Here is a 115,343-nt window from a genome sequence, read left to right on the forward strand (position 1 = left end):
GAAAAATTTTGACGATAAGTTTTTTAATATCAATGCTTTCCAAAAGAAATAATTGAAAATCGGTTTCTTTTTCGATTTTATTTGTTAAAAAAAGTGGCTTATCGTTCACAAAAACTTTATACATTTGCAATATGATTTTTAATAACAACACCGCACAGAAAACAGCCGAATTGCTTTTACAAATAAACGCAATTAAATTAAATACTGAAAATTATTTTAACTGGGCTTCAGGCTGGAAGTCTCCAATATATTGTGACAACCGATTGGTACTGTCTTTTCCTCCTATCAGAAATTATATTCGTGATGAATTTGCGAAACAAATTGAAAAACAATTTGGAAAACCAGATGTCATTGCAGGTGTTGCTACTGGTGCCATTGGAATTGGTATACTTGTTGCAGAAGAGCTGGGATTACCTTTTGTATATGTGAGACCAGAAGCTAAAAAACATGGAAGACAAAATCAAGTTGAAGGTTTTTTACAAAAAGGGCAAAGCGTTGTTGTTGTAGAAGATTTAATCAGTACAGGTGGAAGTAGTTTAATGGCTGTGGAAGCTCTTCGCAATGAAGGTGCAAACGTAAAAGGAATGGCTGCTATATTCACCTATGGATTTGATATTTCTAAAGACAACTTCAAAAAAGCCAACATTGATGTTTATACTTTAAGTGACTATAGTACACTTTTAAGCAAAGCTATTGAAAAGCAATACGTTAACGAAAAAGAAATGGAATCTTTAGTGGAATGGGCAAAAAGTCCATCAACTTGGAATCAAGAAAAATAAAAATATGAACTTAGAAAGTCCAAAAGTTACCGTAGAAAAATCAGCTCAATACTTATTTGAGCAATTATCTGATGTAAAGAATTTTGAAAAATTAATGCCCGAAAATATTGCTAAATTTGAAGTAATTGATGAAAATTGTTTCGAATTTGGTTTAAAAGGTATGCCTGAAATTAAATTAGTAAAAAAAGAATTCACTCCAAACTCGAAAATTGTTTTAGGAGCAGCTTCTAGTAAATTACCTTTTACCTTAACTGGAAATTTAACTGAAATTGAAGAAAATAAAACAGAAGTTCAATTACAATTCGAAGGAGAATTTAACCCAATGATGGCCATGATGATTAAAGGACCAATTGGAAAATTCATTGAAACGTTAGCTTCAAATATGGGGAAATTATAAAATATCCAGCTTTAAAAATCTAAAAGCCTTTTCAAATCGAAGAGGTTTTTTTATGTTTAACACACAAAGAATAAAGTTGTACCTTTGCACAAAATTAGTACTATGAATTCTTTTTCCGACTTTGATTTACCAAAATCCCTACAAAAAGCATTGGATGAGCTTGGTTTTGAAACACCTACTCCTATTCAAGCCAAAGCCTACAAAGTTATACTTTCAGGTAGAGATGTTATGGGAATAGCTCAAACTGGAACAGGAAAAACATTTGCTTATCTTTTACCAATTCTAAAACAATGGAAATTTGTAGCGGACTTACATACTCCAAGAGTAGTAATTTTAGTTCCAACACGTGAATTAGTAGTTCAAGTTGTGGAAGAAATAGAAAAATTAACCACTTACATGAATATCCGAACTTTAGGAATTTATGGTGGTGTAAACATAAATACACAAAAAACTTCAGTTTATACAGGAACAGATATTTTAGTAGCCACTCCTGGTCGAATTATGGATTTAGCTTTGGATAATGTGGTTCGTTTTGATACGCTTCAAAAATTAGTCATTGATGAGTTTGATGAAATTCTAAATTTAGGTTTCAGAACACAGTTGACAGCTATTTTATCGATGATGCGAACCAAAAAGCAAAACATCCTATTTTCTGCAACCATGACAGAGGAAGTAGATGAATTGTTAGAAGAATATTTTGATTTTCCTCAAGAAGTTTCGTTGGCTCCAAGTGGAACTCCATTGGAACAGATTAGTCAATACATTTATAGTGTTCCAAATTTCCTTACGAAGTTGAACATTTTAAAACACATTTTAGAAAGCGATGAAACTACTACTCGAATTTTAATTTTCATTAATAGCAAACGTATTTCTGAATTAGTAGATGACTTTTTAGAAGAATATTTTCCAGGTCAATTTGGAGTAATTAATTCCAATAAAACCCAAAATTATCGTTTGAATACGATGGAAAGTTTTCAAAGTGGTGAATTACGAGGTTTGATTACCACTGATATTATGGCTCGTGGTTTGGATATCACTGATATTACTCATGTTTTCAATTTACAATTTCCTGATGAACCAGAACGCTATATTCACCGTATTGGACGAACTGGTCGTGCTGACAAGGAAGGTGTTGCGATAAGTTTTATTGCTCCAAAAGAAGAAGAAATGCTTTTAGAAGTAGAAACTTTAATGAATCAAGAAATTGAAGTTTTAGAAATTCCAGAAGGTGTTGTTGTTGAAGAACGTAAATTGGAGTTCGAAAAAGACAAGGTCAAAATGAAAGTGAAAAAGAAGAAAGCTGATGAAGAAAGAGGAGCTTCTTTTCACGAAAAAAGTGATAAAAACAAGAAAGTTAATTTGGGTGGACCAGGAAAACGTTATAAAAAAGTTTCAGGTTCAACCAATCGAAATATGGAACGCAAACGTGCTGCTAAAAGAAAGAAGAAATAGTTTTTAGTGTTCAGTAATTAGTTGGCAGAAAGCAGATTTTAGATTTTCTGACATTAGATTTTCAGATAAAAAAATATGAATTGCCATTCAGCTTTAGCCAAAAATTATTTTTTTGTAATTGATATTGCTCTTGAATTTTGTAATTGATTTTTTATTAAGTACTTTTGAAAAATTAAATTTTTGATGCAATTTAAACACCCAGAAATTCTATACTTTCTTTTTTTATTGGTAATCCCAATTATCGTTCACTTATTCCAATTAAGACGATTTAAAAAAGAGTATTTCACGAATGTCAAATTGCTGAAAGAGCTCCAAATTCAAACCCAAAAAAGTTCTACTATTAAAAAATGGTTGCTTCTTGCGACTCGTTTATTATTGCTTGCTGTTTTAATTATTGCTTTTGCTCAACCTTTCTTTAAAGGAAAAGAGGATAACAAAAAGAATAACGAATTGGTTATTTTACTAGACAATTCTTTTTCGATGCAAGCCAAAGGAAATAAAGGAGAATTATTAAAAAGAGCTGTTCAAGAATTGATTGAAGAAACTCCTGAAACCAAAACGTTGTCTTTATTGACAAGCAATGATGTTTTTTGGGACACTGACATCAAATCCATTCAAAAAGAATTGTTGAATTTAAAATACAGCGGAACACCTTTTGAAATAGACAATCTTATTACGAAAGTGCAAGCTAAAAAACCAAACACTTCAATTGATTATGTCATTATTACTGATGCAATTAATGTAGAATCAAAGAAAATAACATCACTTTCTGAAGTAAACTCCCTTTATTTTATGGATGCCATTGCTCAAAATAAGAATAATGTGAGTATTGAAAATGTAACACTTTCTCAAAACTTAGATCAATTTTATGAAATAAAAGTCACGCTAAAATCATTTGGTGAACAAGAAAACGGAATACCACTTTCTATAGTAAATGGCAATAAAAGTGTTGGAAAAACAATTGTAAATTTCAAAGAAAACGAACAAACAGTTGTCTTTACTTTACCTAAAACGGATCTTCATGGCTATGCCCAAATTCAAGATAAAGGATTGAATTATGACAACACATTTTATTTTAGCATCGAAAAACCAAAGAAAATTAAGGTTACAGCAATAGGAAATGCTGACAAAAATGCGTTTCTATCTAAAATTTATACTTCCGATGAATTTGATGTAACCAATTATTCCATTTCAGAAATTAATTATAGTGAACTTGAAAATCAACATACAATCATTTTGAATGAATTAGATGAAATACCAAGTTCATTGGCTACGAATTTAAGTGATTTTTATGCCAAAGGTGGGAATGTAATTATTATTCCTTCTTCAACTATTTCAGTAGATAAATTGAATAGTTTGACCAATAAAATTGGAAATACAAATTTTACAACTTTACAAAATCAAGAAAAGAAAATCACAAAAATTAGTTTTTCGCATCCATTGTATCAGAATGTGTTTGAGAAAAAAGTCACGAATTTTCAATATCCAGAAGTCAAACAAAGTTTTGCTTTAGCTTCAAAAGGATTACCTGTTTTACAATTTGAAGATGGAAGTCCGTTTTTGCAATCCACAAGCAATCAAGTGGGAAGTATTTATACCTTTTCTGCTCCAATTAACAAACAAAATTCCAACTTTCAGAATTCACCTTTAATTGTTCCAACGTTTTATAATATGGCTCAAACCAAAGGCAATTCAGGTAAATTATCTCACTTAATTGGAGAAAACGAAGTGGTTTTAATTGATGCCATTACCAGTAAAGATGAAGTAGTTTCCATTCAAAATGAAGAAGAAAGTTTTATTCCCATGCAACAAGTTTTGAATACTAAAATCAAATTATCATTAGGAGATTTACCAGCTAATTCAGGAAATTTTGCCATTGAAAAGAAAGAACAAAATCTAAAAAACATAAGTTTCAATTATACACGAAGTGAAAGCGATTTAGGTCAGAAAAACGAAACCACTTTTAAAGATTTTATCAAAGTAAATGATATTTCAACCGTTTTCAACGAAATTGAATCCTCAAGAAGTTCAAAAGATCTTTGGAAATTGTTTGTTATCTTAGCTTTAGTCTTTTTGATATCAGAAATGTTGATTCAGAAATTCGTGAAGTAAATTGAAAGATTTGAAAATTATAAAATTGAAAGATTTAAAAACTTAGTTACTTAGCAACTTAGTTACTCTTAAACTCTGAAAAAAATGAAAAATGTTATATTAAAACAAGTAACCATAATTGATGCTGAAAGTAAATTTCACAATCAGAAAATGGACATAACCATTGAAAATGGAAAAATAACTTCCATTGACAAAACAGCCAAAAATGCTAAAAACTTAGAAGAAGTTTCTTTGGGTAATCTTCATGTTTCGCAAGGTTGGTTTGATTCTTCAGTGAGTTTAGGAGAACCCGGTTTTGAAGATAGAGAGACTATTGCTAATGGATTAAATGTGGCTGCAAAAAGCGGTTTTACAGATGTGGCTTTACAACCTAACTCCTATCCTATTTTGGATAATCAATCAGCTATTTCTTTTGTGAAGAATAAATCGAATGGTTTTGCTACGAATTTACATCCCATTGGAGCTTTGACTAAAAATAGTGAAGGTGAAGATTTAGCCGAATTATTTGACATGAAAAACGCTGGAGCAATAGCTTTTGGTGATTATAACAAGTCCATGGATAAAGCCAATATTCAGAAAATTGCACTTCAATATGTGCAAGATTTTGATGGTTTAGTGATTTCTTTTTGCCAAGAAAAAACCTTGAAAGGAAATGGTGTTATGAACGAAGGAATTGTAAGTACTAAACTAGGTTTAAAAGGAATTCCAGCTATGGCAGAAGAAATTGATTTGATTCGAAATCTTTCTATTTTAGAATATACTGGTGGAAAAATGCATGTTCCAACTATTTCTACAGCAAAATCGGTTGCTTTAATCAAAGAAGCTAAAAAGAAAGGTTTAAATGTAACTTGTAGCGTTTCGGTACATCATTTGACTTTGAACGAAACGGTTTTAGAAGGTTTTGATTCGAGATATAAAGTTGCTCCACCATTACAAACGGAAACCAATAGAAAAGCTTTACTAAAAGGAATTACCGATGGAACGATTGACATGATAACTTCAGATCATAATCCAATTGACATTGAACATAAAAAATTAGAATTCGATTTAGCAAAAAACGGAACAATTGGTTTAGAAGCAGCTTTTGGCATGTTACAAAATGTACTTCCAACTGAAGTTATTATTGAAAAATTGACTAACGGAAAAACAGTTTTTGGATTAGAAAAAAACAAGATTGAAGTTGGGCAAAAAGCTTGTTTAAGTTTATTCAATCCAAACGAAAAATCAACTTTTACCAAAGAAAACATCCTTTCAAAATCTAAAAATTCAGCGTTTTTAGGACAAACTTTAAAAGGAAAAGTGTACGGAATTTACAACAATGGAAAATTAGAAGTATAATGGAAGATTTTAACGACATCAACAAAGGAAAGAATATTGCAATCGTTAGTTATTTAACAATTATTGGAAGTGTAATTGCAATTTTAATGAACAATGAAGATAAATCGGAGTTTGCTAGTTTTCATATTAGACAAGCATTAGGACTTAATTTTTTATTTATAATGTTGTCTTATATTGTTGGAGGATTTGATAGTTGGATGATAAGCATTTCTTTTTGGATTTTTATGCTTGCTCTTTGGATTTATGGTTTTATGGGAGCCTTAAACGGAGAAAAAAAAGAAACACCAATTGTTGGAAAATTTTTCCAAAATATTTTTAAAAGCCTATAATTTATGTCATTACATCATTTAGTTAGAGAACCGAAAGTTAAATTAGATAAAAATCCAGCTATCATTTTACTACATGGTTATGGAAGTAACGAAGAAGATTTATTTTCTTTTGCTACTGAATTACCTGAAGAGTATTACGTAATTTCTGCTCGTGCACCTTATGATATGATGTATGGAGCTTATGCTTGGTATGCCATTAATTTTGATGCTGATGAAAATAAGTTTTCCGATTTAGATCAAGCTAGAAGTTCAAGAGATTTGATTGTTGATTTTATAGATGAGTGTGTTTCAAAATATGCTATTGATGCCGAACAAGTTACTTTAATTGGGTTTAGTCAAGGTGCTATTTTGAGTAGTGCTGTGGCTTTATCTTATCCTGAAAAAGTAAATCGTGTTGTAGCTTTGAGTGGTTATTTGAATACTGAAATTGCTACTGAAGACTATTTAAAAAATAATATTACTAAAGTGAAATTCTATGTTTCTCACGGAACAGTTGATCAAGTAATTCCGGTTGATTGGGCAAGAAAAACCAAACCAGTATTAGAAAATTTAGGCATTGATGTAGTTTATAAAGAATATCCTATTGGACATGGAGTTTCACCACAAAACTTTTATGATTTTAAAGATTGGTTATTGAAAAATTAATTATTGTTCTTGAACATCAGAACCTACAACAGGTTTTATTGCTGTTTCAGCTGCTCTAAAAATAATTGAATCATTAATTGCTAAAGTGTAACCTGATTTTACCGAAAGTTTGTAGTTATCTTCAATGAAATCATCATCAATGGTATTTCTAGAAAAAAAGATTGATTTTGGTAATTCTTGTAAAAAAACTTCTGCATGTAATTTTTCTTCACTTAAAAGCACATAAGCACTTTTTGAAGGTTCAAGATTAGATAAATCATTTATAGGATTTAATCTAAAACCTTCATCAACAACACGTATACAATCGTCTTTTATAACAGACCATTTATAACCTGCTTCTTTAACACAACCGTTTTTGTCCTTTTCAATAGGTATTCCTAATTCTGGTACAGAATCTATTTTAACTGTTGCATTATTCTCTTTTTTCTTCAATACATAATCGCAAGAAGTCAATGCTAAAAACAACAGAAATAAGGAAAGTAACTTCTTCATGATTAAAAATTGAATGCTAAATTTAGTAAAAAAAATAATAGGTCAATTGATTTTTTATAAAGTAGCCTCAAATAAAACTGTATCGATAGTTTCAAATTCTGTAGGTTTGTCATCCATAATAAAATATTTTAAAAGAACTTCACCCCAAATTTTACCGTTAGAATATTCAGCAATTACCCAACGGTGATTTACCAATTTAATTCTAGTAACTAAAAAAGGTTTATCGTCAATCATGTCATAAGGAATTAAAGGATTTCCACCTTTAGTTGCATTCAATGCATTGATATCATTATTAACTCTTTCAATTACTTTAGTATAATCAATGTTTTTGTTATAAAAATATTCTTGTGCATTATCATTGTTTTTTAAGTCAAATGAATTTTCTAAAACTAATGATTTAATTGAATCACGAGAGGTTTTTAAATATCTTTTAGAATCAACAATTTGTTTTTCTTTTGCATCTAAAATCTTATTAGAATTAACATATTGAAAGATATTAATCAATAAAGAAAAAATGAATAAGTATAAAATTGTGTTTTTCATAAGAGTTGAATTTATTGTATTTTAATTTCTAAATTATCGTAAGCTAAATAAACGTTTTCTGGAAGTTTTTGTTGTACTTCTTCATGAAATCCTAACAAGTGACTAATGTGAGTCAAATAGGCTGTTTTTGGTTGCACCAAATGTATAAAATCTAAAGCTTCTTTTAAACTAAAATGTGTGTTGTGCTCTTCTTCGCGTAAAGCATTAATAACTAAAACTTTGACACCTTTTATTTTTTCAATTTCAGATTCTTCAATCGTTTTAACATCTGTCAAATAGGCAAAATCATCAATTCTATATCCAAAAACTTGCAAGCTTCCATGCATGGCATTTATAGGAATAATAGTTTTCTCTTTGATTTGAAAGTTTTGATTAACAACCACTTCATTTTTTAAAACTGAAGGTGCTCCTGGATATTTATTTTCATCCAAAAAAATATAATCAAAACGTTTTTCTAAATTTTTAAGAACACGTTGATGTGCAAAAACAGGAATATTTCCTTGTCGAAAGAAAAAAGGACGAATATCATCCAAACCTGAAGTATGGTCTGCATGCTCATGCGTAAATAAAATAGCATCAAGTTGAGTGCATTTTGAAGTCAACATCTGTTGCCTAAAATCTGGACCACAATCAATTACAACTGAAAAATCTTTATCTTGTATCCAAACAGAAACACGTAACCTTTTATCCTTTAAATCTGTACTCAAACAAACAGAATGATTGCTACCAATTACTGGTATTCCTTGAGATGTACCTGTTCCTAGAAAATAGACCTTCAATTTGTTATTTTTATGTAAAAATAATCAAAAAAAAATGATTAAATAATTACCTTTGTAAAACAAATCACTATAAAAAAACAATTGTGACTGAAATTAAATTAAGAGGAGATAAAGAAATTGAGCAAATTCCTTCATTAAAAGATAAGGCATTGCGTATAAATCTGAATGAAAACATTTATGGAACCTTTGCTGAGATTGGTGCAGGACAAGAAACTGTTCGTCACTTTTTTAGAGCTGGTGGTTCTTCAGGAACAATTGCAAAAGCAATGTCTGCTTATGATAAAGATTTTAGTGATGCAATCTATGGTGAAGAAATAGATGGTCGATATGTTACAGAAAGTCGTCTTCGTAAAATGCTTAAACACGAAACGGAACTTATAGAGCAACGTTTAAAGCGTGAAACACATCCAAACAAATTGTTTTTTAGTTATGCCAATACTGTAGCAACTATTGATTTTGCCAAAAAATTTAAAGGTCACGGTTGGGTTGGAATTAATTATCAAGTAGAACCAAACGAAGAGTATAACGAAATTATTTTGCACATTCGTTTCAAAGAAACAGATGCTCGTTTACAACAAGAGACTCTTGGAGCTTTAGGTGTAAATTTAATTTACGGAGCTTTTTATAAGTATGATGACCCTAAAAAGTTATTACGTTATTTATATGACCATCTAGATAAAGACCAATTAGAAATTGATTCTGTTAACTTTTCTGGACCTCGTTTTGAAAATGTAGATAACCGTTTGATGAGTTTACAATTGGTTAAAAATGGGATGACTGATGCCGTAATGTTTAACCCAGAAGGAAAGAACATTTTGCCAGCAGCTGTTTTATACAAAAAGAACATTCTTGCCTTAAGAGGAAGTTTTAGACCAGTTACTAAAGTAAATATGAATATGTATAAACGTTCTTATGAAATGTTTATACAAGAAAATAAAGTTGACAAAGACAATACCTATGTGATTTTTGAAATTACCTTGTCTAACTTACGATCTGAAGGAGAAATTGACGAACGTGACTTTATGGATAGAGCTGAATTGCTTTGTTCATTAGGACAAACTGTAATGATTTCTAATTTCCAAGAATACTATAAAGTGGTTGAATACTTCTCAAGTTTCACTAAAGCTCGTATGGGATTAGCAATGGGTGTAAATAATCTTGTAGATATTTTTGATGAAAAATATTACCGTCATTTGAGTGGTGGAATATTAGAAGCTTTTGGAAAATTATTCTATAGAGATTTGAAAGTCTATTTATACCCAATGGAAGGTGAAGATGGAGAAATTATCAACTCACAAAACTTAAAAGTTCATCCACGTATGAAAGAGTTATACAAATTCTTTGCTTACAATGGAAAAGTAGTTGATATAGAAACTTATGATAAGAAAAATCTAAAAATATTCTCGAGAGAAGTTTTAAAACAAATTTGTGCCAATGAACCTGGATGGGAAGAAAACGTTCCAGAAGGTGTTCCTGAATTGATTAAAAAAGATAACCTTTTTGGATTTTTAAATCATTGTGAAACAAGAGACTAACAAAACATATTTATAAAAAAAGAATAAAGTTCTCAACCACTAAGTTGAGAACTTTTTTTATATATTTGAATAAAATATTTAGCAATAGCGACGGTCCATCTAATATGGAATTAAAAGTGTAAGTTATTTCGAATATAAAATAATTAGTGGAAATTTTAACCAAACTAAGAATGACAAACATTCCAATTTCAAAATCTGACCCTTTTACCAAAAAATTCAATCTTGAATGGGAATCTTTGGCTGGAAATGAATTTTATGAAAAAGTTCTGAATGGGACTATCAATATGGTTTCAACTAAACCAGACATTAATAGACTTTTTCTAACAGTAAACCATTTAGAAGGAAAAGATTATCTGATTTTAAGACATCCGAGCAAAGATTATATGCTTGATATTGGGGACAAATTTTATGTCCTATTTGAAAATAACGAGGTTCTGGAATTTGAAATAGAAAAAAAATCTTTTCATTTATACAACAGTTTAAACGACACCTACAAACAAGTTTACGAAAACAGAATTTTATTATACAAAGAGGACTTGGAAAGTTTATCTCATAACCTAATAAAAGACTGGAGAATATTGTGTTCTGGAAATAGAAAAATTGAGGGAATGAGGAGCTTCGGAAATCGACACAATTACGAGAATAAAGAAAACTTGCAAATAGCTTTAAAAAAGCTATTCGTTGATTTCAATAAAATAGTGAACGGAATTGAAAATTATAAACCAGTATCAAAACTTGATTTTATAAACGAAGTGAGTTTAACAGAGGTTTGTCACTTATATTTAATGAATGACTTATCGAATGGATATTATAAAATCGGAATTTCAAATAATCCAGAATATCGAGAAAAAACTTTACAAAGCGAAAAACCTACAATTGAACTAATAACCTCGAAGGGATTTTCTAACCGAAAAATTGCTTCGGCTTTTGAGAGTTCATTGCATAAATCGTATGAAAATAAAAGATTGAGAGGAGAATGGTTTGAGCTAACAGAGAGAGAAATAGCTGAAATTAAAGAAATAATGAAATAAAAACTGCGCAGAACAACGTGTAATGCTCATTGCTGCTGAATTACTAATCGGAATTCATCGTAATTAGCTTTCTTAGTTCTGTATCGCAAAATCATTACCAATTTTCTGCAACGAGTCATACTCAAAACAAAACGTTAATAAACTACCCTAAAATCTGAGCAGCATGTTCCTTAGTTTTAACTTTCTCAATAACTTCTTCAATGATTCCGTTTTCATTAATGATGAAAGTGGTTCTGTGAATGCCATCATATTCTTTTCCCATGAACTTTTTTGGACCCCAAACTCCAAAGGCATTTATAACACTCTTATCTTCATCGGCTAATAATGGAAAAGGTAAATCATATTTTTCTATGAATTTAGTTTGCGCTTTTGCACTATCAGCACTAACTCCTAGTAATGCATAATTTTGAGCTTCAAATTTTTTAAAATTATCTCTTAAATCACAAGCTTCTGCTGTACAACCTGGAGTACTTGCTTTTGGATAAAAGAAAACTACTAATTTTTTTCCTTTGTAATCTGCTAAAGTATGTGGGTTTCCGTTTTGGTCTAATCCTGAAAAATTGGGTGCTTTATCTCCTGCTTTTAAAGTTGTCATAATTTATAGTTTATATTGAACTTGTTCCTGAATTTGTTTAATTTTACAACTATAAAAGTACAAAAATGACCAAGAAAGAGCGAGCAACATTTGTTATAAATACGTTAAATGAATTATATCCCGAAATTCCAATTCCATTAGATCATAAAGATCCTTATACATTATTAGTTGCTGTTTTGTTGTCAGCACAGTGTACCGATGTAAGGGTGAACCAAATAACTCCTATTCTTTTTGCTAAGGCTGATAACCCTTATGACATGATAAAAATGAGTGTTGATGAAATCAAAGAAATTATTCGACCTTGTGGTTTATCTCCAATGAAATCAAAGGGAATTCACGGTTTATCTCACATTTTGATTGACAAATATAATGGTGAAGTTCCTCAAAGTTTTGAAGCTTTAGAGTCATTACCAGCAGTTGGTCATAAAACAGCAAGTGTTGTTATGAGTCAAGCTTTTGGTGTTCCTGCATTTCCAGTAGATACTCATATTCATCGATTAATGTACCGTTGGAATTTAACTAATGGAAAAAATGTTGTACAAACAGAGAAAGATGCAAAAGCTATTTTTCCAAGAGAATTGTGGAATGATTTACATTTACAAATTATTTGGTATGGAAGAGAATATTCTCAAGCTAGAGGCTGGGATTTAGAAAAAGATATTATCACCAAAACAATCGGTAGAAAATCCGTTTTGAATGAATATTACAAGAAATCAAAATAAGTTCTAAACTAGTTTAAAACAAAAAAATCCTGATATTTTCTATCAGGATTTTTTCTTAATTAGCTATAATTTCAATTTTTTTATTACCTACTTTAACAACATTTAATGCTGCAGAATAACTTAAAATCAGTTGAATAGTTTCTTTTTTTGGTAACATTTTTGAAGAAGCTAATTTTTCTTTAGAGTAAATTTTTGCCATATATATGATTGTTTATACTATAACGAAATTGAGAATTAAATATTGTATAAATGTTAAAATTATTTATTTCGTAAAAAAAAAGAACCATTTTGAGAATATCAAAATGGTTCAATTAGCATAATATATAACTAAACAAATATTAATTCGTTAAAACAATTTGATTTTTATCAATTAACTTTCTTAAATTCATTAATGCATAACGCATTCTACCAAGTGCAGTATTGATACTAACACCTGTTTGTTCTGAAATTTCTTTAAAGCTTAAATCTTCATACATTCTCATTACCAAAACTTCTTTTTGATCATTTGGTAATTCTTCAATTAAACGTTTCAAAGCTTCTTCTACTTGTTCTGTAATCATTTGACCTTCGATTGTTGAAGAAGTATCTTTTAGAAATTCAAAAATAGAGTACTCCTCTGTTTCTCTTGTCATTGGCATTTTTTTGTTTTTACGATAATGGTCAACGATAAGATTATGTGCAATACGAATTACCCAAGGAAGAAATTTACCTTCTTCGTTGTAAGTTTTTGTTTTTAAAGTTCTGATAACTTTAATAAATGTATCTTGAAAAATATCATCGCAAAGATCGCGATCATTTAATTTTGAATAAATAAATCCGTAAATTCTTGATTGATGCCTTTCTACTAATTGAGAAAGTGCTAGTTCATCTCCAGCTATATACTGCTGCACTAAAATTGCGTCAGGAAGTTGATTATTAGCCATAATAATACCTTTTAATTGGGGTTAAATAATTTTTAAAAAGTATTTTTATTTGCTATAGGCTAATTGATTATTAGTGGTTTATGAGCCAAATATAACATAATTAATTCTTAAAATCCAAATTTATTTTAAACTTTTATTGAAAAAAATGCTAAAAATGGATATTTTACTGCTTAAAAATAGTTTTTATACCGATAATTCCGATAAACATTAAACTATTATTAAAAAAAATATTTTGTGATTAATTTAAAATCATTTTTTTGATTATTCTTTTATTTTCAGAATAAATGGATAATAAATAAACACCTTTAGATAAGTTATTCACATCAACTTGATTTGATTCTAATTTTGTTTTCATAACAATATTGCCTGTTAAATTATATATTTCAATTCCATCAATATTGCGATTTGAATTAAAGTATATAAAATCATTCACAGGATTTAAAAAATAAAACTCTTCTGCCTTAGCAAAATTTTCAGCTTCCAATGTACAATTGTCTCCAACCACATATGAAAAATAATTTGTAACTGATAATCCACCTGCATACGCAAATTTAGCTGCATAATTGATTGTTGAACCAATAGTTTGACCTGTAATCGTTTTGGTAAAAATATTGCCCGAAACATTAGTCATTTGAGTTTCAGAAAACGGATTTTGTTTCCATAAGTAGGCTAAAACACCCACTTTGTCGGTATCTAACATTTCGAAAGTAATTTTAACATCTGTTCCTAAAGTTTCAAAAGTATAGTTATATCCAATTGAAAACGAACCTTGCTGTGCTGCGGAATCAGTTCCTGAACAAGCTGTTGACCCTAATGTCGTTGCGTTTAGAATAATTGGATTTGAAACATAATTATTTCCAGCCAAATCACTTGCAGTTATTGAAAAACTATAATTTGTATTTGATGATAAGTTTGGAATTACAACAGATTTTTGAATTCCTGAAGGATTAGCAAAAGAAATGGCTCCTCCACTGTAAGTAACATTATAAGCAACATTTCCTGAATTATCATTTGCATTTAGAAGTAATTCTATTGTAGAGCTTGTAACTGTTCCAATTGAAGCCGTAAAATTTGTAGGAGCTTCAGTATCAACTAGCGTATTTTGATACACTCTAACGTAATCAATTTCCATAGAACTTTCCGTATAATTTGATGGAATATTTCCTGCAATTCCGCCCATTGCAATGTTTAACAAAAGATATTGTTCAGAAGTGAATGGCCAATTACTTGCTGTCTTAAGAGCTGGATTATAAGTATAGAAAACAACTCCGTCTAAAAGAAATGATATTTGATAAGGTGACCAATTCATAGAATAAATATGAAAATCAGTTCCTAAATTATTTGCAATTGTTCCACCAATATTCATTGTGTTACCAAAAGATGAAGGTGTGTGCAAAGCACTTTGGATATAATTTATAGGTTGTGATGGAGTTATACCATGCTCCATAATATCGATTTCTCCACAAGCTGGCCAATCCACAGTTCCATAAGTTGCATCAAAGTAAGCTCCATCTTCATTTACATTTTTTGCCAACATCCAAATCGCTGGCCAAGTTCCCTGATTTATTGGTAATTTTGCTCTGACATCTACTCTACCATATAAGAAAGCAAATTTAGAATTTAATCGGGCTGAAGTATATTGTTTTGTAACTCCTTGATCAGTATAAGGTTCTTTTTTGGCAACAATATTTAGAAAACCACCATCAACAAATGAATTGGTCAATTGATTGGTGTAATGTTGTACTTCTCCATTAAACCAACTTCCACCAGAAGGCAATTGGGTTTGGTGAAACCAATTAGTGGCATTTATAGCACCATTGGTATCAAATTCATCTGACCAAACTAAATCAGTATAAATTACGTCAACTTGTGAAAAGCTAAACGTACTATAAATTAATAATAAAAGTACTAATTGTAATTTATTCTTCATTTTATTTTTTTTAAAACTTTAATTTTTCATTTTTATCCCAAATTCCCCAATAAGCTCCAACTTCACCTTCTGCTCCTACTTTCCATGACTCATCAAAAGAAGAAAAATAAAAAATATCAATATTTTCATCTTTGGACCATAATTGCGAATTGATAAAGTATTTAATTGCGTTTTCAGTTGATGGATGAGAATCTCTGAAACTTTCTCCTTGACTAGGCCAACCTGTTTCAGTAATAATTACTTTTTTTCCGTTGGCAACACCTTTAGCTTGATGATACATGCTTTTCATGTGTGCCAAAGAATAATCTATAGTGCTTCCTTCCCAATAAGGATAACAATTGGTTAGAATGACATCACAAGCTTCTGTAATTCTTGGTTTAATCGTGAACTCATAATAAGCATCAACGTATCCAACAGGAATATTAGAAGGAATTTCTTTTTTAACTTTGGCCATAAAATCTAGTAATTCATCTTCAGATAAATCTTTTCGATACATTACTTCGTTTCCAACAGCAGCAATATCTACATAACCTTCATTCGCTAATTTTATTAATCCTTCAATTTCTTTTTTGTTTACTTCTGGATCATCTCCTAACCAAGCACCTACAAGTGTTTTGATGCCATATTCTCTTGCAATAATTGGAATAAACTCATTTCCTTCATTACAAGAAAAAGAACGAACCCATTTGGTATAAGGAGCAATAATTTTCATTCTACGTCGAACTTGTTCTTCTGAGATAATATCTCCAGGTTTTTGTCCGTCTTCATATAAACTAAAACAAATTCCGTGCATTCCATTTTCAAGAACTTCATTAAAAAGCTTTTGAATTTCTTGTTCTGATTTTCCTGTAAAATCTAAACCAACTCCATAATCTGGATTAGCATAGTCAACATTATCAAAATAATCTATATAATCTTTTCTAAATGACATTTTGTTCAGATTTTAATTTATTCTTTTTAGTTAATCTTCTTTCTTGTAATTCTTTTTTTATTCTGCTTACTCTATCTTCGTTTAAGTTATAATTCCACATAATCCAAACTGCTAAACCTGCTGTTATGGAAGGAATTATAATATCAGCAATTCTTAAATCATTCATTGTTTCTAAAGTTTGTACAGACTTTCCTGCATCAAAACCCACAATAGATAAAACTAAACCACCCAAAGCTAATGCAATGGATTGCCCAATTTTTACCATCCACCAATAAACTGCACCAAAAGTTCCTTCTCGTCTTGGTAGTCCATTTCTTAATTCATCTAAATCACAAACATCAGCTGTCATACTCATCATTAGGGTAAATAATCCTCCTAATCCAAATGCCATAAATGGTATTGGTAATAATAACATGATTGGCATTTCAATTGAAAATTTAACAACATCAACTTGAAGTACTACATCATTAAAAAGAACTGCAGTATTCTCATCTACTACAACAAAACCCCACCATTTTAATATATAACCAATTATAGATATAAAAGTTGATATGATAAAAGCATTTCTTTTTCCAAATTTATTTGCAAGCCAAGATACTATTGGAATTATCAATACAGCAGTTAAGAAAGCTCCTAAAATTGAGAAAATTGCAGGAACAGTTCCAGCCATTTCATAACTACCTTTGTACATATAAAAAACAATGATAAAATAACTGAATGAAGCTACCATTTGAAATCCATTAAAAACTAAAAAAGTAGCACCACATAATCGCATAAATGGATTATTCTTAGTCATATTTTTAATATTTTGCCATAAAATAGCCAAATTACTTGCAAGACTTTTAAATGTTATTTTTGCCTTACTATCATCATCAGAAACATCAATTTCTCTGCAGAATATTGCAGGTAATAAACCAAAAATTAAACATGTAAATCCAACAAAAATTGATAATGTTCGAACACCGTCTGCTTGCGATTCAAATAAGTCCTTATTGGCTATAAGTACCCAAAAAAGAGGAACAATCATCCAAGAAATTTGACCAACCATATTTGCGATTCCCATTAATCTAGTTCGTTCTTTAGTATCTGAGGTCATTTCGTAACCCATTCCAATTAGTGGTGTAGAAAAAATAGTATTGGCAAAAATGAATAAAATAGAAAACAACAAGAAATACCAAAAATTATAAGTTGATCCATTCACTTCATACATTTGCCATTGCACAACAAATAAAATAGCTGATAAAATAGCCCCAACAAAAATATAAGGTCTTCTTCTTCCCCACTTTGAGGATGTATTATCTGTAATAAAACCCATTATTGGATCCGATAAAGCATCAAAAAATCTTGGAATAGCAGCCAATAAACCTGCAATTGCTGGTTCAATTCCAAAAGCTGTAATCAAGAAAAATGAAAAAACACCCAATGCACCTGGTAATAAGTTATTAACTAAATGTCCAGATCCAAAAGCAGCTTTTTGAAGTAACGGCACTTTTTCTTGTATGTAGGGTTTGTTTTGTGTCATATTTTGGATGGTTTAAATCATTATTTAATCACAACCGTTTGCAATGCTTTTGCAGGAATTGCAATGATTCTTTTCTTGTTGTTTAATTTTAATTCAATTGAATATTTAGTCTCTGTTGGATTAAAAATTGCTACTGCAATACTTCCATCAGGATTTTGAACTGCTGTTGAAACTACATTTTTAGAATCTATGATACATCCAATTTTAACTGCACCTGGACGCATAAACTTGCTAAAATGAGCCATCGTGTAATATAATGGTGTGAAATAAACCTCATCTTTTTCTGGGTCAACAATAACTGGAGCAACACACCAGTTTTTAAACCAATTTGGTCCACCTTGTCTATCTAAAACCATATTCCAATCTATCCAACCATCAACATGATTGTTTAAACATCCTATGATATCATTAGCATATCGATTCACAGGAGCATATTTTGGGTGTAAATATTTTTCTTTTTCACTTGCCCAATCCCAACCCCAATCGGTAGCTTCTTTTTGCCAATACCAAGCATCTTCTTGCCAATGTGGAATTTCTGAATCGATGCAACCTTCAGTTTCAATTAAGTATTTGTTTGGAGCTTTTTTGTGAGCGTATTGCAAATCTTCTGGAAAAACCTCATAGGTGCTTTCATACCAATGAATAGCCATTCCTGCAAAATATTTAGACGTTTTTTCATCTCTATACATTTCGTCAGCCCATTCTTTTATTCCAGCTCTGTTTTGATCATAACCTAAAATCTTGGTTTTTCCCCAACCGTCTTTTTCTAATTTTGGTCCTAAATGATTCTGAACAAAATCGGTCATTTCTTTTGGAGAAAAATGAGTGCTTTCCCAATTATTTCCGTTTCCGTGAGGTTCGTTTATAACAGTGACACCCCAAATATCAATTCCTTCATTTTTATATGCCTCTAAATATTTTGAAAAGTATAAAGCAAAAACATCATTGTATTCTGGTAATAATTTTCCACCCACATAATTTTTATTGTCTTTCATCCAAGGTGGACACGACCAAGGAGAAGAAATGATTTTAAATCCGTCTTTTGAAATTGCTTTTGCTTCTTTTATCATTGGAATTAAATCGTCTTTATCATCTTCAATGGTAAAGTTTTCCAAAGTCATGTCATTTTCGACTTTAGCATAAGTGTAATTGCTTAATGAAAAATCACATGATGCTATATGAGTTCTAGTTAATGAATAATTTGAACCATCTTCACTAAAGTAAGCATCTAATATTTTTTTACGGTTTTCTTTGCTCAATCGATTGAGTAATGAGGCCGAAGCTTCCGTAAAAGAACCTCCAAAACCAGTAATAGTTTGGAATTTTTCTTCAGGATTTAAATCAATGGTAATTAAACTATCAGATTTTCCAAATTCTGTAATTTTAGTCATAGCATTTCCAGAAGCTGATGTTTCATAAACTTCAATTTCCAATGCATCATTTTTTTTATCACAATTTATCATTGTCATTATTAAAAAGGTGAAAAATGTGTATTTTAAATATTTCATGATATTAATGATTTGGTGGTACTAAAACATTATTCATTAATTCTTCTTTATTTCCATTGTATGTTTTTGTGATTGAAGTTCCGTTTCTCTTCAAATTTTCGAATACTTTATTATCAACCAAATCCCATAAGGCATATTTTGCTTTTCCATCTACTGTAATAAGTCCGAAATGATTTTCAGAGCCCAAAGGGTTTCCGCTATCTTTCCATGGTTCGTCAAAAGCTTCAAAAAAGAAACATGAAATTCCTTCTTTGTTTGTCCATTCTCTCATTGCATTATAATAAAGTGCTTGTTTGTATTCATCTGATGCTTTGGAACCATCATTGCCATAAAAACCATCTGAACTTGAAGCCCAACCTGTTTCTCCAATATGAATAGGCTTACTTGGATTGATACTTTTTACATAGTTTTTAACCGTATTATATTGCATCTTGGCAAATTCTAAAGAACGATTCATAGCTACATTTACTTTTTCTATATCAGAAAGTTTACTTTCATCAGCAGGAATTTTCCAGAAATTTGGATTATAATGTGAATTATGATAAGGATATGTATGCATGGAAACATAATCAACTGCTTGAATAAGTGCTTCTAAATCTTTTGTTTTATAGTTGTCTTCTGCTCCACCCCAGGAGGCAAAATCATCAGAACATGTAACCCATAAATCTTTATCTAATTTGTTGTCTTTTTTTAATTTTTGTAAATGATTAACCCATTTTAAAATCACATTAGGTTGCACAAAATAACTTGTTGCCCATTTGACCATAGCTTCATTTCCAACAGCTATGATTTTTACAATTTCTGGATATTTGTTAGCTAATCGAACTGCCTCATCAATTTCCTTTGCATTTCTTTCACTTTCTTCCTCATGATTGGGTTCTAAATCTGTCCAAGCGTTTTTGCAATCAATCCAAGCACCTAACATTACATACATTTCGAAATCTGGATTTTCTTTTTTTAATTCAGAAATCGCAATTAAAACATTAGACGCATGAGCTAAATGAACATTATAAGTTCGAATCACTTTAATATTCATAACAGACAAAATCAATAAATCTTCTTTTAATTGTGCTATCGTGGGTTGAATATCTCTTGAAGTTTTTCGATAACCACCATAACATATGGCTTGATAATTTGGATTTCCTAGTATATCTTTTGCAGTCACTTGTTTACTTTTTGGGGTATTGTTTATTTTCGTTTCTTTTTTACATGAAAACATAATCAAGACTAATGCAATTATAGCAATAGACTTGAATGCTGTTTTACTATGTACTAAAGTCTTACGATTCATTGTTTTATTTTAATTCGTTTGCTAAAACGTGTACAATTATTTGATTGATTTCATTGGTTCTTTCAAAAACTTGTTTGCTTGTATTTACATCTAAAGTCAAGGATTCAAACTTTTTAGTTGCATTGTCGTTGTATATAATTTGAATACTTTTTTGATTAGAAACTTGATAAATTACTGGAATCTGACAATAAGTAAAACAAAGCGAATTAGGTTGCAACTCAATACTTTTTTGATTGAAATTCATATCTACATACTTAAATGTTTTAGCTTTTGAAAGAAATTCATCTTTACGCAATAAACATGGATTGAAGCATAGTTTTCCATTTTTAACAAAAACACCTAACTCTCCAAAACGACTTAAAATATCTTCTTTTACTTGACCTGTCATTCCAGGTTGTTGAGCACCTTTTCCGGCTGGAGTATGTGAATATGGATCGGTTGGAAAAGCTCCGTATAATGCTGGAGATTTATGCACACCAATTCCTTCATTAATTTCATAATAATGTTCTAATAATCTTCCAATGACTTCTGGTGATTCATTTTCTTCAACAGCTTTTAGACAACATTCTTGAACTGCTAATTGCAGTTTTGAAACCATGTGCCAATAGACTGAACCTAAACCTTCGTAACCATAGAAAGTTCCGGAACGACCCGTAAATGATTTGTGATTAAAAACTTCTTCAAAAGCTTGTAAAACCAGTTTTTTATCTTTTTGAAGTTTATCTGAATAAGAAGTTTTAGAAAGTGCTTCTAATGCTTTTTCTAAATCAGCTGCATTTTTAAAATTTCCATTGAAATGGTATTTTCCAAAACAATCTTTTTCAATAATCTGTGTGTTGTTATTGGCTACTAATTCTTTGAATAATTCAGATTTTGAAACAGCTTCTTCTGAAATTGTATTTTTTTCAATGAATTTTGGTAATTCTTTGTTTGGATAAAGAATGTAACTGTATTGGTCTTTTCTAAATAATTTACTGTTTTTTAAAGCATCTAAAACACTCAAAGCTTCTTTAGACGACAAATAGCCTGAACTTAAAACTGCTACTTGACCTTCAAGCATTTCACTTAAATAAGAAATGGAAACTTCTTTTTCGTTTTCAACAGTCATTAAGTTATAAGCGTGATACAGATTATCTGTTCTTTTGTTCGCTTCGATAGAATGGTCGATAAATTTTAAACTTACTTTGATAAATCGTTTTAAACCATCCATAGAATGTGTTCTTTTATTTCCCCAAAATCCATTTTGATATACTTGATTTCGATATTCAGAAGCAGCTTTTCCAAGAGCATCTAAAATCATTTTTCTATCAGAATCATTGAATTTTTTTTCCAATAACGATTCATGTTTAATTAAATTTTCTCTAACAGCATGATAAAATTCTACCATTTCATTAGATATTTTTATTTGTTCAACCTCTGAATTTTCAACTAAATTTTGGAAATAATTCAAGAATCTTCTTAAATAATAAAGCGTAACCATTGAAACTCCATTTCCAACCAAAGCATTATTAGCATCATTCCATTCTGGTCTTTGAGTGTTTAACCAAATTCCTCCTTCAGGAATAAAGTTGGACATTTTTGCCAAGACAGTAGCCAACATTTTTTCAATAAAATTGACTTTATAAATTTCATCGTTAGCATCTTTTAGCAAAGCTCCATCAGCACCAATTGTATTTCTTTCTTCACGAATTTTTAAGTCTAAATTGTGATTAAATTCAATCGTGTCTTTTGGGTTTTTAAGAATATCTTCATATGATTTAATTACGTAAGGCACATTGGCATACACAAAAATATCGTTGTTAAAATATTCTTCTAATTTTTTAGGTTGATGCTTTTGAATAATTTCTAAAAACTTCAACAAATAAATAATTTGATGATCACCCCAATAACCAATATATGACCAAGGATTATCTTCTTCAATGGTTTCCCAATCAAAACCGTCTTTAGTTACTCTATATGGATTATATCCATCAAAAGTGGTTGCGTTCAAGAATTTATGAATCATGTTTTCAATAAATTCAGGAAAAGAATGAGCTAGAGCTTCCCAATTTTGGAAAATATCTCTCCAGTTTCCTTCGTAATCTAAAATTTTAGAACCGTCAATTTCACTTTGCGTATTAATAGAAAATTTATTCCATGGACGACTTGGATCACCGTGTCTTCTACTAAATTTTAATGGTAAATATTCTAAACTTAATCGTTCAAAATCTGAATCATTTTGTTTAGAAGCGAATTCTTTTAAAGTTTCTAAAGAAAATAATTCTGGTAAATGATTTAAGTTATTTTCTAGCTTTTGAAAAACTAAACTATTTGCTTTTTGTACATATGAAATGAAATCTTGTTTTTCAATTTGATAATTAAAATCGAAAATTCCACCTCTCATTATGTTGAATAATGTATTGGCAAAATGTCTTGTATCTCTTAGATCATCGTTAGTCATTTGCAAAGCATCCGATGAAGCATTTAAGGCAATTAATTTTTGAGTACCTAAATCAATATCTTCATTAATTAAACTTGCTATATTATTTTCAGTTTGAATAGTCTTGATAATTTGAGCAACATCAGAATGATCTTGATTTACGTTTGCAATAAGCATCCAATCTTCTTTCGAATTTGCCTTTAAACTGATTTCAGTATTTATAAAATAAGCTCCTTTTTCACCTTTGATGTCATTTTCTGGAGTAACTTTTTGTTTTTTTCTAAATTTGGAAAGTTGTAAGGATGAAACTAAATAATTTGGGTTTTCTAAACCTAATGACCAAACTATATTTGATTTTAGAGCTTCGCTAGGTTCAGCTTTATCAACTATAATAGCACTTAGAGCATAAATTCCTAAACCGCTATTCTCAGCTAATTGACTTCTTTTATAAGCATCAACCAAATTGCTAGCTGCATTTTGTAAATCACTACTTACACCATAAGGCATAATATTTTGAATTCCGTCTAAAAGATTTATTTCATAATCATTATCAGAATTATTTATCAATTCAGACTTTCTAACAAAACCATATTTACTACTTGAATTCCATTGATATCTATAAGTAATTTCTAAATCATGATTTATTTCTTCAAATATTACTTTATTACCATAAAGGTTCTTGTATAAATTTCTGGAAATTGAATAGATATTATCTGAAAATCGTTCCGAAAAAGGTTCCCAAATATGAATGTTATTATTCCAATGAATTTGAAAAATAGATTTGCTTCCAGTGATATCAAATGATTCTGTTATTTTATCATCTGTGTAATATGGGAAAAGAGCAAACTCAGCATTTTTTCTTCCAGCTGTTAAACCACCATTGCTTGATATAAACATCCAATGATTTGAATCACTAACAATGCTCATAAAAAACGGGCGCATTGCATCGTTATTGGCTATTTTATAATATTTTTCATCATTTACTATAACAATATCCATAGATACATTTTTATTATCTATTTCATTTTCAATACTTATGGATTTATTATTACTCATATTTTCTTAAAGAATTCTATATTATTATCATTTAATTATGGACAAAAAATATCCTTTATCAGGTTTATTTATAAATCCTGATTTATACATTTTTAAATACTAATTAAATTTGCGTTTATTAAAGTTTTTTATTGATATACTCTCACATAATCCACTAACATTTCTTGAGGAAAAACAGTGTCTTGATTAGGAGAACCTGGTAAATTTCCACCTACAGCCATATTCATTATAATGTAAAATGGTTGATTGAAAACCCATTCACCTGTAACATCTTTTGGTGTAATTTGATTGTATAAAACATCATCCACATAGTAATTGATGTAATCTTTACCCCATTCTATACCAAAAATGTGAAAACCAGTATCAAATCTATCGTTTAATAAGGAGTAACTTTTTGATATAGCTTGCCCACCAGCATAACCTGGACCATGAACTGTTCCTAAAACTGTAGTAGGATTATTACCTAGATATTCCATAATATCAATTTCACCACATTGTGGCCATGAAACGGTATCAGAATTTGCACCAATCATCCAAAATGCAGGCCAAAGACCTTTTCCCCAAGGAAGTTTTATCCTAGCTTCAATTCGGCCATATTGTTTTTCAAATTTACCTTTGGTTAAAATTCTTGCTGAAGTAAAACCAGAACCCATATAAGATTCTTGAACAGCTGTAATTTTTAGCATTCCGTTTTCAACAACAATATTTTCGGGTCTATCAGTATAATATTGTAATTCATTATTTCCCCAACCATTATTACCTGTTCCAATTTCATAACTCCACAAGTTATCATTTAAAACACCATCAGTATCGAAATTATCTTCCATCACTAAATTATTCATAGTTGTAACTGTTTGCTTCTCATCGGAAGAACAACTAGCTAGTAATAAAATACTTGCACCTAAAAATATATTTTTGATTATTAAATTATTCATTTTTGATTTTTTAAAGATTAAAAGCTTATATACAATTAGTTATGAAAATAGAAATTATCTATATACACTTTAGCAGAACCCGTAGGCTGAGCTACTAATATGTACTGAGCCAAATGCTGTTTAGCAAGTAAACCTGTGAAACTGCTCAATGGCAAATCATAACTAATCCATTGTCCTTGTGTTGGAGCAGGAAAATTAAGCTGATACTCACTATCATCTCCACCACCAAATGCTCCGTTGGCACCAAAGTCAACAAGTTTCAAAGAAAAAGAAGTAAAATTGGCTGACCAAACGTCTATATGAACATGTGTCATAGCACTAGCATTTATTTGATTATTTACAGTTTCAATACCTACAAAATCTAAATTTGAGTATTCTTTTGTTGCATTACCAGCAATAGTAACATCAGCAAATGTTGCTGAAGACCAAGATGTTTTCCAAGTATCAACTGGTACATTTGTATATTGATCACTAAAGAGTGAAATTACATTTGCAGCCGGAAGTGTTGGTGTTGGTGCAGCAATTGTTGGTGTAGTAGGAACTTTATAAAAGTAAATATTATCTACTAAAATATCCGTAATTCCAGAAGCGGATACCAAAACTACTTGCGCCAAATGTGCTCTACTGGTTAATCCGGTAAAACTAGAAAATGGTATATCTAAACTTACCCAATCTCCACTTGGTAAATTTGCATTTGTAATAGGCAACTCGAATTCTGAATCATCTCCACCTCCAAAAACCCCATTTGCACCAAAATCAGCTAATTTTATATTAATTGTATTTCCTAAACCATTTGCATTTTGAACCTGAAGATCAATATGAAAGTGAGTCATCTGTGTAGCATTCAAAGTTGGTTGTGCAAATTGAATCCCAACATAATTTAATTGTGAATACTTAATAATATCATCTCCATTAATATGAATATCATCTTGACCTAAAGTTGTAGAACCACCCCAGTATCCATTGTAATATTCTACAGGAACATTAGTATAAGCGTTACTAAAAATAGACAACACATTTGCTGGATCTCTTGTTGGCACTGGAGCAGATGTAAAATTACCTAATGAAACATAAGTTAAAGAGCCCTCTGCTAATATACCTCCTAAGGTTGCGGTTATTGTAGTTGGAATTGGATTCATGTTTGAATCTAAAGGACTTGAACCCACAATATTTACTAAACCTAATTCATTTACTGAAGCAACTCCAGGATTTGAAGATATAAATGTATAATAACTTGGAGCAACTATAACTGTTTGATTAGAGCCATTCCCTAAATTAAATGTTTCAGTGAGACCATTAATAGTGCTAGTTGAACCAATAAAAGTTGTTTCATTCACATCAACTCCATCAAGAATTTTAGGCATTGGATGTGCAATTGTTCCTAATTTTTCAAATCTAAGTTCATCAATCCAAAATGTATATCCTAGTCCTCCTGTTCCTTGCGTTCCGGCAGCATATCTTAACATTCCTCGTTCTTGTACTAATTTAGAAGCATCTGGTATTGGAATTACATATTTAGTCCAATTAGTACCAATACTCACATTGGTAATTGTTGCTATGTATTTGTTTTCTATAAAATCTTCACCAAACCCTATTTCATCAATACTTACACCTTGAGATGATTTTGCCCAAAAAGTAAGTGCATCATAACCTGATAAATCTCTTCCAGCTCCATCAATTCTGAAAATGGCTCCAGCATAATTTCCTTCTGGATCATCTGCATTAGGAACATCAAACCTCATAGATGCTGAACCTTTATAACTTACTTCATTATCTACCGACCATGCTGTTGGTTTTGAACCTCCATATGGAAAGTAAAAATTGCTTCCCATTCCAACAGGTAAATCTGTAAAAACTTCACCAGTTTTGGAAAATGTTGCGTCAACTGCATCATCAGATAAATCTCTTTCACAATTAGCACCAGTCAATACAACTAATCCTAAAAGAAAAGTGTTTTTTAAATAATTTATTCTCTTATTTTTCATTTTTTCAATTTTTTAAAATTATTTTCCAATATTAATATGAACATAAGTTCTTATTTCCCATTCAGAACCATTTCCAAATCCAACTGGACTAATTGTTGGAGATGTCGCAAAATCCGAAGATGTAACATTAGGTGAATATCTTGGTGAATATTGGTCTAAAGAACGCCAAATTCCCATGATACCTATTTTTGTGTCTGGTAAAATAAACCAATCTGGTTTTCCAACTGAAGTTGAAATGTCTAAGGAAGATTGAACTGGGTAAGTTAAGTTAAAATCTCTATGGTAATCAAAAGGTCCCCAATCATTAATTTTTAATGAAGAAACTACTTTAACTTTTTTATAAACTACTCTAATATCACCACCAAATCTTTCAATCAATCTAGTATCGCTACCATTTGCTTGTGCGTTACCAAAATAAAAGTTAGCTATTAATCCTAGTTCTGGACTTATTTTTGAAACTACACGGGTATTATTTTCCCAAAGATCATGAGCAGGTGCAGAATTAGCAAAAGCAAAAGAACTACGATTACTTAAGAAACCAATAGCGGCATCTTGAGTTGTTGGCAAATGACGGAAAACAAAATCATTACTAAAAGCAAATTTTGCATCTTCCGCTCTATCATTGTCCCATTCATAAAACCAAGTTCCTGGTGTTGGATCATATGTAAACAGTAATTCTCCACCAACAGTTTCTCTATTTGCTCTTACAACAAACGGGTCATCTTGAATATTTCTTAACCTTCCTGGTGCTTCAACATCATTTGGCATGGCTTCAACAATTGGTTTTTGCCATAAGAAGTTTGGAGCAATTTGAAAATTTCCGATACCATAGGTAAAACCTGCTAAAAAGTTGGTTTGATTTCCACTTCCACTATCTTTCAGTCTCCATCCTGTGAATGTTTGTGTGTTATCTGCTCCACCATTGGCAACAAGTCCCATTATAGCACCTTGTGTATATACATTAAATGCTCCGCTTGAAAAAGTGATTTTTGCTTTTCCACCCCAATTATCTTTAGAATTGATTTTATCAACTTTTACAACACCGCTGTCTACTACTTGAAAATCTCTTCCGTTTAAAGGTTGACCACCCCAAATTCCTCCAAATTCAAATCCAAAGTCTGAAACCTTTGTTTTAAAATAAACAGTTGCTCTTCTTGTTTTTGGCAAAGGAATTGCAATCGAAGTCAATGCTGCCGAAGCTTTTGAAATATCCTCATGATAAACAGCTGCTGCATCAAAAATTCCTATTTTTCTATTGTATTTTAATAAATATGCTGGATTTGCTCCCCACCAAAGTTGTGGTCCAAAAGCTGCTTTTAATCCTTTTAAACTTCTTTTTCCATCAACCTCAAAGCCCAAAGTTTCACCGTTGTAAATATCTAAATTAGGTCCATAATTAGCTTCTGGATATAAACCAAAGAAATCTCCTTCATATCCCCAATGGTAATGACCAGTTCTATAAAAACCTCTAATTTCAAAATCTTTAGCATTCCATTTGTATGAAGCGTTATAGATTTGAACTCTATTTACATCATTAAGGGTTACATTTCCATTATCTGTATTAACTGTAATTGGTCTACCTCTATTCTCATAAAATATTTCATTTATAGGATTTTCAGCTACATGACCTAAAATATTAACATTCACATTAGCTTTCATATTTGGTGCTGGATTTCCTTCTACACCAACATAATAGGATTGCATATGATCAAAACCTAATTTATTAGGATAAGTTATATTATCTGGATCTGCAGTTTCTGGAGTTGTAATTAAACTTCCACCTGTACTAAAAGTTGTGAATTCAGCTCTTAAATTACTGATTTTTAATATATCTGAGTCATTTCCACCAAGAGCAGCTTTATCTCCTCTTGCTCTTAAAACAGCATCCATTAATTGGATGTTACTAAAATATCTATCGATACTTTCTAAAGATGTTCCTTTTTCGTAAGGATTTACATTGTGTACTTCTTTTAGAGCATAATAAGCAGCTCTTGGATACAAAGTATAAAGACCTCTTGTGTTTGTTGGGCCTTTAGCACATATTCCAAACCATTCTTCATTCATGTTGTTTTCACCAACTTTATAATCTGATTGGTAACCACCGTTTGACCATGATGCATTGTTATCATGAACATCTAAATTAGAAGTTTGTCCATATTTCCACCAACCATCACTAAATTGGAAAGTAAAACCTCCTAATGAATTATTAGCTTTTCCTAAACCTGCTGCATTTTCATATATTTCTTTCCAATTATTTACCATATAATAAGCTTGTGATTTTTGATCTTCAGCATTATCAATTGCATTAAAAGCATCAGCCCCAAATTCTGTAAATAAGATTGGTTTATTTAATTTGTTTTTTACTTCATCAAAAGCATTTCCGAATGAAACACCTCTATACATATTTGTACCTAATATGTCGATATCTTTACACTCCTCAGCAATAATATCTAAAAAAAGTAAATCACCATTACAAATTGCCATTGGGTGACTTTTATCTATTTTTTTCATTTCAACAACTGCTTCATTAAAAAGTGCATACATGTCCTTAGCTCTGATAGTAGATTTTCTATCTTCAAGTGGAATATCTTCTGTTTCTGCTCCATCCCAAAACAGTCCATAGTTATTTTCATTACCAAGAAGAAATAATAATAATCCTGGAGTATTTTTATACTCGTCAACCATTTCTTTAGCTTCTTTTAAAAGTAATTCTCTTGTTGCTGGATTAGAATAATTTGTATTAGGAGTCCAAACACCATTGATTGTTAAGCCATATCTACCAAAAGAATGATTTAACATGGTGTAAATACCATATTTTTGATAGATATAAGTAATCCATTTGGGTTGAATTCCTGTATATTGACGAATTGTATTTACACCCATGTTTTTCAAGAGGCTCATTTCATCATCTAATGCAGCTTTAATAACTTCGTCGGATTGATTCCATAAGCTGTAAGAATAATTAGTTCCAATAGGAACATAATCCCAGTTCATTCCATTGATTAGAAAATCATTGCCATTGACAACTAATTTCATCCCATTAGAATTGCTTTCAACAATAACCTTATCAGCTTGTGCATAAATGGTAGATGAAAAACATCCAATGATTAATAAAAAAATAATTTTTCTCATTTGATATACTTTTGTTTAGATTTTAATATAATTATTTGTTTGAGTTAAGGAAGATTACTTTGCGATGATGATACTTGCTATTTATAAACATTTATTAATCTGTTATATTTTTTTATTAGCTAAATATTGAATTTTAAAATTAATCTAATAATTGTAAAAAAATTAAAATTAGATACAACAAAAAACATACATTATAATTATTTATATGTTTTTTTGTCATTAATACATAAAAAACCCACTATTAACAATATTTTATGATACCCTTAATTTATAAATCAAAAAAGTAATAAAGGTTTTAAATATTGCAATGTTGTACTTTTGTATAGGTAAAAAAGTAAAAAATGTATAGTTTAAATTGATAAAATATACTCAACTAAACCTTGTTCATGAGGTAAATCCATTTTTTTACGCAAACGATATCGTTTAATTTCTACACTTCTAACCGAAATATTAATTAATGGAGCAATTTCTTTAGAAGATAAATTTAATCTTAGGTAAGCACAAAGTCTCAAATCATTTGGTGTTAAACTTGGATGAAGTTCTTTTACTTTCTTGATAAAATCCTTGTCGGCATTATCAAAAGCTTCTTTGAAAACATTCCAAGTATCTTCTTCTTTTACATTTCTAGTTATAGTAGAAATTATGGATTTTATGCTTCTATTAGAAGTATCTTCAGTAGAACTTTTTAAATCTTCTTTGATTATATTTAAAAGTTCTGTTTTCTTGATAAGGTTCATCGTTGAAACAGCTAATTCTTTATTTTTCTTATCAACAGCTAAACTTAATTGTTCATTCTTAATCTTCATTATTTCTTGTGAACTTTCTAATTCTTTTAACTCTAGTAAAAGATTGTTTTCTGCAATAATTTTTTCGTGTTTCTTTTCATGAAAATTATTATAGAATTTATTGATGTAGTATGCCAATAATAAAAAGAGAAGTATATAAAAAATCATGGCAAAATTATTTAAATACCATGCTTTCTTGATTGTAAAAGAATAGGTTGCTATATTTTTTGTAATTGAATTGGTTACTTTTGCACGCACACTAAAAACATAATCTCCAGAAGATAAGTTTTTAAAAACAGCATTCGTTTTAGAACTCCATTCACTCCATTCATTTTGAATACCTTCTAATTTATATTGATATTCAGCATTAATATATTTATCATATTCAGGAACTGTAAAATTAAAAACTAAATTGTTATTGTTGTAATTATAAATACCTTCATCTATAATTGAAGAACTAACAGCTTTTTTATTCAAAATATTACTAGAAACTCCAGTAATTGAAACTTTATAATTATTAAATTTTACTTCTTTATTTTTAAGAATATAATATCCATCTGTGGTTCCGATTAAGAATGTTTCATCACTAATTTGGTTAATATTTTCATAACCAGGCATCGAATTTGTTAATGAAGCAGGAATAGGTAAACTATTTTTCTTTAAATCTTGAGTCATTTTACTTGAAGAAAAATAATGAATGTAATTTTTTGTAAAAAACCATAAGTTATTTGATTTATCTACAACCATTTTACCCGTTACGTATTCATCTTTTTCAAAAACAGCACTTAGTAAAGTATCTTTTTCAAATTGTTTTATTTTTTTATTTAATTTAAAAACTCCTTGTCTTGAGGCATAATAAATTTGAGAATTATATTTAATTAAACTGGCATTTTTACCTTTAAGAGGTTTTTTATATTCATATAAATTTGAAGCAGAAGTTAATTCTTTATTGACCTGAAATCTATAAATTCCTTTATATTCATGACTTACATATATTTCATTATTCAAAATTTCAAAATATCTAGAAGAATAATCAAATCCTTTTATTTTATTTTTAAAAATCCATTTATCGTTTACAAATTCTAGAATTGAAATTCCTAAGTAATTCCCTTGAAGAATAATATTTTTATTATTAAGTAGAGGTTCAAACTTCCATGTTCCTGTTTCATTGTAAATCATTGAAGCAGTATTATCTTTGATAATAAAAGTACCAGAATCATGTCCGCAAAAGAGAGTCTCATTGTGCAAAAATAAGGACCATACTTGACCTTTTGTTCCTTGAATAAATGTAAAACCAGAATTTGAATCAATAGCTTTGTAAAAAAGCCCTTGATTTGTTCCTATATAAAGTTTGTCGTTATATACTGCTGATGTATAAACAGTTCCTATTAAACCCGTATTATCTGTATAACTTTTTATAGGTGATTGTAAATTAATACAATTAATTCCGTTATCTAAACCAATCCACAAGTTCTTGTCTGCATCTTCAAATAGTGATAATACAGTATTATTACTCAATCCATCATTTTGAGTAATTTTATATCTTAATTCACCAACACTATTTAAAATAAATATTCCATTAGATATTGTTCCTAAAGTAAAACTACCATCTTGTAGAACTTCAGAATTATAAATACTACTTTGCTTTAATTCATTATCAACCTTTGTAATATATTTTTTTAATTCACCATTTAAATAAGAGTAAATACCTTGTTTTTGAGTAATTAACAACAGCCCATCATTTGAGTCTATTAGGTTTATAATTTTGTTAGCTTTAACGATGGAATCATTTAAAAAAAGTTTGCTTTTACCTTTTTCGATTTCAAATAAACCATTTGTTGTTTGAAAAAAGATTCCTTTTGTAGTTTTAAATGCTTTACTAATGGCAGATTTTGGATCAATTATAGAAAAGCTTTTTGTTTTAGTGTTGTAAGCATAAATTTTTTGCAATGATTGAAATAATACCCAATTATCATAATTTAATATCCCCCAAAATTGTTCATCATCAACAAGTTTGCTTTTTATATTTTTACTTAAAGAAAAATACTTCAATTGCCCATTTTTTTGTCTCACCCAATAACCAAATTCCATATATGAACCTGTATAAATTTTATCATCTATACATTTTACAGAACGAATAATTGTTTCATTAGGTGAAGGATATAATGTCCAATTCGATCCATTGAATTCGAGCAATCCTTCATTATTAGCAAAGAACATAAAATGATTTTCATCTTGAGATATCATCCAGTTTTGTATTCCTGCTTGATAAGTACTTTGCGTATATTTTGTAATTGGAGGTAATTCTTGACCAAAAAAAGAGTATGAAAATAAGATAAATAAAATTGAGAATTTTTTATAAAAATTATTAATCTGCATGATTTCTTAAATATATAATAAATATATATAATAAATATTTATATTTGAATAAATTGATTAAAAAAAGATGTTTTTAACAAGTGTTTAATTATCATTTTTCTTTAAACCTTTTTATTTTTAAGTACTATTTATTATTAAAATAAAAAAGAACTGTCTTTTCAGACAGTTCTTTTTATTTATTCAAATTATGAAAATTAATTTTTAATTAATTTAATAACTTTTGTACCATTTTCAGTAGAAATATTTGCAAAGTAAATACCGCTTGATAAATCAGATGCATTGATAGTAGCTGAAGAATTGTTTGGTTTTAAAGATAATATTTGCTTACCTGTTACATCAAATAAAAGAATTGAATTAATGTTTTGAGTAGCATTTATATTCCATTGATCTTGAGCTGGATTTGGATAAGCAGTAAAAGTAGTTGCTTCAAAATTATTGTTTTTTAAAACCGTAGCTTGATTTACAGAAAAATAAATATTGTCAAAATACACAATATCTGAAACTAAATCTGAAGATGTTCCTAACTTAAACTGGAAAAATTGAGTTTTATTAAATCCAATTCCTTCAAAGAAAGATAAAGGAATATTTACACTTTGCCATGAACTTTGAATTAAAGTTCCATTACTTCCTGCAGTGGTTAATTCATAAAAATGCTCAGTAACTGCTCCACCATTATTTTTTATAAGTATAAATCTAATTTCGCTTGAATTTGAATCTGCAAAATAATCAAAATGAACCCAATTATAAGTGGAAATATCAGTAACTCCATTTGTTCCTTCACCATAGCCTGCAGTAGCAAAGTTCATTTTTATTGCTTCATTAACACCTGCTGTAGGGTCTAAATCTGGTTTACTTTGAAATACTCCAAAATCATAATCCTTAACCCAAGTATTTGTAAAATTACCTGTATCACTATAGATATTTAATACCTCTGCATTAGGTGTCGAAGGTGTAGGTGATGGATTAGGTAAAGATGCTACAAAAGAAACGGTATAAGTAGCATTAACATTTCCATTTTGAGAAGTCACAACTACTGTAGCGTTTCCTGGTATTGAAGTTGCTTGATTAATAACAGCATTTGCTGCTGAATCAGTTGTGGTTGCCAATGTAATTTGAGGAACAGTAGTTGTTCCTACTACTAACTCATAAGTGTAAGAAGTTGCACTTGGTGAAAAACCAGGAATAGTAATACCATCTACTTTCAAATCACTTAAAGTTGCATCTGAACCAGCTGGAAGAGGAGATTTCCAAAAATATAAATTATCTAAATAAATTGTTCCTCCTGTTCCTCCATCAAATTTGAATTGGATTACGCTGTTAGGGTTGCCTGTAAGACCTGCAACAGGAATATCAAGAGATTGCCAAGAACCTGGTACGCTAGAAATAGCGTGAGGAATTTCAGCACCACTACTAATTGCGAACACATTTGGTGCTTGAGCATTTGTCCATACATCAACATGCAAGAATTCAAAACCTGAAATGTTTTGAGGTGTACCAGCCCAATCAGTACCTTGATAATTGAAATTTGCATATTGAAGTGTATTATCACCTGCAACTTGAATTTCAGTCACGACTGTAGATTGCCCCCAACCTGGATTTGTATTCACACCAGTTATATTAGTGTAAGCAGAACCATAAATCGAAATTACATCAGCTGCATTTCTTGCAGGTGGTGTTGGAGCTGCTGTCGTGGGCATTTGAGAATAGCCTATAGAAATACAAAACAACGCAAATAGAAAAGTAATTTTTTTCATAATGTTTATTTTTTTGAATTAAAAATTTTATTATTCCAAATATATCTTATAAATAATTAGTATATCCATAATCCTAGATATAGAAACTATACAAAAATTAAAAATTAAAAAACAATAATAAAATCCAATAAACAAAAGAAAAACAATATGTTAGAAGCACAATAACTTTTATTTGCAACCCGTTTAAAATTAGAATTATAACGGTTTCGTATAGGTAATGTATAGGTGTTAATCCATTTAAACTTTAAAATTTCGTCGCTTAAAAGTTGTGAAAAAACTTAATTTGATTTAATTACAAATTCAAGTTTAAATAAAACAATTTTTATTTTATAATTTAGGAAACTTTATGATTTTCCTTCTTTAATTATTTATGTATAAAGCTTTTATTTATGTAAATTTGCATTTCTTTACAAAAAGCTATGATTAAAACCGATTTTTCCAAACTAGAATCTAAAAAAAACATCCTAATCAAAGGAGCACAATTACACAATCTTAAAAACATTGATGTAGCTATTCCTAGAAACAAATTAGTTGTAATTACTGGTTTGTCTGGTTCAGGAAAATCGAGTTTAGCTTTTGACACACTTTATGCTGAAGGACAACGAAGATATGTTGAAAGTTTATCTTCTTATGCACGTCAATTTTTAGGTCGTTTGGATAAACCAAAAGTAGATTACATCAAAGGAATTGCTCCAGCGATTGCCATAGAACAAAAAGTAAATACTACAAATGCTCGTTCTACTGTTGGAACTTCAACAGAAATATACGATTACCTAAAATTACTATTTGCTCGAATTGGTAAAACCTTCTCTCCAATTTCTGGAAATGAAGTTAAAAAAGATTCTTTAGCAGATGTTGTTAAATATGTTCAAGAATTAGAACAAGATAGCAAATGGCTTTTAATTGCTCCTATTCATTTAGAAGAAGGAAGAGCTATAGAAGACAAACTTAAAGTTCTTTTACAACAAGGTTTTGCAAGAATATTAGTTGATAACGAAATGATTCGTTTGGATGCTATTGAAGGCATGAATTTCGCTAAAAAAGAAGTTTTATTGATTATTGATAGAATTGTTGTCAAGCAAAACGATGAGGAATTCATGAATCGTTTGGCTGATGCCATTCAAACCGCTTTTTTTGAAGGAAAAGGTACTTGTTATTTACAAGAAGTTAATTCGAATAAAAGAGTCGGATTTAGCAATAATTTTGACCTTGACGGAATGACATTCTTGGAACCTAATATTCATTTATTCAGTTTCAACAATCCATATGGAGCTTGTCCAACTTGTGAAGGTTATGGAAATGTAATCGGAATTGATGATGATTTAGTAGTACCAAATACAGCTCTTTCAGTTTATGAAAACGCCATTTATCCTTGGAGAGGAGAAAGTATGAGTTGGTATCGTGATCAATTGGTCAATAATTCACATAAGTTTGATTTCCCTATTCACAAACCTTATTTCGAACTTTCGGAAGAACACAAAAACCTAATTTGGGAAGGAAATAAATATTTTACAGGTTTAAATGATTTCTTTACCGAATTAGAAGAAAAAAATTATAAAATTCAAAACCGTGTGATGCTTTCACGATATCGTGGAAAAACAAAGTGTTATACTTGTAAAGGAAAACGACTTCGTGTTGAAGCAACTTACGTGAAAATTGCAGGTGCAACCATTTCAGATTTAGTAGATTTACCAATTTTGAAATTAATCACTTTTTTCAAAGAATTGACCTTAAACGAATATGATGCGATTGTTGCCAAACGTTTATTAATCGAAATCAATAGTCGATTAGAATTTTTACATAAAGTAGGATTAAGTTATTTGACTTTAAACCGAAATTCAGCAAGTTTATCTGGTGGAGAATCGCAACGTATCAATTTAGCGACTTCATTAGGAAGTAGTTTAGTAGGTTCGATGTATATTTTAGATGAACCAAGTATTGGATTGCATCCAAAAGACACCGAACAGTTGATTGAAGTATTGAAAAATCTTCGTGATTTAGGAAATACAGTAATTGTTGTGGAACATGATGAAGATATCATGAAAGCAGCTGATATGATTATCGATATTGGTCCAGAAGCAGGTACTAATGGTGGTTATTTAGTGGCTCAAGGTACTTATGATGAAATTCTAAAAGCGGATTCCTTAACAGCCAAATATTTAAATGGTGAAGAACAAATTGAAGTTCCTAAAAAACGTAGAAAATTCAAAAATCATGTGGATGTAATTGGAGCTAGAGAAAATAATCTTCAAAACCAAAACTTTACCTTTCCTTTAGAATGTCTTACAGTTGTAACAGGAGTTTCTGGAAGTGGAAAAAGTACTTTGGTAAAAAAGATATTATTTCCAGCTATTAAAAAGAGTTTAGAAGGAATCAGTGAAAAAGCTGGACAGTTTACTGAATTGGCTGGAAGTTATTCTCATATCAAACATATTGAATATGTGGATCAAAATCCAATTGGAAGAAGTTCGCGTTCCAATCCTGTGACTTATATCAAAGCTTACGATGATATTCGTGATTTATATTCAAAACAACCGGTTTCAAAATTGCGAAATTACCAAGCCAAACATTTCTCGTTCAATGTTGATGGTGGAAGATGCGAAACTTGTAAAGGTGATGGTACTGTTACGATCGAAATGCAATTTATGGCTGATGTAAATTTACTTTGCGAAACTTGTGGTGGAAAACGCTTTAAAAAAGAAGTTTTAGAAGTAAAATTTGAAGAAAAAAACATCGATGACATTTTAACTATGACCATTGACGATGCTTTAGCTTTCTTTACAAAATATGACCAAAAGAAAATTGTACAAAAATTACAACCTCTACAAGATGTTGGATTAGGTTATGTACAATTAGGACAATCTTCTTCTACCCTTTCTGGTGGTGAAGCACAACGTATTAAATTAGCTTCATTTTTAGTAAAAGGAACAATAAAAGACAAAGCCTTATTCGTTTTTGATGAACCTACAACGGGTTTACACTTTCACGATATTAAAAAATTATTAGCCTCTTTTGAAGCTTTATTAGAAAAAGGACATTCTATTATAGTTATCGAACACAATTTGGACTTAATCAAATGTGCAGATTACATTATTGATATTGGTCCAGAAGGAGGAGAATTTGGTGGAAAACTAATGGCTTTTGGAACTCCAGAAGAAATTGTAAAGAATAAAAATTCTGTTACTGGGAAATATTTGAAGGAGAAACTATAAAATTTTGTTTAGAGTTTTGAGTAATTTTTGATATTTAATTAATTTATTCTACTAATGAAAAAGGAAAATTATTCATTAATTATTCTAATTTCCACTATCATAACAGTTGTTAATTATTTAACAAGTTTTATGTTCATGTCGAATTATGAAATTATAATTTTTATATGGACATTATTAAATATAGTAGTTTTTCCAATTTGGATATCGATATATTGTTACAGAATTGCAATATTAAAAAAACTAAAAAATATAATTTACAGTGGTTTAATAGCTGTAATTAGTTATTTATCAACTTATATTATCCCTTTTATTGAGTATGTAGATTTTCATACACTATCATTAAGTGGTGATAATTTAAGTATTCTAATTTTAAAATTTTTCTTTCTTTTTGGATTAATTGTATTATTAATTTCTTTAATTATATTTCATTTAAAATTAAGAAAACAAATTTAAACTTCTAATTTACAATCACTTAAAACTCATTAACAACTCATTGACAACTGCTTAACGTATTCTGGCATAGCTATTGGATTTAATTAACCAAACGACAATAGATTTAAAAATTGTTGTATTGTTTAACCTTAAATTTTAGAAGTCATGAGAAAAATTACACTTTTAGTAGCAAGTTTATTACTCATAAGTAATGTAACTATTGCATCAGAAAAAAATGTGTTTGGTGCAAATGAAGAAGGTTATCGCTTTATTACAGATTATAGAGATGCTGACCCAATTGTTTTCAAAGAGAGAGGAATAGAATTCTATATCTTTTTAGATGGTCAATTTGATTTTAATACACAACCAACAACTTCAGGCACAAGATATCGTACTGAAAACATGAACAGAACATTTGGTGCACCTGGTGTTAGAACTGTAACGGTTTCAAATACTTATTATGGACCAGCAATAGGAGTGCGTGTAGAACATGATAATCAAGGTCGTGTGAGACGAGTTGGAAATGTTTTCATCAACTATGATGCTTATGGAAGAGTAAAAAGAATTGGCTCTGTTTACATGAAATACAACAGTTTTGCTCTGAAACAAGTAGGTGGAATGAAAATTTTCTACAACAGAAGAGGTCAAATCGTTGACGTAGTTGGATTTGTAAACAGTTCAAGCTATGGAAATGGATACAGCTTTAACGGAAACGGTTATGGAAACGGAAACAATTATGGATATGATTCAAATACAGATGAAGATTTTTACTACTACAGAAAAGATGGTAGCAAAGTAAAAATGGATGATTCAGATATTGTGGAAATCAAAAGAGAAGAGAAAGAAAGAAAAAGTAAATAATAGTTTGGTTAGTTAGTTAGTTTTTAAAGTCCTGTTAACAAAAATGTTAGCAGGATTTTTATTTAGGGTTATTTAATGAAAGTTAACCGCTGATTTGCAGATTTTTAATTAATTTTGACACTGTGAATCTAACGGCAAATACTAAAATCCAATCTTTCTTAAAACATTTTCCATAACAACATTTATATCATCAGACAGTTTCAATTTATAACTTAAAAACAAGTAAATAAATGAAACAAAAATAGATTTTAAAACAATATTAATGATTGGGTGAAAAGAAAAATCCCAAAAATAAAACAACAAAAAGCAACCTATTAATACTCCAAAAGCAGTAATTGTTTTTGAAGTAAAAGGAAATAACTTCATGCGTTTTACCACAAAAAGTAATTTGGATAAACTATATAGTGTTATGGAAAGTAAAGTGGCAAAAGCTGTTCCTTTTAATCCATAAAGCGGAATAAAAATCATATTTAAAATTACAGTTAAAGTCACTAACAAAACTCCTAAAAACAAAACTGTTTTATAATATTTTGAATTGAAAATAATAGCATTATTATTTCCTAATATTAAATCGAAATATTTCGATAATCCTATAGTAAATACCACAAAAATTCCACCTGAATATTCTTTTGGCAACAATAAATACAACTGATTGATGTTTACCAAAATCCCTAAAAATATCAAACCACCTACAATTTGTAACGTAATTGAAGTCTTTTTATACAAATCATTCAGCTCATCATGTTTGTTTTCACTCATTAATTTAGCAGTAATTGGATACGTAATTTGATGCATAGCTCGACTTGGAACAGCAATTACTGTAGCAATAAAAATCGCCACAGAATAATAAGCAATGTTTTCAATCTTAACATAGTTATTCAACATGAATTTGTCGATTTCTAAAAACAAATTGGCAATTCCACCAGTCAGAATAATGAATAAACTATAAGTAATTATCGCTTTTGAATTCGTTGGAAGTCTAAATTTAAAAGAAGGAAATCTAACTTTATAAGCATAAATTTTCATCAATAACATTGAAAAAAAGTAAATTCCCATTAAAGAATATACAAACTCAACTGGAGTTATCCAATCAAAATAAACGGCAAAAAGACTAATACTAACTAAAATTCGAAGAAAAACTTCTTTAATAAAATTCCCTAAAACCGATTGCAAATGCACTTTTACCCAAGCATAAAATATTTCAAAATAACCCATACAAAGTCCGATTACAGGAATTTGCCAGATGTAATCATATACAATTGGATTTTCTTTTGATAATAAAGTCGCAATTTGATGATAGCCAAAATATCCAACCAACGAAAACGGAACAATCAACAACAATGGAAGTAACAAAACAAAGGTTAAAAAAGATGATTTTTCTTCTTCAGTCTTATATTCATTAAAATATTTCACCAATGTATTATGCACTCCAAAAGCCATCAAAGGCATCATAATATTGGCTGCTGACAAGACATAACCTACCAAACCATAATAAGTATCACCCAAAAACTGAACGTACATATACAACGTATTTATCGCTCCAATGGCAAAACCAATGTAAGTGATTACGGTGTTTTTTAAAGATTGATTCAGGACAATTCCCATGAAATAAGTTATGAGTTATGAGTTATGAGTTTGGTTAAATGCTCGGTTAGTTTTTTTCTGCTGTATTTCTGCAAGCCTACAGCATTAACTTGTAACGTATTTTGCTTGAATTGATTATAATACCTTTCAATTTGTGATTTTAAAGCTTCTTTATCTTCGTATGTAAAGAATGTTCCTGTATTGGTTTCTTTGATAATATTTTTGAAATCTGCATGTTCTGGTCCAATAGCTAAAATTGGTCTATCGGAAACCATATATTCAAATAATTTTCCAGGAATGATGCAATTTGTAGCTTCTGAATCAATTTCAATTAACAATAGAACTTGTGAACTTCTTTGCTCTTGTAAAGCTTCATTATGAGAAACATAGCCTAAATGATTTACATAATTTTCTAATCTAAACTCATTTATGGTTTCTAGAACTTCTTTGCTCACTGCTCCAATTAATTTCAATTGAAAATCGTTGGCAAATTCTTCATTTTCTTGGACTAATTCGGATATAGACTTCCATAAAATTCTTGGATTTCTTTCCGATAAAAACGAACCAATATGTGCTAAAGTGAATTTTGAATCCATTGGCTTTTTGGAAACATTCTCAACATCATAACCGTTGGTAATGACTTCAATTGGTTTTGAAGTAATTTGTTCAAATTCGGCTTTTGTAGTTGGTGAAGTCACTATTAATTGGTCACAACTATTCATGACTTCTTTTTCTAAATCTTTATGTTTTTTAGCTGAATTTTTTGATAATTTCAAAGCTTTATGATAGCCTATAGTTGTCCAAGGATCACGAAAATCGGCAATCCATTGGATGTTATTTTGTTTTTTCAGACCTAATCCAATCAAATGCACACTATGTGGTGGACCAGTTGTAATAATGGTTTCAATATTGTTTTCTTGAATATATTTTTTAAGGAATTTCACAGAAGGTTTTACCCAAAAGATTCTTGCATCAGGAATGAACATATTTCCTCTTATCCAAAGTAACGTTCTTTCAATAAAAGATTGTTTTTTCTTATTGGGAATAATTCCTGAACTGATTTTCTTAGTTTTGTTTTTCGACAAAAATGAAGCCAAACCATAAGGTTCAAAAATGCGCTGTTTTATAATGGTTGCTTTCTCTGAAACTTCTTTAATCAAATTCTCGTCCAACAAAGGATAAGTCGGATTTTCTGGAATATAAACTATGGGTTCGATACCAAAATCAGGTAAATATTTTACAAACTTTAACCAACGTTGCACTCCTGGTCCACCAGCTGGAGGCCAATAATAAGTGATGATTAGTATTTGTTTTTTTTGTTTCAGGTTGTTTTGGTTAAAAGTTTAAAAGGTTATGAGGTTAAAAGGGTTTGTAATTTAATCTTAAATCAAAAATCGTTAATCTTTATTCTTTGTCAAGCTGAATTTCATTCAGCTTCTAAATTATTTTTGAGATGCTGAAATAAATTCAGCATGACAAGATTGTGTTTACTCTTTCTTCTTTTCTCTTTCTTCTTTATTCTCAAAATAAATCCCAACAATCAATAACAACAACATACCAATTGTACTAATTAATACAATCGTACTTCCTGTTTTAACAACTTGTGGTTCAAATTTAAATTCTATAGTATGATTTCCAGCAGGAACTTCTAATCCTCTTAAAGCATAATTTACTCTATAAATTGGAGCTTCTTTTCCATCTATATTGGCATTCCAACCGTTTGCATAATACATTTCTGAAAACACTGCAAATCCTTTGTTTGAATTAGTTGATTTATATTTTAAATGATTTGGTTTGTACTCAATTAAATCTATTTTTGCCAAGGAATCTCTTTTGAAATCTCCAAAAACTTTTCCTTTTGTTTTTAAAGCATTTGGATTAATGACAGCTACATCTTTTGTTCTCAAACTATCCAAAGCTTTCATTTCTTCATCAGCTGAATTTACTACTTTTATTTTTTCAACAAACCAAGCATTCCCATTCACATCAGGGTTTAATAAAGCTACGTCTTCTCCTTGCTCGTTGGCTTTTATAATATATTTCGTATTCAACATATTATAAACTTGTAAATTGTTTTTTGCAATTTGGTAATCAAACAATTCTTGCATTCTCTTAGGTTTCACAGCACTGTAACCACCAAGTGACTTATGGAAGTAAGAACTTCTAGCACTGCTCATATTCCCTGCCACTTCAAAAACTCTAAAATGTGTCGTGTCTTGTAAGATGTTTTGATCAGCTTCAGTCATTTGATAAGGTATATCAATTTCTCTTTTTGATTTGAAGTTTTCATCGTTTACGTATTTTTTATCCACTAAAAACAAATCAAAAATCATTACTAATCCCACTAAAATAACTGCATTCTTTTGTGAGATTTTATTTTTAATTGAACCATACATTACAACAAAAACTACTGCCAAAAAGCCTAAAGAACGAAACACATCAGAAGAATACATTGCTGCTCTATCTTCTTTTAGAACACTCATAAAATCATAGCCATAAGCTTCTGCATAATAACTGTCAGCTGGTCCAGAGAAATTGAACATTCCTTTGAACATTAATAATGAAATTAAAATTCCACCAACAATTGCTCCTGATTTCCATAAACCATTCCATTTTTGGGCATCATCAGCTTTATAGAATGAATATAATCCTAAAATAGCTAAAACTGGCATACATAATTCCAATAAAACTTGGATTGACGAAACAGCTCTAAATTTATTGTATAATGGTACATAGTCAATAAAGAAGTCCGTTAAAAAAGCTAAATTTTTTCCCCAAGAAAGAAATAAAGAAATTAAAATTCCAGCTAATAATGCATATTTTACTTTTCGTTTTTCAACAAAAAAGGCTAAAACTGCCAAAAAGAAAACGATAATTCCTACATAAGCTGGTCCGGAAACTCCTGGTTGATTGCCCCAATAAGTTCGCAATTGTTTTGTAATCATAGTAGCTTCATTCTCACTTGCTCCTTGTGAAATTACATATTGAAACATTTCTGAATCTTTTCCTAAATCTTCATAACTCGCACCACCAAAAAGCCTTGGAGCAATTAAGTTTAAACTTTCTGCAATTCCGTAACTATAATCTGTAATGTATTCGTAACTCATCGCATTCGAACTTTCTTTTTTAGAACCATCTGGTTCATAAGTCAGTTCGCTATCACTTCTGGTTGAAAATTTTGCATATTCTGATGTTGCTAATAGACTAGTTGCGTTTGCTCCAACTGCAAAAATTCCAGCAAAGGCAAAAACTCCAACTACTTTGGCTAAACCTTTAAAATCTTTTTCTTTTATGAAATGAATAAAATAATATATAGAAACCACTAAAAGTAAAATCAACAAATAATAAGTCATTTGAAAGTGGTTCGCTTGAATTTCCAATGCTGCTGCAACCATAGTTAGCAATCCACCAACAATATATTTTCGTTTAAAAACCAATAAAACTCCAGCTAAAACCATTGGCATATAAGCTATAGCATGAGCTTTTGCATTGTGTCCGGCTCCGATAATAATTATCATATAAGTCGAAAATCCGAAAGCTAAAGCCCCAAAAAACGCTTTTAGTGGATCTATTTTTAAAACCAATAATAAAATATAAAACCCTAAAAAGTATAAGAATAAATAATCTGCTGGTCTAGGTAAAAAACGCAAAACATCATCAAAGTGACCAATAAAATCGTTTGGGTATTTAGCTCCTAATTGATAGGTTGGCATTCCACCAAAAGCACTATTAGTCCAATATGGTTCTTGGTTGGTTTCTTTTCTAAAATCGTTTTGCTCTTTTGCCATTCCAGTATATTCTGCAATGTCATGTTGGTAAATTTGTTCTCCTTTTAAAACAGGATAAAAATAAATAACGGCTACAATTACAAACCCAAGAACAGCCAATAAATGAGAAGAATATTTTTGCAAATTTTTCATGCTACTAATTAAAATTTTGATGATGCTAAAGTAAATAAAAAAAGGATATCGTTAAAATATCCTTTGTGTTATTGTTTAAATCGTATTAATCTACTTCTTCATAGTCAATATACTCACCTACTTTCGTCTTTTCTTGAGGATTAACCTTTGATTGTTTATTATTTTGAGAAGTAGTTTCTTTATAATTTTGCTGTTGCTTAAACTGGTTTTCCATTTTTTGTTGCACTTTATTCATGGCTTTTTGCATAAGTATCGGTGCAAAAATTCGAATTAAGAATTTAAACAAATAATAAAATAAAACTATGTAAGCTAGCGTTCTTAATAAACCTGTAAATGATGCTTCTATCATTGTAATCTAATTTTAAAATTCAAAAATACAATTATAAGTAGTAAAAACCCCTAAATTGTTTCTTAAATTTATGATAAAATAACTACTTTTGAAAAACTTATTTAAGCCAATTATGAAAAACATTCTTAAATTACTACTGCTAACAGCACTACTTTCCACTGAAATAATTTCTGCTCAATATACAGATGTAATTAACTCCAACCGACCTGGTAAATCAATGATGGCTTTCTCTGTTGGTAAATCAGTTATTCAATTAGAATCTGGAGTTTTTGCAATAAAAGAAGAACATGATTTAATTGGTTATGATGCCAATGGATTTGGAGTAGATTTTGCCTTAAGATGGGGTGTAATCAAAGAAGAAATGGAAGCTGTTGTTGAAGTTCAGTATCAAAACGACACTTACACTAGTCCAATTGAAGAATACAAAAGAAGTGCTTTGAGAACTACAGTTATTGGTGCAAAATATTTGGTTTATGATCCTAATAAATATTACGAACAGAAAGTAAATATTAGAAGTTGGAAAGCTAATCAAGGGTTTAAATGGAGGCAATTAATTCCTGCTGTTGGTGTTTTTGCAGGAGCAAATCTTAATTTTTCTGACAATCCTTATAATTTTAATACAAATATAATTGAGCCAAAAGTAAGTCCTAAAGTAGCTTTAATAACACAAAACACTTTAGGAACAAGATGGGTTTTAGTTATTAATATTATCTATGATAAAATTACATCTGACTTTAAATCCTTAAATGGAATAATTACATTGACACATGGAATCAATGAAAAATGGTCTGTTTTTGGTGAAGCCCAAGCATATGATGGTGACTATTACAGAGACGGTGTTTTTAGAGCTGGTGGTGCTTATCTAATCAATAGTACTATGCAAGTTGATGCTTCTTTTTCAAAAAACATTAAAGATACTCCATCTATAATGTATGGTGGAGTTGGATTTTCTTGGCGTTTTGATAAAAATTATCAAGAAGTTAGGATAAAATCCCCAGAAGATAGAAAAAAGGATAAAGCCAATAAAAGTGCTAAGAAAAAAGAACCAAAATTAAATAAGAATAAAGAAAAGAAATTAAAAAAGTCTAAAGACGAAGAATAATTTCATCAAACTACAATGATTGTAATAAAAGAAGCTAAGACAAAAAAAGAAATGAAAGATTACGTGATGTTTTCTTTCGAATTGTACAAAAATAACCCTTACTGGATTCCTCCAATTATTGCAGAAGAACTAGAAACTTTTGACAAAGACAAAAATCCCGCTTTTCAAAGTGCAGAAGCTCACTTTTATTTGGCTTATAAAGACAATAAAATTGTTGGAAAATTAGCTGCCATAATTAATTGGGATGAAGTAAAAATACTTGGTAAAAGCAAAGTTAGATTTGGCTGGTTTGATGTTATTGACGACATTGAAGTTACAAAAGCCTTACTTGAAAAAGTATATGAACTAGGAAATAAACACAATTTAGAAACTGCTGAAGGTCCTATTGGTTTTTCAAATTTAGATAAAGTTGGTGTTTTAGTAGAAGGTTTTGATCAAATGGGAAATATGGTTACTTGGTATAGTTTACCTTATTATAAAGATCATTTTGAAAAATTAGGTTTAACCAAAGAAAAAGAATATATAGAAAGTGATTTTTCTTTTCATGGCATAAATCCAGAACCATTTCAAAAAGCAAGTGTTTTAATCAAAAAACGATACGAATTAAGATGTTTGAATTTCACAAAGACAAAAGACATTATGCCTTATGTGGACAAAATGTTTGATTTGTTTAATGAAACTTATGCTAAACTGCAATCATTTGTAGCCATAAATGACATTCAAAAAGAATATTTTAAAAAGAAGTACATCAGTTTTATCAATCCTGAATTTATTAAATTCATTGTAGATAAAGAGGATAAAATGGTTGCTTTTGCTATCGTTATGCCTGGTTTTAGTGAAGCCTTAAAAAAAGCTAACGGAAAATTATTTCCTTTTGGATTTTACCACTTATTGAAAGCTAAAAAACATTCAAAAGAAGTTGTTTTCTATTTAATAGGAGTTTTACCTGAATACCAAAGTAAAGGTGTTACAGCTATTATTTTTGATGAATATTACAAAGTTTGTCAAGCTAAAGGAATTGAAACTTGCGTAAGAACTCCAGAATTAGAAGAAAACCATGCCATTCATAATTTATGGAAGCATTTTAACAGCAGAATTACTAAACGTAGAAGGACTTATTCAATCAAATTATAAAACAAAAAGGCAGAATTAAAAATTCTGCCTTTTTGTTTAGTTGAATAATATTGTTTATTTAATAAGTTGCAATAACTTGAACCCCTTCAAAACTTTGTCCTCCAAATGTACCTCTTACTCCATCATCATCAAGTCCTACATTATCAATTCCTCCAGCAACAAAACCAATAATTGTTATTGTATGTGTTCCTGCTACTAATTCTACATAAGCAGTTCCATTTACACTATAATAACCATTGTAAACAGTTCCTGTAGTTAAAGTATTAGTATAGCTACCTGCATAATATCCATAGGAACCCGTACCATTTACTTGAGCCAAGCCACCATATAATCTAGGTCTTCCATCATCAATTCTACTTCCGTTATTAGTTGTCAAAAGAACCGATGTTTGATAATTAATACTTACCATAGCTTTACGAGTTAATGTTATTGATCCAGTGTAGAGAACGCTTTGTGCAATACTACCAGAGGCATTAGAAGATATGACTGTTTGAGGTATTGCAGTAGCTCCTGATGCATTTATAAGTGATTTTGTAGAAGTACCTCCTAATACTAAATCTCCATTAGTATCAGCATAAACGACTGATAAATCTAAACCTGTGTTATTGTTTGCAGCATTATTTGTACTGTTTAAGTTCTCAATACGTACTGTATTACCTGCTCCAGTAACATGTAATTTTGCAGAACCAGCACCCATCGTAGAACCAATAACAAGGTTCCCATTACTATTAATTCTTAATTTTTCTGCACCATTGGTTGAAACACCAATCGCATCTGCACTTGGACTAAAAATACCTGTATTTTGATCACCTTGGTATGAAAAAGTTGGTAATAAAGCTGAACCTAAAGAGTAGGATTGTAATTGTCCATTATTAGCATTTGAAATATTCCAACGATTGGTTGCATTTGTTTTTATTCTTAAGTCTTGTGAATCTATTGTACCTATAAAATTTGTACTTGCAGTTGTACCTGCATTTCCTGTTGTGGACCAGTTTTGTCCAACAGCTAATCTAACCCATTTAGCACTATCCCAGTAATAATATCCTGGAGTTACATCGGCTACTGTAGCAGTGTTATAAACCATTTCTGAAACTTCAGGAGCTACTAAAGGTGTTGCAGATGTTGTAATAGTCAAAGCTACTCGAGGGATTAGAAGACCATCATTGGTTGACGTAATGTCTAAAGTTGCTTTTGGATTTGTTGTTCCAATTCCTACTTGTGCATTTCCAATTAATGTAAAAACAAAAATAAAAGAAAAACAAAAAAAGTTAATTTTTTTAATCATAACTACTATATTTAAATTAGTGGGACTCTTATTTAAATTAGTGTCTATGGTATAAAGATAAAATTTTAAAACCAAAAAAAAAAGTCTGTAAAAAAATTACAGACTTTTTTAACACATTAAAAAATATAGTTATAAAACTATTATTTTTTTAAATCTCTTATACATTTTCTACTGTTTTAGCTGCAATTTGCTTATAAGTTCCATTAACTAACTTTTCACGAATTGCTTCAAAAGCAGACAACGTTTCATTAATATCTTCTAAAGTATGTGAAGCAGTAGGAATCATTCGTAATAAAATTATTCCTTTTGGAATCACAGGATAAACAACAATAGACAAGAAAATACCATAATTTTCACGTAAATCGTTAACCATTATCATTGCTTCAGGAATAGAACCTTCTAAATAAACTGGTGTAATACAAGTATTAGTATCTCCAATATTGAAACCCTTTTCTTTTAATCCACTCTGTAATGCATTAACATTTTCCCAAAGTTTATCTTTTAAACCTGGATTTTCACGTAATAATTGCAAACGTTTCAAAGCTCCAACTGTTTGAATCATCGGTAATGATTTAGCAAACATTTGAGAACGCAAATTATATTTTAAATAATCAATAATATCTTTATCAGCTGCTAAAAAAGCACCAATACTTGCCATAGACTTAGCAAATGTTGAAAAATACACATCAATCCCATCTTGACAACCTTGCTCCTCACCTGCTCCAGCACCTGTTTTACCTAATGTTCCAAATCCATGAGCATCATCAACTAATAAACGAAAATTGTACTTTTCTTTCATAGCTACAATTTCTTTCAATTTACCTTGTTGACCACGCATTCCAAAAACTCCTTCTGTGATGAATAAAATTCCTCCACCAGTTTCAGTTGCCATTTTTGTAGCACGTTGCAAGTTTTTTTCCATACTTTCCAAGTCATTATGCTTGTAAGTAAAACGTTTTCCCATGTGCAAACGAACACCATCTATAATACAAGCATGTGCATCAACGTCATAAACAATAATGTCATTTTTTGTTACCAAAGCATCAATACATGACATAATTCCTTGGTATCCAAAATTCAATAAATAAGCTGATTCTTTTTGTACAAAAGCAGCTAATTCGTTTTCTAATTGCTCATGAACTGAAGTATGACCACTCATCATTCGAGCTCCCATTGGATAAGCAGCACCATATTCTAGAGCTGCATCAGCATCAGCCTTTCTAACTTCAGGATGATTTGCTAAACCTAAATAGTCATTAATTGACCAGTTAAGTACTTTTTTTCCTTTGAAAGTCATTCTTGGTCCAAGTTCTCCTTCTAATTTAGGAAAAACGAAATAACCTTCAGCTTGTGAAGCCCATTTACCTAATGGCCCTTTATTATCTTGTATTCTTGCAAATAAATCTTTTACCATAATATGTTAAATATAGTTTTAAAAACCCGGCAAAAATACAAATAAAAAAGAGATTATAATAATTTATTTTTGGGAGTTTGCAAAACATCAAAATAGATTTAAAAACACTAACTGTTTGTTTTGCAACGTGCTATCCACTATATCTTTTGTAATTTAGATTTTTTATCAAAAATTTAAATTACAAAAGGATACCGTTCCTATCACTAACTCGAAAAAAAAAGAATAAAAATTAGAATTATAATAAATAATGAACGTATATTTGCACCGAGCGACACAGCAATGTGGTTACACGTTCATCATGAAAGTCGATCGCTCCAGATCGGCTTTTGTACTTTTTAGAATGTTCATTTTCAAAAATCTAGCTCCATTTCTGAAACAATTTGAAACAAAACAAACCAATTGAAACTAAAAAATAATGCAACTCGTTTTCGCTTCCAACAACCAAAATAAAATTAAAGAAATTCAGCAAATGCTTCCTGAATCAATTACTATTTTAAGTTTAGAAGATATTGGTTGCACGGAAGAAATTGCAGAAACAGCTGACACGATTGAAGGAAATGCAATTCTAAAAGCGAATTATGTTACCGAAAAATATGCTTATGATTGTTTTGCAGATGATACTGGACTAGAAGTTGACGCTTTAAATGGTGAACCAGGTGTTTATTCAGCGAGATATGCTGGAGAACATAAAAATGCTGATGATAATATGGATAAATTGCTTACTAATTTGGAAAACAAAACCAACAGAAAAGCACAATTTAAAACGGTAATTGCTCTAAATATTAATAAAAATCAACATCTTTTTACAGGAATCGTAAAAGGAAATATAATCAAAGAAAAAATTGGCAATCAAGGATTTGGTTATGACCCAATTTTCACAGCTGAAAACGATACTCGAACTTTTGCAGAACTATCTATTGAAGAAAAAGCAGCAATTAGTCATAGAGGAATTGCAGTAAAACAACTTATAGATTTTCTTTCTAAAATTTAATCCTTTTTATATAAGGAAGGTAAATACCATTTATACTTTACAGCCAAGAGTCTAAAAGAAATCATAAACAAAGAGGTTAACAAATACAAAACATCTTGATTTAAATGTACTCGCTTTAAAAGAAAAAACATAACTCCTCCAGCAATACAAACAGTTGCATAAATTTCTTTTCTAAATATTACTGGTATTTCATTACAAAGTATATCTCTTATTACTCCTCCAAAACTTGCCGTAATAGTTCCTAAAGTAATACATATAATAGGATGAAGTCCAAATTCAATCCCTTTTTCTATTCCAATAATAGTAAAAACACCTAAACCAATTGAATCAAACAAAAACAACGAAACCCTTAATCTTTCTAAATGTCTTTTAAAAAATAGTGTCACAAAATAAGCCAACAGTATAATGTATAGGTAAGTTAAGTTTCCCATCCAACCAACTGGTGTTTTTCCAATCAGCACATCTCTTAAAGTTCCTCCACCTAAAGCAGTAACAAAAGCTATTATGAATACACCAAAAGCATCGAGTCTCTTATTCAAACCCGATAAAACTCCCGAAATAGCAAATACAAAAACACCAATACTATCTAAAATTTGAAACATTTTTGAATTTATTTAATTAAAATCCGTCAAAAATAGACAATATTTAGCTTCTTCAAAGAATCAAAATTCTTAATTATAAAGATAAAAAGAGCTGAAATTGAACATTTTAGATATAATTAGCATATACCACTTATAATCAGTACCTTTGCACCCAATTTAAAATACTTTATGAATAAATTTGAACAATTAGGTCTGAATGAATCGTTACTGCTGGCGATCAAGGATCTAGGATTTGAGAATCCGTCAGAAGTGCAAGAAAAAGCGATTCCAGTACTATTGGAACAAAACACTGACTTAGTAGCTTTAGCACAAACAGGAACAGGGAAAACAGCAGCATTTGGTTTTCCGCTAATTCAAAAAATAGATGTTGAAGACAGAAGCACTCAAGCATTAATCTTATCTCCAACACGTGAACTTTGTTTACAAATTACCAACGAAATTAAACTGTATTCAAAATACATCAAAGGTTTAAACACTGTGGCAATTTATGGTGGTGCTAGTATCACAGAACAAGCAAGAGAAATTAAACGTGGAGCACAAGTAATTGTAGCAACTCCAGGTAGAATGCAAGACATGATTAATCGTGGATTGGTAAACATCAAAAACATAAACATTTGTGTTTTGGATGAAGCTGATGAAATGTTGAACATGGGTTTCTATGAGGATATTGTTTCTATATTATCAGACACTCCAGAAGACAAAAACACTTGGTTATTTTCTGCAACAATGCCAGCTGAAGTAGCGCGTATTGCTAAAAAGTTTATGAAAGAACCAGCTGAAGTTACTGTTGGACACAAAAACTCAGGATCAAAAACAGTATCACACGAATTTTACTTAGTAAATGCTCGTGATAGATATGAAGCCTTAAAACGTTTAGCCGATTCAAATCCAGATATTTTTTCTGTAGTTTTTTGTCGTACAAAACGTGATACACAATCTGTTGCTGAAAAATTAATTGAAGATGGTTACAACGCTGCAGCTTTGCATGGAGATTTATCTCAAGCACAACGTGATGGTGTAATGAAATCTTTTAGAGGAAGACAAATTCAAATGCTTGTAGCTACTGACGTTGCTGCTCGTGGAATTGACGTTGATGATATTACCCACGTAGTAAATTATCAATTACCTGATGAAATTGAAACGTACAATCACCGTTCAGGAAGAACCGGTCGTGCTGGAAAAACAGGTACTTCAATCGTAATTATCACAAAAAGTGAATTGCGTAAAATTTCAGCTATTGAAAGAATTATCCAACAAAAATTTGAAGAAAAAACAATTCCTTCAGGTATAGAAATTTGTGAAATTCAATTATTACACTTAGCTAATAAAATTAAAGATACAGAAGTTGATCACGAAATTGACAACTATTTACCTGCTATTAATGATGTTTTATCTGATTTGGATAAAGATGAATTAATCAAAAAAATTGTTTCTGTAGAGTTTAATAGATTTTTAGAATACTACAAAAAGAAACGTGATTTATCAGGTTCTGGTGAAAGAAACGAAAGAAGTTCTGAACCAAGAGAGTTTAAAGCTGGAGATTCAGTAAGATATTTTATCAATATTGGAGCTAGAGATGATTTCGATTGGATGCAGTTAAAAGATTTCTTAAAAGAGACACTTGATTTAGGAAGAGATGATGTTTTCAAAGTAGATGTAAAAGAAGGATTCTCATTCTTCAATACAGATGCTGAACACATGGAAAAAGTAATGTCAGTAATCAATGGTTATGACATGAACGGAAGAAGAATCAACGTTGAAATTTCTAAAAATGATGGTGGTTCTAGAAACTCTGGAAGAAGAGATCACAACGGAAGAAGTGGTGGAAGAAGTTCTGGTGGTGGATTTAGAGGAAGTCGTGATGGTGGAAGCAGAAATTTCACTAAAAGAGATTCAAGTTCTGGAAGTGGAGAAAGAAGAAGAAGTTCTTCGTCTGATGCTCCAAAAAGAGAAAGAAGAAGTTCTGGAGGAGAATCAAAAGGATTCTTTGAAAAAGCGAAACGCTCAAGAAGAAGCGAATAAATAAGTTAATTTTCTTATAAAACTGCGAAATATCTCTAATTGATTCGTATTTTTGAATCAATATTTAAAAAATGAGATATTTTGTAGTTTTTTTATGCCTTTTTGTTACCTCTTTTGGTTTTTCACAAACTAAAAAAGATTCGGTGGCTGTTGTTGAAAAAGTAAAAGGTACTGTTGTAAACATTGAAACTTTACTTCCAATGAATAACGTGCATGTTATTAATACAACTCAAGTAAAAGGAACAATTACAAATGGTAGTGGTGAATTTGAAATTGAAGGTGTAGTCAATGATACCATTATTTTTACCTATCTTGGTTTTGAAACAGTTAAAACAGTTATCACTAATGACTGGATAAAAAACAATACTACAAAAATCAAGCTTACGGAAAAGATTTATGTCTTAGAAGAAATTAAACTTTCACAATACAATCTTACTGGTTATCTTGAAGTTGATACCAAAATCATTCCGGTAAATGATAATTATAGAAGTAACATTAGTGGTTTATTAGCTTATTATGAAGTTGGAGATCGTTCACCAAATGCTTTAGGAAGAGTTGTTCGTTCTGTTTTAAATCCTGCTGATTTCTTGTATAATACCTTTAGTAATAAATCTAAAGAGATGAAAAAGCTAAAGCAAATGAAAGCTAATGATGACATCAGAAAGCTTTTAGCGACAAAGTATGACAGAGAAACATTAGCATCTTTATTAGAAATTAGCAAAGATGATATTCCATTGATTTTAGAAAAATGTAACTACTCAAAAGATTTTATCAATTCAGCTAACGATTTGCAAATTCTAGATGCAATTAGTGGCTGTTATGAAGAATATAAAATGCTGAAACGATTATAGATTTTCGTAAAATCTAGCTTCTACATTTTTTATATCTTTTATTGTTTTTCTGGCCCAATCAATTCGTTTTTCAAAAATTTCTTCTTCAGATAATTGCCAATCGATAGTAGAATTTCTTAATCTGTTTGTAATATCTTGAATGATGATTGCTGCAGAAACAGAAATATTTAAACTTTCAGTAAAACCAACCATAGGAATTTTCAAATAACCATCCGCTTGTTGCATTACTTCATCAGATAATCCTTCTTTTTCGGTTCCAAAAAACAAAGCAGAAGGTTTAGAAATATCAAAATTTTCAATGGTGCACGAGTCGTTGTGTGGTGTTGTTGCTATAATTTGATAACCTTTTTCTCTTAAATTATCAATACAAGCTTGACTTGAAGGATGTTCAAAAATATCCACCCATTTTTGAGCTCCCATGGCAATTTGCTTGTCAATGGATTTGCCAAATTTCTGTTCCACAATATTTAATTCTTGGATACCAAAAACCTCACAACTTCGCATTACAGCACTAGTATTATGCATTTGAAATACATCTTCAACTGCAATTGTAAAGTGTTTGGTACGATTAGTTAAAACATCTAAAAAACGTTGTTTTCTGTTTTCTGAAAGAAACCCTTCCAAATAGGTAAGTAAGTCTGAATTTTCCATTTTGGCAAAGATAACTAATTAGACTCTATTACAAAAAAAACGTCAGCTTAAGATGAATTAACATTACTTAAACTGACGCAAACAAAATAAAAACTAATCAATAATAATCATCCTACCGATTATTAAAAATTATACCCTATTTTTATTTTTGCAAAAAAAGGAGTTCCAGGTGTAAAATGAATTTCCTCTACTGATTGTGCTTCATTTTGCAACCTAGATTCAGTTAAAAATTGTGTTTCGTTCCATTTTGTATTAAAAATATTTTCGATAACTAACCCAATATTCAATTTGTTGATTTTATAATTTACATTAAAATCTGAAACAAAATACCCTTTTGCAATAACTGAATTATCTTCATTAGCAGCTCTATCTCCTAAATATCTATATTTGATTCCTGCTGTAAATCCTTTGTAATCTTTTAAAGTAATTCCACCTGTTGATGAAAATTTTGGTGCCAATGGAATATATTCTCCATAATCTACTCCAGTTCTAGCAAAAGCGTAATTTCCATCAAAATCAGCAAAAACATAATCATTTAGTTGGTATCTAAACCCCAAATCTACTCCGTAACGTCTTGATTTTCCTGAAGCTTCAACTATTCCAGCATCACCAACATAAACAAATTCTTGTTCAGAAAATAAAGTCCACAAAGCTGAATTGATTATTAAATTGTTGATTGGTTTCCATACGTTTCCAACATCAACTCCAAAAACACTTGGTACAACTTCTTTATTTTCTTGCAAAGCCACACGAGAATCATTTGAATGAAATCCAAAACCAGATTTAATGTAATATTCTACATTATTATTCTGAGAATAACTCAAATTTAATTTTGGTGACGCTTTAACAGCAGTAGTTGATAATGTCTTAAACATTGGTTCCAATGCGTTTTGGTAATTAAATTTGAAATAATCAAATCGAATTGCTGGAGCAATTTTGAATTTATTAAATTTAAATTCAGAATTAAAATAACCATACATATTTGATTCATCAATATCACCTAATTGTATATTTTCAAGTACTTCTTGTCTATTTAAAGTTCGAGATAATTCTATTCCATCAATTTCATCAGCTCTAAATCCTACTCCACTTTGCAAGGAAACAACACTATTATCTAAAAATATTTTTTTATTGAATTCAGTATTAGCTCCATATAAATTACGACTTTCTTTTTGCTTAATTTGATCACCATTTATTGGATCAACTAAAAAAAATGTAAAGTTTGAAAAAAGTGTAAAATCATATTTTGAATAGAATACATTAGTTTTCACAAAAGTATTTTCATCAATTGATTTTTGATGCGAAAGAATGAAATTTGTTCGGCTTGTAAAACCACCTTCAGTATCATCAACTGCACCAAATCTTGAAATTGTTCCGTTTTCAACCAAACGATTTGGAATTTGTCCTGAAGCATCCCAACGACTTGAAAATCTTGAGGCTTGAAGCGTTAATTTTGATGAATTATCTAATTGAACATTATATTTTCCAAAAACATTAAATCGATTAAAATTTTGAGGTGAATCAAATGGTCCATCGGTCAAGATGTATTCAGTTGCTATGTAAGCATTTTGTTTTTTATTCGTTTCTAAAAGGTTAAAAAGCCCAACAATACGTGTTGTATTGAATTGTCCAGCTTCTAATGTTATAGAACTATTATCTAATTTATCTTTAGTTTGAAAACCTACATAACCTGCAGTTGCAAAATTTCCTTGATTCGCTTTATAAGGACCTTTTCCAAAATCAATTTTATTTACTGTTTCTGGAATAATAAAGTGTAAATCAGAATATCCTTGTCCGTGAGCATGAGAAACCATATTAATTGGCATTCCATCTACGCTTAAAGCAACATCTGTTCCGTGATCCACATCAAATCCTCTTAAAAATATTTGTTCTGCTTTTCCTCCACCAGCATGTTGACCAATGAATAAACCTGGTACTTTTCTAAGAATTTCTTGTGAAGAGTTCACAGGATTTGTCATTAAATCAATTTTTGCAATGTTGTTGGTTGTGTTAATTCCTGTACTCAAAACGACTTCATTTAATTGAACAATATCATCTTCAAGGGTAATTGACAACGGCTTATTTATATTTTCAACTGTAATAACAATTGTTTTATATCCTAATTTGCTAATTCGCAAAGCATCACCGTTGTTGGTTTTATCAATACTAAATTCACCTAAATCATTACTATGAGAATGAGAATCTGTTGTTAGATTTAAAATGTAAACTTCACTTAAAATACTTTCATCAGAATCTATAATTTTTCCTTTCGCTATTTGTGCTGACAGTATTGAGTAGCAACACAACAGCAATACTGTTATATATAATTTCATGATGCTAATTTATAAGTTTTTTATTTTGCTTTCTAATCCTGGTCCTAATTCGTAAACACTTGCTAATAATTCTTCCTTCATAGGAGCAATTTGTGCTGTTTTATTATTTGCTTTTAATATTTCAGCATTGTGATATAAAATGTGAGGCTCAAAAGATTTATTAATTGTATGTTTTTGAATAATTTCTAAAGCTTTTTCTTTTTCACCTAATTTGAAATAACTCCAAGCTAATAAATCATACGATTCAGGTGTTGGTCTATTTTCAATTTCTTTTTGAGCAATTTTTAAAGCGTTATCAACTTGGTTTGGATTTTCAACCATTAGTAAAACATTGTATTTGTTATACATATCTCCATAATCATGAGAAGTTAAAATTTCGTTATATTTTTTTATTGCTTTATTTTCTTCAACTTTGTCATTTTGATATTCGGCAATTTCAGCTTTCAATAAATATAAATCTGGCACTAAATGTTTTGATTCAATATGGTCTATAATTTCCAAAGCCTGTTCAGGATTTCTTTCATGAGAAAATGTAATCCATGCAATTCCTTTTAAGGCATAAGTGTTATTATTATCCTCTTTTAAAGTTTTCAAATAATACTTATATGAGTCATTAATTCTACCTGCATGACCATAAAAATCACCGATGTTAGAATAAACCCATATTTTTAATCCTTTATTATTTTCATCTTCAGCAATTTTCAAGGCTTTTTCCATACAAGAAATAGCTGTATCTAAATCACCTTTATGATCATTCCATTTTGCTAAACGAATTAAATAATCAAAGTCATCATTGTCTTGGATAGCTGTTAATTTATCTTTAGCCAAGTCATAGCTTCCTAATTCCATGTAAACATCGAAAAGCATTTTGTTTGTGCCTATTCTATTCTCACCTAATTCTTCAGCTTTTTCTAAATGTGATAAAGCTTCTTTAAAACGGTGCTGAGAAATATAGTTACGAGCAATAGCTCTGTGAATTCCTGCATTTTTTTCCACAAATTTTTCATTTGCTTCTAATAATAGTTTTTCAGCTTTATATAAATCATCAATCTTTCCTGTAATTTCAAATAATTGAGAATATTGTGAAGCCAATGTGATTAAATAAGAAGACTGGTTTGGTGCAACATCAAATTTCGTTTGCCAAAATTTAATTTCCTTATTTATTTCTTGTAATTTTTTATTATCATTTACTTCTAAATAAGCATTATAGTCTCTTTTATTGGTAACTTGATTTGTTTTTTTGGATGTACAATTAGAAAAAACCAATGGTACTATTAAAAATAGGAATAGTTTTATTATTTTGTTAGTTTTCATTTTATGTAGGATTTAAATTAGTTTTATTTTGTTTGAAAATAAAAGAGCGTAATAAAATTACGCTCTTTTAAGTAAAGCAATTTCTACCAAGGAGAAGCTAAATATGGAAAAGACGTTAAAAACTCTTTATCATTTGAACTTACATTGTCAGAAGTTAATCCTGGATTATCAGTAGCATTTGGTCCACCAAAAATTAAAATTAATTCAACATCAATAACATCATCTGCCAAAGCTCTACCAGTTAAGACATTTGTTCCATCATAAAATGTTGTTGGAGCTGTTGTAGAAACATTTAATACGTCAGTTGCTAAAACAGTTGTGAAAGTTGGAGCATCTAATCCTAATAAATTAGTTGTGTAACCAGCATTAAGAGCTAATAACTTAGACTGAAAGGCTGATTGAAAGCTAGAACCCATTGTTGAAGGTGTTGTAGTATTGAAACTATCTTTGTCACCAGAACTAACAAATACTGTGTTAATTGCTGGACGACCCATTTGATCTTGTTGAGTATAAGTGCCACTAAAATCAATTGGTGTTTGATTTGCAGTTGATTGATTTGCTACATTATCATCATCACTACATCCTATAAATAAAAATGCAATTAGAACTGAAGCCGTAGCTGCTATATTTTTTATTGTTTTCATAATATTATTGTTTTAAGTATTTTTAAAAATTATTTTTTCTTAGTTTCAACCCAAGTATTTAATGTTCCTGAACCTCCTAAAGTAGATTTTGGAACTTCAACAACTATTGACATTACATTAGAACCTGCAAAAGTGTCATTTCCAGGATTGTTAAATGAAGTTGCAGTTCCTCCAATTATAGCTGAATACTGACCAAAGTCAAAGAAAAATGGATCATCGCGTAAGCCTGCAAACATCTTAGCTCCATTATTTGAAGTTACAATAGCTTCGTTTCCATAAGGAGTTATAGAAATACTTCCCAATGGGCTATCCGTTTTAACCATACTTGATGTTCCTGGTGTTCCTGGTGCAACAGGACCAAAGAAAAACATTACACCATTTCTTGGAATGGCCTGTATGACTAAATCTTCAACATTGTCTCCATTGTTATCAATATTGAACTCTACCATTACATTTTCATCAAATGATGCAGAAGAACTTGCACCTGGACTAATTAAACCTTGTACATTAGCAACAAACACCATATTATCAGTGTTTTCACCTTGAAATACATAAAAATCCGTAATGTCAGATTTTCCACCAGCAACAGCAGGAGCGTCAATGTGATCCGCTGCGATTAAAGTAATAGCTAAAACTCCTGTTAGAGCTAAACCTAATAAAATTTTTGATTTTTTCATTTTGTTAGTTTTTATATGATTTATAACTACAGTTACGAGGTTAATTTGTTTTTGGTTTTAAAAACGTTAAAAAAATCTTACTTTTTGATTTTTTTATTACTTTTACCAATATGGAACAAGAAATCTTACTAAAAGAACTACTCAAAAAAGATGATAAGTCATTTACCTTACTATATGACAATTATTCAAAGAGTTTATATGGGGTTATTTTTAACCTTATTAGAAATACAGAAGAAGCAGAAGATGTGCTTCAAGAAGTATTTGTAAAAATTTGGAAAAACATTGATTCTTACAATGAATCTAAAGGACGTTTATACACTTGGATGCTTAATATTGCTAGGAATACATCCATTGATAAGTTACGTTCTAAAAATTTTAACAACAGTCAAAAAAACTTATCTTCCGATAATTTCGTACATATACTCGAAGACAGCTCAAAAACGACCAATATGATAGACGCAATTGGTATAAAAGAGTTTATCATGAAGCTGAAACCTAAATGCATTCAAATAATCGATTTGTTGTTCTTTAAAGGGTATACACAACAAGAAGCATCAGATGAATTGGAAATGCCATTAGGTACAGTGAAGACGAACAATAGAAATTGTATGAACGAATTAAGAAAAATGATCCATGACTAGTAAAGAGTACATAGACACAGGAATTCTAGAATTATACGTTTTTGGTAAGTTACCTGACGACGAAATTTTAGAAGTAAAAGAAATGATAGCTAAACATCCTGAAGTTAAGCAGGAAGTTTTAGCTATAGAAAATGCTGTAATTGATTTATCTCAAAGTGTAGCTCCAAGATTATCGGCAGTTAACTATGAAAAAATAAGAAATCAATTATTAGAAAAAAGAAGAGTAATTGAAATGAAACCTAAGACAAGTTGGTCATCTTATATTGGATGGGCAGTAGCTGCAGTATTAGTAGTTGGTTTTGGGTTACAATTCAATAAATTAAATGAATCGAATCAAGTAATTGATAAATTGGGTGCTGAAAAATCAGTGATGCAAGAATCAATTGTAGATTTAGAATTAGAGAAAAAAGAAGCAGAAACGGTTTTAGCTATTCTTAGAGACAATAACAATCAAGCAGTTGCTTTAGCTGGACAAGCTGTTGCTCCTGATTCTTATGCAAAAGTTTACTATAATAAAGTAACTAAAGAAGTATACGTAGATGTAGCTGGTTTACCAACTCCTCCAGAAGGAAAAGTATATCAAGTTTGGGCTTTAAAATTGAGTCCTTTAACACCTACAAGTATTGGAGTTTTAGACAATTTTACAGCTGATAATACAAAAGTTTTCAAAGTTGACAATGCTCAAGAAGCTGAAGCGTTTGGAATTACTTTAGAGCCAGCTGGTGGAAGTGTTTCTCCAACATTAGAACAATTATACACTTTAGGAAAAGTTTAAATTTTAAAATAATACTATTAAATCCCTCAAATAATTTATATTATTCTGAGGGATTTTTTTTTAACTTTATATCAAATTATTCGCATATGAAGAAAATAGTTGTACTCACTGGTGCTGGTGTAAGTGCCGAAAGTGGCATCAAAACTTTTAGAGATGCAGATGGATTGTGGGAAGGACATGATATTATGGAAGTAGCTTCACCAGTTGGTTATCAAAATAATCCTGAATTGGTATTGGATTTTTATAACAAAAGAAGAAAACAACTTTTTGAAGTACAACCCAACCTAGCACACACTATTTTAGCTGAAATGGAAACTGATTTTGATGTAACTATTATCACTCAAAACGTAGATGATTTACATGAACGAGCTGGAAGCACTAAAGTAATTCATTTGCATGGAGAATTATTAAAAGCTAGAAACGAACAAGATATAAATTCAATTATCGAATGGAGTAAAGATATTCTTTTAGGTGATTTAGATTCAAATAACATTCAATTAAGACCTCATATAGTATGGTTTGGTGAAGAAGTTCCAGAAATGGATAGAGCCATGGAAACCATAGAAGAAGCAGATTATTTATTAGTTATCGGAACGTCTTTACAAGTGTATCCTGCAGCTGGTTTGATTAACTATGTAAACGAAGATGTTTTAGTGTATTATATTGATCCAAAACCAGCAACCATTTATGATTTAGACAATCCTTTAAAAGTGATTCCTCTTTCTGCTACTGAAGGAATGAAGATTGTTCGAGAGGAATTTAGAAGATTGAAATAGTTGGTTGTTGGTTGTTGGTTGTTGGTTGTTGGTTGTTGGTTGTTGGTTGTTGGTTGTTGGTTGTTGGTAAATTTGAAATAATAAATTAGTATCAAAATAATTAGATTACTTATTTATAAAAAGTTTTAAACTTATAACTTATAACTTATAACTTATAACTAAATTTGCATTTCTTTAAAACACAACACACAAAAAAATGCAAAATCTTACTGAATTAAACGCTATTTCACCTATCGATGGTCGTTATAGAAACAAGACAAAATCATTAGCTCCATATTTTTCGGAAGAAGCTCTTATAAAATATAGAGTTTTAGTAGAAGTGGAATATTTTATTGCTTTGTGCGAATTGCCTTTGCCTCAATTGGAAAAAGTAGATGCTAAAGTTTATGTAGGATTACGTGATTTATACAAAAACTTCAGTACAGAAGACGCTCTTTGGATTAAAGAAACCGAAAAAACTACGAATCACGATGTAAAAGCCGTTGAATATTTCATCAAAAGTAAATTTGACGCTTTAGGATTAGAAGATTTTAAAGAATTTATTCATTTTGGGCTAACTTCTCAAGATATTAACAACACTGCTATTCCACTTTCTACAAAAGAAGCTTTTGAAGATTGTTATTTGCCAACTCTTGTTGCATTAGTACAAAAATTAAAAGAACTAAGTGTGGAATGGAAAGATGTACCTATGTTAGCTAGAACTCATGGACAACCAGCTTCTCCTACTCGATTAGGAAAAGAAATTTTGGTTTTCGTAGAACGAATTGAAGAGCAAATGCGTCAGTTATTCAATGTACCTTTTGCAGCTAAATTTGGTGGTGCTACAGGAAATTACAACGCACACAAAGTGGCTTATCCAAACCAAGATTGGAAACAGTTTGGAACTTCATTTGTTGAAGAATCATTGGGATTACATCATTCTTTTCCAACGACTCAAATTGAACATTACGATCATTTTGCTGCCTTTTTTGATGCATTAAAAAGAATCAATAATATCATTTTAGATTTAGACAGAGATATTTGGACGTATGTTTCCATGGATTATTTCAAACAAAAAATCAAAGCTGGTGAAATTGGTTCATCTGCAATGCCACATAAAGTAAATCCTATTGATTTTGAAAATAGTGAAGGTAACTTGGGAATTGCGAATGCTATTTTCGAACATCTTTCAGCAAAATTACCAGTTTCTCGTTTACAAAGAGACTTAACGGACAGTACGGTTTTAAGAAACATTGGTGTTCCTGTTGGACACACTTTAATTGCTTTTGAAGCGACTTTAAAAGGTTTAAACAAATTATTATTGAACGAAACTAAATTTGCTGAAGATTTAGAGAAAAACTGGGCTGTTGTGGCTGAAGCTATTCAAACAATTTTAAGACGTGAAGGATATCCTAATCCATACGAAGCTTTGAAAGATTTAACTAGAACTAACACTGTTATCAATAAAGAATCTATTCATGCTTTCATTGAAACGTTGAATGTTTCTGATGCTATTAAATCTGAATTAAAACAAATTAAACCTAGCAACTATTTAGGAATATAAATTCTTTCAAATTAAAATATTGAAAATCCTGTTATTCATTTAGCAGGATTTTTTTTGGTTAAAAAGTTAATTAAATTTAAAAATATTGTCTAAATTTAAACGAATATCTAACTTTAGAAAAAAACTTTATGCTAACACCATTAGTTGCAAACACTACTGTTCACATTCCAAATTTAATTAATGATTTAGGTTTAATCTTAATAACTGCTGCAATTGCTGTATTGATTTTCAGAAAACTAAAACAACCTTTAGTTTTAGGGTATTTAGTAGCTGGATTTTTAGCAAGTTCACACTTTTCTTTTTTTCCAACAGTTAAAGACACCAATAGTATAACCGTTTGGGCTGAAATTGGTGTAATATTCCTTTTATTTAGTTTAGGACTCGAATTTAGTTTTAAAAAATTACTAAAAGTTGGTGGAACAGCTTCCATAACAGCCTTAACACAAATTATCTCCATGATAATTATTGGCTATTATGCCGGAAAATTTATGGGTTGGAACGAAATGAATTCTATTTTCTTGGGTGTAATTTTATCCATATCTTCCACAACAATTATTCTAAAAGCTTTTGATGAATTAGGTGTAAAATCCCAAAAATTTACAGGAAACGTAATTGGAGCTTTAATTGTCCAAGATATTGTAGCTATTTTAATGATGGTTTTACTATCAACCATTGCAGTAAGTCAGCAATTTTCTGGTGCAGAACTGATTCAATCATTATTTAAATTAGGTTTCTTTTTAATCATTTGGTTTGTTTCTGGAATCTTCTTTATTCCAACTTTATTAAGAAAATTAAAGCCTTTATTTACTGATGAAATGCTATTAATTATTTCATTAGCTTTATGTTTATTCATGGTAATTTTTGCAGCTGGTGTTGGGTTTTCTCCAGCTTTAGGAGCTTTTATTATGGGTTCAATTATTGCAGAAACCAATGAAGCAGAACATATTGAACATTTAGTAAAACCTGTAAAAGATTTATTTGGTGCAGTTTTCTTTGTTTCTGTTGGAATGCTTATTAATCCAGAAACCTTAGTTGAATATGCTTTTCCAGTAATGATTTTGACTTTGGTTACCATTTTTGGTCAATCTATAACTTCAACAATTGGAACTATAATTTCTGGACAACCTTTAAAAGAATCCGTTCAAACTGGTATGAGTTTATCACAAATTGGTGAATTCTCATTTATTATTGCAACTCTTGGGGCATCCTTAAATGTTACTAGTGATTTCTTGTATCCTATTGTTGTAGCAGTTTCAGCTGTAACGGCTTTTACAACTCCTTTTATGATAAAATACGCAACTCCAGTTGCAGGTTTTATTGAGAAAAAGTTACCAAAAAGATGGGTAAAACGAATTGAAATTTATAGTGCCAATGCTCAAGCTATAAAAACCGTGAGCACTTGGAGAAAAGTCATAAAAGATTATATTTTTCAAGTCACTATTCATTCCATTATTTTAGTGGCCATTATTCAAATGTCAAAACGATTTTTGATGCCATTGATGGATGATTATAGTTATGGAAATGTTGTTACTGCAATCATAACATTTCTAATTATTACTCCTTTTTTATGGGCTTTATCATTGCGAAGAATTGCTCCTAATGAAGTACAAGAATTATTGAAAAACAAAAAACATTATGGTCCAATAGCTGTATTAGTTTTTATTAGAATGGTCATTGGTTTATTTTTTATTGGAATGATGTTAAACAATTTCTTCTCACCAGGAACAGCTGTTTTAGCTTTTGTGGTAGCTGTTATTTTAATCTTAATTTTTCCAAAAAAAATCAACAGATTATATGTGAAAATTGAAAATAGATTTGTCAAAAATTACAACCAAAGAGAACTTTCTGTCAAGAAAATAAATCGTAATAATTTATCTCCTTGGGATGGTCACATGGCAAATTTTGAAATTGTTCCAGAATCTGATTTGGTGGGAAAACCTTTGGAAGAAATCAAAATTAGAGAAGATATTGGAGTCAATATTGCTTACATAAAACGTGGAAATTTACACATTAATGTTCCAACCAAATATGAAAAACTATATCCTAGTGATGAAATTTTTGTCATTGGAACAGATGCTCAAGTCAAGGAATTTGGAAATTATTTGAAAAAACATGAAGTAAAAGTCATCGAAGAAGAAGATTCAGATATTATTCTACAACAATTTGAATTAGAACACCAAGATTTCATTGGTTTAACCATAAGGGAATCTGAATTAAGAGAAAAAACAAAAGGCTTAGTAGTTGGTGTCGAACACAATGGAAGAAGAATTTTAAATCCTGAATCTAATTTTATTTTGAGTAAAAACGATATTGTTTGGGTAGTTGGTGATCGAAAAAAGATTGCTTCGTTTTTTAGTTCATCAAATTAACATCTCATTAACAAATGGCATGGGTTTTGTTTTGAATTTAAAATCAACCAAAAAACTATTCCATGAAAAAAACTATTCTCTTTTTTGTTGCAATCATTTTCATTTCTTGCCAAGAAGAAAAAAAAGTTGAGACGGACAATACTCCTATTTCAAAAATCAAAGATTTAGCAAATTCATTTAAAACAGATAAACTTCAAACCTTTAAATTTATATTGAAAGAAGATACATTATTTACAGGTAAAAAAGGAACTAAAATTTTTATACCAAAAGACTTATTTGAGAATTACACCAATGGTAAAGTTACTTTTGAATTAAAAGAATTTTACACAAAAGAAGACATGATTTTAAACAATTTATCTACAATAACTAATAAAGATGAATTATTAGAATCATCAGGAATGTTTTATATCAATTTTAAAGAAGAAGGAAAACAATTAAACATTAAAAAAGGGAAAAATTACAATGTAGAAGTTGCAAACAAACCTTTATCAAATAGTAATATCTATTATAATGATAATGATTCCATTTTTAGATGGAAGTTGAGTGATGAAAAAATGTATGTGGATATTCCTGATATTGTTAGAAATTATAAATTTGGTTTAATGAATGGTAAAGGTGGTTATTATAAGGAAGTCAAAACTGAAGATTTAACTAAAGTAAAAAGACAAGATTCCATTGAATTATCAAAGCTCATGCAAGAAGTAAATAGTGTAGAAATTCCTATAATTATTCCTGAAAATGAAGAATTAGATATATTTGATGAAAATAGCAAATCTAAAAAAGTTGACAAATATGAGGATATAAAAAATGACAAAACTTTATCTAATTCACAAAAAAAGAAAAAAATTAAAAACAGAGAAGTATTTTTTAAAAACAGTTCATTTTTATATAATTTCAGTTCAACAAAACTTGGTTGGATTAATATTGATAGGTTATCAAAATTTGAATCTAAAAAAATCAGTATTTCATCTGCAAAATTTAAAGAAAATGAATTTTTAATTTGCTTTAATTATTTAGATTTAAAATCAATGACAAATAATATAATTCTAAATTTTGACGGTAATTTCGAAAAAAACCTAAAAATCTCAGGAAAAATTAAAGCTATAATTTACACTGGTAACAATGAAAAAATCTACTACGATACTTTCTACATTGATATAAATAGTAAACCTAATTTCGAACTCAACCTAAAAGAAACAACATTAGAAAAACTAAAACAAGAACTAGTTACACCATAAATAAAAATCCATTAGCAAACACTAATGGATTTTTAACTTTTCACCAACCACAAAACCTCCAATTCCCACTTTCAAAACCAACCAAAATAACGTAACTTGCAGCCTTATTTAAAAGAGAAATAATGCAAGACAACAACATACTAAATTTCATAAAAAATGTATTAAAAAATAGTCCAAAAGGTTGGTTGGATATCACAACACATCGATTGGATATTTACAATGAAGCCTTAGCTAAAACTGAATTTTTAGTGGGTTTTGAAAAATTATACAGCAATAATATTTATGATACAGAAGCTTTAAACGAATTACCAACAGCTTATGATTACATTCGTTTAGGACATCCATTATCTTGTGTTTTAGAATGGGGAATTGCTAAAATCAACAATCTAAAAACCGAAAACGTTATCAGTTTTCAATCTAAGAATGTTCCTGTTTTAGCGATTTTGAGAAAAAATTTGTTGGAAAACAAAAAAACACAAATCGTTTATACCAATGAATTACCTGATTTTTTTGATGCTGAAATTATAAGAACTGTCTATGGTTATAACTTTCAACTAAACAAAGTTTCAAATCCAAATGAAATTACAAAATTTGACGGAAGCACTGTTTTTATTTCAAATCAAGAAGGTTTTGCACCAATAGATTTCAATCCAAATATTGATTTTTATATTTCTAATTATGCGCATTTAGGAAGTATTTTATTAGTAAACGGAACACAAAATGAAAATTACATTTCAGAAATCCAACACGTTAGAAGAAGAGAAACGGTTGCCATGACTCCTTCCAATTGTTTAGAAGTTTTAGAAATTTTAGTACAAAATACTAGTTTCAAAATTAAAACAACTGGAGTTGAAGAAAACAAAAAATCAGTTTTAAATTCCATTAAACAAATTACGGATACGAATTCAAAACCTTTGGTGGCTTCTAGTGGTTTGTCGATTCAATATGCGATTATGATGGGTTTAATTCATGATGCTTTGGAAAATCACAAAGGAAAAGCCATTAAATTCATAGTTCCTCCGAATTGTTATGGTGGTACAAACGATCAAGCCAGACGTGTTGCTGCGTGTATCGATAATGTCGAAATTGTAGATTTACCTGTAGATGGTGAAAATGATATGGTTCAAAGCACCGAAAAAGTTTTAAACCAAATTGCTCATGAAGATGCCATTCCATACATCATTGCAGAAATTCCAACCAATCCAAGAGTTGAAGTTCCAGATTTAGATCAACTAAAAGAAGTTTTAAGCAAAAAAAGAAAAACTTCAACTGGAGAAATTGCTATTGCTCCTGTTTTTATTTTGGATCAAACGTTTTGTCCGAATGTGCACTTTTTAGGAGAAGGAAAATTGCTTTCAACGGTTAGAGGAATTTCTTATGCAAGTGGTTCAAAATTTCCAAGTGGTGGAAAATGCACGGCTGGTTATTGTGTTGGGAACGAAAAAGCCGAAACGTTGATGCAAAAAATTGAAGAACATTTAACCCTTTGCGATAACGAAGCAACTGCTTTACAATATGAAATATTAGCAGAACAATTGCCTTCCATGAATCAAAGAATCAAAGATGCATACAAAAACACACGCGAATTTGTAAACTATATTCACGAAGTGTTACCAACTGCAAAAATTAATTTTGTTTCGGAAGAATTGGCTAATCAAGGCTTTACACCTTCTGTTTTTTCATTAGATCTTCCTACAAAAGGAGCAACTGATGCAGAAAGAGAAGCTTACAAAAGAGATTTGAATCATAAATTAATTAATTTAATGATTACCGAAATCCCAAATGAAAGCAAATATTGTGTGAGTTATGGCCAATTAAAAGGTTGCTATTGGACCATTCCAGCCACTTCAACCCAAGGAACAACTAAAGAAGGAGACAAAGATTATATTGCTCGTGTAGCTCTTTCTGCCAATATGGATTTAGAATTACACAAAAAAGTGTTTTTAGATTTTGTGAATTTAATTTAAGCTTAAATATAAAATTGACTGCAGTTTCACAGATTTTTAGAGTGAATAAATTATTCAAAATAGTACAAAAAAGTGTTTTTAGACTTTGTGAATAAAATATAAATGATATCAAGCACAACACGCTAAAAAATTAAAAATCTGCGAATCTGCGGTTAAAAAAACAAACAAATTGAAAAACGCATCCAACAATAAAGCCCATTGGAAAGTTTGTCCCGAATGCAAAGGTCGAGGCAAAAAAAGCCAGAAGCTTAAAAAGAAAGTGCGTTTAAAGTATCAAAAAGAACTAGAGGCTTTTGAAAAATCGGATAAGCAAGAAGTTGCTCCAGTTAAACCAAAAGCACACTTGAGTTCTTGTTTAAATTGTTCCGGTTCTGGATTGATTCCAAGTGATAATCCTACTATTCCTGATGCAGAAAATTATCCACATGTGGCCATTATTGGTGCTGGAATTGGTGGTGTAGCTTTAGCAGTTGCATGTTTGCATCGAGGAATTCCTTTCACACTTTATGAACGCGATGCCAACTTTGAAGCACGTTCACAAGGATATGGTCTGACTTTACAACAAGCGAGTAAAGCCATTCAAGGATTCGGAATTTTTTCGTTAGATAAAGGTGTAGTTTCGACAAGACATTTGGTACATACTCCAGAAGGAAAAGTCGTTGGAGAATGGGGAATGCGAAAATGGATGTCATCCGATTCCAAAAAAACTCCAAAACGTACAAACATTCATATTGCTCGGCAAGCGTTGCGTTTGGCTTTGTTAGAACAATTGGGAGGAAATGATGCTGTGCAATGGAACCATCAATTAGTTGATTTTAAAGAAAATGACGATAAAACGGTTGATTTAACTTTTCAAGTTGATGGAAAAATAAAAAACACTAAAGCTGATTTAGTAGTTGGAGCCGATGGAATTAGAAGTGCTGTTCGAAATTTGTTGACTGGTGATGCAATTACTCCTCTGCGCTATTTGGATTGCATAGTGATATTGGGCATTTGTCCTTTGTCAGCGCTTGAAGGTGTTGAAAGTTCTTTGTTGGATTCAGCTACGGTTTTTCAAACGGGAAATGGTAATGAACGTATTTACATGATGCCTTATGATGCTAATTCAGTGATGTGGCAATTGAGTTTTCCGATGGCAGAAGAACAAGCCAAAACCTTAAGTGCCAAAGGTTGCGAAGCATTAAAAGAAGAAGCTTGTAAAAGAACCCAATGGCACTCACCTATTCCACAAATTATAAAAGCTACCAAAGCCACACAAATTTCTGGTTATCCTGTGTATGATCGAGAATTATTGCAACCTGAATTATTAGCCAAAGGAAATAAAATCACCTTAATTGGAGACGCAGCACACCCAATGAGTCCATTTAAAGGACAAGGAGCTAACCAAGCGTTGTTAGATGCACTTTCATTAGCACGAGAAATCTACAAAAGTTGTGGCCCATTTTCTAATTGGAAAGAAAAAGGCATTAGAAAAAGTGTCTTAACCAATTTTGAAACCGAAATGTTAAAACGAAGTGCCAAAAAAGTAAAAGACTCAGCCGAAGCAGCCCAATTTTTACATTCTGATATTGTATTACAGGAAAATGATCAACCTAGAGGTAGTTGTTTGAAAGGGAAATAGTTATTAATGCAATTAGAATTATGATTTTATTTAATTGATGGAATTTTTATTTATAAGTTTTTATTATTTTTGGTTTAAAGTAGTAGGATATTTATTTCTTTATGGTGAATAAATATAAACTAAAAATAAAAAAGCATTATTGAATTTTTATATTTTTTTGAATAAAAAAACTAGATATTATGTTAATAATTTTTTAAAACTAATGGTTAAAATATCTTTAAAAATGTTAATTTTGACAAAAAAATAAACCTACAGGTTGATTTTATGAAAATATTTAGTACATTTGACGAACAATATCAAGGTGTGTATCTAGCAAACTTTGTTAATTGTTCTTTTTATCAAACACCAAAAGAGTATGAAACAGAATTGGATAAAATACAGGATCAGCTTCAAGATCCATTATTTGTGCGAAATTTTATCAAATCTTCCAAATCAGGATGGAAGCAAGGTGCATTTAAAAATCATAACTTAACATTTTTAGCAACTGATGTACTTCAAGAAGCTGCTGATTTATTTGACAAATTAAATGAAATTAGTGAAAACTCACAGAATGGTGATTGTTTTGAGCTATTATTTGATGAATTTGTTGAACTATCAAAAACTGAACGTTATGACGATCCTGGGAGAAGAAAAATGTACACATATGAAAAAGGTTCCTTATTACGTTTATATGGGGTACGTGTTGGAAATAATGCAATTATCATAACTGGTGCTGGTATCAAATTAGTTGATAAAATGAATGATACAGAAGTTTTAAAATTAGAGTTAGATAAAATGATTTATCTAAAAAATTGGTTAAAACAAGAGAACATCACAAATTCTACAGAATTATAAAATGGAAAAAAACTTAAACAAAATGATTACGAAAACAGCTACACAGTGGAAAACGAGAGCTAAACAAGATCATAATAATAGAAGAAATATTACTAGAGCTCAAGCATTTGCATTAGAGCTTATGGACTATATGGATTTACATAACATCAAGCAAATAGATTTAGCAGATAAAATGGGAGTAAGTGCTCAACAGATAAATAAAATCTTAAGAGCAAAAGCTAATCTAACTTTTGAAACGATAGATAAAATAGCTGATGCGCTAGAAGTAAATATTACATCTCCTAAAATAATGACAATAAAAAGCTCTCATTCTCCAATAATACATTATTCTATGCAAATTGTACATAAACGTAAACATAAATTTATAGAAGAAAATATGACATCAAAGAAGATAATTAAACAAAATCCTTTTTTAAATACGAATATAGAAAATATGAATTCATATATTTATACGGCAAATCAAATATAACTAATATAATGAATTACAATAAACTAGGCTTTGCTTTCACAGGCCTTCGAACTGTATCATTCGCTACTATAGATAAAGCGTACAAAAAATCTGGTGAAACAAACCTAATTACAGGTTTAGGCTATGGTTTGGACATTGAAGATCAAACTGTCACTTGTAATACTCGTTTTTCTTTTGAAAAAAAGAAAGATCAACCTTTTTTAATTCTTGAAGTACAAGCGTTATTTCAAATTGAAAAAAACGATTTTATAAATAAAGTGAAACAAAATAATAACACATATTTAGTAACAAAAAATCTTGCTGTTCATTTTGCAGTATTGACAATTGGTTCAGCAAGAGGAATTTTACATGCCAAAACTGAAGGAACACCATTTAATGAATTTCTTCTACCAACAATTGATGTTAATAATATACTTGTAGAAGATGTAACTTTTGAATTCTAAATATTAAAAATTAGTTGTAAAGCAATATCGCTTTTAGTTTTGTTCTCAATTAATTATAAAATAATTACAAATTTTTAATTAAATCTTAATTCACAAATTTTAACTTTAATTCACTCATCAAGTGATTATAAAGGTAGATTAAAAAAAAATTATGAATTATTTAAAAAATTTAGATTCTAACAAAAAAAGTCCTCTAGATTGAGGACTTTTTTATTAAATCATTCATTGAACACTACCAACTAAACTAGTACTCACTAAACTGCAAACTACTCAAATTCTTATAAATTCCGTTTTCTATTTCTAGTAATTCTTTGTGGGTTCCTTGTTCTACTATTTTTCCATCGTTTAAAACCAAAATGGCATCAGCACTTCTAATCGTTGAAAGTCGGTGAGCAATGATAATGCTGGTTCTACCTTTCATTAAATTTTCTAAAGCTTCTTGCACCAATTTTTCGCTTTCACTGTCTAAAGAAGAAGTCGCTTCATCTAAAATTAAAATACTTGGGTTTTTCAGCAAAGCACGAGCAATGGCAATACGTTGTCTTTGACCACCAGAAAGTTTTATGCCTCGTTCTCCAACCAAAGTATCTAATTTTTCAGGGAAACCATTTATAAATTCATAAGCGTTGGCTTGCTTGGCTGCAAGTACTATTTCTTCTTCGGAAGCATCAGGTTTTCCATAAGTTATATTTTCACGAATACTTCCTCCAAAAAGAATAACATCTTGTGGTACTATACTCATATTGCCACGAAGATTTTCTAAATCATAGTCGTAAATGTTCTTGTCATCAATTAAAATTTCACCTTTATCAATGTCATAAAAACGCAATAAAAGAGACGAAATAGTCGATTTTCCTGCACCACTTGGACCAACAATAGCTATTTTTTGACCAAAACCTGCTTCAAAGTTTACGTCTTTCAACACCTCTATTTCTGGTCTTGATGGATAAGAAAAACCAACGTTTTTAAAACTTACTGTACCTTTTATTTTTTGAGTAGAATGATTTTGAGTCGCATTTATTTTTTCAGGAACTTCGTCTAACAATTCAAAAACTCGTTCGGTTGCTCCAACAGCTTTCTGAATTTGGGCATACAATTCGGCAATTCCACCAAAAGAAGCTCCAATAAAAGTAGAATACAATACGAAAGAAATTAATTCTCCAATTCCTTTTATTTCACCATTAATACACAAAGTAACACCATACCAAACCACAGCAACAATGGCTCCAAACAAACAAAATATGATGAAAGAAGCAAAATAACCGCGATAAATTCCACCTTTGATGGCTAATTTTACGACTTCACTGATTTTTCCTTTGTAACGAGCAATTTCGTACCATTCATTAGCAAAAGCTTTTACATTAGAAATTCCTTGCATCGTTTCTTCCACAATCACCTGACTTTCGGCTACTTGATCTTGTACACTTTTAGAAAATTTTCTAATAAATCTTCCAAAAATAACAGCTGCAACAGCCACAACAGGAACAATACAAAGCATCATCAACGTTAGTTTTAAACTTATGGTTGCTAGAAAAATAACACCTCCAATAATTAAAATAAATTGCCTTAAAAATTCAGCAATAGTTGTCGTTAAAGTATCTTGAATTTGAGTAATATCTAAACTGATTCTACTATTCAATTCTCCTACTCTTTTTTGGGAGAAGAATGTCATGGGTAATTTAATCAGATTACTATATAAAGCCAATCGGATATTAGCTAACGTATTTTCGGTAAAATTAATAAACAGTGATAATCTAAAAAAGGAGAAAAAAGATTGCAATAATAAAATGACCATCAATCCTAAAGCTATATTTTTAGCTTTGACTAAATCTTTATCATTCACACAATCGACCAACATTCCTAATAACTTTGGGAAAGCCAAGGCAGTTCCACCGGTTAAAAGTAGAAATAGTAAGCCTAGATAGAATTTCCATTTATGATTATTGGCATAGTTGAATATTTGAAGTGCTTTGCTTAAGGTACTAGCATTAAGTTTTGATTTGGGTAAATCATTCTCTTTAAATCGAGCCATTTAGTGTTTTAATTTTTTGATTTTTCTGTCATTTTCCTATACTTCAAATATAAAGCTAAAAATGAGATTCTAAAGTCTGTAAAAAAGAAAACTTCCCGAAAAACGAGAAGTTTTGATTTTATATATAATTTCTGAATTCTAAATTTATAATCTATCTAGAATAATTTGGTGCTTCTTTAGTAATAGTCACATTATGAGGATGGCTTTCCCCTATTCCACTAGCTGTTATTCTAACAAAACGACCAGAATCTTGTAAAGTTGGAATATCTTTTGAACCACAATAACCCATTCCGGCTCTTAAACCACCAACGAATTGTTGCATGCTTTCGTTTAATTCACCTTTGTAAGGAACACGACCTACAATTCCTTCTGGAACTAATTTCTTAACATCATCTTCCACATCTTGAAAATAACGGTCTTTTGAACCTTCTTGCATGGCTTCCACAGAACCCATTCCTCTATACGATTTGAATTTTCTTCCTTCAAAAATAATCGTTTCACCTGGAGATTCTTTGGTTCCAGCTAATAAGGAACCTAACATTACACAATCAGCACCAGCAGCAATTGCTTTTGGAATATCACCTGTGTAACGAATTCCACCATCAGCAATAACTGGAACACCACTACCTTTTATAGCTGCAGCGACTTCAATCACAGCAGAAAATTGAGGAAATCCAACTCCAGCTACAACACGAGTTGTACAAATTGAACCTGGTCCAATTCCAACTTTCACACCATCTGCACCATTTTCAACTAAATATTTAGCCGCTTCTGGTGTAGCAATGTTTCCAACCACCACATCTAAATCAGGAAATGAAGCTTTAACTAATTTTAAAACATCAACCACTCCTTTTGTGTGTCCGTGAGCTGTATCGATAATTACTGCATCAACACCAGCATTTACTAAAGCCGTTGCGCGTTCAACAGCATCAGCAGTTACTCCAAGAGCAGCAGCCACACGTAAACGTCCATATTGGTCTTTATTAGCGTTTGGTTTTTGAGTCAATTTTGTAATATCTCTAAAAGTGATTAATCCAGCCAATTTATTATTTTCGGCAACCACTAATAACTTTTCAATTTTATGATCTTGTAGAATTTCTTCGGCTTGTTGCAAAGTAGTACCCGCTTTTGCCGTAACTAAATTTTCAGAAGTCATTACTTCTGTAATTGGACGATCATTTTTACGTTCAAAACGCAAATCTCTGTTCGTAACAATTCCTTTTAAAGTCATGTCTTCATCTACCACAGGAATTCCACCAATTCCATGTTCTTTCATCGCTCTTTTGGCATCACCAACAGTTGCTGATAAAAGTAACGTTACAGGATCGATGATCATTCCAGATTCAGCACGTTTTACTTTACGAACTTCAGCGGCTTGTTTTTCGATTGACATGTTTTTGTGCAAAACACCAATTCCTCCTTCTTGAGCCATAGCAATTGCCATAGCACTTTCGGTAACGGTATCCATAGCTGCAGATACAATAGGAGTGTTAAGCGTAATATTTTTAGAAAATTTAGATTGAATACTAACTTCTCTTGGTAAAACTTGAGAATAATTTGGAACTAATAGTACATCATCATAAGTAAGACCTTCTCCGATGATTTTTGTGTTGTGTGCGTTCATTGCAATTTGTTGTAGTCGTGTTAAATTGCATGCAAATATAAGAAAAAGTAATTAGTGATTAGTAATTAGTGATTAGTTTTTAACGTAAAGTTTCAAAAAAAACGAGATTTAACTAGCCCAGATAGGAATGAAAAGCATTTTTTTGAAGAATTCTATTTTTTGTTGTTGTAAAAAAGCGACCAAAGGAAGCTCTTTTTATGACTTACAAAAAAAGAATTGTTGAAAAAATCTTGTAATGGATAGCTGGAAATAGCTTCTTATAAAAGAATTATTTTTTAAGCTAATTACTAATCACTCTTCACTAATCACTATTTTAATGATAATTTGTAAAAATCTTCAAAGCTTCATTGTAAGAGCTTTCAAAACTCATTGCGTGGCAATTGGTATCTACTTTTGCTGCGGTGAAATACGATAACAATTTTTCGGTTGGCATATTTCCAGTTAAGTCATCAGCAGCCATGGGACAACCTCCAAAACCTTGAATTGCTCCGTCAAATCTTAGGCAACCTGCTTTGTATGCTGCATCTACTTTTTCGTGCCATTTATCTGGAGTGGTGTGCAAATGTGCTCCAAATTCGATGTTAGGATATTTTGGAATTAAGTTTGAAAACAAATAATCAATCACTTCAGGATTTGAAGTTCCAACAGTGTCTGAAAGTGAAAGAATTTTCACACCCATTTTATCCATTTTTTCGGTCCAATTTCCTACGATTTCCACATTCCAAGGATCACCATAAGGATTTCCAAAACCCATGGATAAATAAGCTACGACTTCTTTGTTGCTTTTATCAGCAATTTGTAGAATTTCATTTAATGTCACTATCGATTCAGCAATAGTTTTATGTGTATTTCGCATTTGAAAATTCTCCGAAATCGAAAAAGGAAAACCTAAATATTGAATTTCTTTGTGTTCAGCAGCCATTTCTGCACCTCTTGTATTGGCAATTATAGCTAAAAGTTTGCTTTGTGTTTGCGACAAATCTAATTGAGCCAAAACTTCTGCCGTATCAGCCATTTGCGGAATTGCTTTTGGAGAAACAAAACTTCCAAAATCAATGGTATCAAACCCAACTCTTAATAAAGATTGAATGTATTGTACTTTTTTTTCTGTAGGAATAAATGCCTTGATGCCTTGCATAGCATCTCTAGGACATTCAATTATTTTTACTTTTGGATTCAATGATTTGCTTTTAAAATGCTAAGATAGGAAGAATTTAATGGATAAAAAAAAATAAAATATTCCTTAAATGTGGAATAATTTAAAATATTACACTTATTGGTAATATATTAAAATATTACATTTTTTGGTAATATATTTTGTATCTTAAAAAATATTTTATAGATTTGAACTATGGATTGTATAATTACAGGAGACGTAAAAGGTTCACGCAGAGCAAAATCGCAGAATTGGCTTGACGGTTTAAAGCAACTATTTCAACAATTTGGAAAAACTCCAAAAGATTGGGAAATTTACCGTGGTGATGAATTTCAATTGGAAGTAAAAAATTATGAAGAGGCTTTATTAGTGGCTTTTCAGATAAAAGCGTATTTAAGAAGTATCAAATTAGATGTTCGAATGAGTATTGGATTTGGTGATAAAACGTACAAAGCCAAGAAAATTTCAGAAAGTAATGGAACAGCTTTTGTAAATTCAGGTGTTGGATTTGAAAGTTTAAAGAAAAACAAAACTACTTTATCGATTCATAGTTCTAACAAAACTTTTGACAAGGAAATGAATTTAATTTTGCGATTGGGTTTGTCTTTTATGGACAATTGGCTGGCTCAATCTGCTGAATTTGTATTGATTACTATTCAAAACCCTACACTTTCACAAGAAGAAATTGGATTAAAATTAGGCATCAATCAAGCAGCCGTGAGCAGAAGAAGAAAAAGAGCTAATTTTGATTTATTACTGGAAATAAATTCGGCTTATGTTGAAAAATTAAAAATGCTTGAGGTATGATGCTTTTATTCACAAAACTTTTATTGGCTCATTTGATTGGTGATTTCATCTTACAACCTAACAAATGGGTTTTAGATAAAGAAAAAAAGAAAGAAAAAAGCATTTATTTGTATTTACACACAGCTTTGCATTTAGTCTTGATGTTGATTTTTGTAGCTGAAGTTGATTTTATCATTTATGGAATATTATTAGCAGTTTCTCATGGAATTATTGATTTCATTAAACTGAAATTTCAAAAGAAAAAAACAAAACGCATTTGGTTTTCAGTAGATCAAGTATTGCATTTAGTGATGATTTTTATAGTAGTTTTGGTTTATAAAAATGCTAGAATAGATTTCCAAAATATAGATCATCAAATTTGGATTTTTATAACTGGAATTGTTTTATTAACGAAACCAACTTCAATAATTATTAAAAACATTATATCCATTTGGACACCAGAAAGCAAAAATAAAGAAGACAATTCGTTGCAAAATGCTGGAAATTACATTGGGATTTTGGAACGCTTATTTGTATTTTGTTTCATTATTACCAATCATTTTGAAGCTATTGGTTTTTTATTGGCTGCAAAATCTATCTTTAGATTTGGTGATTTGAAAGAAGCCAAAGACAGAAAACTAACGGAATATGTTCTTATTGGAACTTTATTGAGTTTTGGAATTGCAATTTTAGTTGGATTGATGGTGGAATTTTCTACTTAAGTATAGTTTTTACATCTTAAAAAAAAACTATTAATCATAGAAAACAAAAACATATTCATGGAAAAATATATTTATCTAGAAAAAATAACCAAAACAAGACTGATAATAGGGTATATACTTTTGTTCTCAGGTTTATTATTAATTATTTTTATTAACATCAAAATATATCCTATTTACCTATTGTTTTGGATAGCATTCATAATTGGTGGAATTATAACATTGACAAATGAAGGAATTGAATTAGACTTAAAACATAACCTATATAGAAATATTAGTTCAATTTTTGGTATAAAACTTGGAAGTTGGAAAAAGTTTCCGGAAATAAATTACATCTCTATTTTTAGAACAAATACAACAAAGACATTAGGTGGGATCGGATTACAATCTACAGCAACTGCAAGAATCACAGAAAAAGTAATTTTAATAAACTTATTTACTGATAATCAAAAACCAACAACTCTATACACAACTAAAAATAAAGATTTAGCTGTTCAAATCTGTTCAAAATTAAAAGAAAAATATGGCTTTGAAATAGTCAATAAACTTTAGAAAATTATTTCATTTAAAGTATAAAATCCTATACTTCTAATATATTAGTTTTTCTTAAGTAACATTGTATTAATTTCCTTAATTAATTTTGGTCCTTCATAAATAAATCCGGTGTACAACTGAATTAAACTTGCACCAGCTTCTAATTTTTCTAAAGCATCTTTTGCGGAATGAATGCCTCCTACTCCAATAATTGGAAACGATTTATTACTTTTTTCTGAGAGAAAACGAATAACTTCTGTAGAACGATTCGTCAAAGGTTTTCCTGATAATCCACCCATTTCTGATTTATTTTCTGAAGATAATCCATCACGAGAAATGGTAGTATTAGTTGCAATTACACCAGCAATTTTAGTTTCGTTTACAATTTCGATAATATCTAATAATTGTTCGTTGGTTAAATCAGGAGCAATTTTTAAAAGAATTGGTTTTGGGTTTCCTTTTGAATTATTAAGGTTTTGCAATGTATTCAATAAAGCTTTCAAAGGCTCTTTTTCCTGAAGTTCTCTTAAATTAGGTGTGTTTGGTGAACTTACATTGACTACAAAATAATCAACATAATCAAACAAGGCTTCAAAACAGATTACGTAATCATTGACTGCTTCTTCGTTTGGAGTAACTTTATTTTTTCCAATGTTTCCACCAATAAGAACTCCTTTGTTTTTCTTTAAACGAATAATTGCTTCTTCAACACCACCATTATTGAAACCCATTCGATTGATGATTGCTGAATCTTCTTGTAATCTAAAAAGTCTCTTTTTAGGATTTCCGTCTTGTGGTTTTGGAGTTAAGGTTCCAATTTCAATAAAACCAAATCCGAAATTAGATAATTCTTGATATAATTTAGCATCTTTATCAAATCCAGCAGCCAATCCCACTGGGTTTTTGAATTTTAATCCGAATACTTCTCGTTCTAATTTGGGACTTTTTACTTCGTAATACGAATTGATTAAACTTCCCACCAAAGGAATTTTATGCAAAAAACGAATTAATGAAAAGGTAAAGTGATGTACTTTTTCAGGATCAAATTGAAATAAAATCGGACGAATTAATAAACGATACATAGTAGTTGAGTTGAAGTGCAAAAATAAGAATATAAAAAAAATGTCCCACTAAAAAGTGAGACATTTTTATAAAATTTGATATTATATTTTGAAACGTTTTCTATCGTTTTCATTTAAATAGATTTTACGCAAACGTAACGATTTTGGTGTTACTTCCACATACTCATCTTTTTGAATGTACTCTAAAGCTTCTTCTAAAGAGAATTTTATGGCAGGAATAATTTTAGCTTTATCATCTGCTCCAGAAGAACGAACGTTTGATAATTTTTTAGTTTTAGTCACGTTGATAACCATATCATCACTACGTGTGTTTTCACCAATTACTTGACCTTCATAAATTTCTTCATTTGGATCTACGAAGAATTTACCTCTATCTTGTAATTTATCAATAGAATAAGGAATCGCTTTTCCGTTTTCCATTGAAATTAATGAACCACTATTTCTTCCAGGAATTTCTCCTTTGTATGGCTCGTATCCTATGAAACGGTGAGCCATAATTGCTTCACCAGCTGTAGCCGTTAATAATTGGTTACGTAAACCAATAATTCCACGAGAAGGAATATTAAATTTTACAACCATTCTATCTCCTTTTCCTTCCATTGAAAGCATTTCTCCTTTACGAACAGAAACAAATTCAACAGCTCTTCCAGAAAGATGTTCTGGTAAATCGATTGTTAATTCTTCAATTGGCTCACATTTTTGACCGTCAATTTCTTTAATAATTACTTGAGGCTGACCGATTTGCAATTCATACCCTTCTCTTCTCATGGTTTCAATAAGAACAGATAAGTGAAGAACACCACGACCAAATACCATAAATTTATCAGCAGAATCAGTCTCACCCACTTTCATGGCTAAGTTTTTTTCTAATTCTTTAGTCAGTCTATCTCTAATATGTCTTGAAGTTACAAATTTACCTTCTTTTCCAAAGAATGGAGAATCGTTGATAGTAAACAACATACTCATTGTTGGTTCATCAATAGCAATAGTTTGTAAAGCTTCTGGATTTTCAAAATCAGCGATAGTATCACCAATTTCAAAACCTTCAACACCTACGATTGCACAGATATCACCTGCTATAACTTGTTCTACTTTTTTACGTCCAAGACCTTCAAAAGTATGCAATTCTTTAATTCTTGATTTTATTATTTTTCCATCTCTTTTTACTAAAGAAATTGGCATTCCTTCTTTTAAAACACCTCTTTCTAAACGTCCAATAGCAATACGACCTGTAAAACTTGAAAAGTCTAAAGATGTAATTAACATTTGCGGAGTTCCTTCAGAAACTTTAGGAGCTGGAACATTTTGGATAACCATATCTAATAATGGCTCAATATTTTCGGTTTGATTTTTCCAATCGTCAGACATCCAATTGTTTTTTGCAGAACCATATACTGTTGGAAAATCCAATTGCCACTCTTCTGCACCTAACTCAAACATTAAGTCGAAAACTTTTTCATGAACTTCTTCAGGAGTACAGTTTTCTTTATCTACTTTATTAATTACCACACATGGTTTTAATCCTAAGTCGATTGCTTTTTGCAATACAAAACGAGTTTGCGGCATTGGTCCTTCAAAAGCATCTACTAAAAGACATACACCATCAGCCATATTTAATACACGCTCTACTTCTCCACCAAAATCCGCGTGACCAGGAGTATCTATAATATTGATTTTTGTACCTTTATATGTAACAGAAACGTTTTTAGAAGTAATTGTAATTCCTCTTTCACGTTCTAAATCATTGTTATCTAATATTAAATCACCTGTATTTTCATTTTCACGAAATAATTGACAGTGATACATAATTTTATCAACCAAAGTAGTTTTACCGTGGTCAACGTGTGCAATAATTGCAATGTTTCTGATAGATTCCATCTTATTTTTTTAGTGGTGCAAAGGTAATACTTATTTTCTAATAAAATACTAACCAATGCATTACTTTATTTATATTTACTATTTCTTAACTTTTTTCCATAAAAAAAGCTCTCAAAAAAGAGAGCTTAATATAATTTAAAACTACGTTTCTACTTATAAAGAAGCTACGTGTTTAGTTAACTTAGACTTTAAGTTTGAAGCTTTGTTAGAGTGAATGATGTTCTTTTTCGCTAATTTATCAATCATTGAAAACACATCATTTAATTTAGCTTGAGCATCAGCTTTATCAGTTGCCATACGAATTGCTTTGATAGCATTACGTGTAGTTTTGTGCTGGTACTTGTTAATTACTCTTTTCTTTTCGCTTGTTCTAATTCTTTTTAAAGCTGACTTGTGATTTGCCATTTTTTCTTAATTTAATTGTAATAATTATTTATAAACTACTAGTTAAAAAAGAAAAACCTCCCACAATTGTTACCAATCACTTTGGTTTTAACTAATAAAATAAAAACTTAAGACACCCGCTTCTATTTTACAAAACTTATTTACAACTAATTTGTAGCCCGTAGGGGAATCGAACCCCTCTTACATGGATGAAAACCATGCGTCCTAACCGATAGACGAACGGGCCAGTAACCCAGTAATTTCAAATTTGTAGCCCGTAGGGGAATCGAACCCCTCTTACATGGATGAAAACCATGCGTCCTAACCGATAGACGAACGGGCCAACATTTCTGTATTGCGGATGCAAAAATACAACTATTTTTTATTTTCGCAACAGAAATTTATTTTTTTTTAATAGGCTTTTGCAAATAAAACTCTACGTTCTGATTTTGAGCCAGTTAAAACACACTTTCCTTCCTCATCTCTTCCATCTAAAGGGATACATCGGATAGTTGCCTTAGTTAATTCCTTAATTTTTTCTTCAGTTTCAGCTGTTCCGTCCCAGTGAGCAGAAACAAAACCTGTTTTATTTTCTAAAACATCTTTAAATTCTTCAAAATTCTGAACTTCAGTAATATGCGTATCTCTATAGTTTAAAGCTTTGTTAAATAAATCGCTTTGAATAGTCTCTAATAAATCAGAAATATAACTAACAATTCCGTCTTGAGCGACAACTTCTTTAGTTAAAGTATCTCTTCTTGCAATTTCAAAAGTTTTTTGCTCTAAATCTTTTGGTCCAACCGCAATTCGAACTGGAACACCTTTTAATTCCCATTCAGCGAACTTAAATCCTGGTTTGTGTGTGGTTCTATTATCGAACTTAACTGAAATATTTAATTTTTTAAACTGAGCTACTAAATCAATTACAACAGTTGAAATTCTTTCAAATTCTTCATCTGTTTTAAAAATAGGTACAATAACAACTTGAATAGGAGCTAAATTTGGAGGTAAAACTAAACCTAAATCATCAGAATGAGTCATTACCAAAGCACCCATTAAACGAGTTGAAACTCCCCAAGAAGTTCCCCAAACATATTCTTGTTTTCCTTCTGCATTGGCAAATTTTACATCAAAAGCTTTAGCAAAATTTTGACCTAAAAAGTGAGATGTTCCTGCTTGAAGTGCTTTTCCATCTTGCATTAAAGCTTCAATACAATACGTTTCTTCAGCTCCAGCAAAACGTTCTGTTTCGGTCTTCAAACCTTTTATAACTGGAATTGCCATAAAATTTTGAGCAAAATCAGCATAAACATTCATCATTTTTTCTGACTCTTCAATCGCTTCTTGCTTGGTTGCATGAGCTGTATGACCTTCTTGCCATAAAAATTCAGCAGTTCTTAAAAACAATCTTGTACGCATTTCCCAACGCACAACATTAGCCCATTGATTGATTAATAAAGGTAAATCTCTGTATGATTGTACCCAACCTTTATATGTTGACCAAATAATAGCTTCACTAGTAGGACGAACAATTAGTTCTTCTTCTAATTTTGCATTTTCATCAACTTTTAATTTTCCTGGATTGTCTTCATCGTTTTTTAAACGATAATGTGTTACGATAGCACACTCTTTTGCAAAACCTTCAGCATTTTTTTCTTCAGCTTCGAACATACTTTTGGGCACAAAAAGAGGAAAATAGGCATTCTGATGACCTGTTTCTTTAAACATTCTATCTAATTCGGCTTGCATTTTTTCCCAAATTGCAAAACCATATGGTTTGATAACCATACATCCTCTTACTCCAGAATTCTCAGCTAAATCGGCTTTTACAACTAACTCGTTGTACCATTTAGAATAATCCTCTGCTCTTTTTGTTAAGTTTTTACTCATTACTAATGGATTGGCATAAAAATTGTTACTATTTCTTATATAAATTTTAACTAAAATATTCGACAAAACTAACTATTTTTGTGAAGTCCAACAATAAAAAACTTGCTATTATGAAAACTAATTACCAAACTCTGATAAAAAAATATCGATTATTACTATTAAGTATAGTAATGATTGGTGCATCGTCATGTAGTTCATTTAAAAATTCATCTTATGATGATAATGACGGAATTTATAGTTCTTCAACCTCTTCTAGAGAAACTACATTGGATGAAAATCAAAACTACACTCAAGTAAAACAATCAAGTGTTTATGCTGAAAAGTTTAGAGATATGCAAGATGAATTTGAGGAAACAGAATATTTTACAGATGTAGATTCTTATACTTCAAATGAAAATGCAGCTGATACTGTTTATGTTATTGAAAGAAGTTATGCAGGTTGGGGAAACAATTCAAATGAAGTAAATGTAAATTATTATAATAACGGATGGAATAATTGGGGTTGGGGTTGGAACTCATGGTATGGACCAGGATGGAATAACGGATTTTATTATGGAAATACTTGGGGATTAGGCTTTAATTATGGATGGAATTATGGATGGAACAATTGGTATAATCCTTACTATGGTTATGGATGGAATAATTGGGGATGGAATAATTGGTATTCTCCTTATTATGTAGGTTATTATAACAATCATGTTTCTTATAATGGTGGCCGAAGAGGAATGAATGGATATTATCCCGCAAATTCTGGAAGAAGTTCAGGAAGATCAGCAACTGTTACTGGCAGAAATAGTCAAATAGGAAACTCAACAATTAGAAATTCAAGAACAAGATCAACTTCAACAAGATCAAATAATTCTGCAATTTCACCAAGAAATACTACTACAAATCCTAGAACAGTATCTCCTAGAAACTCATCAAATTCTCCAAGAAGTACTACTTCTCCAAGAACAATCAACACTCCTAGAACTACAACAACTCCTAGAAGTTCTTCTTCACCTAGAAGCACTCGATCAAGCGGAAGTTTTGGTGGTGGTAGATCATCAGGTGGTTTTTCTGGAGGAAGCTCTGGTGGTGGAAGATCTTCTGGTGGAGGTGGTCGTGGTGGACGAGGTTAATTAATTGATTGAAAAAGAAAAAATAAAATTTATTATGAAAAAAATATTTTTATCCTTGTTACTAGGAACAACTTTTATTGGGTTTTCTCAAGAAACGAGACCTAGTGATGCTTTGAGATACGCAATAGATGATTTAAATGGTACAGCTCGATTTAGAGGAATGAGTGGTTCAATGGGAGCTATTGGTGGTGATTTATCAGCTATAAATATTAATCCTGCTGGTTCAGTAGTTTTTAAATACAATACATTTAGTGCTACCGTTTCAGGTTTCAACCAAAAAAACAATTCAACATATTTTGGAACAAAATCTACCGAAAATGATTTCAAATTGGATTTAAATCAAATTGGAGCTGTTTTTGTTTTTGACAATACAGATACTAACAGTGGTTGGAAAAAATTAAGTCTAGGTGTAAACTATGAAAACACTAATAACTTCAACAATCAAGTATTCTCTAGAGGCACTAATCCTTATAACTCAATTGGAAATTATTTTGTTGATGCAGCTCAAGGCTATGAATTAGAATTTTTACAAACTCAGCCTGGAGAATCAGTGAGTAGTTTATATAGTTATCTTGGTGAAACAGGTGGTTTAGGATTTGGTGCACAACAAGCATTTTTAGGCTATCAAGGTTATATAGTAAGTCCATTTGATGATGAAGATCCAAACAATATAGATTATTTCACTAACATACCAACTGGTGGAAATTTTTATCAAGAAAATTATATTAAATCCAAAGGATACAATGGAAAATTAACTGGAAATTTTGCAGCTAATTATGCCGACATTTTATCTTTAGGTATGAATTTAAATATTCACTTTACAGATATTACTAAATCTACTTCTGTGTATGAAAGTAATGATAATCCAGAATATGCAACTGGTTCAACCGTAAAGAGAATTCAATTTGATAATGATTTATACACATACGGAAGAGGTTTTTCTTTTAACTTAGGAGCAATTGCAAAAGTTACTAATGAATTTAGATTAGGATTAGCTTACGAATCTCCAACATGGTATGCTTTAAATGATGAATTAAGTCAACGATTAATAGTTGTAAATTCAGATGAAAATGGAACATATACAGATGTAGTTGATCCAAACATCGTTAATATTTATCCAAGTTACAATGTACAAACACCAAGCAAATTGACTGGAAGTGCAGCTTATATTTTTGGAACAAAAGGGTTTATAAATATAGATGTGTCTTCAAAAGATTATGGAAATACGAAGTTCAAACCTAAAAACGATGTTCTGTATGGTTCATTAAATGATTTTATGAGTGATAATTTAAAAAGAACATTATCATATAATATTGGTGGAGAATACAAAATAAAACAAATTAGCTTGAGAGCTGGTTATCGTTTTGAGGAAAGTCCGTATAAAGTTGATGCTGCTCTTGGTGATTTAATTGGTTATTCTGGTGGTTTGGGTTATAGTTTTAATAATGCTAGAATTGATTTATCATACGCAAACACACACAGAAACTATAATCAAAGTTTTATTTCTTCTGGAATGAACGACCAAGCTAGAATAAATAATAAGAATGATAATGTAAGTTTAAGTTATACAGTAACTTTCTAAACATTTCAACATAAAACAAAAGAAAACTACTTCACATGAGGTAGTTTTTTTTTATTGAAATACTAAATTTAGGAAAAACTAAATCATAAAAATTATTTAAACCAAAACAATTACATTTAAAAAGCGTAATTTTGCACTCCAAAACTCAGAAATAAATTTTCAATTCTATGAGAACCAAAACGTTAAAGAAAAATAAAATCAATGTAATTACGCTTGGATGTTCAAAAAACGTCTATGATAGTGAAGTTTTGATGGGTCAATTAAAAGCCAATGGTAAAGAAGTTACACATGAAGCTAAAAAAGACGAAGGAAACATCATCGTAATTAACACTTGTGGTTTTATTGATAATGCAAAAGAAGAATCAGTAAATACTATTTTAGAATATGCTGACAAAAAAGACAAAGGTTTAGTAGATAAAGTTTTCGTTACAGGATGTTTATCAGAAAGATACAGACCTGATTTAGAAAAAGAAATTCCAAATGTAGATCAGTATTTTGGAACAACTGAGTTGCCATTATTATTAAAAGCATTAGGTGCCGATTATAAACATGAATTGATTGGAGAACGATTAACAACTACTCCAAAAAATTATGCTTACTTAAAAATTTCTGAAGGTTGTGATAGACCATGTAGTTTTTGTGCCATTCCGTTGATGCGTGGAAAACACGTCTCTACTCCTATTGAAAAATTGGTTATAGAAGCTGAAAAATTAGCTAAAAATGGAGTTAAAGAATTAATCTTAATTGCACAAGATTTAACTTATTATGGTTTAGACATATACAAAAAGAGAAACTTAGCTGAATTGCTAGAAAATTTAGTTAAAGTAGAAGGAATTGAATGGATTCGTTTGCATTATGCATTTCCAACAGGATTTCCAATGGAAGTTTTAGAATTGATGAAACGTGAACCAAAAATCTGTAACTATATTGATATACCATTACAACACATTTCAGACAGTGTTTTGAAATCGATGCGAAGAGGAACAACATATGAAAAAACAACAAACCTTTTAAAAGATTTTAGAAAAGCCGTTCCAGAAATGGCAATTCGTACGACTTTAATTGTAGGTTATCCTGGAGAAACGGAAGAAGATTTTCAGATTTTGAAAAATTGGGTTGAGGAAATGCGTTTTGAAAGATTAGGTTGTTTTACGTATTCGCACGAAGAAAACACACATGCTTACAATTTAGTTGATGATGTTCCTGAAGAAGTGAAACAAGCACGTTCTTTAGAGATTATGGAAATTCAAGCACAAATTTCTTGGGATTTGAATCAGGAAAAAATTGGACAAACTTTCAAATGTGTCATTGATAGAAAAGAAGGACAATACTTTGTTGGTAGAACCGAATTTGACAGTCCAGATGTAGATAACGAAGTACTAATTGATGCTTCAAAATTCTACTTAAAAACTGGAGATTTTGTTATGCTAAAAATAATTGATGCCACAGAATTTGATTTGTATGCTGAACCAATAGCTTAAAAAAATTATAATATTATATAAAAAAGGAGAAAAATTATTTTTTCTCCTTTTTTACTTTGATTAAGTAGGTAGATAAATAGTCATTACCTAATTTTAGATGAACATCGTATAACCCTTTGTATGGAATTGAAAATTTTAATTCAATACAATCATTATCTTTTCGATTAATAATTGGAATAATTGATTTTGTATAATTTCCCGATATTAATTCTATATTAAATTTATTACTATCAATCTCTAATAATTCTTTCAATAAAATAGTTATTGTATCATTTTGTATAACTTCAGAATCCATTTCAGTAGGCTTAACAGGTTTAATTCCATGTCTAAAAGCTTCTCCATATATTAAAGGAGCATTAAAGAAAGTTTCTAATTTATAATCTTCTATCAATAACCATTTGACTTCTAGCGGATAATGATTTTTAACAAACATATCAGGCTCAGTCAAAAAATAACCATTGTTATAATTATATTCAAAATAATATTTATCTAAATCAAAAACACCAGTCGACCAAGTAGCATCACACAAATACCATTTATCATTTAATTGAACAGCATTCCAAGAATGATTTGGCATGTAATAATCTTCCTTAGTTTCATAAGTAGTTCTTCCAAATCCATTTATAATTTCGCAATTAATATTAGCATAATTTGACAATTCTTTTATTAAGTAAGCATAACCAGTACAGACCGTTTTCTGCTCTTTTACTAATTTTTTAAAAGATTGTTTTGAAAATTCTTTATTCCATTTTTCCAATTTTATGCTATCATTTCTATATTTTCTTCGTTCTTTATCATTCTTTAAAAAAGCTTTAAAATCGTTCTCAATATTAGAACAAACCCAAATATAAATTGCTCTAAATTTTTCTACATCAGTAGATAAAGAATTAGTAAGATTATAAGATAATATTGGCAAACTTCTTAAGTTTTCACCTTTGTAACTGCTTGCAATTGAATCTGCTTTATTAAAGTTTATAGCATCAAAATCAGATAATTGTGCTTGTAGATTTATAGAAACAAAAATTATTAAAAATGTAAATAAGTTTCTAATCATTTTTAAAAAGTCCTGTTATTTTTTGAAAAAATGTTCTTTTTGATTTGTGAATTTTACTTGTAGTTACTTCTCCTATAAATATTAAATCACAAGAATCAAATGAAGTTTCTAAATTAATTTGACTTACTTCAGAAGCCTTAATCTCAACTTTTTTTAATCCAACAAAACTTACTATTACAATTGCATCTTTATCAATTGGTTCTGGAAATTCAAAATTACCATCAAAATCGGTTGTTACACCTTTCGCAGTGTTCTTAATAACAACACTTGCACCAGCTAAAGGTCCTAATTCGTCTGAAACAGTTCCTTTTACAATAATTTTATCTGATTGATTTATAATGTCAGATTTCTCAGTTTCAATTTTTTGATTAATTTCTGTTTTAGAATTTGTTTTCTTTTCTTGTGCAAATCCATTATTAAATGATAGAAGTGATACTAATGAAAAACCCACGAAACCTTTATTCCAAAAATTAAATTTATTATTCCATAATGATTCATTTGGTAGAGAATACATTTTCAATTGATCTTGACGAAATGAACCACACGTTTTTTTATCTGTAGAATTAAAATAATTAATAATTTCTTTGTCATTCATTTTACTAAAATCAATAACTTCTTTATTACATGCATTACAAAAACCACCTTTGTCTGTTGGTAAAAAATTATTGAAATTTTCTGAACATGGTTTTTTTATCGCTATATCAATTTTTTGATTCATGGGTAAAACAAAATTTAATGTAATTCATTTACTAATAATACTTTAAAAATAGATATTTTTCCCAAATAAAGCAAGTAAATAGATTTTTTTATATATTTACTCTTTTAAAAGACATTATAAAATTAAAATTATGAGAACAAGAACTATATTTTCATTAGTATTCATGTTGCTTGCTTATATTATGCAGGCTCAATCAAATGAAGTTGAAGTTTACACAGAAGACGCAAAATTATTTACTGTTTACGTTGATGGTGTTAAGATTAACCAAACTCCATTGTCAAACGTAAAATTTACTTCAACAAAGAGTAATAACGTTGATTTCAAAATTGTTTTTGAGGAAAACCAAACTATACTTGAGAAGAAAGCTGTTGAAGTGGTTTCAAACACAAATAAAATGTCATTTACAAATGGTGCAAAAGCAGTTTATTTATTAAAACCAAATAGCACTGGTTATGAATTTATTCAAACTTCTGTAACGAACAGACCAAACACTGGTCAAAAAGTTTTAGATTAAGACACTTAACTAATAAATTAATAAGAGCTTCATTTTTAATGAGGCTTTTTTTATATTTGAAAAAATCAAAAACATGTTTTTAAAAACTACGACAATTGAAGCCAAGAAGATGATTGGATTTTCTACTAAAACTTCTTTAACAAATGACCAAACAGCAAAAATTTGGCAACAATTAATGCCAAGATTAAAAGAAATAAAAAATGCAGTTCGTGCAGATTTATTTTCATTACAAGAATATGATTTTAAAAAATTTAATGATTTTTCACCATCAACTGAATTCATAAAATATGCCTTAATTGAAGTTAAAAATTATGATGATATTCCAGAAAACTTTGAACAATTTAATCTTCCTTCTGGAAAATATGCTGTATTTTTACATAAAGGAACTTTTGCTGATTTTCCTAAAACAGCTCAATACATTTTTGGTGAATGGTTACCCAAAAGCGAATTTGAGCTAGATGATCGTCCACATTTTGAGGTTTTGGGTGACAATTATAAAGGTCATGAAAATACTGAAAGTGAAGAAGAAGTTTGGATTCCAATTAAGTAAGAATTTAAAAAAAAATAAATCATGTGGAAAGAAGAAAACAACAAATTACAACAAACCTTTAAATTTAAAGATTTTATAGAAGCTTTTGGTTTTATGAGTAAAGTTGCACTTATTGCCGAAAAAATGAACCATCATCCTGAATGGAAAAATGTGTATAACAAAGTTGAAATAACTTTAACAACTCATGATGAAGGAAATACAATTACAGAAAAAGACCGAAAATTAGCAAAAGCTATTGATGAATTATTTCTTTAATGAATGATATCTAAAACTCTATTAATTCTTACAAATCGTTTTGCATAATAGGCTTCCTTAACCGAAGAAACAATTACACCTTTACTAACTGATGAATGGATAAAGAAGATTTCATCATCAACCACTTCAGTAATCATTCCTACATGATTTACTGTTCCTCTTCCATTGGTTGAAAAGAAAATTAAATCTCCTTTTTGAGCTTGGTTTTTCTTAATTTTTTTTCCTGTTCTCGATTGTTCATTGGAAGTTCTTGGTAGTTTAAAATCTAGTTGAGAAAATGTATAACACATTAAACCTGAACAATCAAATCCACCACTTTTTGTTCCACCACTTCTATAACGTGTTCCTAAATGTTCTGAAGCAATTGCAATTAATTGATCTGCGCTTTCTAAACCTTCTATTGATAATGGAGTTGCTTCTTCAACTAATTCTTCAACCTCAGCGTATAAATTAACTTGAGCTTGAGAATTAGATGCAATTCCTTTTTTTATTATTAATTTTCTTCCAGGAAATATCTTTGATCCCACTTTTGGGTTCAACTCTTGTAATTTTGCCAATGTAATTTTATATGCTCTAGCAATACTACTCAAAGTTTCTCCACGAGCAACAACATGTGTTACTTCACCAGAATCGTCAGGTTCTTCAACATCATCATCTGCAGCAGCCATAGTTTCTAATTGAACTGAAGCTGGACTAATAATTTTATTAGGTTCTACTTTTGGCTCAATAATTTCTTTTTTAGGTTTTTCCTTTCCTTTTCGGATAACTATTTTTTGATCAATTTGAAGGTTTGTACTCAAGCCAGAATTTAATTGCTTTAATTGCTTAAAACTTACATCATATTTTTCAGTAATATGACTTATTGTTTCACCTTTTTTCACAGAATGAACTAAATCATTAGAGGAAGAAATTTCTTCTTCTTTTATATTTGATTTAGCATCTTTAGTATTTTTATTCTTTTTCAAAGCTAATTTAGCTCCAACTTGTAATTTGTTTGGAGAAATTGTTGGGTTAAACTCTTTTAATTCTTCAACTGTTAAATCGTATTTTTTGGCAATGGTATAAAATGATTCTCCTGAAACTACTTCATGAAAATCGTTTGTAACTTTTTTAGATGATTTAATTGATTTTGCTGTTGGAATAATTAGAATTGTATTCAATTGTAAAGTCTGACCTTTTACTTTTGGGTTAGATTCATATATATCATTTTCTGTTACACCATACTTTTTCGCAATAGCATAAAATGAATCACCACTAACTACTTTATGCTTTATTGTTTTTTGAGCAAAAGCAAAAGTATTAGATAGCAAAACAAACAGTACAACTAATAAAAAACGATTCATTATCAAATAGTTAAAATACTTTTATTGTATATTAAAAGTTCGACAAGATAAAAAAACTATGTTTATAAAATTAATTTTAACTTTATTTTAATTGCATAAAAAAACCACCTTTTCAGATGGTTTAAATATTATAAAGGAATATTTCCGTGTTTGCGTTTTGGAGTATCTACTACTTTGTTTTCTAGCATACTAAAAGCTTTGATTAATTTTCTTCTAGTAAATCTTGGTTCGATTACTTCATCTACAAAACCTCTTTGAGCTGCTGTATAAGGATTGGCAAATAATTCAGCATATTCAGCTTCTTTTTCTTTCAACTTTTCTTCAGGATTTGAAGCTGCTGCAATTTCATTTTTAAATATAATTTCTGAGGCTCCTTTAGCTCCCATAACTGCAATTTCAGCACTTGGCCAAGCAAAATTCATGTCAGCACCAATGTGTTTTGAATTCATAACATCATAAGCACCACCATAAGCTTTTCTTGTAATTACTGTAATTCTTGGTACTGTTGCTTCGCTAAAAGCGTATAATAATTTGGCACCATGAACAATAATTCCGTTCCATTCTTGATCTGTTCCTGGTAAAAATCCAGGTACATCCTCTAAAACTAATAACGGAATATTGAAGGCATCACAAAAACGAACAAAACGAGCAGCTTTTGTAGAACTATTTACATCCAAACAACCTGCAAGAACCATTGGTTGATTAGCTACAATTCCTATACTTCTTCCACCCAATCTAGCAAAACCAACGATGATATTTTCTGCAAAATCTTTATGAATTTCATAAAAACTATCTTCATCAATGATATCTGCAATTACTTCATGCATATCATAAGGCTTATTAGCATTATCAGGAATAACCGTATCTAATTTTTCTCTGATTTCGTCATTTAGAACATAGTCTAACTTTGGAGTAGTTTCTCTATTGTTTTGAGGCAAATAACTTAATAAACGTTTGATATCTTCCAAACATTCCACTCCATTTGGGGAAGTAATATGAGCTACACCCGATTTTGTAGAATGTGTACTTGCACCACCTAATTCTTCTGATGTTACATTTTCGTTAGTTACAGTTTTAACCACATTTGGACCAGTTACAAACATGTAACTACTTCCTTCCACCATCATAGTGAAATCAGTCATTGCTGGAGAATATACTGCTCCACCAGCACAAGGTCCCATAATCGCAGAAATTTGAGGAATTACACCGCTAGATTGCACGTTTCTGTAAAAAATATCAGCATAACCACCCAGTGAACGCACACCTTCTTGAATACGAGCACCACCAGAATCGTTTAGTCCAATCATTGGAGCACCATTTTTAAGTGCCATATCCATTACTTTACAGATTTTTTCAGCATGAGTTTCTGATAATGATCCTCCGAAAACCGTAAAATCTTGAGCAAAAACGTAAACTAGTCTTCTATTGATTGTTCCGTAACCTGTTACCACTCCATCACCATAATAGATTTCTTTTTCCATTCCGAAATCTTTGGTTCTGTGTGTGACCAACATCCCAATTTCTTCAAAAGAACCTTCATCCATTAGATAATTTACACGTTCTCTGGCTGTTAATTTCTTTTTTTCGTGATGTTTTGCAATTCGCTTTTCACCACCACCTTGTTTGGCTAAAGCTATTTTATCGTTTAATGTTTTTATTTTGTCTTGCATGTTTATTTTTTTGAGAAGAAAGAAAAAAGACCGTTTCACTGAAAGAGAAAAGATTTATCTTGCTTCTTGTTTCTTGTTTCTTTCTTCTAATTAGGCAATTTCACCAATTTCAAATCATTCAAATATTGTTTCAAAGCTATCATTGCAGCTATTTCAGCTTCAGTTGCATGTTGGGCTTTTAGTTTTTCAGCATCATAATAGTTTTTTACAAAACCTGTGTCAAATTCTCCCGAACGAAAAGCTTCATGTTGCATTACAAATTTTCCGAACCCTAATGTTGTTGCAACACCTTCTACCTGATAATTATCAATAGCTTTAATCATTAGAGCAATGGCTTCTTCACGATTTTTACCATAAGTTATCAATTTAGAAAGCATTGGGTCATAATAAATAGGTACTTCTGTACCTTGTTCTATACCGTTATCTACACGAATTCCTTCACCTTCTGGTAAAATGTATGTACTTAAAAATCCTACATTAGGTAAGAAATCATTCAAAGGATCTTCTGCATACACACGAAGTTCCATAGCATGTCCATTAATTTTTAAATCTTCTTGCTTCATAGGTAAAGCTTCACCTTGAGCGACTTTAATTTGCAGTTCTACTAAATCTATACCTGCAATAATTTCAGAAACTGGGTGTTCTACTTGCAAACGCGTATTCATTTCTAGAAAGTAGAAATTATGTTTGTCATCTAGTAAAAATTCTACTGTACCTGCTCCTAGATAATCACAAGCTTTGGCTACTTTTACGGCAGCTTCACCCATTTTTTTTCGCAATTCTGGAGTCAAAACAGCTGAAGGAGCTTCTTCCACTACTTTTTGATGTCTTCTTTGAATACTACATTCACGTTCAAAAATGTAAACAATATTTCCGTGACTATCAGCCATCACTTGGATTTCGATATGTCTTGGTTTAGTTACATATTTTTCAATAAAAACAGCTCCATCACCAAAAGCATTCACTGCTTCTGAAATAGCTCTATTCATTTGCGATGTAAAATCAGCTTCTTTTTCTACAATACGCATTCCTTTTCCACCACCACCAGCAGCCGCTTTAATTAAAATTGGAAATCCGATTGAAGTTGCAATTTTCTTAGCTTCTTCAATATCCGTAATAGCATCTTCAGTACCAGGAACCATTGGAATATCGTAATCTTTGACAGCATCTTTGGCTGCTAATTTATTACCCATCATTTCAATAGCTTTGGATTTTGGTCCTATGAAAATGATGTTATTTTTTTCGCAAAGTTCAGCAAATTGAGCATTTTCACTTAAAAACCCGTAACCTGGATGAATAGCATCAACTCCTAATTCTTTAGCAACTTCTATGATTTTATCGCCTCTTAAATACGATTGACTGGAAGCTGCTTCACCAATACAAACCGCTTCATCAGCAAATTTGACGTGTAAAGCATTTCTATCTACTGTAGAATAAACTGCAACCGTTTTGATGCCCATTTTTTGAGCTGTTTTCATTACTCTTATGGCAATTTCACCACGGTTGGCAACTAATATTTTTTTAATTTTTTTCATATATTTTAGATAAAAGAAGAAAGACCACTACGTTGAAAGAAAAAAGATTATTTTAAAATAAAGGATTACTTCTCTTATATCTTTGTTCTTGCTTCTTGCTTCTTGCTTCTTGCTTCTTTATTTATTCAAATTCTATTAACAATTGTCCTTTTTCTACAGCGTTTCCTTTTTCAACTGCAATAGATTTTATGATTCCATCTCTTGGTGAAAGGAAACTGTTTTCCATTTTCATGGCTTCTAAAATTAATAAAGGATCATTTTCTTTTACTTCTTGACCAACAGAAACATTGATTTCCAAAATTAAACCTGGCATTGGTGCTTTTATAGCATTTACGATTTTGGTTCTACCTTTTTCGATTCCCATTGCTGTTATTAATTGGTCTAATTCGTTAGCAATGGCTACTTCGTAAACCGAATTATTTACTTTAACTGTATATTTTTTGGAAGCTAAATCGGTTGAAACTACTTCAACTGAATAAGGTTTGCTTTCTTTTAAGACATGAAATTTGTTATTTGACAACTGTATTTCATCTAAATTTTTTAAATCGCTTTCGTTGAAATCAAAGTTATTTTCTTGATTTACAGAAAGTTTATAGTTTGTACTCATAGTGTAATTTTTATGAAGGGTAAATTTACAAAAAAGAAAACGTTTTCGTAAATGAAATATTGGTAAAATGATATAGTTGATGAAAAAGTCAATTTTTCTATTTAATCGAATGCGTTAATGATGGGAACGGCATCCTTTTTTTGGTTTGTACTTCGACAGGCTCAGCATGACAAACCAAAAAAAGATATAGTGGACAGCACGACCTGGAAGGGAACGCCCAAATAATTATAAAACTAGTAAACCAATTTCCCTCAAAGAATTTATTGATTTTGAATACCAAAACAACTCAAAATCATCTAAATTAGCTTCATAATCGGACTTTAATTGAGTAAAAGTCATCTTATTATTTGAAGTAATTGAAATCTTTTCTAACGTTTCAATTAACCATGCTCCTTTTTCTTTTTCAACAATGATTTCAGTTACATTTTTTTTATCGTGAAAAGTCAGTTGCATCATTTCCCAACTGTTTCCTTTTTTGGATTTTGTGAAGGTTTCGTATGTTGGCTTTCCTCCTATCCAAACAATTTTAGCTGAAGGTTTTGTGTTGAAATCGGTTGAATCTTGAAGTGCGTTATAAATAAAATCCGGTAGAATTTTGGTGTTTGGAATTTTGAAATCAAACCAATCTTGTAAAGGATAATCAAAACAAATTCCGTGCATATAATTGAATAAAGATTTCTTTAAACCAAAGCTGAATTTCTCGTGATTGATTCCGGTTTTATCTTTGAAAGCTATGTCGTTATTGGCAAAAGTTACTTCATTTTGTTGAGGAATTACTCCGGATTCTTCTGGATACATACCTACTGGAGAATGAGCAGTCATGGCAAATTGATGCCAAAAACCCGATTGCAAAACCCCAATTTCAAACAATTGACGTACCATTTCCAAACTATCCACCGTTTCTTGAACCGTTTGCGTTGGGTAACCGTACATTAAATACGCGTGAACCATTATCCCACTTTCCGTGAAGTTTCGTGTCACTTGAGCTACTTGTTCAACCGTTACTCCTTTTTTAATTAGTTCTAAAAGTCGGTCAGAAGCTACTTCCAAACCACCAGAAACTGCGATACAACCAGAAGCTGCCAACAAAATACATAAATCTAACGTAAAACTTTTTTCAAAACGAATGTTGGTCCACCAAGTTACTTTTAGGTTTCTTTTTAGGATTTCCAAAGCTACCTCTCTCATCAAAGCTGGTGGTGCCGCTTCATCCACGAAATGAAAACCGTTTTCCCCAGTTTGAGCAATAAGTTCTTCCATTCTATCTACCAAAGTCTTGGCAGCAATGGGCTCATATATTTTAATGTAATCTAAAGAAATATCACAAAACGTACATTTTCCCCAATAACATCCGTGAGCCATGGTTAGTTTGTTCCAACGACCATCTGACCAAAGACTGTGCATTGGATTGGCAATTTCGATAACTGAAATGTATTTATCTAATAGTAAATCAGAATAATCTGGAGTTCCGACTTCGCTTTGTTTGTAATCTAGTTTTGTTGAGTTGTTTTTGTAAACTACTTCGTTGTTTTCTAGGAGAAATGTTCTTTTAAATTCTTTGGAATTTGGAATTTCAATATTGGAATTTAATAATTCGATAGGTAATTCACCATCATCTAAAGTAATGAAATCGAAAAACTCAAAAACACGTTTGTCTTTTAAATCTCTTAATTCTGTGTTTGGAAAACCACCACCCATTGCAACTTTTATTTCAGGAAAATTGGCTTTTAAAAATTGAGCACATCTAAAAGCGCTATACAAATTTCCTGGAAAAGGAACAGAAAAACAGATTAATTTAGGTTGGATTTCTTCTACTCTTTCATTTAGAATTTTTAAAGTGATTTTATCAATGAATGTAATTGTATTTTGTAATTCATTGTATAATTCATCAAACGAATTGGCACTTCTTCCTAAACGTTCGGCATAACGACTGAATCCAAAATTTTCATCTACACATTCTACTATAAAATCGGATAAATCTTCTAAATATAAAGTTGCTAAATGTTTGGCTTTATCTTGCATTCCCATAGATCCAAAAGCATATTCCAAATCATCTACTTGATCAAAACGAGAAGCCTCTGGCAAGAAATTACCACTACAAATTTGTCGAGCTAAAGTTGGATTTTTTCCTTGAAGGAATGAGATTACGTTGTCAATGGTGTTGATGTAATCGTTTTTTAAGGCATAGATTCGTTTTGAGTTGTTGGTTAATGGTTGTTGGTTGTTGGTGTTGAAAATTGCAATCAATCCTTCTTTTGAAAATATTTTTAAAATCACTTCTATTCCTAAATCCATTTGAAAAGTTTCAATGTTTTTGGTATTTAGAAACCCTTTTATATATGCCGTTGCTGGATACGGTGTATTCAGTTGGGTAAAAGGTGGTGTGATTAAGAGTATGTTTTGCAAGGGTATTTTTTTTGCAAAGGTAAAGTATATTTTAAGATTTCTATAATACTTTAAAAAATGTAATTTACTACTTTTACAAAAAAAATTAAACTATGCCATCTGACTGTATTAGCTACCAAAAATCAGGATATTTTTCTAAATTAATGAATGATTATTTAGACGAAAAAACCAATTTAAAAGCATTGTACAGTAGATTTCCGAAGTTGGAAAATTTTTCAGAGCAAATCCAAGAAAAACATAGTAACTTTCCATTTAAAAATAGAGAACTTTTAGTTGATTCACTCAAGAAGCAATATCAAAACTTTAAAACTTCTGAAACAACTTTAAACAATATAAAACTTTTAAACGAAGAGAATACTTTCACCATTACAACAGGTCATCAATTGAATTTATTCACTGGACCTTTGTATTTTTTGTATAAAATTATTTCGACTATCAACCTTTGTGAACAATTGAAAAAGGAATATCCTAATCAAAATTTTGTTCCGATTTATTGGATGGCCACTGAAGATCATGATTTTGAAGAAATCAATCATTTTTGGTTTAAAGGAAAGAAAATCACTTGGCAAAAAGAGAGTTTTGGACCAGTTGGAAGATTATCTACAAATGGTTTAAAAGAAGTATTTGAACAATTTTCAACTGAATTAGGAATTGGAGAAAACGCAACTTATTTAAAAGATTTATTCATAAAAGGGTATTTAGAACATTCTAATTTAGCTGATGCAACTCGTTATATTGCTAATGAAATTTTCAAAGAAAAAGGATTGGTGATTTTGGATGGTGATGATAAAAATCTGAAACAATTATTTATACCTTATGCCAAAGAAGAATTAGTCAATCAGACATCAAGTGAAGAGGTTTTGAAAACTAACGAACTTTTAACAAAATATAAAATCCAAGTCAATCCACGAGAAATTAACTTATTTTATATTGAAGATAATTTGCGTGAACGAATCGTTTTTGAGGACAATTCTTATAAAGTTTTAAATACCAATTATGCATTTTCGGAAAGTGAAATTTTAGCTGAATTAGAAAATCATCCTGAGAAATTTAGTCCCAATGTGATTTTGAGACCTTTGTATCAAGAAGTGATTTTACCTAATTTATGCTACATTGGTGGTGGTGGTGAATTGGCTTATTGGTTGGAATTGAAATCTAATTTTGAAGCAAACAATGTGACTTTTCCAATGCTTTTACTTCGTAATTCTGTTTTAATAGCTACTGAAAAACAAGCTGAAAAAGCGGATAAGTTAGAATTGACTTGGACTGATTTATTCAGTAAACAACAAGATTTGATTTCGAATAAAACAAAAGAATTATCAAATTTTGATATTGACTTTACTTCTCAAAAAGAACATTTGAAAAAGCAATTTGAAAACTTATATGAAATTGCAGTCAAAACGGATAAATCATTTATTGGTGCTGTAAAAGCACAAGAAGTTAAGCAAATAAAAGGATTAGAAAACCTTGAAAAACGCTTACTGAAAGCTGAAAAAAGAATTTTAGCTGAAAAATTAGAACGCATTACTTCTTTACAAAACGAATTGTTTCCAAAACAAAGTTTACAAGAACGAAAAGCGAATTTCTCAGAATATTATTTAGAATTTGGAACTGAATTGATAGATAAATTGTTTGAAGAGTTGAAACCTTTGGAAAACGAGTTTAGTATTTTGGTTTTGTAGTTTAAACCCAAAGACATTAAATTTTTAGCAAAGTTTTCAAAACCATAATAAATAAAAAAAACTCTTTCTCTTCTAGCCCTGATTGCAGTGAAAATCCTTTTTTGAAAAAAAAGATTGTAACGAAAAGCAGGAAATACATAATTAAAAATGCCCAAGCCTTTCGCTTCTAAAAAATTAGTAAACTTTTAAACTGATAAACTTTTAAACTTTAATCTAAATACACTACTTTTGCACTCAAATTAAAAAAATAAAACGTTATGGCAACGAATAGAACTTTTACAATGATTAAGCCAGATGGTGTTGAAAACGGACACATCGGTGGAATTTTAAATATGATTACTGAAGGTGGTTTCAGAATTGTAGCGATGAAATTAACACAATTAACTGTAGCTGATGCAAAAGAATTTTACGCTGTTCATGCTGAAAGACCTTTCTATGGTGAGTTAGTTGAGTTTATGACTAGAGGTCCAATTGTAGCTGCTATCTTAGAAAAAGAAAATGCTGTAGAAGATTTTAGAACTCTTATTGGTGCTACAAATCCTGCAAATGCTGAAGAAGGAACTATTCGTAAAAAATACGCTACTTCAATGGGTGAAAATGCAGTTCACGGTTCAGATTCTGATGAAAATGCTGCTATTGAAGCTGCTTTTCATTTTTCTGGAAGAGAGATGTTCTAATAACCAGTATTCAGTTGGCAGTGTTCAGTGAGCAGTTTGTCTAAAAATACAAAATCCCGTTTCTTAATTGAAATGGGATTTTTTTATCTGAAAATCTGATGTCTAAATATCTAAAATCCTTTATCTTAATACAATTGATTTTACAATTTCTTTTCCCATTTCTTCATTTATCATTCTGATTATTTTGTCTTTTCCATAACTTAATTCGTTTCTTAAAACGGCTGAAGATAATTTTACATATAATGTTGTTCTTTTTAGTAAAACTTCTTCCGTATAATTGTTAACTCCATTTCCCATTAGATTTTTCCAAGCTTGTTCCACATCAATTTTATCCATTCCAGCATCTAATTTATTGACTTGGATGAATTCTTTTAAAATGTCTTGAAGGGAATTTTCTTCGTTAAATCGTTTTGCCATCTGTTGATGATTTATTTTTTGGTGAAAAAAGTTGGTCTTTTGTAATGATATTCTAAATCATTTTTATTTTTAACTACTAGTTTTTCTTTGTTTAATAAAAGAATTTCTTCTTTCCATTTAGCAAAATCAGTTTGGTAGTTTATGTAGCATTTTCCTTCTTTGAATTCAATTACAAAGTCTTCAGAAACATCATTAGTTAGAAAAGTACCATCAAATTGTTGCATACCTTTTTTTCGAGTACCTTTTTTATCTTTGAGTTCAAAAAAATCAAACGTTTCATTGGTTTTATATTCTTTGTCTTCACCTTCTGGAAGTTTTACTTTTTCAATTTCCCAATAACCGTTAAGGTTTTGAATGTCAGTTTCTTTTATAGTTTCCTTACAAGAAACAAAAAAAGTAAATGCAAGTATAATTAGTATCTTTATTTTCATATTTTTAATATTGCACTAAATTACAAATATTTAGTTTTGAATTAAACTATTTTATACTTTTATTGTCTAATTTAAGGTAGCAATCTTATTATTAATTAATTATGAAAAAAATACTTCTCTTTGGTTTACTATTTTCTTTTTTGATTTCTTGTTCTAAAGATGATTCTCCAGCTAATGAGGGAATTTATTTTCCTCCAAATGGTTCAGATGTTTGGGAAACAAAATCTATTAGCGATTTAGGTTGGAACCAAGATAAATTACAACCTTTATTAGATTCTCTACAAAATAATAATACAAAAAGTTTTATTATACTACATGATGGAAAAATTGTGGTTGAGCATTATTTTGGAACACATACAGCATCTTCTCCTTGGTATTGGGCAAGTGCTGGAAAAACGCTGACTTCAACTGTTTCTGGAATAGCAGAACAAGAAGGTCTAATCAACATTAATAATAAAGTTTCTGATTATTTAGGAACAGGTTGGACTAGTGCTCCGTTAGCGAAAGAGAATTTAATAACTTGTAAAAATTTATTGTCTATGAATTCAGGATTAGATGATGCATTAGGTGATGATGTTTCACCAGCAAACCTTCAGTATGTTGCAGATGCAGGAACACGTTGGGCTTATCATAATGTGTATGTAAAAATGCAAGATGTAGTTGCACAAGCTAGTGGACAAAGTTGGGATAACTATTTCAATGCAAAATTAAAAAATCCAATAGGAATGTCTGGTGCTTGGATTCAATCTGGTGGACTGAGTGTTTATTGGAGTAACACAAGAAGTATGGCTCGATTTGGTTTAATGATTTATGCGAAAGGAAAATGGAATTCGACTCAAATAGTAAATGAAAATTATTTGAATGCTGCGACAAATACTTCACAAAATATCAATCAAGCTTATGGTTATTTATGGTGGTTGAATGGAAAATCTTCTTATCATTTACCACAAACACAAATTCAATTTAATGGAACATTAATACCAAATGCCCCAAATGATATGTTTGCTGCTTTAGGAAAAAATGACCAAAAAGTTTATGTTGTACCTAGTAAAAAATTGGTAATTATAAGAATGGGAGATTCTGCTGATGGAACTAATTTTGCTCTATCAGATTTTGATAATATGCTTTGGGGAAAAATTAATGAACTAATAAATTAATTATTTCGAAAGCTTTTTTCTCTGGTTGAAAAATAGATGCACTGCATAAAAAAATAAACCGAAAGACATCAATCTAAAGATAACTAAGTAATTTTCGTTATCAAAAAGTAAAGGTAATGTAGCAAATACTATTGCAATAATTACAATTACCAAAGGACTTTTTAAAAGTGATTTATCCATATTTTATTTGAAAAAAGAATCAACAAACTCTATTTTATTAAAAACCTGAAGGTCATCAATACCTTCACCAACACCAATATATCTTACAGGAATTTGAAATTGGTCAGAAATTCCAATTACAACACCACCTTTTGCTGTTCCATCTAATTTGGTTACAGCTAAACTCGTTACTTCTGTTGCAGCTGTGAATTGTTTTGCTTGTTCAAAAGCATTTTGACCTGTTGAACCATCTAAAACTAGCATTACATCGTGTGGTGCATCTGCAACTACTTTTTGCATTACTCGTTTTACTTTAGACAATTCATTCATCAAGTTAATTTTGTTATGCAAACGACCAGCTGTATCAATAATTACAATATCTGCATTTTGTTTAACAGCAGATTCTAATGTATCAAACGCGACAGAAGCAGGATCACTTCCCATTTGTTGTTTTACAATTGGAACTCCAACTCTATCTGCCCAAATTTGTAATTGGTCAATAGCTGCTGCTCTAAAAGTATCTGCTGCTCCAAGAACAACATTATAACCTGCTTTTTTGTATTGTGCAGCTAATTTTCCAATAGTTGTTGTTTTCCCTACACCATTTACACCAACAACCATAATTACGTATGGTTCACCTGTTTTTGGAACCTTAAATTCAGTTGTATTTTCTTGATTTGTTTCTGATAGTAAACCAGCAATTTCTTCTCTAAGAATTAGGTTTAATTCATCTGTACCCAAATATTTATCTTCGGCTACACGTTTTTCAATACGCTCAATAATTTTTAATGTAGTGTTTACACCAACATCCGAAGAAACTAAAATTTCTTCTAAATTATCTAAAACCTCATCATCAACTTTAGATTTTCCAGCTACAGCTTTTGTTAACTTAGAAAAAAATGAAGATTTAGATTTTTCTAAACCTTTATCTAAAGTTTGTTTTGCCTCTTCACTTAAGTTTTGGTCTTTTTTATCGGAAGAAAATATCTTTTTAAAAAAACTCATTGGGTAAGTTTGTTAAATTTCAAACAAATGTAAAAATAAAAAAGCTACTTTCAAACGAAAGCAGCTTTTCTATATATTATTTTATAGTCTTATTTCTTTTTTAAGAACTCATCAACTAATTCAGGAGCCATAACTGACTCAACAAATGTATAAGCACCAGTCTTTGGAGATTTAACCATTTTAATTGCTTTGGTTAATCTTTTAGAAGCTGTTTGTAATGTTGCTACGGTTTTCTTTGCCATAATTCAATATTTTATGAAGTTTTACAGAAGTAAAATTTCTAATTATTTAATTTCTTTGTGAACAGTTACTCTTTTTAAAACTGGATTGAATTTTTTAATTTCCAATCTATCTGGAGTGTTTTTCTTGTTTTTAGTAGTGATATAACGAGAAGTTCCAGCTACACCAGAAGCTTTGTGCTCAGTACACTCTAAAATAACTTGTATTCTATTACCTTTCTTTGCCATCTTTATATATATTTTTTAGAGGTTTTCGGATTAAAATTTCAGTCCGTTAGCTTTTGCTTTTTTCATAGCAGCTTCAATACCAATTTTATTAATAGTTTTTAAAGCAGCAGCAGATACTTTTAAAGTTACCCATTTATCTTCTTCTGCAACATAAAAACGTTTTTTAAATAAGTTCACAGAGAATTTTCTCTTTGTCTTATTCATAGCGTGAGAAACATTGTTTCCAGTCATCGCTCTTTTTCCTGTAAGTTCACAAACTCTTGACATTATTGTAGTCTTTTATCGTTATTCTAAATAAGGGTGCAAAGAAACAAAATTTCTTCGAATAAACAAACAAAGTTTACTATTTTTTTAAAATTTCTTTATACATCATTTCAAAGGCTTTATTTACTGCTCTATCTATTACTTTTTCTCTTGGTTGACCAAACTCAAATCGTTCTACAAAAACTTCATTAAGTGTAGCAATTGCTATATAAACAACTCCAATATCTGCATCAGAATCACCTTTTAAAGGACCAGCATTTCCTGTTGTAGCAATAGCATAATCAGAATGCATAATCTGCTTCACATTTTGAACCATTTCAAGTGCAACTTCTTCACTAACAACTGAATGTTTTTCAATAGTATCTTTCAACACATTTAGAACATCAATTTTGGATTGTGTAGCATAGGTCACTAAACTTCCTTTATAATAAGCCGAAGCTCCACTAATTGCAGCCAACATTTGTCCAATTTTTCCACCAGTACAACTTTCAGCAGTTGCAATTGTGAGTCCTTTTTCTGCTAATTTTCTACCTAAAACAACTTCAATGGAGTCATCTTCTTCAAAACCTACAATTACATCTTGAATTATCGGTGTTAATTTTTCAATTTGAATCCTAACTGCATCTCTTAATGTTTTCTCATCTATTCCACGAGCAGTTAGTCTTAATCGAACTCTTCCTGGACTTGGCAAATAGGCTAATTTTATAAATGAAGGCAAATTGTTTTCCCAATCTTCTATTTGTTCTGCCAACAAACTTTCTCCTCTTCCATAAGTCATAATCGTTTGATGAACAATAAACGGTCTTTCAAATTTCTGCATCAAATTTGGAATAACTTCATTGTCTATCAAATATTTCATTTCATAAGGAACACCTGGCAATGAAACAAAAATAGTATTTTCGTGTTCCACCCACATTCCTGGTGCTGTTCCCATTTTATTAAATAAAACTTTAGCTTTTGAAGGAACAAGTGCTTGATCTCTATTTAATTGGGTAATTGGTCTTTTATAGAAACCTTCAATAATTTCTTTTACATGATTTAATACATTTTTATCTTCAATTAAAGTATCATTGAAATACTCACAAAATGTTTTTTTAGTAATATCGTCTTTTGTTGGACCTAATCCTCCAGTTATAATTACTACATTAACTTTATTTTGCAATTTTTGAAAGGTAGATAGTATATGTTCTTTATCATCAGAAATAGAGAGCATTTCGTAAGTAGCAATTCCTATTTTATCTAAAGCTTTTGCTATATATGAAGAATTAGAATCAACGATTTGGCCAATAAGAATTTCATCGCCAATGGTTACAATTGTTGCTTGCATACCTATTTTATGTTGTGATTTTTCTTTATCTCTTTAGAAGATAAATTTATATGAGATTTGAGTGATTTATAGACTTCTTTTACCTCTTTTTTCTTTCCTTCAGCTTTTGCCCAATTCAAAATAAGATTTACCTCATCATAGGCTAAATCCATTCCTAATAAGTCTAGAGTGGGTTTTATTTTATGAGCAGCAGCATAAGTTTTCTTGAAGTCTTTTTCTTTAATGCCCTTTTTAATATTCTTAATTTCAGTTGGCACTTCTTCCAAAAATAACACTAGAATTTGATGCGCAAAATCTGTATCATTTTCTGAGATTTCATATACTTTTGCTAAATTATAATGCAATGCCATTATTTGACTTGAATTTTAAATAGTTGCTTTCCTTCAATAAATCCGGTTAATTCATCACCATTTTTAACTTGTGCTACACCTTTTGGAGTTCCTGTAAAAATAATATCTCCTTTTTTCAACGTAAAATATTGAGAAACATATGAAATCAATTCATCAATTTTCCAAAGCATTAAACTTGTATTTCCTTGTTGCACTACATTTCCATTAGAATGTAATTCAAAATTAATATTTTCTAATGACTTAAACTCTTCTTTTGGTAAAAAATCACCAATCATTGCAGAACCATCAAAGGCTTTCGCTTTTTCCCATGGTAATCCTTTAGCTTTTAATTCAGCTTGCATATCTCTTGCCGTAAAATCGATACCTAAACCAATTTCCTCATAATAATTAGGAGCAAATTTTGGACTAATATATTTTCCAACTTTACAAATTTTGACTAAAATTTCAACTTCATGATGCACATCTTGACTAAAAGCAGGAATCACAAATGGAAATTTCTTAAGAATTGGAGCTGTATCTGGCTTTAAAAAGATAACAGGTTCTGTTGGTTTTTCGTTATTTAGTTCAGAAATATGGTCAGCGTAATTGCGACCTATACATATTATTTTCATTTTATTGGTAATAGGTTTTGGGTTATAGGTCATGGACTATTACCAATTACCTTTCACCCATAACCACTATTTAGTGTTTAACTTTCTTAATTTAATAGCTGTCAATACTTTTTTAGTATACAGAGGGAAATCAGCATTTTGCAACCAGCTGAAATAACCAGGTTCTTTTTCTAAAACATCATTAACCAAAGCTCCTTTGTGTTTTCCAAAAGAGAAAATTTCTTTTCCTTCTTTGTTTAATGCTATGAACCCCGCAAAATCAACTGAACGTTTTCTTGTAGTAAATTCAGACAATGACTTAATATCGTTTTCTAAATCAGGATATCTGTCTAATTGAGCTTTAAGAATTTCATAAGTAGCCATAGTATCTGCTTCGGCTGAATGTGCATTTTCTAGACTTTCACCACAATAAAATTTGTAACCAGCACTTAATGTTCGTTCTTCTTTTTTATGAAAAATAGTTTGAATATCTACTGAGACTCTGTTTTTCATGTCAAAATCTACACCTGCACGAAGCATTTCTTCAGCTAAAAGCGGAATATCAAATCTATCAGAATTAAAACCTGCTAAATCAGAGTCTTTAATCATGTTATACACTTGAGAAGCTAATTCGGCAAAAGTGGGTTCGTTGGCTACTTTTTCATCAGTGATTCCGTGAACAGCTGTTGTTTGTGGTGGAATTGGAATCGTAGGATTTACCAACCACGTTTTACTTTCTTTATTTCCGTTTGGATATACTTTAAAAACTGCTATTTCTACGATTCTATCTTTTGCTACATCAACACCTGTGGTTTCTAGATCAAAAAAGCAAATAGGTCTAGTTAGTTTTAATTCCATTAATTCTTTTATTTAAAAAATATACAATTATTATTTCGGCTAATACTAAATTAAATGTCCAACCTAACCATGAAACTATTCTATAAGTATTCATTGGAAAAGGTTGAAACAAAAATACGATAATGAATTTGAAAAGTCGCAACGAAATAGCAGATAATGTGAGAGCAAAACTTCTAATAGCAAATTTTTGATGGTTTATGAAATCCAATCTTCTTACATAATAAAATGACAGATAAGTGAATAAAAGCCATAAAACAGATAAAATGATAAAAGCAATTTGAGAAATTATTCCACCATTTGCATAGTAACTCATTATTAAACCAGAAGGTCCAGAGAATAATAAAATGATTACAATGTAGAGTTTACCAAAGTTTCTATGCAGTTTTGAATATTTTTTTCTAATGAATGATGAAAATTGTATCCAACCAAAAGCTATGAGAAATATACTGGTGTAAACATGTGTAAAAAAAGCAATCTTGTAATGAAACAATTGAATTTCATCTTGCTTAATTCTCAAAAATGCTACATCAAAATTTAATGGAATATATTGAACTGTTATTAAAAATAATAAATACGAAAAATAAGCATATGCTAACCATAAAATATATTTTGAATATTTAAAAAACATTATCTTCCAAAAGTATCGTAATATTCAGCTGCATTTTGTTCATAACGAAGTAATAAATCGATATTTTGTTTTTCAATTTCTGTTAAATCGTCTTTTACATCTCCAAAAACTGGCATATACCAATCGAAGCTTTCAAAATAGATTCTCAATTGTTTGTCTCTAAATGCAAATCCGTGACGTGCAAAAATGGAATTTCTAAGAATAAAAATATCTGCTTTTGTAAGGTTAGCTACGAATTCTTTTTCTAACAATTCTTTGGAAGCATTTTTTTCAAATATTTTATCTGTTGTTGAATAAAATTCAAAATCTTCATACTCTTCAACTTCACCATCAATGGTATCTGTATATTTAATTGTCTTCGATTTGTCGGTATCTTTAAAAGAATAATCTAATTTATTTTCAATATCATAAACAAACATCTTTTTTTGTAGTTTGCATTTTCTTTTAGAAATTTTTATATCTTTCGGATTATAGGCAGACCAATTTCCATCCAAAATAGTGTCTTTTTTTAAAACATACATTTCAAAAGTACCATCATATTTTGATTTTAAAAATTCTTCTACTTTAAAATTTATAGCTGAGTGATTTTGTTTTAAAACACCTTTAAAAGGACTAATATTTCCTGCGACAATACTATGTCCAAAAATTGAATCTTCTTTTATTTCATCAATTGAAAATGTAATCTTTCTATTCATTAAACTATAGCTTTTTTCAATAAATAAATCTTTGTCTGCCATTGTTATTGAATCAAATTGTTCCTGTGTTATATCTGCTTGGAAGTTTCCAACCCAATAGCCTAATAAATCTTCTACACTATTCACAGCATTTGAATTTGTAATTTCTGGTTCTACAAATTGAATTTCTGCAAATGTATTTTCAGTAACTAAAACAGGTTCATTTTTTATAGCTTCTTTACAACTAAAAAGAGAAACTAAAATACTGAATGCGATAAATTTTTTCATACAACTAAAATTAATACAACGAATATAGACATTATTTAATTTATGGCACAATCCGTTTTCCAAAATTAATTAGAATACGAGGTTTTACAAATCCTGTGGTTTTAGTTCGCATATTCCCTTCATAATCAGCAATTATTAAAGTAGGGTAACTTCTGACATTATATTTGTGTAAAATGGCATTTCCTTCATCAGTTTCTCCATCAATTGCAATACAAATGAAGTTTTTATTGAAATACTCTCCAACTGCTTCATCTTTAAAAGTTGTCTTTTTTAACTTTTTACACGGTCCACACCAACTAGCATATACATCCAAAAAAACAGGTTTGTTTTCTGCTTTTGCTTTTGCTAATGCTTCTTTGTAAGTACCTTTAAAGAAATTGATTCCTTTTTTGTATACCTCTTTTTCGGGTAATGTAAACGAAAGTGATAATAGAGTAAAAAATAGAATTAAGATTTTCTTCATGATTTTTTTAATGTAATTTACAAAAAAACCGTTAAGATTTTCATCAAAACGGTTGTTGTTTTTTTTAGACATCAAGAATTAGAACCTTCTAATCTGCCATGCTTGAAATTGATTAGTTTTATTAGAAGTAAAAGAATTACCTGTATTAATATTTATTGCAAAACATAATGAATTTGAAGATTGCGATGAACTTAATAAATCCACATTATCAAATGTTATTAAATTTGTGAATTTTAATTTATATAATTCTTTTAATTCGTCAATAGATGGCAAAAACCAATTATTTTGACCATTTAAACTTGTGTTCATACACATTGTAGCTCCTACACTATTATAATTACAAAAGTTACTAATTATAACTGAGTTTTCAAAACCAGTTCCAATGGTGTTTTGTATTCCATTTAAAAAAGTATTAGCAGTACAACTTGTACTAACCCATCTAAAATATGAAAAACTAGTTGTTTGCAATTTTGATGGTGCAGCTTCTAAATACCTCCAACCATTTGTGGTTTCACCTTTGTCATAAAAAACGTAACCTCCAGAACCTCCAACATAACCACAAGACTTAAAAGACACCTGGTTTCCGTAATAGTATTGTCCATTATATTGCACATAACTTCTTAAATAATAGGTAGTATTTGGGCTAACATAATAAGAAGGAGACAATGTACCACCGTCAATGTTTAAAGTAAAAATCCCTGAACCATTAGTAGCATCTTGATATTTTTGGTTATTTACTGTTGGGTTTTGGCTTGTACTATAGCAAACTCCTCTTTCCACATTCGTAGATAAATTATTACCAACTGTTACTTCAACACTAAAACCAGTAGTAGAGATGTTTTTTACTAAACCAGTATTTAAATCTAAATTTTGAGTAAATGTAACTTCATTACCATACTTAACCTCACCAGTTTCATAATTCTGCACAAATGCTTTTAAATAATAAGTTTCTCCTAAAGTAATACCATAAATTGTACTTTCAAATGTATTACCATTTAGGTTAGAACTATTTGCAGTATAAGAATTTCCACCTATTGTAGGATTAGGATTTTCACTGTAACAAAGTCCTACATTATAAGAGTCATTATTTAAGGTGGTTGACAAATTACCTCCTGTTAAAACAACATTATTATTATGATCATAAGATGGTGTTTTTGTGGTGATTATTAAATTAACAAAAGGATCAACAGGTGTATCTGGTGTTTTTGGACCCGAATCATCAGAACTGCTGCAAGATTGTAAAATTGTAAGTGTAAATAAAATTAAAAATAATTTTACATTTTTCATATTAATAGAATTTAAGTTAATTTAAAAATTTCGCAAATATAATTGTTTTCCTATAAAAAAAGCCTAAAAATAATTTTAGGCTTTTAAATCTTTTTTGAATTATATTTCTCTATTAATATCCCAAGCTTCTAAATACTCGGCTACTCGTTTTACAAAACTTCCTCCTAATGCTCCATCTACTACTCTATGATCATAACTGTGAGATAAGAACATTTTTTGACGAATTCCAATAAAATCACCTTCTGGAGTTTCGATAACTGCAGGAACTTTTCTGATGGCACCAAGTGCTAAAATTCCAACTTGTGGTTGATTAATAATTGGAGTTCCAAATACAGAACCAAAAGTCCCAACATTTGTTACGGTGTAAGTTCCACCTTGTGTATCATCTGGTTTTAATTTTCCAATTCTTGCTCTATTAGCTAAATCGTTAACTGCTTTTGCCATTCCAACTAAATTCAATTGATCAGCATTTTTGATAACAGGTACAATTAAATTTCCGTTTGGTAAAGCAGCAGCCATTCCAAGATTGATGTTTTTCTTTTTAATGATATAATCACCATCAACTGAAATATTCATCATTGGAAAATCTTTTAATGCTTTAGCAACCACTTCCATGAATAAAGGTGTGAACGTTAATTTTTCACCTTCACGTTTTTCGAAAGCATTTTTAACTTTATCTCTCCATTTGAACATATTTGTTACATCAACTTCAATGAAAGATTGCACGTGAGCAGAAGTTTGCACTGAAGCTACCATGTAACCTGAAATCAACTTACGCATTCTGTCCATTTCAACAATTTCATCTCCACCATTTACTGAAACTGGAGCTGCTTTTGGAGTTTCAACTTTAGTTGCTTGTGGTTGTGATTGAGCCACTGGTTGAGTTATTACTTTTTCAACTGGAGCATTCTCTCTATTGGCAACATAATCAAGAATATCGTTTTTAGTAACACGACCGTCTTTACCAGTACCGTTTATTTTGTTTAATTCTTCTACAGAAACTCCTTCAGCAGAAGCAATATTTTTTACTAATGGTGAGAAGAATTTATCTGATTCTGAAAAATCTGGAGTAAAATTTAAATCTGTTTTTATTGTTGATATTTGTTCTTCTATTTTTTGAGCAGCAACTGGTTCATTTGACTGAATTGGTGCCAAAACAGGTTCTGAAACACTTCCTCCTTCTGTTTCAATAATAGCAATTGTTTGTCCCACTTGAACTACATCATCCACATTGAAAAGAATTTCTGTTAAAACACCAGAAACTTCACTTGGTACTTCGCTATCTACTTTATCGGTAGCAATTTCAAGCACAGCTTCATCCATTTCAATAGATTCACCAACATTTTTTAACCAATTTGTAATGGTTGCTTCTGCAACACTTTCTCCCATTTTAGGAAGCTTTAATTCAAATTTTGCCATATTCTTACTATACAGTTAGATTCTTTTGATTCGATTGCAAAATTAATAAAAGTTTTGACTATTTACCTCGAATTCAAAAAATATATTACTCTTTTTTATTGATTCCTTAATTTGTTATTTCTTGAATAACTTCACCTCTATCGTTTGAATTATTACTTCCGATTAAATAATTAGATGAACTTATGTAATTTTTAAAAGTAATATTACTTGCTTTTTTCTTTTCCATGAATGCAATTATATCTTTGAAACTAAATGAATTAGTATCAAATATTATTTCAATACTTTTTACAAAATCATTATTAAATTGCTTAAAATCAGATAAATAAATTATTTTACTATTCAGATTTAAGGTTAATTCATCTTTTGAAAAAACAATATATTCATCAATTACTTTCTTTTCTGTTTTCTGTTGATTTTTCTTTACAATGCTAAACGCAAAAGATCCAACTTTCATCATCACATCAAAAATAGCTGATTTTTTAAAATGTTTTTTATAGAAAAACTGCATCGCTTCGCGAAAACGTTTCATGTACAAACCATCTCGCACTGTGCTTTCCCCTTTATAGTGAATAACTGAAGTTTCATGAAAATAATAGTTTTCTTTTCCTAATTTCAAAACCATATAACTCAAATCAATATCATCTGAATACATAAAACAATTTTCATCAAATCCTCCAACTTGGGTATATAAATCACGTTTTAAAATCATAAATGCACCAACCAAAATATCTACTTTTCCAGACTGATTTTCAGTTAAATGTTGCACATAATATTTTCCGAAAAAGTTTGAAACTTTATACAATCCAAAAATCTTTGTAAAAGCTACCCATGGAGTTGGAACACCTCTTTTTGATTCTGGTAGAAAATTTCCTGTTCCATCAATTAATTTACAACCTACTATTCCTAGTTTGGAGTTTGGAGTTTGG

General features: G+C 30.2%; 100 protein-coding genes and 2 tRNA genes (2 of these 102 cut by a window edge). 40 read left to right on the top strand and 62 right to left on the bottom strand.

All coding sequences use genetic code 11. The features are described from left to right. Positions 1 to 124, bottom strand: the 5' portion of a protein-coding gene (locus tag ACFO3U_RS12360) for an NUDIX hydrolase (RefSeq protein ID WP_379742859.1). It extends 479 nt beyond the left edge of the window; 124 of the gene's 603 nt are visible here — the first part of the coding sequence; its start codon is at positions 122 to 124; the stop codon falls past the left edge of the window. Between the two features lie 7 nt (positions 125 to 131). On the opposite strand from ACFO3U_RS12360, the gene pyrE reads away from it, so the two are divergent. The 7 genes from pyrE (at position 132) to ACFO3U_RS12395 (ending at position 7,052) form a co-directional block, all read left to right on the top strand. Continuing rightward, positions 132 to 779 carry an orotate phosphoribosyltransferase gene (gene pyrE / locus ACFO3U_RS12365; RefSeq protein ID WP_379742862.1) on the top strand — a complete coding sequence of 216 codons (648 nt, stop codon included), beginning with the start codon at positions 132 to 134 and terminating at the stop codon, positions 777 to 779. A 4-nt stretch (positions 780 to 783) separates the two neighbouring features. Next, entirely contained in the window at positions 784 to 1,176 is a 393-nt protein-coding gene (locus ACFO3U_RS12370; RefSeq protein WP_379742865.1) for an SRPBCC family protein, read from the top strand. Positions 1,177 to 1,278: 102 nt separating this feature from the next. Further along, positions 1,279 to 2,628, top strand: coding sequence for a DEAD/DEAH box helicase (locus tag ACFO3U_RS12375; RefSeq protein ID WP_379742868.1), 1,350 nt, complete (start codon positions 1,279 to 1,281; stop codon positions 2,626 to 2,628). A gap of 183 nt (positions 2,629 to 2,811) precedes the next feature. Next, on the top strand, positions 2,812 to 4,740 hold the full coding sequence (locus ACFO3U_RS12380; RefSeq protein WP_379742871.1) for a BatA domain-containing protein: 1,929 nt from the start codon (positions 2,812 to 2,814) through the stop codon (positions 4,738 to 4,740). 84 nt (positions 4,741 to 4,824) lie between these two features. Then, a complete protein-coding gene (locus ACFO3U_RS12385) occupies positions 4,825 to 6,078 on the top strand; it encodes a dihydroorotase (protein ID WP_379742874.1) in 1,254 nt (417 codons plus the stop codon). Further along, the gene (locus ACFO3U_RS12390; RefSeq protein WP_379742877.1) at positions 6,078 to 6,407 is read left to right on the top strand and encodes a DUF4870 domain-containing protein; all 330 of its coding nucleotides are present in this window, start codon (positions 6,078 to 6,080) and stop codon (positions 6,405 to 6,407) included. Before ACFO3U_RS12385 ends, ACFO3U_RS12390 begins: the two co-directional genes overlap by 1 nt. A gap of 3 nt (positions 6,408 to 6,410) precedes the next feature. Beyond that, on the top strand, positions 6,411 to 7,052 hold the full coding sequence (locus tag ACFO3U_RS12395) for an alpha/beta hydrolase (RefSeq protein WP_379742880.1): 642 nt from the start codon (positions 6,411 to 6,413) through the stop codon (positions 7,050 to 7,052). Here ACFO3U_RS12395 and ACFO3U_RS12400 read toward each other — a convergent pair whose 3' ends face one another. Genes ACFO3U_RS12400 through ACFO3U_RS12410 form a run of 3 tightly spaced genes read right to left on the bottom strand, consistent with a single transcriptional unit; the run spans position 7,053 to position 8,866 of the window. After that, on the bottom strand, positions 7,053 to 7,544 hold the full coding sequence (locus ACFO3U_RS12400; RefSeq protein ID WP_379742883.1) for a hypothetical protein: 492 nt from the start codon (positions 7,542 to 7,544) through the stop codon (positions 7,053 to 7,055). 54 nt (positions 7,545 to 7,598) lie between these two features. Then, positions 7,599 to 8,087 (bottom strand): hydrolase, encoded by a 489-nt coding sequence (locus ACFO3U_RS12405; RefSeq protein ID WP_379742886.1) that lies wholly within the window; start codon positions 8,085 to 8,087, stop codon positions 7,599 to 7,601. 11 nt (positions 8,088 to 8,098) lie between these two features. After that, complete coding sequence (locus ACFO3U_RS12410; RefSeq protein WP_379742889.1) at positions 8,099 to 8,866, bottom strand: MBL fold metallo-hydrolase; 768 nt, start codon at positions 8,864 to 8,866, stop codon at positions 8,099 to 8,101. Positions 8,867 to 8,946: 80 nt separating this feature from the next. Between ACFO3U_RS12410 and ACFO3U_RS12415 the strand changes: the two genes are divergently transcribed. Together ACFO3U_RS12415 and ACFO3U_RS12420 are read left to right on the top strand one after the other, a co-directional pair. Then, positions 8,947 to 10,401, top strand: a complete 1,455-nt coding sequence (locus ACFO3U_RS12415; protein ID WP_379743521.1) for a TonB-dependent receptor — start codon at positions 8,947 to 8,949, stop codon at positions 10,399 to 10,401. Between the two features lie 170 nt (positions 10,402 to 10,571). Further along, a complete protein-coding gene (locus ACFO3U_RS12420; RefSeq protein ID WP_379742893.1) occupies positions 10,572 to 11,432 on the top strand; it encodes a GIY-YIG nuclease family protein in 861 nt (286 codons plus the stop codon). A 142-nt stretch (positions 11,433 to 11,574) separates the two neighbouring features. Here ACFO3U_RS12420 and bcp read toward each other — a convergent pair whose 3' ends face one another. Continuing rightward, complete coding sequence (gene bcp, locus ACFO3U_RS12425) at positions 11,575 to 12,027, bottom strand: thioredoxin-dependent thiol peroxidase (RefSeq protein WP_379742897.1); 453 nt, start codon at positions 12,025 to 12,027, stop codon at positions 11,575 to 11,577. Between the two features lie 65 nt (positions 12,028 to 12,092). Here bcp and ACFO3U_RS12430 point away from each other — a divergent pair, with 65 nt between their 5' ends. Beyond that, complete coding sequence (locus tag ACFO3U_RS12430) at positions 12,093 to 12,749, top strand: endonuclease III domain-containing protein (RefSeq protein ID WP_379742900.1); 657 nt, start codon at positions 12,093 to 12,095, stop codon at positions 12,747 to 12,749. A gap of 55 nt (positions 12,750 to 12,804) precedes the next feature. Here ACFO3U_RS12430 and ACFO3U_RS12435 read toward each other — a convergent pair whose 3' ends face one another. The 13 genes from ACFO3U_RS12435 to ACFO3U_RS12495 form a co-directional block, all read right to left on the bottom strand. Then, a complete protein-coding gene (locus ACFO3U_RS12435; protein ID WP_379742903.1) occupies positions 12,805 to 12,948 on the bottom strand; it encodes a hypothetical protein in 144 nt (47 codons plus the stop codon). A gap of 139 nt (positions 12,949 to 13,087) precedes the next feature. Next, positions 13,088 to 13,672, bottom strand: a complete 585-nt coding sequence (locus tag ACFO3U_RS12440; RefSeq protein ID WP_379742906.1) for an RNA polymerase sigma factor — start codon at positions 13,670 to 13,672, stop codon at positions 13,088 to 13,090. 238 nt (positions 13,673 to 13,910) lie between these two features. Beyond that, on the bottom strand, positions 13,911 to 15,602 hold the full coding sequence (locus ACFO3U_RS12445; protein WP_379742909.1) for a family 16 glycosylhydrolase: 1,692 nt from the start codon (positions 15,600 to 15,602) through the stop codon (positions 13,911 to 13,913). A 10-nt stretch (positions 15,603 to 15,612) separates the two neighbouring features. Then, positions 15,613 to 16,533: a glycoside hydrolase family 17 protein gene (locus tag ACFO3U_RS12450; protein ID WP_379742912.1), complete on the bottom strand. Its 921-nt coding sequence runs from the start codon at positions 16,531 to 16,533 to the stop codon at positions 15,613 to 15,615. Then, complete coding sequence (locus ACFO3U_RS12455) at positions 16,523 to 18,055, bottom strand: MFS transporter (protein ID WP_379742915.1); 1,533 nt, start codon at positions 18,053 to 18,055, stop codon at positions 16,523 to 16,525. Before ACFO3U_RS12455 ends, ACFO3U_RS12450 begins: the two co-directional genes overlap by 11 nt. Before the next feature lie 20 nt (positions 18,056 to 18,075). Then, positions 18,076 to 19,563, bottom strand: coding sequence for a glycoside hydrolase family 30 protein (locus tag ACFO3U_RS12460; RefSeq protein ID WP_379742919.1), 1,488 nt, complete (start codon positions 19,561 to 19,563; stop codon positions 18,076 to 18,078). Between the two features lie 4 nt (positions 19,564 to 19,567). After that, positions 19,568 to 20,854, bottom strand: coding sequence for a glycosyl hydrolase family 17 protein (locus ACFO3U_RS12465; protein ID WP_379742922.1), 1,287 nt, complete (start codon positions 20,852 to 20,854; stop codon positions 19,568 to 19,570). A gap of 4 nt (positions 20,855 to 20,858) precedes the next feature. Continuing rightward, a complete protein-coding gene (locus ACFO3U_RS12470) occupies positions 20,859 to 24,329 on the bottom strand; it encodes a hypothetical protein (protein WP_379742925.1) in 3,471 nt (1,156 codons plus the stop codon). A 128-nt stretch (positions 24,330 to 24,457) separates the two neighbouring features. Continuing rightward, positions 24,458 to 25,264 (bottom strand): glycoside hydrolase family 16 protein, encoded by an 807-nt coding sequence (locus tag ACFO3U_RS12475; protein ID WP_379742928.1) that lies wholly within the window; start codon positions 25,262 to 25,264, stop codon positions 24,458 to 24,460. A 35-nt stretch (positions 25,265 to 25,299) separates the two neighbouring features. Beyond that, positions 25,300 to 27,249: a glycosyl hydrolase family 16 gene (locus ACFO3U_RS12480; RefSeq protein WP_379742931.1), complete on the bottom strand. Its 1,950-nt coding sequence runs from the start codon at positions 27,247 to 27,249 to the stop codon at positions 25,300 to 25,302. A gap of 18 nt (positions 27,250 to 27,267) precedes the next feature. After that, positions 27,268 to 30,381: a glycoside hydrolase family 2 TIM barrel-domain containing protein gene (locus tag ACFO3U_RS12485; RefSeq protein ID WP_379742934.1), complete on the bottom strand. Its 3,114-nt coding sequence runs from the start codon at positions 30,379 to 30,381 to the stop codon at positions 27,268 to 27,270. 350 nt (positions 30,382 to 30,731) lie between these two features. After that, positions 30,732 to 33,545, bottom strand: coding sequence for a triple tyrosine motif-containing protein (locus ACFO3U_RS12490; protein ID WP_379742937.1), 2,814 nt, complete (start codon positions 33,543 to 33,545; stop codon positions 30,732 to 30,734). Positions 33,546 to 33,739: 194 nt separating this feature from the next. Further along, complete coding sequence (locus ACFO3U_RS12495; RefSeq protein ID WP_379742940.1) at positions 33,740 to 35,299, bottom strand: T9SS type A sorting domain-containing protein; 1,560 nt, start codon at positions 35,297 to 35,299, stop codon at positions 33,740 to 33,742. 419 nt (positions 35,300 to 35,718) lie between these two features. Between ACFO3U_RS12495 and uvrA the strand changes: the two genes are divergently transcribed. Together uvrA and ACFO3U_RS12505 are read left to right on the top strand one after the other, a co-directional pair. Continuing rightward, positions 35,719 to 38,511: an excinuclease ABC subunit UvrA gene (gene uvrA / locus ACFO3U_RS12500; RefSeq protein WP_379742943.1), complete on the top strand. Its 2,793-nt coding sequence runs from the start codon at positions 35,719 to 35,721 to the stop codon at positions 38,509 to 38,511. 597 nt (positions 38,512 to 39,108) lie between these two features. Beyond that, positions 39,109 to 39,804 (top strand): hypothetical protein, encoded by a 696-nt coding sequence (locus ACFO3U_RS12505; protein WP_379742946.1) that lies wholly within the window; start codon positions 39,109 to 39,111, stop codon positions 39,802 to 39,804. Positions 39,805 to 39,945: 141 nt separating this feature from the next. Here the strand turns inward: ACFO3U_RS12505 and ACFO3U_RS12510 are convergent, their stop codons facing one another. The 4 genes from ACFO3U_RS12510 to ACFO3U_RS12525 form a co-directional block, all read right to left on the bottom strand. After that, positions 39,946 to 41,409 (bottom strand): oligosaccharide flippase family protein, encoded by a 1,464-nt coding sequence (locus tag ACFO3U_RS12510; RefSeq protein WP_379742949.1) that lies wholly within the window; start codon positions 41,407 to 41,409, stop codon positions 39,946 to 39,948. An 8-nt stretch (positions 41,410 to 41,417) separates the two neighbouring features. Further along, complete coding sequence (locus ACFO3U_RS12515; RefSeq protein ID WP_379742954.1) at positions 41,418 to 42,650, bottom strand: glycosyltransferase family 4 protein; 1,233 nt, start codon at positions 42,648 to 42,650, stop codon at positions 41,418 to 41,420. A 225-nt stretch (positions 42,651 to 42,875) separates the two neighbouring features. Beyond that, the gene (locus ACFO3U_RS12520; RefSeq protein ID WP_379742957.1) at positions 42,876 to 45,308 is read right to left on the bottom strand and encodes a YfhO family protein; all 2,433 of its coding nucleotides are present in this window, start codon (positions 45,306 to 45,308) and stop codon (positions 42,876 to 42,878) included. An 85-nt stretch (positions 45,309 to 45,393) separates the two neighbouring features. Then, positions 45,394 to 45,657, bottom strand: a complete 264-nt coding sequence (locus ACFO3U_RS12525) for a DUF4834 domain-containing protein (protein WP_379742960.1) — start codon at positions 45,655 to 45,657, stop codon at positions 45,394 to 45,396. A 112-nt stretch (positions 45,658 to 45,769) separates the two neighbouring features. Between ACFO3U_RS12525 and ACFO3U_RS12530 the strand changes: the two genes are divergently transcribed. Both ACFO3U_RS12530 and ACFO3U_RS12535 read left to right on the top strand, forming a co-directional pair. Then, on the top strand, positions 45,770 to 46,759 hold the full coding sequence (locus tag ACFO3U_RS12530; RefSeq protein ID WP_379742963.1) for a transporter: 990 nt from the start codon (positions 45,770 to 45,772) through the stop codon (positions 46,757 to 46,759). 15 nt (positions 46,760 to 46,774) lie between these two features. Further along, entirely contained in the window at positions 46,775 to 47,893 is a 1,119-nt protein-coding gene (locus ACFO3U_RS12535) for a GTP cyclohydrolase (protein ID WP_379742966.1), read from the top strand. A gap of 58 nt (positions 47,894 to 47,951) precedes the next feature. On the opposite strand, the gene ACFO3U_RS12540 is transcribed toward ACFO3U_RS12535, so the two are convergent. Both ACFO3U_RS12540 and ACFO3U_RS12545 read right to left on the bottom strand, forming a co-directional pair. Beyond that, on the bottom strand, positions 47,952 to 49,178 hold the full coding sequence (locus ACFO3U_RS12540; protein ID WP_379742969.1) for a hypothetical protein: 1,227 nt from the start codon (positions 49,176 to 49,178) through the stop codon (positions 47,952 to 47,954). 157 nt (positions 49,179 to 49,335) lie between these two features. Beyond that, positions 49,336 to 50,592, bottom strand: coding sequence for an aminotransferase class I/II-fold pyridoxal phosphate-dependent enzyme (locus tag ACFO3U_RS12545; RefSeq protein ID WP_379742972.1), 1,257 nt, complete (start codon positions 50,590 to 50,592; stop codon positions 49,336 to 49,338). 415 nt (positions 50,593 to 51,007) lie between these two features. Here ACFO3U_RS12545 and ACFO3U_RS12550 point away from each other — a divergent pair, with 415 nt between their 5' ends. Then, positions 51,008 to 51,583, top strand: coding sequence for a non-canonical purine NTP diphosphatase (locus tag ACFO3U_RS12550; RefSeq protein WP_379742975.1), 576 nt, complete (start codon positions 51,008 to 51,010; stop codon positions 51,581 to 51,583). On the opposite strand, the gene ACFO3U_RS12555 is transcribed toward ACFO3U_RS12550, so the two are convergent. Beyond that, positions 51,580 to 52,185: a trimeric intracellular cation channel family protein gene (locus ACFO3U_RS12555; protein WP_379742978.1), complete on the bottom strand. Its 606-nt coding sequence runs from the start codon at positions 52,183 to 52,185 to the stop codon at positions 51,580 to 51,582. The two genes, ACFO3U_RS12550 and ACFO3U_RS12555, sit on opposite strands and share 4 nt — an antisense overlap. Before the next feature lie 168 nt (positions 52,186 to 52,353). On the opposite strand from ACFO3U_RS12555, the gene ACFO3U_RS12560 reads away from it, so the two are divergent. Next, positions 52,354 to 54,207: a DEAD/DEAH box helicase gene (locus ACFO3U_RS12560; RefSeq protein ID WP_379742981.1), complete on the top strand. Its 1,854-nt coding sequence runs from the start codon at positions 52,354 to 52,356 to the stop codon at positions 54,205 to 54,207. A gap of 71 nt (positions 54,208 to 54,278) precedes the next feature. Then, a complete protein-coding gene (locus ACFO3U_RS12565) occupies positions 54,279 to 55,058 on the top strand; it encodes a carboxypeptidase-like regulatory domain-containing protein (RefSeq protein WP_379742983.1) in 780 nt (259 codons plus the stop codon). On the opposite strand, the gene ACFO3U_RS12570 is transcribed toward ACFO3U_RS12565, so the two are convergent. The 5 genes from ACFO3U_RS12570 to ACFO3U_RS12590 all read right to left on the bottom strand — a co-directional run bounded on the left by ACFO3U_RS12570 (position 55,053) and on the right by ACFO3U_RS12590 (position 60,677). Next, positions 55,053 to 55,709 (bottom strand): TrmH family RNA methyltransferase, encoded by a 657-nt coding sequence (locus ACFO3U_RS12570; protein WP_379742986.1) that lies wholly within the window; start codon positions 55,707 to 55,709, stop codon positions 55,053 to 55,055. The two genes, ACFO3U_RS12565 and ACFO3U_RS12570, sit on opposite strands and share 6 nt — an antisense overlap. A 122-nt stretch (positions 55,710 to 55,831) precedes the next feature. Then, positions 55,832 to 58,042, bottom strand: coding sequence for a TonB-dependent receptor (locus ACFO3U_RS12575; RefSeq protein WP_379742988.1), 2,211 nt, complete (start codon positions 58,040 to 58,042; stop codon positions 55,832 to 55,834). A 9-nt stretch (positions 58,043 to 58,051) separates the two neighbouring features. Beyond that, positions 58,052 to 59,356, bottom strand: coding sequence for a tetratricopeptide repeat protein (locus ACFO3U_RS12580; RefSeq protein WP_379742991.1), 1,305 nt, complete (start codon positions 59,354 to 59,356; stop codon positions 58,052 to 58,054). Between the two features lie 83 nt (positions 59,357 to 59,439). After that, entirely contained in the window at positions 59,440 to 60,000 is a 561-nt protein-coding gene (locus tag ACFO3U_RS12585; protein WP_379742994.1) for a DUF4331 family protein, read from the bottom strand. 29 nt (positions 60,001 to 60,029) lie between these two features. Beyond that, on the bottom strand, positions 60,030 to 60,677 hold the full coding sequence (locus ACFO3U_RS12590) for a DUF4331 family protein (RefSeq protein ID WP_379742997.1): 648 nt from the start codon (positions 60,675 to 60,677) through the stop codon (positions 60,030 to 60,032). A gap of 110 nt (positions 60,678 to 60,787) precedes the next feature. Here ACFO3U_RS12590 and ACFO3U_RS12595 point away from each other — a divergent pair, with 110 nt between their 5' ends. The 11 genes from ACFO3U_RS12595 to ACFO3U_RS12645 all read left to right on the top strand — a co-directional run bounded on the left by ACFO3U_RS12595 (position 60,788) and on the right by ACFO3U_RS12645 (position 73,353). Further along, a complete protein-coding gene (locus ACFO3U_RS12595; RefSeq protein WP_379743000.1) occupies positions 60,788 to 61,318 on the top strand; it encodes an RNA polymerase sigma factor in 531 nt (176 codons plus the stop codon). Then, a complete protein-coding gene (locus ACFO3U_RS12600) occupies positions 61,311 to 62,093 on the top strand; it encodes an anti-sigma factor (RefSeq protein WP_379743003.1) in 783 nt (260 codons plus the stop codon). Before ACFO3U_RS12595 ends, ACFO3U_RS12600 begins: the two co-directional genes overlap by 8 nt. An 86-nt stretch (positions 62,094 to 62,179) precedes the next feature. Next, a complete protein-coding gene (locus ACFO3U_RS12605) occupies positions 62,180 to 62,869 on the top strand; it encodes an SIR2 family NAD-dependent protein deacylase (RefSeq protein WP_379743006.1) in 690 nt (229 codons plus the stop codon). A gap of 196 nt (positions 62,870 to 63,065) precedes the next feature. Then, entirely contained in the window at positions 63,066 to 64,412 is a 1,347-nt protein-coding gene (gene purB / locus ACFO3U_RS12610; protein ID WP_379743009.1) for an adenylosuccinate lyase, read from the top strand. 128 nt (positions 64,413 to 64,540) lie between these two features. Further along, positions 64,541 to 66,781, top strand: coding sequence for a cation:proton antiporter domain-containing protein (locus tag ACFO3U_RS12615; protein ID WP_379743012.1), 2,241 nt, complete (start codon positions 64,541 to 64,543; stop codon positions 66,779 to 66,781). A gap of 62 nt (positions 66,782 to 66,843) precedes the next feature. Further along, positions 66,844 to 68,019, top strand: coding sequence for a hypothetical protein (locus tag ACFO3U_RS12620; protein WP_379743015.1), 1,176 nt, complete (start codon positions 66,844 to 66,846; stop codon positions 68,017 to 68,019). Positions 68,020 to 68,141: 122 nt separating this feature from the next. Next, entirely contained in the window at positions 68,142 to 69,986 is a 1,845-nt protein-coding gene (locus ACFO3U_RS12625; protein ID WP_379743018.1) for a PLP-dependent aminotransferase family protein, read from the top strand. Between the two features lie 169 nt (positions 69,987 to 70,155). After that, positions 70,156 to 71,607, top strand: coding sequence for an FAD-dependent oxidoreductase (locus ACFO3U_RS12630; RefSeq protein WP_379743021.1), 1,452 nt, complete (start codon positions 70,156 to 70,158; stop codon positions 71,605 to 71,607). 264 nt (positions 71,608 to 71,871) lie between these two features. Continuing rightward, entirely contained in the window at positions 71,872 to 72,441 is a 570-nt protein-coding gene (locus tag ACFO3U_RS12635; RefSeq protein ID WP_379743024.1) for a hypothetical protein, read from the top strand. 1 nt (position 72,442) lies between these two features. Further along, the gene (locus ACFO3U_RS12640; protein WP_379743027.1) at positions 72,443 to 72,910 is read left to right on the top strand and encodes a helix-turn-helix domain-containing protein; all 468 of its coding nucleotides are present in this window, start codon (positions 72,443 to 72,445) and stop codon (positions 72,908 to 72,910) included. A gap of 8 nt (positions 72,911 to 72,918) precedes the next feature. After that, complete coding sequence (locus ACFO3U_RS12645; protein ID WP_379743030.1) at positions 72,919 to 73,353, top strand: hypothetical protein; 435 nt, start codon at positions 72,919 to 72,921, stop codon at positions 73,351 to 73,353. Positions 73,354 to 73,597: 244 nt separating this feature from the next. Here ACFO3U_RS12645 and ACFO3U_RS12650 read toward each other — a convergent pair whose 3' ends face one another. From ACFO3U_RS12650 to ACFO3U_RS12660, 3 genes are all read right to left on the bottom strand, one after another. Continuing rightward, on the bottom strand, positions 73,598 to 75,385 hold the full coding sequence (locus ACFO3U_RS12650) for an ABC transporter ATP-binding protein (protein WP_379743033.1): 1,788 nt from the start codon (positions 75,383 to 75,385) through the stop codon (positions 73,598 to 73,600). Between the two features lie 151 nt (positions 75,386 to 75,536). After that, positions 75,537 to 77,009, bottom strand: a complete 1,473-nt coding sequence (gene guaB / locus ACFO3U_RS12655; protein WP_379743036.1) for an IMP dehydrogenase — start codon at positions 77,007 to 77,009, stop codon at positions 75,537 to 75,539. Between the two features lie 313 nt (positions 77,010 to 77,322). Next, positions 77,323 to 78,189 carry a hydroxymethylglutaryl-CoA lyase gene (locus ACFO3U_RS12660; RefSeq protein ID WP_379743039.1) on the bottom strand — a complete coding sequence of 289 codons (867 nt, stop codon included), beginning with the start codon at positions 78,187 to 78,189 and terminating at the stop codon, positions 77,323 to 77,325. Positions 78,190 to 78,360: 171 nt separating this feature from the next. Here ACFO3U_RS12660 and ACFO3U_RS12665 point away from each other — a divergent pair, with 171 nt between their 5' ends. The 3 genes from ACFO3U_RS12665 to ACFO3U_RS12675 are packed head-to-tail and all read left to right on the top strand — an operon-like array spanning position 78,361 to position 80,222. Next, positions 78,361 to 78,972 carry a hypothetical protein gene (locus ACFO3U_RS12665; RefSeq protein ID WP_379743042.1) on the top strand — a complete coding sequence of 204 codons (612 nt, stop codon included), beginning with the start codon at positions 78,361 to 78,363 and terminating at the stop codon, positions 78,970 to 78,972. Further along, a complete protein-coding gene (locus ACFO3U_RS12670) occupies positions 78,972 to 79,673 on the top strand; it encodes a DUF3307 domain-containing protein (protein ID WP_379743524.1) in 702 nt (233 codons plus the stop codon). Before ACFO3U_RS12665 ends, ACFO3U_RS12670 begins: the two co-directional genes overlap by 1 nt. A gap of 57 nt (positions 79,674 to 79,730) precedes the next feature. Next, complete coding sequence (locus tag ACFO3U_RS12675; RefSeq protein ID WP_379743044.1) at positions 79,731 to 80,222, top strand: hypothetical protein; 492 nt, start codon at positions 79,731 to 79,733, stop codon at positions 80,220 to 80,222. A 44-nt stretch (positions 80,223 to 80,266) separates the two neighbouring features. On the opposite strand, the gene ACFO3U_RS12680 is transcribed toward ACFO3U_RS12675, so the two are convergent. The 6 genes from ACFO3U_RS12680 to proS all read right to left on the bottom strand — a co-directional run bounded on the left by ACFO3U_RS12680 (position 80,267) and on the right by proS (position 85,438). Further along, positions 80,267 to 81,286: a quinone-dependent dihydroorotate dehydrogenase gene (locus ACFO3U_RS12680; protein WP_379743046.1), complete on the bottom strand. Its 1,020-nt coding sequence runs from the start codon at positions 81,284 to 81,286 to the stop codon at positions 80,267 to 80,269. A gap of 81 nt (positions 81,287 to 81,367) precedes the next feature. Continuing rightward, complete coding sequence (gene typA / locus ACFO3U_RS12685) at positions 81,368 to 83,164, bottom strand: translational GTPase TypA (RefSeq protein ID WP_379743047.1); 1,797 nt, start codon at positions 83,162 to 83,164, stop codon at positions 81,368 to 81,370. A gap of 153 nt (positions 83,165 to 83,317) precedes the next feature. Next, positions 83,318 to 83,569: a 30S ribosomal protein S20 gene (rpsT, locus tag ACFO3U_RS12690; protein ID WP_379743049.1), complete on the bottom strand. Its 252-nt coding sequence runs from the start codon at positions 83,567 to 83,569 to the stop codon at positions 83,318 to 83,320. A gap of 154 nt (positions 83,570 to 83,723) precedes the next feature. Then, a tRNA-Glu gene (locus tag ACFO3U_RS12695) sits at positions 83,724 to 83,795 on the bottom strand. A gap of 24 nt (positions 83,796 to 83,819) precedes the next feature. Beyond that, a tRNA-Glu gene (locus ACFO3U_RS12700) sits at positions 83,820 to 83,891 on the bottom strand. 68 nt (positions 83,892 to 83,959) lie between these two features. Then, complete coding sequence (proS, locus tag ACFO3U_RS12705; RefSeq protein ID WP_379743052.1) at positions 83,960 to 85,438, bottom strand: proline--tRNA ligase; 1,479 nt, start codon at positions 85,436 to 85,438, stop codon at positions 83,960 to 83,962. Between the two features lie 110 nt (positions 85,439 to 85,548). Between proS and ACFO3U_RS12710 the strand changes: the two genes are divergently transcribed. The 3 genes from ACFO3U_RS12710 (at position 85,549) to rimO (ending at position 89,622) form a co-directional block, all read left to right on the top strand. Continuing rightward, positions 85,549 to 86,559: a hypothetical protein gene (locus tag ACFO3U_RS12710; RefSeq protein ID WP_379743055.1), complete on the top strand. Its 1,011-nt coding sequence runs from the start codon at positions 85,549 to 85,551 to the stop codon at positions 86,557 to 86,559. Positions 86,560 to 86,593: 34 nt separating this feature from the next. Further along, positions 86,594 to 88,141 carry an OmpP1/FadL family transporter gene (locus tag ACFO3U_RS12715; protein ID WP_379743058.1) on the top strand — a complete coding sequence of 516 codons (1,548 nt, stop codon included), beginning with the start codon at positions 86,594 to 86,596 and terminating at the stop codon, positions 88,139 to 88,141. Between the two features lie 167 nt (positions 88,142 to 88,308). Then, the gene (gene rimO / locus ACFO3U_RS12720) at positions 88,309 to 89,622 is read left to right on the top strand and encodes a 30S ribosomal protein S12 methylthiotransferase RimO (RefSeq protein WP_379743061.1); all 1,314 of its coding nucleotides are present in this window, start codon (positions 88,309 to 88,311) and stop codon (positions 89,620 to 89,622) included. A 34-nt stretch (positions 89,623 to 89,656) separates the two neighbouring features. On the opposite strand, the gene ACFO3U_RS12725 is transcribed toward rimO, so the two are convergent. Further along, positions 89,657 to 90,676 (bottom strand): transglutaminase domain-containing protein, encoded by a 1,020-nt coding sequence (locus ACFO3U_RS12725; RefSeq protein ID WP_379743064.1) that lies wholly within the window; start codon positions 90,674 to 90,676, stop codon positions 89,657 to 89,659. Beyond that, positions 90,669 to 91,394: a carboxypeptidase-like regulatory domain-containing protein gene (locus ACFO3U_RS12730; protein WP_379743067.1), complete on the bottom strand. Its 726-nt coding sequence runs from the start codon at positions 91,392 to 91,394 to the stop codon at positions 90,669 to 90,671. Before ACFO3U_RS12730 ends, ACFO3U_RS12725 begins: the two co-directional genes overlap by 8 nt. Positions 91,395 to 91,524: 130 nt before the next feature. On the opposite strand from ACFO3U_RS12730, the gene ACFO3U_RS12735 reads away from it, so the two are divergent. From ACFO3U_RS12735 to ACFO3U_RS12745, 3 genes are all read left to right on the top strand, one after another. Beyond that, positions 91,525 to 91,908: a hypothetical protein gene (locus ACFO3U_RS12735; RefSeq protein WP_379743070.1), complete on the top strand. Its 384-nt coding sequence runs from the start codon at positions 91,525 to 91,527 to the stop codon at positions 91,906 to 91,908. A gap of 73 nt (positions 91,909 to 91,981) precedes the next feature. Beyond that, a complete protein-coding gene (locus tag ACFO3U_RS12740) occupies positions 91,982 to 92,458 on the top strand; it encodes a GyrI-like domain-containing protein (RefSeq protein WP_379743073.1) in 477 nt (158 codons plus the stop codon). Positions 92,459 to 92,479: 21 nt separating this feature from the next. After that, the gene (locus tag ACFO3U_RS12745) at positions 92,480 to 92,713 is read left to right on the top strand and encodes a 4a-hydroxytetrahydrobiopterin dehydratase (protein WP_379743076.1); all 234 of its coding nucleotides are present in this window, start codon (positions 92,480 to 92,482) and stop codon (positions 92,711 to 92,713) included. Here the strand turns inward: ACFO3U_RS12745 and ACFO3U_RS12750 are convergent. From ACFO3U_RS12750 to ACFO3U_RS12770, 5 genes are all read right to left on the bottom strand, one after another. Further along, a complete protein-coding gene (locus ACFO3U_RS12750) occupies positions 92,710 to 94,056 on the bottom strand; it encodes a C40 family peptidase (protein ID WP_379743078.1) in 1,347 nt (448 codons plus the stop codon). The genes ACFO3U_RS12745 and ACFO3U_RS12750 overlap by 4 nt on opposite strands. A 128-nt stretch (positions 94,057 to 94,184) precedes the next feature. Beyond that, a complete protein-coding gene (locus ACFO3U_RS12755; protein WP_379743082.1) occupies positions 94,185 to 95,726 on the bottom strand; it encodes an acyl-CoA carboxylase subunit beta in 1,542 nt (513 codons plus the stop codon). An 86-nt stretch (positions 95,727 to 95,812) separates the two neighbouring features. Continuing rightward, complete coding sequence (gene accC, locus ACFO3U_RS12760; protein WP_379743527.1) at positions 95,813 to 97,252, bottom strand: acetyl-CoA carboxylase biotin carboxylase subunit; 1,440 nt, start codon at positions 97,250 to 97,252, stop codon at positions 95,813 to 95,815. 130 nt (positions 97,253 to 97,382) lie between these two features. Further along, entirely contained in the window at positions 97,383 to 97,868 is a 486-nt protein-coding gene (locus ACFO3U_RS12765) for a biotin/lipoyl-containing protein (protein ID WP_379743085.1), read from the bottom strand. 225 nt (positions 97,869 to 98,093) lie between these two features. Beyond that, a complete protein-coding gene (locus ACFO3U_RS12770) occupies positions 98,094 to 100,274 on the bottom strand; it encodes a B12-binding domain-containing radical SAM protein (RefSeq protein WP_379743088.1) in 2,181 nt (726 codons plus the stop codon). A gap of 92 nt (positions 100,275 to 100,366) precedes the next feature. On the opposite strand from ACFO3U_RS12770, the gene bshC reads away from it, so the two are divergent. Both bshC and ACFO3U_RS12780 read left to right on the top strand, forming a co-directional pair. Beyond that, the gene (gene bshC / locus ACFO3U_RS12775) at positions 100,367 to 101,956 is read left to right on the top strand and encodes a bacillithiol biosynthesis cysteine-adding enzyme BshC (protein ID WP_379743091.1); all 1,590 of its coding nucleotides are present in this window, start codon (positions 100,367 to 100,369) and stop codon (positions 101,954 to 101,956) included. Between the two features lie 257 nt (positions 101,957 to 102,213). Next, positions 102,214 to 102,633 carry a nucleoside-diphosphate kinase gene (locus tag ACFO3U_RS12780; RefSeq protein ID WP_379743094.1) on the top strand — a complete coding sequence of 140 codons (420 nt, stop codon included), beginning with the start codon at positions 102,214 to 102,216 and terminating at the stop codon, positions 102,631 to 102,633. Between the two features lie 120 nt (positions 102,634 to 102,753). Here the strand turns inward: ACFO3U_RS12780 and ACFO3U_RS12785 are convergent, their stop codons facing one another. Further along, positions 102,754 to 103,050 (bottom strand): DciA family protein, encoded by a 297-nt coding sequence (locus ACFO3U_RS12785; RefSeq protein WP_379743097.1) that lies wholly within the window; start codon positions 103,048 to 103,050, stop codon positions 102,754 to 102,756. Between the two features lie 11 nt (positions 103,051 to 103,061). Next, entirely contained in the window at positions 103,062 to 103,481 is a 420-nt protein-coding gene (locus tag ACFO3U_RS12790) for a lipocalin family protein (protein WP_379743100.1), read from the bottom strand. A gap of 101 nt (positions 103,482 to 103,582) precedes the next feature. Between ACFO3U_RS12790 and ACFO3U_RS12795 the strand changes: the two genes are divergently transcribed. Then, entirely contained in the window at positions 103,583 to 104,638 is a 1,056-nt protein-coding gene (locus ACFO3U_RS12795; RefSeq protein ID WP_379743103.1) for a serine hydrolase domain-containing protein, read from the top strand. A gap of 183 nt (positions 104,639 to 104,821) precedes the next feature. Here ACFO3U_RS12795 and ftsY read toward each other — a convergent pair whose 3' ends face one another. The 14 genes from ftsY to ACFO3U_RS12865 form a co-directional block, all read right to left on the bottom strand. Beyond that, positions 104,822 to 105,802 carry a signal recognition particle-docking protein FtsY gene (gene ftsY / locus ACFO3U_RS12800; protein WP_379743106.1) on the bottom strand — a complete coding sequence of 327 codons (981 nt, stop codon included), beginning with the start codon at positions 105,800 to 105,802 and terminating at the stop codon, positions 104,822 to 104,824. Between the two features lie 89 nt (positions 105,803 to 105,891). Beyond that, entirely contained in the window at positions 105,892 to 106,044 is a 153-nt protein-coding gene (locus ACFO3U_RS12805) for a DUF4295 domain-containing protein (protein ID WP_113988621.1), read from the bottom strand. Between the two features lie 42 nt (positions 106,045 to 106,086). Further along, positions 106,087 to 106,269 (bottom strand): 50S ribosomal protein L33, encoded by a 183-nt coding sequence (gene rpmG / locus ACFO3U_RS12810; protein ID WP_011963553.1) that lies wholly within the window; start codon positions 106,267 to 106,269, stop codon positions 106,087 to 106,089. 30 nt (positions 106,270 to 106,299) lie between these two features. Further along, positions 106,300 to 106,536 (bottom strand): 50S ribosomal protein L28, encoded by a 237-nt coding sequence (rpmB, locus tag ACFO3U_RS12815; RefSeq protein ID WP_379743109.1) that lies wholly within the window; start codon positions 106,534 to 106,536, stop codon positions 106,300 to 106,302. Between the two features lie 76 nt (positions 106,537 to 106,612). Then, positions 106,613 to 107,860: a CinA family nicotinamide mononucleotide deamidase-related protein gene (locus ACFO3U_RS12820; RefSeq protein ID WP_379743112.1), complete on the bottom strand. Its 1,248-nt coding sequence runs from the start codon at positions 107,858 to 107,860 to the stop codon at positions 106,613 to 106,615. Between the two features lie 2 nt (positions 107,861 to 107,862). Beyond that, entirely contained in the window at positions 107,863 to 108,210 is a 348-nt protein-coding gene (locus ACFO3U_RS12825) for an Hpt domain-containing protein (RefSeq protein WP_379743115.1), read from the bottom strand. Beyond that, the gene (locus ACFO3U_RS12830; protein WP_379743118.1) at positions 108,210 to 108,821 is read right to left on the bottom strand and encodes a fumarylacetoacetate hydrolase family protein; all 612 of its coding nucleotides are present in this window, start codon (positions 108,819 to 108,821) and stop codon (positions 108,210 to 108,212) included. The genes ACFO3U_RS12825 and ACFO3U_RS12830 overlap by 1 nt, the downstream gene beginning before the upstream one ends. 66 nt (positions 108,822 to 108,887) lie before the next feature. Further along, entirely contained in the window at positions 108,888 to 109,658 is a 771-nt protein-coding gene (locus ACFO3U_RS12835; protein WP_379743121.1) for an exonuclease domain-containing protein, read from the bottom strand. Next, positions 109,639 to 110,286: a DUF2306 domain-containing protein gene (locus ACFO3U_RS12840; RefSeq protein ID WP_379743124.1), complete on the bottom strand. Its 648-nt coding sequence runs from the start codon at positions 110,284 to 110,286 to the stop codon at positions 109,639 to 109,641. The genes ACFO3U_RS12835 and ACFO3U_RS12840 overlap by 20 nt, the downstream gene beginning before the upstream one ends. Next, positions 110,286 to 111,248 carry a YARHG domain-containing protein gene (locus ACFO3U_RS12845; protein WP_379743127.1) on the bottom strand — a complete coding sequence of 321 codons (963 nt, stop codon included), beginning with the start codon at positions 111,246 to 111,248 and terminating at the stop codon, positions 110,286 to 110,288. Before ACFO3U_RS12845 ends, ACFO3U_RS12840 begins: the two co-directional genes overlap by 1 nt. 40 nt (positions 111,249 to 111,288) lie before the next feature. Next, positions 111,289 to 111,711 carry a thioredoxin family protein gene (locus ACFO3U_RS12850; protein ID WP_379743130.1) on the bottom strand — a complete coding sequence of 141 codons (423 nt, stop codon included), beginning with the start codon at positions 111,709 to 111,711 and terminating at the stop codon, positions 111,289 to 111,291. 78 nt (positions 111,712 to 111,789) lie between these two features. Continuing rightward, positions 111,790 to 112,998 (bottom strand): hypothetical protein, encoded by a 1,209-nt coding sequence (locus tag ACFO3U_RS12855; RefSeq protein ID WP_379743133.1) that lies wholly within the window; start codon positions 112,996 to 112,998, stop codon positions 111,790 to 111,792. Positions 112,999 to 113,097: 99 nt separating this feature from the next. Continuing rightward, positions 113,098 to 114,417 carry a dihydrolipoamide acetyltransferase family protein gene (locus tag ACFO3U_RS12860; RefSeq protein ID WP_379743137.1) on the bottom strand — a complete coding sequence of 440 codons (1,320 nt, stop codon included), beginning with the start codon at positions 114,415 to 114,417 and terminating at the stop codon, positions 113,098 to 113,100. Positions 114,418 to 114,523: 106 nt separating this feature from the next. Then, positions 114,524 to 115,343: the 3' portion of a glycosyltransferase family 2 protein gene (locus ACFO3U_RS12865; RefSeq protein WP_379743140.1), read on the bottom strand. The gene runs 314 nt beyond the window's last position; the window shows 820 of its 1,134 coding nt (coding positions 315–1,134); its start codon lies beyond the right edge, outside the window — the gene reads right to left on this strand; its stop codon occupies positions 114,524 to 114,526.

Origin of the sequence: Flavobacterium ponti, assembly GCF_042652765.1 — a bacterium.
In the GTDB taxonomy this organism is placed as follows: domain Bacteria; phylum Bacteroidota; class Bacteroidia; order Flavobacteriales; family Flavobacteriaceae; genus Flavobacterium; species Flavobacterium ponti.

What these genes read in the sequence shown, in the direction of transcription:
- pyrE (WP_379742862.1), top strand. Translation starts at nt 132, where the DNA reads ATGATTTTTAATAACAACACCGCACAGAAAACAGCCGAATTGCTTTTA.
- ACFO3U_RS12370 (WP_379742865.1), top strand. Translation starts at nt 784, where the DNA reads ATGAACTTAGAAAGTCCAAAAGTTACCGTAGAAAAATCAGCTCAATAC.
- ACFO3U_RS12375 (WP_379742868.1), top strand. Translation starts at nt 1,279, where the DNA reads ATGAATTCTTTTTCCGACTTTGATTTACCAAAATCCCTACAAAAAGCA.
- ACFO3U_RS12380 (WP_379742871.1), top strand. Translation starts at nt 2,812, where the DNA reads ATGCAATTTAAACACCCAGAAATTCTATACTTTCTTTTTTTATTGGTA.
- ACFO3U_RS12385 (WP_379742874.1), top strand. Translation starts at nt 4,825, where the DNA reads ATGAAAAATGTTATATTAAAACAAGTAACCATAATTGATGCTGAAAGT.
- ACFO3U_RS12390 (WP_379742877.1), top strand. Translation starts at nt 6,078, where the DNA reads ATGGAAGATTTTAACGACATCAACAAAGGAAAGAATATTGCAATCGTT.
- ACFO3U_RS12395 (WP_379742880.1), top strand. Translation starts at nt 6,411, where the DNA reads ATGTCATTACATCATTTAGTTAGAGAACCGAAAGTTAAATTAGATAAA.
- ACFO3U_RS12400 (WP_379742883.1), bottom strand. Translation starts at nt 7,544, where the DNA reads ATGAAGAAGTTACTTTCCTTATTTCTGTTGTTTTTAGCATTGACTTCT.
- ACFO3U_RS12405 (WP_379742886.1), bottom strand. Translation starts at nt 8,087, where the DNA reads ATGAAAAACACAATTTTATACTTATTCATTTTTTCTTTATTGATTAAT.
- ACFO3U_RS12420 (WP_379742893.1), top strand. Translation starts at nt 10,572, where the DNA reads ATGACAAACATTCCAATTTCAAAATCTGACCCTTTTACCAAAAAATTC.
- bcp (WP_379742897.1), bottom strand. Translation starts at nt 12,027, where the DNA reads ATGACAACTTTAAAAGCAGGAGATAAAGCACCCAATTTTTCAGGATTA.
- ACFO3U_RS12430 (WP_379742900.1), top strand. Translation starts at nt 12,093, where the DNA reads ATGACCAAGAAAGAGCGAGCAACATTTGTTATAAATACGTTAAATGAA.
- ACFO3U_RS12435 (WP_379742903.1), bottom strand. Translation starts at nt 12,948, where the DNA reads ATGGCAAAAATTTACTCTAAAGAAAAATTAGCTTCTTCAAAAATGTTA.
- ACFO3U_RS12440 (WP_379742906.1), bottom strand. Translation starts at nt 13,672, where the DNA reads ATGGCTAATAATCAACTTCCTGACGCAATTTTAGTGCAGCAGTATATA.
- ACFO3U_RS12445 (WP_379742909.1), bottom strand. Translation starts at nt 15,602, where the DNA reads ATGAAGAATAAATTACAATTAGTACTTTTATTATTAATTTATAGTACG.
- ACFO3U_RS12450 (WP_379742912.1), bottom strand. Translation starts at nt 16,533, where the DNA reads ATGTCATTTAGAAAAGATTATATAGATTATTTTGATAATGTTGACTAT.
- ACFO3U_RS12455 (WP_379742915.1), bottom strand. Translation starts at nt 18,055, where the DNA reads ATGACACAAAACAAACCCTACATACAAGAAAAAGTGCCGTTACTTCAA.
- ACFO3U_RS12460 (WP_379742919.1), bottom strand. Translation starts at nt 19,563, where the DNA reads ATGAAATATTTAAAATACACATTTTTCACCTTTTTAATAATGACAATG.
- ACFO3U_RS12465 (WP_379742922.1), bottom strand. Translation starts at nt 20,854, where the DNA reads ATGAATCGTAAGACTTTAGTACATAGTAAAACAGCATTCAAGTCTATT.
- ACFO3U_RS12470 (WP_379742925.1), bottom strand. Translation starts at nt 24,329, where the DNA reads ATGAGTAATAATAAATCCATAAGTATTGAAAATGAAATAGATAATAAA.
- ACFO3U_RS12475 (WP_379742928.1), bottom strand. Translation starts at nt 25,264, where the DNA reads ATGAATAATTTAATAATCAAAAATATATTTTTAGGTGCAAGTATTTTA.
- ACFO3U_RS12480 (WP_379742931.1), bottom strand. Translation starts at nt 27,249, where the DNA reads ATGAAAAATAAGAGAATAAATTATTTAAAAAACACTTTTCTTTTAGGA.
- ACFO3U_RS12485 (WP_379742934.1), bottom strand. Translation starts at nt 30,381, where the DNA reads ATGAGAAAAATTATTTTTTTATTAATCATTGGATGTTTTTCATCTACC.
- ACFO3U_RS12490 (WP_379742937.1), bottom strand. Translation starts at nt 33,545, where the DNA reads ATGCAGATTAATAATTTTTATAAAAAATTCTCAATTTTATTTATCTTA.
- ACFO3U_RS12495 (WP_379742940.1), bottom strand. Translation starts at nt 35,299, where the DNA reads ATGAAAAAAATTACTTTTCTATTTGCGTTGTTTTGTATTTCTATAGGC.
- uvrA (WP_379742943.1), top strand. Translation starts at nt 35,719, where the DNA reads ATGATTAAAACCGATTTTTCCAAACTAGAATCTAAAAAAAACATCCTA.
- ACFO3U_RS12505 (WP_379742946.1), top strand. Translation starts at nt 39,109, where the DNA reads ATGAGAAAAATTACACTTTTAGTAGCAAGTTTATTACTCATAAGTAAT.
- ACFO3U_RS12510 (WP_379742949.1), bottom strand. Translation starts at nt 41,409, where the DNA reads ATGGGAATTGTCCTGAATCAATCTTTAAAAAACACCGTAATCACTTAC.
- ACFO3U_RS12520 (WP_379742957.1), bottom strand. Translation starts at nt 45,308, where the DNA reads ATGAAAAATTTGCAAAAATATTCTTCTCATTTATTGGCTGTTCTTGGG.
- ACFO3U_RS12525 (WP_379742960.1), bottom strand. Translation starts at nt 45,657, where the DNA reads ATGATAGAAGCATCATTTACAGGTTTATTAAGAACGCTAGCTTACATA.
- ACFO3U_RS12530 (WP_379742963.1), top strand. Translation starts at nt 45,770, where the DNA reads ATGAAAAACATTCTTAAATTACTACTGCTAACAGCACTACTTTCCACT.
- ACFO3U_RS12535 (WP_379742966.1), top strand. Translation starts at nt 46,775, where the DNA reads ATGATTGTAATAAAAGAAGCTAAGACAAAAAAAGAAATGAAAGATTAC.
- ACFO3U_RS12540 (WP_379742969.1), bottom strand. Translation starts at nt 49,178, where the DNA reads ATGATTAAAAAAATTAACTTTTTTTGTTTTTCTTTTATTTTTGTTTTT.
- ACFO3U_RS12545 (WP_379742972.1), bottom strand. Translation starts at nt 50,592, where the DNA reads ATGGTAAAAGATTTATTTGCAAGAATACAAGATAATAAAGGGCCATTA.
- ACFO3U_RS12550 (WP_379742975.1), top strand. Translation starts at nt 51,008, where the DNA reads ATGCAACTCGTTTTCGCTTCCAACAACCAAAATAAAATTAAAGAAATT.
- ACFO3U_RS12555 (WP_379742978.1), bottom strand. Translation starts at nt 52,185, where the DNA reads ATGTTTCAAATTTTAGATAGTATTGGTGTTTTTGTATTTGCTATTTCG.
- ACFO3U_RS12560 (WP_379742981.1), top strand. Translation starts at nt 52,354, where the DNA reads ATGAATAAATTTGAACAATTAGGTCTGAATGAATCGTTACTGCTGGCG.
- ACFO3U_RS12565 (WP_379742983.1), top strand. Translation starts at nt 54,279, where the DNA reads ATGAGATATTTTGTAGTTTTTTTATGCCTTTTTGTTACCTCTTTTGGT.
- ACFO3U_RS12570 (WP_379742986.1), bottom strand. Translation starts at nt 55,709, where the DNA reads ATGGAAAATTCAGACTTACTTACCTATTTGGAAGGGTTTCTTTCAGAA.
- ACFO3U_RS12575 (WP_379742988.1), bottom strand. Translation starts at nt 58,042, where the DNA reads ATGAAATTATATATAACAGTATTGCTGTTGTGTTGCTACTCAATACTG.
- ACFO3U_RS12580 (WP_379742991.1), bottom strand. Translation starts at nt 59,356, where the DNA reads ATGAAAACTAACAAAATAATAAAACTATTCCTATTTTTAATAGTACCA.
- ACFO3U_RS12585 (WP_379742994.1), bottom strand. Translation starts at nt 60,000, where the DNA reads ATGAAAACAATAAAAAATATAGCAGCTACGGCTTCAGTTCTAATTGCA.
- ACFO3U_RS12590 (WP_379742997.1), bottom strand. Translation starts at nt 60,677, where the DNA reads ATGAAAAAATCAAAAATTTTATTAGGTTTAGCTCTAACAGGAGTTTTA.
- ACFO3U_RS12595 (WP_379743000.1), top strand. Translation starts at nt 60,788, where the DNA reads ATGGAACAAGAAATCTTACTAAAAGAACTACTCAAAAAAGATGATAAG.
- ACFO3U_RS12600 (WP_379743003.1), top strand. Translation starts at nt 61,311, where the DNA reads ATGACTAGTAAAGAGTACATAGACACAGGAATTCTAGAATTATACGTT.
- ACFO3U_RS12605 (WP_379743006.1), top strand. Translation starts at nt 62,180, where the DNA reads ATGAAGAAAATAGTTGTACTCACTGGTGCTGGTGTAAGTGCCGAAAGT.
- purB (WP_379743009.1), top strand. Translation starts at nt 63,066, where the DNA reads ATGCAAAATCTTACTGAATTAAACGCTATTTCACCTATCGATGGTCGT.
- ACFO3U_RS12615 (WP_379743012.1), top strand. Translation starts at nt 64,541, where the DNA reads ATGCTAACACCATTAGTTGCAAACACTACTGTTCACATTCCAAATTTA.
- ACFO3U_RS12620 (WP_379743015.1), top strand. Translation starts at nt 66,844, where the DNA reads ATGAAAAAAACTATTCTCTTTTTTGTTGCAATCATTTTCATTTCTTGC.
- ACFO3U_RS12625 (WP_379743018.1), top strand. Translation starts at nt 68,142, where the DNA reads ATGCAAGACAACAACATACTAAATTTCATAAAAAATGTATTAAAAAAT.
- ACFO3U_RS12635 (WP_379743024.1), top strand. Translation starts at nt 71,872, where the DNA reads ATGAAAATATTTAGTACATTTGACGAACAATATCAAGGTGTGTATCTA.
- ACFO3U_RS12640 (WP_379743027.1), top strand. Translation starts at nt 72,443, where the DNA reads ATGGAAAAAAACTTAAACAAAATGATTACGAAAACAGCTACACAGTGG.
- ACFO3U_RS12645 (WP_379743030.1), top strand. Translation starts at nt 72,919, where the DNA reads ATGAATTACAATAAACTAGGCTTTGCTTTCACAGGCCTTCGAACTGTA.
- ACFO3U_RS12650 (WP_379743033.1), bottom strand. Translation starts at nt 75,385, where the DNA reads ATGGCTCGATTTAAAGAGAATGATTTACCCAAATCAAAACTTAATGCT.
- guaB (WP_379743036.1), bottom strand. Translation starts at nt 77,009, where the DNA reads ATGAACGCACACAACACAAAAATCATCGGAGAAGGTCTTACTTATGAT.
- ACFO3U_RS12665 (WP_379743042.1), top strand. Translation starts at nt 78,361, where the DNA reads ATGGATTGTATAATTACAGGAGACGTAAAAGGTTCACGCAGAGCAAAA.
- ACFO3U_RS12670 (WP_379743524.1), top strand. Translation starts at nt 78,972, where the DNA reads ATGCTTTTATTCACAAAACTTTTATTGGCTCATTTGATTGGTGATTTC.
- ACFO3U_RS12675 (WP_379743044.1), top strand. Translation starts at nt 79,731, where the DNA reads ATGGAAAAATATATTTATCTAGAAAAAATAACCAAAACAAGACTGATA.
- ACFO3U_RS12680 (WP_379743046.1), bottom strand. Translation starts at nt 81,286, where the DNA reads ATGTATCGTTTATTAATTCGTCCGATTTTATTTCAATTTGATCCTGAA.
- typA (WP_379743047.1), bottom strand. Translation starts at nt 83,164, where the DNA reads ATGGAATCTATCAGAAACATTGCAATTATTGCACACGTTGACCACGGT.
- rpsT (WP_379743049.1), bottom strand. Translation starts at nt 83,569, where the DNA reads ATGGCAAATCACAAGTCAGCTTTAAAAAGAATTAGAACAAGCGAAAAG.
- proS (WP_379743052.1), bottom strand. Translation starts at nt 85,438, where the DNA reads ATGAGTAAAAACTTAACAAAAAGAGCAGAGGATTATTCTAAATGGTAC.
- ACFO3U_RS12710 (WP_379743055.1), top strand. Translation starts at nt 85,549, where the DNA reads ATGAAAACTAATTACCAAACTCTGATAAAAAAATATCGATTATTACTA.
- ACFO3U_RS12715 (WP_379743058.1), top strand. Translation starts at nt 86,594, where the DNA reads ATGAAAAAAATATTTTTATCCTTGTTACTAGGAACAACTTTTATTGGG.
- rimO (WP_379743061.1), top strand. Translation starts at nt 88,309, where the DNA reads ATGAGAACCAAAACGTTAAAGAAAAATAAAATCAATGTAATTACGCTT.
- ACFO3U_RS12725 (WP_379743064.1), bottom strand. Translation starts at nt 90,676, where the DNA reads ATGATTAGAAACTTATTTACATTTTTAATAATTTTTGTTTCTATAAAT.
- ACFO3U_RS12730 (WP_379743067.1), bottom strand. Translation starts at nt 91,394, where the DNA reads ATGAATCAAAAAATTGATATAGCGATAAAAAAACCATGTTCAGAAAAT.
- ACFO3U_RS12735 (WP_379743070.1), top strand. Translation starts at nt 91,525, where the DNA reads ATGAGAACAAGAACTATATTTTCATTAGTATTCATGTTGCTTGCTTAT.
- ACFO3U_RS12740 (WP_379743073.1), top strand. Translation starts at nt 91,982, where the DNA reads ATGTTTTTAAAAACTACGACAATTGAAGCCAAGAAGATGATTGGATTT.
- ACFO3U_RS12745 (WP_379743076.1), top strand. Translation starts at nt 92,480, where the DNA reads ATGTGGAAAGAAGAAAACAACAAATTACAACAAACCTTTAAATTTAAA.
- ACFO3U_RS12750 (WP_379743078.1), bottom strand. Translation starts at nt 94,056, where the DNA reads ATGAATCGTTTTTTATTAGTTGTACTGTTTGTTTTGCTATCTAATACT.
- ACFO3U_RS12755 (WP_379743082.1), bottom strand. Translation starts at nt 95,726, where the DNA reads ATGCAAGACAAAATAAAAACATTAAACGATAAAATAGCTTTAGCCAAA.
- ACFO3U_RS12765 (WP_379743085.1), bottom strand. Translation starts at nt 97,868, where the DNA reads ATGAGTACAAACTATAAACTTTCTGTAAATCAAGAAAATAACTTTGAT.
- bshC (WP_379743091.1), top strand. Translation starts at nt 100,367, where the DNA reads ATGCCATCTGACTGTATTAGCTACCAAAAATCAGGATATTTTTCTAAA.
- ACFO3U_RS12780 (WP_379743094.1), top strand. Translation starts at nt 102,214, where the DNA reads ATGGCAACGAATAGAACTTTTACAATGATTAAGCCAGATGGTGTTGAA.
- ACFO3U_RS12785 (WP_379743097.1), bottom strand. Translation starts at nt 103,050, where the DNA reads ATGGCAAAACGATTTAACGAAGAAAATTCCCTTCAAGACATTTTAAAA.
- ACFO3U_RS12790 (WP_379743100.1), bottom strand. Translation starts at nt 103,481, where the DNA reads ATGAAAATAAAGATACTAATTATACTTGCATTTACTTTTTTTGTTTCT.
- ACFO3U_RS12795 (WP_379743103.1), top strand. Translation starts at nt 103,583, where the DNA reads ATGAAAAAAATACTTCTCTTTGGTTTACTATTTTCTTTTTTGATTTCT.
- ftsY (WP_379743106.1), bottom strand. Translation starts at nt 105,802, where the DNA reads ATGAGTTTTTTTAAAAAGATATTTTCTTCCGATAAAAAAGACCAAAAC.
- ACFO3U_RS12805 (WP_113988621.1), bottom strand. Translation starts at nt 106,044, where the DNA reads ATGGCAAAGAAAACCGTAGCAACATTACAAACAGCTTCTAAAAGATTA.
- rpmG (WP_011963553.1), bottom strand. Translation starts at nt 106,269, where the DNA reads ATGGCAAAGAAAGGTAATAGAATACAAGTTATTTTAGAGTGTACTGAG.
- rpmB (WP_379743109.1), bottom strand. Translation starts at nt 106,536, where the DNA reads ATGTCAAGAGTTTGTGAACTTACAGGAAAAAGAGCGATGACTGGAAAC.
- ACFO3U_RS12820 (WP_379743112.1), bottom strand. Translation starts at nt 107,860, where the DNA reads ATGCAAGCAACAATTGTAACCATTGGCGATGAAATTCTTATTGGCCAA.
- ACFO3U_RS12825 (WP_379743115.1), bottom strand. Translation starts at nt 108,210, where the DNA reads ATGGCATTGCATTATAATTTAGCAAAAGTATATGAAATCTCAGAAAAT.
- ACFO3U_RS12830 (WP_379743118.1), bottom strand. Translation starts at nt 108,821, where the DNA reads ATGAAAATAATATGTATAGGTCGCAATTACGCTGACCATATTTCTGAA.
- ACFO3U_RS12835 (WP_379743121.1), bottom strand. Translation starts at nt 109,658, where the DNA reads ATGGAATTAAAACTAACTAGACCTATTTGCTTTTTTGATCTAGAAACC.
- ACFO3U_RS12840 (WP_379743124.1), bottom strand. Translation starts at nt 110,286, where the DNA reads ATGTTTTTTAAATATTCAAAATATATTTTATGGTTAGCATATGCTTAT.
- ACFO3U_RS12845 (WP_379743127.1), bottom strand. Translation starts at nt 111,248, where the DNA reads ATGAAAAAATTTATCGCATTCAGTATTTTAGTTTCTCTTTTTAGTTGT.
- ACFO3U_RS12850 (WP_379743130.1), bottom strand. Translation starts at nt 111,711, where the DNA reads ATGAAGAAAATCTTAATTCTATTTTTTACTCTATTATCACTTTCGTTT.
- ACFO3U_RS12855 (WP_379743133.1), bottom strand. Translation starts at nt 112,998, where the DNA reads ATGAAAAATGTAAAATTATTTTTAATTTTATTTACACTTACAATTTTA.
- ACFO3U_RS12860 (WP_379743137.1), bottom strand. Translation starts at nt 114,417, where the DNA reads ATGGCAAAATTTGAATTAAAGCTTCCTAAAATGGGAGAAAGTGTTGCA.